This window comes from Streptomyces sp. NPDC037054 (assembly GCF_055606745.1).
Genome location: NZ_JBVJSJ010000009.1, coordinates 226,754 through 342,096, shown reverse-complemented (window position 1 = coordinate 342,096; position 115,343 = coordinate 226,754). Strand labels below are relative to the sequence as shown.

At 73.3% G+C, this 115,343-nt stretch carries 89 protein-coding genes, 1 tRNA gene and 2 pseudogenes (2 of these 92 running past the window's edge); 47 read left to right on the top strand and 45 right to left on the bottom strand.

Annotation, left to right across the window (positions count from 1 at the left end; genetic code table 11):
* Together ACZ7D7_RS23160 and ACZ7D7_RS23155 are read left to right on the top strand one after the other, a co-directional pair.
* Positions 1–1,506: the 3' portion of an acyl-CoA dehydrogenase gene (locus ACZ7D7_RS23160; protein WP_470826630.1), read on the top strand. It extends 393 nt beyond the left edge of the window; the window shows 1,506 of its 1,899 coding nt (coding positions 394–1,899); its start codon lies off the left edge, out of view; it ends in the stop codon at positions 1,504–1,506.
* On the top strand, positions 1,503–3,251 hold the full coding sequence (locus tag ACZ7D7_RS23155; RefSeq protein WP_470826628.1) for an acyl-CoA dehydrogenase: 1,749 nt from the start codon (positions 1,503–1,505) through the stop codon (positions 3,249–3,251). Before ACZ7D7_RS23160 ends, ACZ7D7_RS23155 begins: the two co-directional genes overlap by 4 nt.
* Before the next feature lie 60 nt (positions 3,252–3,311).
* Here the strand turns inward: ACZ7D7_RS23155 and ACZ7D7_RS23150 are convergent, their stop codons facing one another.
* The 18 genes from ACZ7D7_RS23150 to ACZ7D7_RS23065 all read right to left on the bottom strand — a co-directional run bounded on the left by ACZ7D7_RS23150 (position 3,312) and on the right by ACZ7D7_RS23065 (position 26,194).
* Complete coding sequence (locus ACZ7D7_RS23150; protein ID WP_470826626.1) at positions 3,312–3,620, bottom strand: acyl carrier protein; 309 nt, start codon at positions 3,618–3,620, stop codon at positions 3,312–3,314.
* A 64-nt stretch (positions 3,621–3,684) separates the two neighbouring features.
* Positions 3,685–4,995 carry a cytochrome P450 gene (locus ACZ7D7_RS23145; RefSeq protein ID WP_470826624.1) on the bottom strand — a complete coding sequence of 437 codons (1,311 nt, stop codon included), beginning with the start codon at positions 4,993–4,995 and terminating at the stop codon, positions 3,685–3,687.
* Between the two features lie 120 nt (positions 4,996–5,115).
* Positions 5,116–5,832 carry a thioesterase II family protein gene (locus ACZ7D7_RS23140; protein ID WP_470826623.1) on the bottom strand — a complete coding sequence of 239 codons (717 nt, stop codon included), beginning with the start codon at positions 5,830–5,832 and terminating at the stop codon, positions 5,116–5,118.
* A complete protein-coding gene (gene asnB, locus ACZ7D7_RS23135) occupies positions 5,829–7,607 on the bottom strand; it encodes an asparagine synthase (glutamine-hydrolyzing) (protein WP_470826622.1) in 1,779 nt (592 codons plus the stop codon). The genes ACZ7D7_RS23140 and asnB (ACZ7D7_RS23135) overlap by 4 nt, the downstream gene beginning before the upstream one ends.
* Positions 7,608–7,612: 5 nt before the next feature.
* A complete protein-coding gene (locus ACZ7D7_RS23130) occupies positions 7,613–9,370 on the bottom strand; it encodes a non-ribosomal peptide synthetase (RefSeq protein WP_470826620.1) in 1,758 nt (585 codons plus the stop codon).
* Positions 9,371–9,447: 77 nt separating this feature from the next.
* The gene (locus ACZ7D7_RS23125) at positions 9,448–10,275 is read right to left on the bottom strand and encodes a fumarylacetoacetate hydrolase family protein (protein ID WP_470826619.1); all 828 of its coding nucleotides are present in this window, start codon (positions 10,273–10,275) and stop codon (positions 9,448–9,450) included.
* Positions 10,272–11,360, bottom strand: coding sequence for a beta/alpha barrel domain-containing protein (locus tag ACZ7D7_RS23120; protein ID WP_470826617.1), 1,089 nt, complete (start codon positions 11,358–11,360; stop codon positions 10,272–10,274). The genes ACZ7D7_RS23125 and ACZ7D7_RS23120 overlap by 4 nt, the downstream gene beginning before the upstream one ends.
* Positions 11,361–11,398: 38 nt before the next feature.
* Complete coding sequence (locus ACZ7D7_RS23115) at positions 11,399–12,193, bottom strand: hypothetical protein (RefSeq protein WP_470826615.1); 795 nt, start codon at positions 12,191–12,193, stop codon at positions 11,399–11,401.
* Complete coding sequence (locus ACZ7D7_RS23110) at positions 12,190–14,214, bottom strand: phosphopantetheine-binding protein (RefSeq protein WP_470826614.1); 2,025 nt, start codon at positions 14,212–14,214, stop codon at positions 12,190–12,192. Before ACZ7D7_RS23110 ends, ACZ7D7_RS23115 begins: the two co-directional genes overlap by 4 nt.
* Positions 14,211–14,963 (bottom strand): thioesterase II family protein, encoded by a 753-nt coding sequence (locus ACZ7D7_RS23105; RefSeq protein ID WP_470826613.1) that lies wholly within the window; start codon positions 14,961–14,963, stop codon positions 14,211–14,213. The genes ACZ7D7_RS23110 and ACZ7D7_RS23105 overlap by 4 nt, the downstream gene beginning before the upstream one ends.
* A gap of 5 nt (positions 14,964–14,968) precedes the next feature.
* Positions 14,969–15,865 carry a class I SAM-dependent methyltransferase gene (locus tag ACZ7D7_RS23100; RefSeq protein WP_470826611.1) on the bottom strand — a complete coding sequence of 299 codons (897 nt, stop codon included), beginning with the start codon at positions 15,863–15,865 and terminating at the stop codon, positions 14,969–14,971.
* A complete protein-coding gene (locus ACZ7D7_RS23095) occupies positions 15,862–17,127 on the bottom strand; it encodes a cytochrome P450 (RefSeq protein WP_470826609.1) in 1,266 nt (421 codons plus the stop codon). The genes ACZ7D7_RS23100 and ACZ7D7_RS23095 overlap by 4 nt, the downstream gene beginning before the upstream one ends.
* Complete coding sequence (locus ACZ7D7_RS23090) at positions 17,117–18,850, bottom strand: non-ribosomal peptide synthetase (protein WP_470826607.1); 1,734 nt, start codon at positions 18,848–18,850, stop codon at positions 17,117–17,119. Before ACZ7D7_RS23090 ends, ACZ7D7_RS23095 begins: the two co-directional genes overlap by 11 nt.
* Before the next feature lie 214 nt (positions 18,851–19,064).
* Positions 19,065–20,081 carry a ParB/RepB/Spo0J family partition protein gene (locus ACZ7D7_RS23085; protein WP_470826605.1) on the bottom strand — a complete coding sequence of 339 codons (1,017 nt, stop codon included), beginning with the start codon at positions 20,079–20,081 and terminating at the stop codon, positions 19,065–19,067.
* Between the two features lie 162 nt (positions 20,082–20,243).
* Positions 20,244–22,103 carry an asparagine synthase (glutamine-hydrolyzing) gene (gene asnB, locus ACZ7D7_RS23080; protein WP_470826604.1) on the bottom strand — a complete coding sequence of 620 codons (1,860 nt, stop codon included), beginning with the start codon at positions 22,101–22,103 and terminating at the stop codon, positions 20,244–20,246.
* A gap of 110 nt (positions 22,104–22,213) precedes the next feature.
* Entirely contained in the window at positions 22,214–23,683 is a 1,470-nt protein-coding gene (locus ACZ7D7_RS23075) for an MFS transporter (RefSeq protein ID WP_470826602.1), read from the bottom strand.
* Between the two features lie 199 nt (positions 23,684–23,882).
* On the bottom strand, positions 23,883–24,278 hold the full coding sequence (locus tag ACZ7D7_RS23070) for a hotdog fold thioesterase (protein WP_470826664.1): 396 nt from the start codon (positions 24,276–24,278) through the stop codon (positions 23,883–23,885).
* A 206-nt stretch (positions 24,279–24,484) separates the two neighbouring features.
* Entirely contained in the window at positions 24,485–26,194 is a 1,710-nt protein-coding gene (locus tag ACZ7D7_RS23065; protein ID WP_470826600.1) for a class I adenylate-forming enzyme family protein, read from the bottom strand.
* A gap of 256 nt (positions 26,195–26,450) precedes the next feature.
* Between ACZ7D7_RS23065 and ACZ7D7_RS23060 the strand changes: the two genes are divergently transcribed.
* The 5 genes from ACZ7D7_RS23060 (at position 26,451) to fabG (ending at position 31,891) form a co-directional block, all read left to right on the top strand.
* Positions 26,451–28,487 carry an AMP-binding protein gene (locus tag ACZ7D7_RS23060; protein ID WP_470826662.1) on the top strand — a complete coding sequence of 679 codons (2,037 nt, stop codon included), beginning with the start codon at positions 26,451–26,453 and terminating at the stop codon, positions 28,485–28,487.
* A complete protein-coding gene (locus tag ACZ7D7_RS23055) occupies positions 28,484–29,647 on the top strand; it encodes a beta-ketoacyl synthase N-terminal-like domain-containing protein (protein ID WP_470826599.1) in 1,164 nt (387 codons plus the stop codon). The genes ACZ7D7_RS23060 and ACZ7D7_RS23055 overlap by 4 nt, the downstream gene beginning before the upstream one ends.
* Before the next feature lie 59 nt (positions 29,648–29,706).
* Complete coding sequence (locus ACZ7D7_RS23050; RefSeq protein WP_470826597.1) at positions 29,707–30,795, top strand: beta-ketoacyl synthase N-terminal-like domain-containing protein; 1,089 nt, start codon at positions 29,707–29,709, stop codon at positions 30,793–30,795.
* Between the two features lie 14 nt (positions 30,796–30,809).
* Positions 30,810–31,079, top strand: coding sequence for an acyl carrier protein (locus tag ACZ7D7_RS23045; RefSeq protein WP_470826596.1), 270 nt, complete (start codon positions 30,810–30,812; stop codon positions 31,077–31,079).
* Positions 31,080–31,171: 92 nt separating this feature from the next.
* Positions 31,172–31,891, top strand: coding sequence for a 3-oxoacyl-ACP reductase FabG (fabG, locus tag ACZ7D7_RS23040; protein ID WP_470826660.1), 720 nt, complete (start codon positions 31,172–31,174; stop codon positions 31,889–31,891).
* A 101-nt stretch (positions 31,892–31,992) separates the two neighbouring features.
* On the opposite strand, the gene ACZ7D7_RS23035 is transcribed toward fabG, so the two are convergent.
* Positions 31,993–33,078, bottom strand: coding sequence for an NAD/NADP octopine/nopaline dehydrogenase family protein (locus tag ACZ7D7_RS23035; protein WP_470826595.1), 1,086 nt, complete (start codon positions 33,076–33,078; stop codon positions 31,993–31,995).
* 307 nt (positions 33,079–33,385) lie between these two features.
* Between ACZ7D7_RS23035 and ACZ7D7_RS23030 the strand changes: the two genes are divergently transcribed.
* Entirely contained in the window at positions 33,386–35,245 is a 1,860-nt protein-coding gene (locus ACZ7D7_RS23030; protein WP_470826594.1) for a glycoside hydrolase family 43 protein, read from the top strand.
* Positions 35,246–35,458: 213 nt separating this feature from the next.
* Here the strand turns inward: ACZ7D7_RS23030 and ACZ7D7_RS23025 are convergent, their stop codons facing one another.
* A complete protein-coding gene (locus tag ACZ7D7_RS23025; RefSeq protein WP_470826592.1) occupies positions 35,459–36,034 on the bottom strand; it encodes a dihydrofolate reductase family protein in 576 nt (191 codons plus the stop codon).
* Between the two features lie 284 nt (positions 36,035–36,318).
* Between ACZ7D7_RS23025 and ACZ7D7_RS23020 the strand changes: the two genes are divergently transcribed.
* From ACZ7D7_RS23020 to ACZ7D7_RS23005, 4 genes are all read left to right on the top strand, one after another.
* A complete protein-coding gene (locus ACZ7D7_RS23020) occupies positions 36,319–39,090 on the top strand; it encodes a glycosyl hydrolase (protein WP_470826591.1) in 2,772 nt (923 codons plus the stop codon).
* Positions 39,091–39,221: 131 nt separating this feature from the next.
* Complete coding sequence (gene ligA / locus ACZ7D7_RS23015; protein ID WP_470826589.1) at positions 39,222–41,288, top strand: NAD-dependent DNA ligase LigA; 2,067 nt, start codon at positions 39,222–39,224, stop codon at positions 41,286–41,288.
* Between the two features lie 148 nt (positions 41,289–41,436).
* A tRNA-Ser gene (locus tag ACZ7D7_RS23010) sits at positions 41,437–41,508 on the top strand.
* Positions 41,509–41,510: 2 nt separating this feature from the next.
* Positions 41,511–43,838: a hypothetical protein gene (locus ACZ7D7_RS23005; protein WP_470826587.1), complete on the top strand. Its 2,328-nt coding sequence runs from the start codon at positions 41,511–41,513 to the stop codon at positions 43,836–43,838.
* A 93-nt stretch (positions 43,839–43,931) separates the two neighbouring features.
* Here the strand turns inward: ACZ7D7_RS23005 and ACZ7D7_RS23000 are convergent, their stop codons facing one another.
* Positions 43,932–44,276 carry a MerR family transcriptional regulator gene (locus ACZ7D7_RS23000; protein WP_470826585.1) on the bottom strand — a complete coding sequence of 115 codons (345 nt, stop codon included), beginning with the start codon at positions 44,274–44,276 and terminating at the stop codon, positions 43,932–43,934.
* 563 nt (positions 44,277–44,839) lie between these two features.
* Positions 44,840–45,967: a hypothetical protein gene (locus ACZ7D7_RS22995; protein ID WP_470826583.1), complete on the bottom strand. Its 1,128-nt coding sequence runs from the start codon at positions 45,965–45,967 to the stop codon at positions 44,840–44,842.
* A 358-nt stretch (positions 45,968–46,325) separates the two neighbouring features.
* Between ACZ7D7_RS22995 and ACZ7D7_RS22990 the strand changes: the two genes are divergently transcribed.
* The 6 genes from ACZ7D7_RS22990 to ACZ7D7_RS22965 all read left to right on the top strand — a co-directional run bounded on the left by ACZ7D7_RS22990 (position 46,326) and on the right by ACZ7D7_RS22965 (position 52,564).
* Positions 46,326–47,189, top strand: a complete 864-nt coding sequence (locus ACZ7D7_RS22990) for a metalloregulator ArsR/SmtB family transcription factor (protein WP_470826582.1) — start codon at positions 46,326–46,328, stop codon at positions 47,187–47,189.
* On the top strand, positions 47,186–47,785 hold the full coding sequence (locus ACZ7D7_RS22985) for a dihydrofolate reductase family protein (protein ID WP_470826580.1): 600 nt from the start codon (positions 47,186–47,188) through the stop codon (positions 47,783–47,785). Before ACZ7D7_RS22990 ends, ACZ7D7_RS22985 begins: the two co-directional genes overlap by 4 nt.
* 271 nt (positions 47,786–48,056) lie before the next feature.
* A complete protein-coding gene (locus ACZ7D7_RS22980) occupies positions 48,057–49,763 on the top strand; it encodes a PP2C family protein-serine/threonine phosphatase (protein ID WP_470826579.1) in 1,707 nt (568 codons plus the stop codon).
* A gap of 194 nt (positions 49,764–49,957) precedes the next feature.
* Positions 49,958–50,296 (top strand): hypothetical protein, encoded by a 339-nt coding sequence (locus tag ACZ7D7_RS22975; RefSeq protein ID WP_470826578.1) that lies wholly within the window; start codon positions 49,958–49,960, stop codon positions 50,294–50,296.
* Positions 50,293–51,873: a sodium:solute symporter family transporter gene (locus ACZ7D7_RS22970; protein ID WP_470826576.1), complete on the top strand. Its 1,581-nt coding sequence runs from the start codon at positions 50,293–50,295 to the stop codon at positions 51,871–51,873. The genes ACZ7D7_RS22975 and ACZ7D7_RS22970 overlap by 4 nt, the downstream gene beginning before the upstream one ends.
* A gap of 82 nt (positions 51,874–51,955) precedes the next feature.
* A complete protein-coding gene (locus ACZ7D7_RS22965) occupies positions 51,956–52,564 on the top strand; it encodes a dihydrofolate reductase family protein (RefSeq protein ID WP_470826575.1) in 609 nt (202 codons plus the stop codon).
* 73 nt (positions 52,565–52,637) lie between these two features.
* Here the strand turns inward: ACZ7D7_RS22965 and ACZ7D7_RS22960 are convergent, their stop codons facing one another.
* The 3 genes from ACZ7D7_RS22960 to ACZ7D7_RS22950 are packed head-to-tail and all read right to left on the bottom strand — an operon-like array spanning position 52,638 to position 54,057.
* Positions 52,638–52,949: a hypothetical protein gene (locus tag ACZ7D7_RS22960; RefSeq protein WP_470826574.1), complete on the bottom strand. Its 312-nt coding sequence runs from the start codon at positions 52,947–52,949 to the stop codon at positions 52,638–52,640.
* Positions 52,950–52,984: 35 nt separating this feature from the next.
* Complete coding sequence (locus tag ACZ7D7_RS22955) at positions 52,985–53,302, bottom strand: hypothetical protein (RefSeq protein WP_470826572.1); 318 nt, start codon at positions 53,300–53,302, stop codon at positions 52,985–52,987.
* Between the two features lie 44 nt (positions 53,303–53,346).
* The gene (locus ACZ7D7_RS22950) at positions 53,347–54,057 is read right to left on the bottom strand and encodes a FadR/GntR family transcriptional regulator (RefSeq protein WP_470826571.1); all 711 of its coding nucleotides are present in this window, start codon (positions 54,055–54,057) and stop codon (positions 53,347–53,349) included.
* Between the two features lie 216 nt (positions 54,058–54,273).
* Between ACZ7D7_RS22950 and ACZ7D7_RS22945 the strand changes: the two genes are divergently transcribed.
* From ACZ7D7_RS22945 to ACZ7D7_RS22930, 4 genes are all read left to right on the top strand, one after another.
* Complete coding sequence (locus ACZ7D7_RS22945; protein ID WP_470826570.1) at positions 54,274–55,503, top strand: aminotransferase class V-fold PLP-dependent enzyme; 1,230 nt, start codon at positions 54,274–54,276, stop codon at positions 55,501–55,503.
* Positions 55,504–55,600: 97 nt separating this feature from the next.
* Positions 55,601–56,896, top strand: coding sequence for an ABC transporter substrate-binding protein (locus ACZ7D7_RS22940; protein WP_470826569.1), 1,296 nt, complete (start codon positions 55,601–55,603; stop codon positions 56,894–56,896).
* A 2-nt stretch (positions 56,897–56,898) separates the two neighbouring features.
* Positions 56,899–57,906, top strand: coding sequence for a carbohydrate ABC transporter permease (locus ACZ7D7_RS22935; protein WP_470826567.1), 1,008 nt, complete (start codon positions 56,899–56,901; stop codon positions 57,904–57,906).
* On the top strand, positions 57,903–58,739 hold the full coding sequence (locus ACZ7D7_RS22930; protein ID WP_470826565.1) for a carbohydrate ABC transporter permease: 837 nt from the start codon (positions 57,903–57,905) through the stop codon (positions 58,737–58,739). The genes ACZ7D7_RS22935 and ACZ7D7_RS22930 overlap by 4 nt, the downstream gene beginning before the upstream one ends.
* Before the next feature lie 98 nt (positions 58,740–58,837).
* On the opposite strand, the gene ACZ7D7_RS22925 is transcribed toward ACZ7D7_RS22930, so the two are convergent.
* The gene (locus tag ACZ7D7_RS22925) at positions 58,838–59,638 is read right to left on the bottom strand and encodes a VOC family protein (RefSeq protein ID WP_470826563.1); all 801 of its coding nucleotides are present in this window, start codon (positions 59,636–59,638) and stop codon (positions 58,838–58,840) included.
* Positions 59,639–59,997: 359 nt separating this feature from the next.
* Here ACZ7D7_RS22925 and ACZ7D7_RS22920 point away from each other — a divergent pair, with 359 nt between their 5' ends.
* Positions 59,998–60,423: a hypothetical protein gene (locus ACZ7D7_RS22920; protein ID WP_470826561.1), complete on the top strand. Its 426-nt coding sequence runs from the start codon at positions 59,998–60,000 to the stop codon at positions 60,421–60,423.
* Between the two features lie 123 nt (positions 60,424–60,546).
* On the opposite strand, the pseudogene ACZ7D7_RS22915 reads toward ACZ7D7_RS22920, so the two are convergent.
* Positions 60,547–61,773: pseudogene (locus ACZ7D7_RS22915) on the bottom strand (MFS transporter); the annotation flags it as partial.
* Positions 61,774–62,012: 239 nt separating this feature from the next.
* Here ACZ7D7_RS22915 and ACZ7D7_RS22910 point away from each other — a divergent pair.
* The 4 genes from ACZ7D7_RS22910 to ACZ7D7_RS22895 all read left to right on the top strand — a co-directional run bounded on the left by ACZ7D7_RS22910 (position 62,013) and on the right by ACZ7D7_RS22895 (position 65,887).
* Entirely contained in the window at positions 62,013–63,440 is a 1,428-nt protein-coding gene (locus ACZ7D7_RS22910; protein ID WP_470826560.1) for an FAD-dependent monooxygenase, read from the top strand.
* A gap of 239 nt (positions 63,441–63,679) precedes the next feature.
* Positions 63,680–63,937 (top strand): hypothetical protein, encoded by a 258-nt coding sequence (locus tag ACZ7D7_RS22905; RefSeq protein ID WP_470826559.1) that lies wholly within the window; start codon positions 63,680–63,682, stop codon positions 63,935–63,937.
* 43 nt (positions 63,938–63,980) lie between these two features.
* Positions 63,981–65,240, top strand: a complete 1,260-nt coding sequence (locus ACZ7D7_RS22900) for a nucleotide sugar dehydrogenase (protein ID WP_470826558.1) — start codon at positions 63,981–63,983, stop codon at positions 65,238–65,240.
* A 131-nt stretch (positions 65,241–65,371) separates the two neighbouring features.
* Positions 65,372–65,887 (top strand): EF-hand domain-containing protein, encoded by a 516-nt coding sequence (locus ACZ7D7_RS22895; protein ID WP_470826557.1) that lies wholly within the window; start codon positions 65,372–65,374, stop codon positions 65,885–65,887.
* An 83-nt stretch (positions 65,888–65,970) separates the two neighbouring features.
* Here the strand turns inward: ACZ7D7_RS22895 and ACZ7D7_RS22890 are convergent, their stop codons facing one another.
* From ACZ7D7_RS22890 to ACZ7D7_RS22870, 5 genes are read right to left on the bottom strand one after another with little or no spacing between them, the layout of a single operon-like run.
* Complete coding sequence (locus ACZ7D7_RS22890) at positions 65,971–66,417, bottom strand: DUF6917 domain-containing protein (protein ID WP_470826555.1); 447 nt, start codon at positions 66,415–66,417, stop codon at positions 65,971–65,973.
* A complete protein-coding gene (locus tag ACZ7D7_RS22885; RefSeq protein ID WP_470826553.1) occupies positions 66,414–67,397 on the bottom strand; it encodes a Gfo/Idh/MocA family protein in 984 nt (327 codons plus the stop codon). The genes ACZ7D7_RS22890 and ACZ7D7_RS22885 overlap by 4 nt, the downstream gene beginning before the upstream one ends.
* Complete coding sequence (locus tag ACZ7D7_RS22880) at positions 67,394–68,530, bottom strand: Ldh family oxidoreductase (protein ID WP_470826552.1); 1,137 nt, start codon at positions 68,528–68,530, stop codon at positions 67,394–67,396. The genes ACZ7D7_RS22885 and ACZ7D7_RS22880 overlap by 4 nt, the downstream gene beginning before the upstream one ends.
* A complete protein-coding gene (locus tag ACZ7D7_RS22875; RefSeq protein WP_470826550.1) occupies positions 68,527–70,734 on the bottom strand; it encodes a M20/M25/M40 family metallo-hydrolase in 2,208 nt (735 codons plus the stop codon). Before ACZ7D7_RS22875 ends, ACZ7D7_RS22880 begins: the two co-directional genes overlap by 4 nt.
* Positions 70,724–71,725, bottom strand: a complete 1,002-nt coding sequence (locus tag ACZ7D7_RS22870) for a Gfo/Idh/MocA family oxidoreductase (RefSeq protein ID WP_470826549.1) — start codon at positions 71,723–71,725, stop codon at positions 70,724–70,726. Before ACZ7D7_RS22870 ends, ACZ7D7_RS22875 begins: the two co-directional genes overlap by 11 nt.
* A 357-nt stretch (positions 71,726–72,082) precedes the next feature.
* Here ACZ7D7_RS22870 and ACZ7D7_RS22865 point away from each other — a divergent pair, with 357 nt between their 5' ends.
* From ACZ7D7_RS22865 to ACZ7D7_RS22830, 8 genes are all read left to right on the top strand, one after another.
* Entirely contained in the window at positions 72,083–73,234 is a 1,152-nt protein-coding gene (locus ACZ7D7_RS22865) for a DegT/DnrJ/EryC1/StrS family aminotransferase (RefSeq protein ID WP_470826548.1), read from the top strand.
* Entirely contained in the window at positions 73,231–74,364 is a 1,134-nt protein-coding gene (locus ACZ7D7_RS22860) for a DegT/DnrJ/EryC1/StrS family aminotransferase (RefSeq protein ID WP_470826547.1), read from the top strand. The genes ACZ7D7_RS22865 and ACZ7D7_RS22860 overlap by 4 nt, the downstream gene beginning before the upstream one ends.
* Positions 74,365–74,403: 39 nt before the next feature.
* Complete coding sequence (locus ACZ7D7_RS22855) at positions 74,404–75,372, top strand: UbiA family prenyltransferase (RefSeq protein WP_470826546.1); 969 nt, start codon at positions 74,404–74,406, stop codon at positions 75,370–75,372.
* Entirely contained in the window at positions 75,369–76,721 is a 1,353-nt protein-coding gene (locus tag ACZ7D7_RS22850; protein WP_470826544.1) for a protoporphyrinogen/coproporphyrinogen oxidase, read from the top strand. Before ACZ7D7_RS22855 ends, ACZ7D7_RS22850 begins: the two co-directional genes overlap by 4 nt.
* On the top strand, positions 76,718–78,325 hold the full coding sequence (locus ACZ7D7_RS22845) for a class I adenylate-forming enzyme family protein (RefSeq protein WP_470826542.1): 1,608 nt from the start codon (positions 76,718–76,720) through the stop codon (positions 78,323–78,325). Before ACZ7D7_RS22850 ends, ACZ7D7_RS22845 begins: the two co-directional genes overlap by 4 nt.
* A gap of 16 nt (positions 78,326–78,341) precedes the next feature.
* Entirely contained in the window at positions 78,342–79,202 is an 861-nt protein-coding gene (locus ACZ7D7_RS22840) for a methyltransferase (protein WP_470826540.1), read from the top strand.
* A gap of 117 nt (positions 79,203–79,319) precedes the next feature.
* The gene (locus tag ACZ7D7_RS22835; protein WP_470826539.1) at positions 79,320–81,068 is read left to right on the top strand and encodes a CoA transferase; all 1,749 of its coding nucleotides are present in this window, start codon (positions 79,320–79,322) and stop codon (positions 81,066–81,068) included.
* Positions 81,068–82,798: a class I adenylate-forming enzyme family protein gene (locus ACZ7D7_RS22830; protein WP_470826537.1), complete on the top strand. Its 1,731-nt coding sequence runs from the start codon at positions 81,068–81,070 to the stop codon at positions 82,796–82,798. Before ACZ7D7_RS22835 ends, ACZ7D7_RS22830 begins: the two co-directional genes overlap by 1 nt.
* A gap of 52 nt (positions 82,799–82,850) precedes the next feature.
* Here the strand turns inward: ACZ7D7_RS22830 and ACZ7D7_RS22825 are convergent, their stop codons facing one another.
* Positions 82,851–83,330: a diadenosine tetraphosphate hydrolase gene (locus ACZ7D7_RS22825; protein ID WP_470826535.1), complete on the bottom strand. Its 480-nt coding sequence runs from the start codon at positions 83,328–83,330 to the stop codon at positions 82,851–82,853.
* Between the two features lie 122 nt (positions 83,331–83,452).
* Between ACZ7D7_RS22825 and ACZ7D7_RS22820 the strand changes: the two genes are divergently transcribed.
* The 3 genes and pseudogenes from ACZ7D7_RS22820 to ACZ7D7_RS22810 all read left to right on the top strand — a co-directional run.
* A complete protein-coding gene (locus ACZ7D7_RS22820) occupies positions 83,453–84,385 on the top strand; it encodes an ADP-ribosylglycohydrolase family protein (protein WP_470826534.1) in 933 nt (310 codons plus the stop codon).
* A 115-nt stretch (positions 84,386–84,500) separates the two neighbouring features.
* Entirely contained in the window at positions 84,501–85,241 is a 741-nt protein-coding gene (locus ACZ7D7_RS22815; RefSeq protein ID WP_470826532.1) for a class I SAM-dependent methyltransferase, read from the top strand.
* 3 nt (positions 85,242–85,244) lie between these two features.
* Positions 85,245–85,322 (top strand): annotated as a pseudogene (locus ACZ7D7_RS22810) (VOC family protein); the annotation flags it as partial.
* Positions 85,323–85,346: 24 nt separating this feature from the next.
* Here the strand turns inward: ACZ7D7_RS22810 and ACZ7D7_RS22805 are convergent.
* Positions 85,347–86,498: a transaldolase family protein gene (locus ACZ7D7_RS22805; protein ID WP_470826531.1), complete on the bottom strand. Its 1,152-nt coding sequence runs from the start codon at positions 86,496–86,498 to the stop codon at positions 85,347–85,349.
* A 970-nt stretch (positions 86,499–87,468) separates the two neighbouring features.
* Here ACZ7D7_RS22805 and ACZ7D7_RS22800 point away from each other — a divergent pair.
* The 6 genes from ACZ7D7_RS22800 (at position 87,469) to ACZ7D7_RS22775 (ending at position 93,867) form a co-directional block, all read left to right on the top strand.
* Positions 87,469–88,641: a 3-deoxy-7-phosphoheptulonate synthase gene (locus ACZ7D7_RS22800; RefSeq protein WP_470826529.1), complete on the top strand. Its 1,173-nt coding sequence runs from the start codon at positions 87,469–87,471 to the stop codon at positions 88,639–88,641.
* 136 nt (positions 88,642–88,777) lie between these two features.
* Entirely contained in the window at positions 88,778–89,548 is a 771-nt protein-coding gene (locus ACZ7D7_RS22795) for a 2,3-dihydro-2,3-dihydroxybenzoate dehydrogenase (RefSeq protein ID WP_470826659.1), read from the top strand.
* 54 nt (positions 89,549–89,602) lie between these two features.
* Positions 89,603–90,226 (top strand): isochorismatase family protein, encoded by a 624-nt coding sequence (locus tag ACZ7D7_RS22790; protein ID WP_470826528.1) that lies wholly within the window; start codon positions 89,603–89,605, stop codon positions 90,224–90,226.
* On the top strand, positions 90,223–92,166 hold the full coding sequence (locus ACZ7D7_RS22785; RefSeq protein WP_470826527.1) for an anthranilate synthase family protein: 1,944 nt from the start codon (positions 90,223–90,225) through the stop codon (positions 92,164–92,166). Before ACZ7D7_RS22790 ends, ACZ7D7_RS22785 begins: the two co-directional genes overlap by 4 nt.
* Entirely contained in the window at positions 92,135–93,319 is a 1,185-nt protein-coding gene (aroC, locus tag ACZ7D7_RS22780; protein WP_470826526.1) for a chorismate synthase, read from the top strand. Before ACZ7D7_RS22785 ends, aroC begins: the two co-directional genes overlap by 32 nt.
* The gene (locus ACZ7D7_RS22775; protein ID WP_470826525.1) at positions 93,316–93,867 is read left to right on the top strand and encodes a shikimate kinase; all 552 of its coding nucleotides are present in this window, start codon (positions 93,316–93,318) and stop codon (positions 93,865–93,867) included. The genes aroC and ACZ7D7_RS22775 overlap by 4 nt, the downstream gene beginning before the upstream one ends.
* Positions 93,868–93,943: 76 nt before the next feature.
* Here the strand turns inward: ACZ7D7_RS22775 and ACZ7D7_RS22770 are convergent, their stop codons facing one another.
* The 11 genes from ACZ7D7_RS22770 to ACZ7D7_RS22720 all read right to left on the bottom strand — a co-directional run bounded on the left by ACZ7D7_RS22770 (position 93,944) and on the right by ACZ7D7_RS22720 (position 110,839).
* On the bottom strand, positions 93,944–94,801 hold the full coding sequence (locus tag ACZ7D7_RS22770) for an arylamine N-acetyltransferase family protein (RefSeq protein WP_470826524.1): 858 nt from the start codon (positions 94,799–94,801) through the stop codon (positions 93,944–93,946).
* A 98-nt stretch (positions 94,802–94,899) separates the two neighbouring features.
* Positions 94,900–96,753, bottom strand: coding sequence for an asparagine synthase (glutamine-hydrolyzing) (gene asnB / locus ACZ7D7_RS22765; protein ID WP_470826523.1), 1,854 nt, complete (start codon positions 96,751–96,753; stop codon positions 94,900–94,902).
* Between the two features lie 69 nt (positions 96,754–96,822).
* Complete coding sequence (locus tag ACZ7D7_RS22760) at positions 96,823–98,388, bottom strand: carboxylesterase/lipase family protein (RefSeq protein WP_470826522.1); 1,566 nt, start codon at positions 98,386–98,388, stop codon at positions 96,823–96,825.
* Between the two features lie 125 nt (positions 98,389–98,513).
* Positions 98,514–99,776, bottom strand: a complete 1,263-nt coding sequence (locus tag ACZ7D7_RS22755) for an FAD-dependent oxidoreductase (protein WP_470826520.1) — start codon at positions 99,774–99,776, stop codon at positions 98,514–98,516.
* Positions 99,773–101,182 (bottom strand): FAD-dependent oxidoreductase, encoded by a 1,410-nt coding sequence (locus tag ACZ7D7_RS22750; protein WP_470826519.1) that lies wholly within the window; start codon positions 101,180–101,182, stop codon positions 99,773–99,775. The genes ACZ7D7_RS22755 and ACZ7D7_RS22750 overlap by 4 nt, the downstream gene beginning before the upstream one ends.
* On the bottom strand, positions 101,179–103,272 hold the full coding sequence (locus ACZ7D7_RS22745) for a molybdopterin oxidoreductase family protein (protein WP_470826517.1): 2,094 nt from the start codon (positions 103,270–103,272) through the stop codon (positions 101,179–101,181). Before ACZ7D7_RS22745 ends, ACZ7D7_RS22750 begins: the two co-directional genes overlap by 4 nt.
* Positions 103,265–104,671, bottom strand: coding sequence for a nitrate/nitrite transporter (locus tag ACZ7D7_RS22740; RefSeq protein ID WP_470826515.1), 1,407 nt, complete (start codon positions 104,669–104,671; stop codon positions 103,265–103,267). Before ACZ7D7_RS22740 ends, ACZ7D7_RS22745 begins: the two co-directional genes overlap by 8 nt.
* A 131-nt stretch (positions 104,672–104,802) precedes the next feature.
* The gene (locus tag ACZ7D7_RS22735; protein WP_470826514.1) at positions 104,803–106,371 is read right to left on the bottom strand and encodes a class I adenylate-forming enzyme family protein; all 1,569 of its coding nucleotides are present in this window, start codon (positions 106,369–106,371) and stop codon (positions 104,803–104,805) included.
* Positions 106,372–106,461: 90 nt separating this feature from the next.
* Positions 106,462–107,004, bottom strand: a complete 543-nt coding sequence (locus ACZ7D7_RS22730; protein ID WP_470826513.1) for an SRPBCC family protein — start codon at positions 107,002–107,004, stop codon at positions 106,462–106,464.
* 106 nt (positions 107,005–107,110) lie between these two features.
* The gene (locus ACZ7D7_RS22725) at positions 107,111–108,094 is read right to left on the bottom strand and encodes an NADPH:quinone reductase (protein ID WP_470826657.1); all 984 of its coding nucleotides are present in this window, start codon (positions 108,092–108,094) and stop codon (positions 107,111–107,113) included.
* A 108-nt stretch (positions 108,095–108,202) separates the two neighbouring features.
* Positions 108,203–110,839: an ATP-binding protein gene (locus tag ACZ7D7_RS22720; RefSeq protein WP_470826512.1), complete on the bottom strand. Its 2,637-nt coding sequence runs from the start codon at positions 110,837–110,839 to the stop codon at positions 108,203–108,205.
* Between the two features lie 147 nt (positions 110,840–110,986).
* Here ACZ7D7_RS22720 and ACZ7D7_RS22715 point away from each other — a divergent pair, with 147 nt between their 5' ends.
* From ACZ7D7_RS22715 to ACZ7D7_RS22705, 3 genes are all read left to right on the top strand, one after another.
* On the top strand, positions 110,987–112,060 hold the full coding sequence (locus ACZ7D7_RS22715) for an alkene reductase (protein ID WP_470826510.1): 1,074 nt from the start codon (positions 110,987–110,989) through the stop codon (positions 112,058–112,060).
* A gap of 170 nt (positions 112,061–112,230) precedes the next feature.
* Complete coding sequence (locus ACZ7D7_RS22710; RefSeq protein ID WP_470826509.1) at positions 112,231–113,481, top strand: MFS transporter; 1,251 nt, start codon at positions 112,231–112,233, stop codon at positions 113,479–113,481.
* Between the two features lie 421 nt (positions 113,482–113,902).
* On the top strand, positions 113,903–115,343 hold the 5' portion of the coding sequence (locus ACZ7D7_RS22705) for a helix-turn-helix domain-containing protein (RefSeq protein WP_470826507.1). Its footprint extends 521 nt past the window's final position; only the first 1,441 of its 1,962 coding nucleotides appear in the window; the start codon lies at positions 113,903–113,905; the stop codon falls past the right edge of the window.

Below are 115,343 nucleotides of genomic sequence, written 5' to 3'. Positions count from 1 at the left end.
GCCACGCCCTGCCCGGACCCGTCACCCGGCACCGCGCACGGGACCGGGAAGGTGCGCCTCGACGGCGAGAAGTGGCTGATCAACAACGCGACGCGCGGTGAACTGGCCTGTGTCCTGGCCCGCTCCGATCCCGCGGGCGGGCCACGGGGCTTCTCCCTCTACCTCGTCGACAAGAACCGGGTCGACGCGGGGTCGTTCCTGCCGCTGCCCAAGGTGCGCACGGTCGGGATCCGGGGAGCCGACATCAGCGGGTTCCGCCTGGACGGGCTCGTCGTGGACGGCGAGGAGGACCGCGTGGGGCCGGCCGGGCACGGCCTTGAGATCGTGCTCAAGTCGCTGCAGCTGACCCGGACCCTCTGCTCGGCCCTGTCGCTGGGCGCGGGCGACCACGCGCTGCGCGAGGCCGTCGGCTTCGCGGAGCGCCGGGTGTTGTACGGCAAGCGGCTCGTCACGCTGCCCGACGCCGCCCGCACCCTCGCCGAGTGCTACGCCGACCACTTGCTGGACGAGGCGCTGTCGGTGGTCGCCACGCGTGCCATCCAGGCGCTGCCGGGCGAGTTGAGCGTGCTGTCGGCGGCGGTGAAGTACCTGGTGCCGGTGCGGACGGAGGACCTGGTGGCCCGGCTGCGCCGGCTGCTGGGGGCGCGTGCCTGGCTCCGTGACGTCGCGGGCGAGGACGCCGCAGGAGGCGACGTCGCCCCCGGCGCCGGGGAGTTCCAGAAGCTGGAGCGTGATCACCGCATCGTGTCCCTCTTCGACGGCAACACGGTCGTGAACCTGAACTCGCTGATCAGCCAGTTCCCGGCGCTCGTCCGGGCGGCCCGCACGCCCCGCGACCCCGCGCCCGGCCTGTCGGCGGCCGTGGATCTCTCCCGGGAACTGCCCGCACTGGACCGGCGGCGGCTCCGGCTCGCGGTGACCTCCGGGGTGAGCCTCCTGCACTCCCTGGACGACTCGGCGCGCCGGGTCGCCGAGCTGGCTGCCGGGGAACCCGGACTCGCCCCCCACGCCCGTGCCGTGCGGCGGTTGCGGGACCGGGCCAGGCAGCTGCCGGCCCGGCTGACTCCCGCCGTCACACCGCCCGACGTGCCGGCCGAGGCGTTCGACCAGGCCGACCGGCTCGCCCACCTGCTCGCGGGCGCCGCCGCGACCGCCCTGTGGCTGGCCAACCGTGACACGTTCGGCGCGGACGACACGGACGTCACCTCCCCGTGGCGGGACGACAGTTGGCTGCTCGCCGCGCTCGGCAGGCTGGAGGACGGCGACCGGTGCGACGAGTTCGATGCCGTGTTCGGCACGGACGGCGCAGACCGCACGGACGGCGCGGATCGCGCCCACGACGCACACGACGCGGACCGTGCGCCGGGCACCCACGGCCCGCACCGCGCCGAGGACGACGCCGCCCTCGACCAGGCGTACGCGACGCTGCTCCGCGCCCTGCGCGACCAGGTCCGCCACGGGCGGCTGACCTCGCTGTTCCCGACGCGGCTGGCAGGTGCGGCATGACGACCTCCGAGATCCCTCTCGACCGCACACCCCGGACCGGTAGGCCCGGCGAGCCCGGCGCGCTGGAGAAGGCCCTGGGCGACCCCTTCGACCCCGCGAACCCCGCCGGGTACGCCGCCGTGCTCGCGGCGGACGACGACGGCACCGTGCCCGAGTCCGCCACGGCCGTGCTCGACGCGTGGGGCGCCGGGGCCGAGTTCGTGCCGGTGTCGCTCGGCGGCCGGTTCGCCGGCGTCGACGAGCTGGTCCGCCGGCTGCGGCCGGTGTTCCGCCGGGACGCCGGACTCGGCCTCGGCTATGGGCTGACGTCGCTGATGGCGGCGCTGCCGGTGTTCTCGGCCGGGTCGGAGGAACAGCGCGACCGGGTGGCGCGGCTGCTGCTGGCGGGACGGCCGGTGTCGGTGGCGTTCCACGAACTGGCGCACGGCAACGACCTGTCCTCCAACGCCCTTGCCGCCCGCCCCGCCGCCGAGGGCGAGGAGGGCTGGCTCCTGAGCGGCGAGAAGCACGTCATCAACAACGCGGGCCACGCGCCGGCGGCGCTCGTGCTGGCCCGCACCGGCGCGGACGACCGGCCCGAGCAGGCCCACACGCTGATGCTGCTGGACGACCTCGACGCCCTGCCGTCCGGGCGGTTCGGCAGGCTGCCCCGGTACCGCACCGTCGGGCTCACCGGCTGCCGTCTGGCCGGTCTGCGCTTCGAGGACTGTCCGGTGCCGTCGAGCGCGGTCGTCGGCCGGGTCGGGATGGGCGTGCCGAGCACGCTCACCGCGTTCCAGGTGAGCCGGTGTGCGACGGCGGGCGCGGCGACGTCGCTGCTGGAGGCGGCGCTGGACGCGGTGCTGCGGTTCGCCCGCGGGCGCCGGCTGTACGGGCGTGCCGTGGCGGATCTGCCGCACGCGCGCGGCCTGTTGGCGGGCGCGTACGCCGACCTGCACCTGGCCCAGGCGATGGCGACGACCGCCGCTCGCGCGCTGCACCTGCATCCGGAGGGCGGGGCCCGCTACGCCGCCGCCGCGAAGTACCTGGTGCCGCAGGTGGTGGAGGCGGCGCTGGCCGATCTCGCCGTGGTGCTGGGGGCGCGGAGTTACCTGCGGGAGGGCGAGTACGCCATCGTCGGCAAGCATCTGAGGGACGCCGCCGGTGTCTCGATCGGTCACGCCGGTGGCGTCAGTTGTCTGCTGACGGTGCTCGGGCAGCTGCCCGGCCTGCGGCCCGCTCCGGCGCCCGCCGCCGCCGAGTTGTTCACCGCCACGCGCCTGCCGGAGCTGGACCTCTCGCGGCTGCGGATGCTGGGCAGCCGCACCGATCCGCTGCTGACGACCACGGTCGAACTCGCGGGCGCCGCTGCCGCCGACGCGCGGTACGACGCCGGGACCCGGGCCAAGCTGTCCACGCTCGCCACCGCGGCGGGGGCCGTCGGGGCGGACGCCGCCGCGCTCCCCCCGGCCCGCCGGGGCGTGGAGGCCGACCGGCGGGCCCTCGCACTGGCCGACCGGTACGCCCGTCTGCTCGCCGCCGGGGCCTGCCTGGGCAGGCACGCGGCGGCCCGGGACACCGACGACGAGGCCGGGAGCCCGTGGTGGCTCGCGGCGGTGCTGCGGCGGCTCACGCCCCGCCGCGGGCGGTCGACCCGTCCCGCGCCGGCGGCGGACACGGCGGCCCTGTTCGACCGGGCCACCGCCCGGACGGAGCTCGGCCTGAGCCTGGACCTCGATCCCGACCCGGTCGTCCGGCCGCGGTGACGGGCGTGAGCGCCCGGTTGCCCTCGCCGGGCGGGACGTTCCTCTCGCCCGGCGGGGCGCTCACGCCCTCAGGCGCTCGTGCAGGTGGCCCGCCAGGGCGTTGATCGTGGGGTAGTCCCAGGCCACGGTGGGGTCGGTCTCCAGACCCCAGTGGTCCTCGATGTCGCCGCACAGGGTCAGCGCGTACACCGAGTCCAGGCCCAGGTCGGCCAGGGGCGCGTCGCGGTCGACGTCCGACGGCTGCATTTCGCGGAAGTCGGCGATGCAGGCGGTGAGCCAGTCCGCGATCGCCTCGGCGGACGCGGCGCCGGGCTCCTCGTCGGTGGCCGGGTGTGGGGCCGGGTGCGGGGTCTGGTGCGAAGTCGTCATGTTTTCCTCCGTAAGGGTGGGGATGGCGGGTCGCGCGTGGGCGAGCCGGTGGTGACGTCCGGTGTCAGTGGCGGGGGGTGAGGACGACCTTGCCGCCGCCCGCGGGGACGGTCGCCATGCCGCGCAGGCGGCTGCGTTCGCCCGGCGCGGCGGTGGGCGCCAGCGTGTAGTGGCGCAGCACCGTCCGCAGCACGACCCGCAGTTCCATCTGCGCGAACGCGGCGCCGACGCACCGGCGGGGGCCGCCGCCGAAGGGGATCCACGCGGCCGGGTCCGGGCGGCTTCCCAGGAAGCGGTCGGGGTCGAAGCGTTCCGGGTCGGTGAACAGTTCCGGGTCGTTGTGGACGGCTTCGACGGCGGTGACCACGGTCTGCCCCCGCGTCAGGGTGCACGACCGCAGTTCCAGGGTGTCGGCCATGACCTTGCGGCCGATCAGGTCGACGACCGGCCGGACCCGCTGCACCTCGGTCATGGTCGCGTCGGTCAGCTCGCGCCCGTCGCCGTCGGCCTCCGCGACGAGCCGCTCCAGGAGTTCCGGGTGCCTGCGGACGCGTTCGAACGCCCAGACCAGCACCATCGCCGTGGTCTCGTGCCCGGCGGCGAGGAGGCTCAGCAGCTGGTCCCCGATCTCGGAGCGCGTCATGGGCGAGCCGTCCTCGAACCGGCTCTGCAGCAGCATGGACAGGACGTCCTCGCGCGACTCGAGGTCCTCCTCGGCCCGCGCAACGAGCCGGTCGACGATGTCCTCGTACTGCCGGCGCAGCAGGCGGAAGCGGCCCCACGGGGCGTACCCGCCGAGGTTCCACTCGGGCACCGGCAGGATGGCAAGCACCGAGCCCAGGTTGACCATCTTCGGGACCAGCGCGCGCAGTTCGTCGAGCTCGGTGCCCTCGGCGCCGAACACGGCGCGCAGGATCGCGCTCAGGGTGATCCGGGCGGTCACGGGGCGGATCGGGAACTCCGTGCCCTTCGGGCAGTTCGCCAGCTCGGCGAGTGTCTCCTCCTCGACGATCCGTTCGTACACCGCGAGCCGGCGGCCGTGGAACGGTGGCGCCAGCAGGCGCCGGCGCTTGCGGTGCACCTCGCCGCGCTGCCCGAACAGCGATCCGGGACCGAGCAGCCGGCCGAGGTTCTGGTCGACGACGTCGACGACGTCCGTGTCGGCCCGGAACAGGGTGCGTACGTCCGCCGACTCGTTGGTCACGACGACCCGGCCGAGGAGCGGCAGCACGGTGGTGAAGGTGGGGCCGTAGCGGCGGTGCAGGGAGAGGACGGCAGCCCGGCGGTCCACCAGCGAGGCGGCCAGCTGTACGGGGCCCGGGAGCCGGGAGCCGGGCACTCGGGCCGGGGACGGAGCGGACTGGGCGGTACTCAACGGGAAACCTCCTGCTGCGTGGGCACTTCTGGGTCGGTGGGCGGCCGTGGGCCGGGCTCTGGTGAGGAGCGTCGGCGTGGCGGGCCGGTGCTCCGGTGACGTGCGGGCGGGGCGCCGCCGTCAGTCGTCCGGCAGGTCCGCCGCGGCGATGACGGCGCCGGCGCGGGCCAGGAAGTCCGGTGACGACAGCACGTCCGTGTGTCCACCGGGCAGGGACACCGCCGCGAACCGGCCTTCCGTCGTGTCGGCCCACGCCGACATCCGGTCGTCGGCCGTGATCGGGTCGTCCCGGCCCCGCACCGCCAGCACCGGGCAGCGGAGCTTCGCCGGTGCCGAGCCCTTGAACCCGGTCAGCAGCCGCAGGTCGCGCCAGGCGGTGTCGACGACGATCTCCCGCCATTCGTCGTCGGGCACCTGTCCGAGCACGTCGTCGCCGAGTCCGTCCAGGTACGCCCGTGTCGCCTCGCGGGAGCGGGCGGCCCCGACGGGCACCGCCACCCGGGCCGGGGCGTCCGCCCCGACGACCACGAGCGCGGCGACCGGGATTCCGGCGGCCTGGAGGGCCGACGCGGTGGCGCGTGCGACGAAGGCGCCGAAGCTGTGCCCGATCAACACACATGGCGAGCCCGGGAGTTGGCGGATCCGGGTGACACACGCGGCCACGAGGTCGTCGAACGACGTCACGGCCGGGAGCGCCGAGCCCCGCCCCGGGTACTGGAGGGCGACGAGCCGCGCGCCCGTGGGCAACGCGCGTCGCAGCGCACGGAATTCACCGCCGAAGGAGCCCGCGCCGGGGAACGCGACGACGTCCCGGGGCGAGCCGTTGCCCTCGCTCACAGCCGCAGTCCCAGCTCGTCGACGACGATGGCGAGGCTGATGGCGCTCAGCCGGAAGTCCCACTTGCCGCCGGCCAGTGCGCTGTCGTCGTCCACGCAGGACGGGTCGAGCACCCCGCTCGCGGCCACCAGGTCACGCCAGCCCCGCCAGGTGCGGTCGTCGACGACCGCGCGCAGGCTCTGCGCGGTGAAGCCGTGCTTGGCCCGGTCGATGACCCGGTCCGGCACGATGCCGCGGTACGCGGCCTTCAGCACGGCCTTGCCCTCGAAGTCCTCGACCTTCGCCGCGTCCGGGGTCCGCTGGGCGAGGTCCACGACGGGGTTGGCCAGGAAGGGGTAGCGGCCCTCCACCGAGTTCGCCATGAGCATCGCGTCGCCGTGGTCGCCGAGCAGGTGCCCGCCGAGCTGCACGTGGACATCGGCGACCGACCGCAGCTGCGACCGCGTCAGCGACCGGGCCTCGGCGTCGGTGAACGGGATCAGCCGGGTGCGCCAGAACTCCTGGCCGCGCACCGCTTCCCGGGCGGCGGGCGACAGCAGGCGGGTACGGCGGTCCTCGGCGGTGGCCGGGTCGGTCTCCCAGCCGAAGTCGGCCCGGCCCCACGCGGTCTCGTTCTCGGGGTGGGAGGGGCGTTTGAGGTGCCGGACGCCGTCGAAGGCGTAGGAGTCGTAGCCGAAGAACAGTTCGTCGGCGCCCTCGCCGGAGATGACGCCCTTGATGCCGGCCGCGCGGACCTGTTCGGACAGCATGAGCGCCGCCACGTTGTAGGTCTCGCGCTGCGGTACGCAGCAGTGCCGGACCATGTCCTCGAAGCGGGCGGCGATGTCCGTGTCCCGGCAGACGACTTCCTCGTGCTTGCTGCCCGCCGCCGCCACCACTTCGCGCTGGTAGTCGGCCTCGTTCAGCGCCGGGTCGTCGAACACCACCGAGAAGGACCGGACACGGTCGGACAGCCCGGCCGCCTCCATCAGCAGAGCGGAGGAGTCGAAGCCGCCGCTGAGGTACGCGCCGATCTCGACGTCGGCGTCCAGGCGCGCGGCGACCGCCGACCGCAGCCCGTCGCGCAGGTCCGCCGCCGACACGGGTTCGGCGCCCTGCGCCGGGTCGGCGAAGCCGTCGCCGTACCGCCAGAACCGTACGGTCCGGTGTCCGTCGGCGGCGAAGCGGACGGCGCAGGCCGGTTCGACGGCGTGCACCCCGCTCACCACGGTGCGGGGCGCGACGATGTTGCCGAGCGCCAGGTACTGGTCGACGGCGGCCGGGTCGAGCCGCCACGGGCCGTCGAGCGCGCGCACCAGCGGCTTCAACTCGGAGCAGAAGTGCACGCGTCCGTCGGCGACCGTGAAGTACAGCGGGCAGACGCCGAACCGGTCCCGCGCCAGATACAGCACGTTCTCGGCCCGGTCGAGCACGGCGGTGGCGAACTGGCCGTCGATGCGCGCCAGTCCGTCCACTCCGTGGCGCGCGACCAGCTCGGGCACGACGGCCACGTCCACGCCGTTCACGGGCTCGACGCCGAGTTCCGCCCACAGTTCGCGCGCGTTGAAGACCTCGCCGTTGGTGAGCGCCACGAACCGGCCGCCGCGGTCCTGGGCGGGCTGCCAGCCGTCGGCGAGCCCGGTCATGCCGAGCCGGGCCAGCTTGGCCGACAGCGTCGGCGTGTCCAGCGAGTAGGTCTCGTCGGGGCCGCGGTGGCCGAGCCGGTCGTGCAGCTGGACCGGGATGCCGCGGTCCAGGCGTCCGTCCGGGGCGAAGGTGCCGCTGATTCCGCACACGTCGGCTACACCGTGCCCGTCGGCAGCCGGTCCACGAGCGCGGCGAGGTTCTCGGCGCGCAGTACGTCGCGCACGGCCGCGTCGGCCCAGCCGAGTTCGCGGAGCCTGTTCACCAGCAGCAGCGTCGTGGCGGAATCGCCGCCGATCTCGAAGAAGTTGTCCTCCGGGCGCACGTTCTCGACGCCGGTCAGCTCGCTCACCAGGTCGAGCACCTCGTCCTCGGGCGTCCGCGGCGCTCCGCCGTCGGCCTCCCGCGCCGCGCGGCCCCGGCGCAGCGCCTCGCGGTCGACCTTGCCGTTGGGCGTGTACGGCATCCGCTCGACCCGTTTCACGACCGAGGGGACCTTGTACCGTTCGACCACCGTTTCCAGGTGGGTGCGCAGGTCCCGTGCGTCGGCCTCGCCGACGTAGTAGCAGGCCAGTACGTCCGCCGCGGCAGCGGGGTCGGTACCCGTGCCGGCTTCTGCGCCCGCCACGGATTCGGCCAGCACCACGGCCTCGCGCACGGACGGCAGCCGGCAGGCCGCGGCCTCGATCTCGCCGGGGTCGATGCGGTAGCCGCGCACCTTGAGCCGGCGGTCCAGGCGCTCGACGTAGAACAGCTCGTTCCCGCGCCGTTCCACGACGTCCCCGGTGCGGTAGACCGGCTGGTCGTCGGCGTCGCGGAAGCGGGTGATGCCGTCGTCGGTCAGGTATCCGACGCCGACGCTCCGCCCGCGGATGACGAGTTCGCCGCGCACCGGGTCGTCGGACGTCCCCGGCCGGTCCGACGCGGGCTGTGCGGGCTCCAGTGCGTACGCGCAGTCGCCGACGACCTCGCCGAGCGGCACGCCGTCGCGGCACCGGTCCGGGTCCAGCGGCGGCGTCAGCAGGTTGCACACGGTCGTCTCGGTGAGCCCGTAGGCGTTGTGGAACGCGGCGACGGCCGACCAGCGCTGGACCACGGCCTGCCGGCACGGGCCCCCGCCGTTGATCACGTGGACGAGCGAGGAGTTCTCCGGCGGGCTGGTCTCGGTGAGCGCGAACGGGGTCGTCTTCAGGTGGGTGACGCCGTAGGTCTCCAGCGTGGCGGCGAGTTCGGTGCCGGGTGTCAGCGCGGCCTCCCCCACGACGACGAGGCAGGCGCCCGAGGTCAGCGTCCACAGGATCTCGGTGATGCACCCGTCGAACGTCAGCCGCGCGAACTGCAGGGTGCGGCAGCCGGGGCCGACCTCCAGCCGCGTCACGTGGTCGGCCACCATCGGGGCCAGCGGCTCGGCGGCGACGAGCACGCACTTGGCCTCGCCGGTGGAGCCCGACGTGAACACCGCGTAGGCGAGCTGTTCCTTGACCTCCGACGGCGTCTCCCGGCCCACGGCGTCCGGCGTCGACGGGGAGCGCCGCGCCAGCCGCGGCCTCGGCAGGACGTCGACCGCGCCGAGGTCCGCGCCGTCACCGGCCGGGTACGCCGTCACCGCCTCGACGTCCAGCGCGGCGAACTTCTTCTCCGTCGAGGCCTCGCTGTCCCGCGGGTCCACGACGACGAACGGCCGCCCGGCCCACAGGCACGCGACCATCGCGACGACCGGCCCGGCGCCGCGGGTGCCGTCGATGCCGACGAAGCCGCGCGGGCTGACGACGGTGTCCAGCCGGTCGGCGAGGCGCTGCGCCGCCGCGCCGAACTCGCGGTAGGTGAGCGCCCCGTCCGGCGTCCGGACGGCGACGCTGTCGGGGTGCGTGTCAACGGCCCACCGAATCGCCTGGGCCACCGGGGTGTCTCGCATGAGTGGTGTCGTCCTCGTACTCGATGTCGCTCGATGCCGGCGGGTCTCGGTGCCGGCGGTTGCGGTGGGCGCGTGGCTCAGGTGACGGGGTGCCGGAGCGTGCCGACGCCCTCGACGACGGCCTCGATCCGGTCACCGGGGTTGATCACGGCGGCACCCGGGGTGCCGGTGCAGATGACGGTGCCGGGGGTCAGCGTGCGCCCGGCGGTGAAGTGTTCGACGAGCCGGCCGAGGTCGTAGCGCATCCCGGACACCTGCGCCGACGCGACGACCTCGCCGTTGCGGACGGTCGACACGGTGAGCGACCGCAGCTGTTCGTCGTCGAACTCGTCGAGGGTCACGAGCTGGGGCCCGATGCTGCAGAACGTGTCGAACCCCTTGGACCACGGAATGTGGCGCGGGTTCTCCCGGATGGCGTCCTCCGCCGTGAGGTCGAGCACCGTCGTCACCCCGGCCACGACGTTCCGCCACTCGCCGTGGGAAACGTTCTTGCAGGTGACGCCGATGACGAGGCCGAGTTCCGCCTCGGCGGTGACCCGGTCGCTCTGCCGGGGCAGTTCGATGGTCCCGGAGTTGTCGATCAGGCAACTGTGCGGCCGCAGGTACGACCCGGGGGCCGACTTGGGCTGGTCGACGCCCAAGTCCTGGGAGTGGCCGAGGTAGTTGAGGCCGGCGCCCCAGATGTCGCCGCCGTCCACGACGGTGGCGGCGCGATCGAGGTCGAGGTCGGTCCCGGCGGCCGAGCCGGCCAGCCGGGGCTCCACCAGCCTCGCGAGCCCCTCGGGGGTGGCCAGGTCGATGAGCCGGACGCCCTCCGGCAGCCCGGCGAGCCGTGTCCACCGCGCGCCGTCCGCGCTCGCGTACCGCTCGACCTCGTTGCCGTTCTTCCACCGTACGAGCCTCATCGGGCGCCTCCCTCTGGTTGGTGCGGTCCGGCCGCCGAGGCGGCGGGGCCGGTCGCGAGTCCGGTGTGGGGCGCGAGAGTCCGCGCGGCGAGCTCGACGTCGGCGCGGCCCGCGTCGTACGGGGCGATCCGGACGGCCTCCGCCATCACGGCCGCCTCGCACAGCCCGAAGCGGGCGCTGGTCTCCTCGACGAGGTCGAACAGCCCCGAGTGCATGCCGATCACGCCGCCGAGCACCTGCATCCGGCGGTTCTCGGGGACGACGTCGAGCGTGCCGCGGCACACCTGCGCCAGCCGCGCCAGCTCCTGGTAGCCGAAACGGTCGTCGCCCCGCGCCGCGAGGATGCCCGCGAGGGACTCGATGCTCGCGTTGCCCGCGCCCCGGCCGAGCCCGTCGAGGGTGGCGTCCACGACGGACGCTCCCGCCTCCGCGGCGGCCAGGCTGTTGGCGTTCGCCATGCCCAGGTTGTCGTGGCCGTGGAAGCCGACCACGCCGGTGAGGTCGGCGACCACCCGGACGTAGCGTTCGACGTCGGCGGGCAGCATCGACCCGTTGGAGTCGACGACGTAGACGCCGGCGAGTTCGGCGGGGACGTCCTTGAGGAACCGGGGCAGTTCCTCGGCCGGGGTGTCGCTGGTCTTCATCAGGTTGAGGAAGACGTGGTCGCACAGCTCGACCGCTTTGTCGAGGTAGCCGAGGATCTCGGGGACCCGGCGCGGCTCAGCGCCGACCCGGACGAACGACATGCCGTCCGCGCACAGCGCCGCCAGCGTCGAGAGGCTGCTGAACTCCGGCTGGGCGAACATGCCCCAGGACGAGGAGGGCAGCCCGGTGGCGGCGAGTTCGCACCACCGTGTGAGGTCGATGCTGCTCGGCGGCATGCCGCGCCGTTCGGCCTCGAAGCCGAAACCGTGCCCGATCTCCACCAGCCGCACCGGCGTCCGGTCGAGCCCGGCCATCAGCTCGGCGACGAAGGCCTCGTCGAACCGGAAGTCGACCGCGTAGCCGCCGTCGCGCAGCGTCGTGTCGAGCAGTTCCCAGGGCCGGCCGTCCCCGTTGATCAACCCGCCGGATATCCCGTGCATCTCGTCCTCATTCGTCTCGTGGACCCCTGGCCGCCTGTTCATCGGTCGCGCGGACCCGCGTTCGCCGCACGCAGCAGCCGCACCGCCGACGGCTGCCACGCCGTCCACGTGTGTCCGGCCACCGGGCACACCTCGAGCCGCAGCGCGCCGTCCGGAATCCGCCGCAGGAAGCGCTCCGTGCACCGGCGGGCCACCCGCTCGTCCACGACCTCGAGCGCGGACGCGCCCTGCCTCTCGCGGCGCCGGGTGCGCCGGGGCGCCCGGCCGGCCACCGCCACCGTGACGTCGAGCGACGCGCGGGGCAGGAAGCCGAGCCAGCGCCTGCGCCAGCGCAGCAGTGCGCGCAGTTGCGCGAGCGACCTGCCCCGGCGCAGCGCCAGGTAGACGCAGCCGGGCAGGAACTCGCCGCCCGCGTAGGCGGACACGCACACCACGCGTTCCACCGACTCGAGCGCGCTGCCGACGGCGAGGGCGAGGTCGCATCCGGCGGAGTAGCCGACGGTGGTGACGACGTCGAGTTCGAGGCCGCTCAGTTCGGCGACGCGGCGCACGTCCTCGGCGAGTGCGGCGGCGAGGCCTTCGACGCCGGTGCCGGTGGTCAGGGCGGCCGCCCAGTCGGGGGTGACGAACACGGCCACGTCGTGCCCGGCGAGCAGTTCGGCGCCGGTGGTCTGCCAGCACTGGACGGTGTCGTCGCCGCCGATTCCGCCGAAGCAGAGCACGGCCCGCGCGGTGTCGGCCCGGTCGAAGTCACGGGACACCGCGAAGCGCACGCCGAACCGCCCGGAGGTCGGTGCCGAGGCGGTGTGCGGGCCCTCGGTCGTGGTGGTCATGCCGCGAACACCTCCCCGAACACGGAGTGCACGACCGGCCCGAGGCCGCAGGCCGCCGCGGCGCGGGTGACGGCGTCGCGCGCGTGGGCCTCCGTCGTCGCCTGCCGCGCGCGGACGGACAGCCGTATCGCCGTCGCGCCGGGCTGCCACTCGGCTCGCAGCGACAGGAGCCCGTCACCGCCGGTGGTGGTCACGAGTTCCGCCACGTCGTCGGCGGCAACGGTCACCGGGCCGTCGGCCCCGCCCGTCCCCCACGCCTCGGGCACGTGGCCGAGCAGCCGGCCGAGGGCCTCGGTCCGCGGGTGCGCGGCCGTGCCGTCGGCGGCGCCTGCGTCGATGACGAAGAAGCCGGCCGCCTGCCACCGCGGTGCGCGGGCGTCGTCACCGGGGTCGGCGGAGGCCGAGGCGACGGCCGCGACCAGTTCGTCGAACGTCGGGTGGTAGTACAGCGTGGCCAGGTCCAGGGAGCGGCCGACGGCGTCGGAGATCTCCTTGACGAGGGTCACCGCGTCCAGGGAACTGCCGCCCGACTCGAAGAAGTCGTAGTCCTCCGGGTCCGACGACGGGCCGTACCGGGCCCGCAGTACCTCGGCGACCGCGTCGCGCACCGCCGCCTCGTCCGAGGACTGACCGGAGGCGTCCGCGGTGCCGCCCGTCGTGGGGGCGAGCGCGGTCAGCTCCCGGTTCAGCCCGGTCAGCGGCGCGAGGTGCGCACGCGCGCGTCGCAGGACGTCGGCTGCTGGTGTCGCGGGGTCGGCGGCGGCGAAGTCCTCCAGTACGGCGCGCAGCGCGCCCTCCACCCGGCGGAAGTCGGGTGCGGAGAGTCCGGCCATGCCGACCTGGGCGCGGACGTCGTGTGCCGCGCCGTCGAAGGCGCAGACGATGTCGACGTCCTCGACCGGGCCGGACGCGATGAGTTCGTACCGCCAGTGGGCGCCCCGGTGGTCGGTGCCCGCGGAGAGGTCCACCGGGAACAGGTTCACGTTCGGGCCGAACGAGCGGCGCAGGCTCCCGCTGCGGAAGCACTGGCTCCAGCGGTTGTAGCGGATGTCGGCGGCGACGCCGTCGAGGAACTCCCCGACCGACGCGTCCTCCGGGTGCCGCACCACCAGCGGGAGCGTGTAGGCGAAGCTGCCGAGCGGCTGCGCCGCGCCGCGGGAGACGCCCGCGCGGGGAACGGAGAGCTGCACCGCCGACTCGCCGGTCGCCGCGAACAGCAGCACGGAGGTGTAGCCGCACAGCCATGCGAGGGAGGCCTGCGCCGTCCCCGCCTGCCCGGCCCTCCCGTCCGCCGCCGGGAGGGCGGCGGGGCGGACCCGGCCCAGCCGGGCGACCCTGGGCACGGTCGGCGTCCGGCGTTTCGGCCCGACGAGCACCGGCGCCGCCGGTCCCCCCTCCGTGACCCGGTCGAGGACGCGTGCCTCGGCCTTGGCCCGGTGCTGGAACATCTTGACGGCCAGCCGCCGTGAGTCCTCCCACGTCGCGTACGGCCACGGGACGTCGTCCACCCCGGCGGCGCCCAGGTAGAACTCCCGGACCACGGACATGAAGTGCACCAGGCCGACGCCGTCCAGGACGGCGTGGTGCGCGAACACGGACCACACCATGGTCCCGTCGGTCAGGCGGTGCAGCCGGGAGAACAGCGCGGCGTCCGTGGGCTCGGCCAGGGCGGCCCGGTCGCGCGCCTCGCGGACGCCGGCCGGCACCGGGTCGCCGGGCGGCGTCAGCGGCGCCACGGTGAACAGCCGTCGGCCGTCCTCGTCCCGCGAGATCCGGTCGCCGCAACGGATCCAGGCCGCGGCCAGCCCGGCGACGTCGACCTCGCCGTCGATCACGAAGGCCGCTCCGGTACGGATCTCCAGCCCGCCGAGGAGCGCCTCGGCCTCCCGGATCTCGTCGGCCTGCGGCGTCGTGGGGGTCGTGCGGTCCGTGGTCGGGGCCGCTGTCGTGGCTGCCGTGTGCGCCGTGCTCGGGGCCGGTGTCGCCGGTGCCGTCCCGGTGGCCTCCGCTGTCCCGGTCATCCGCGCTCCGCGGCCAGGCACAGGTGCTCGACGCGGCGGATCGCGGCGTTGCCGGCCACGAGGTAGTGCTCCGGCGGGCCGTCCGCCTCGATCACCGTGGTCCCGGCGAAAGTCCTCCAGTACTCCAGGTCGCTCGCCGGGACGAACGCGTCGTCGCTCCACCGCACGACGGTACGGGGGTAGTCCTGTTCGCCGCCCTCGCCGAAGTACTTCGTCAGCAGCAGGACGTCCGCGCGCAGCGCCGACACCGCGATCCCGGCGAACGCCTCGTGCACGGGCGGCCTTCCGGAGGTCACGAGCGCGGCGTTCATGATCTGGAGGATCTCCGCGTCGGACATCGACGTCGCGTAGGCGCCGTAGAGGCCCTCCTTGGCCGGGCGCATGCTGGACAGCACGGTGGCGACGCGCATGTCGCCCCGCAGCCGGGCGGCCACGGCGTCCGCGACGAGCGCGCCCATGCAGTGCCCGGTGAGGACGACGGACTCGACGCCGAGCGTGCCGAGGGCGGCGACGGACGCCGTCAGGTCGTCGCAGAGGTTCTCGATCGACGTGGGCGCGGGCTCCTTGCGCCGGCGGTCCCTCGCGGGGATGTGGTAGCGCAGGAACGGGACGTCGCCGAAGGACGCCGGCCACTCGGAGAACATCGGGACGCCCGAGCCCGCCTGCGGCACGCCGACCGCGACCACCCGCTGTCCGTCGAATCCACCGCTGAACCGCTTCACCGCGTCCATGCCTGTCATGCCCGTCATGCCCGTCACCGCACCGTTCCGATAGCCACGCCGTAGAGGCAGGTCCGCAGCCGCCTGGACGGCAGGTGCCGCAGCAGCCCGCCGAGGGCCCGCACGGCCACGCCGTCTCCTTCGAGGCCGTAGTCGTCGCGGACGTGCTCGATCCCGGCGGACGAGGCGTGCAGCTGCGCGCCGCTGCGGTAGGCGGCCTTGAGTCCGCCGTCGACCGCGCGGTTGCCGGGGTGCCACAGTTTCAGCAGCGGCGACATGAAGTCGGTGATCACGAGACTGCCGGACGGGCAGCCCTCGGCGATCCCGTCCAGGTACCCGGCGACCTCGGCCTTGTCCAGGTGGTAGCTCAGGCCCTCCGAGACGACCACCGTGGGCAGTTCGGCTCCCGGCAGGTCCCGCATCCAGCCCCGCTGCCGGACGTCGACGGCGACGTTGGCGGCCCCGGCGCCGAGGCCGAGCCGCTCGCGGACGGCGACGACCGCGGGCAGGTCGACGTACACCCACTCCACGACGGTCCCGTCGGGCAGTTGGCCGGCCAGTCGCCTGCTGCGGTCCTCCAGCCCGCATCCGACCTCGACGACGCGCAGCCGCCGGTGGCCCCGCCAGGCGAACCCCGCGATCTCGAAGTCGTACAGCTGGGCGCGGACCACGCAGCCGCGCATGATGGTCTTGTTGAAGTCCGCCCAGTGCCCGGCGTCCTCGACCTCGGCGGCGACCCGTTTGGCGATCGCGTCGCGGAACCGCAGCTCCGGCCAGAGTTCGTCCGCCCGGCCGCGTGCGAGCGCGGTCAGGACGGACGTCGACTCGCTCGACCCGGCCTCGAAGGCGCGGGTGCCCCCGTCCGCGTCCGCACTCGCGTCCGTGCCCGTGCCCGGCGCCGTGTGCTTGGGGTCGGTGGTCCCGGCGGTCATGCGGCCATCCCGACCTCGGCGGAGGTGAACCCCCGCATGAACGTGGAGTGGAGGCGCTCGAAGGGGCCGGGCAGCGTCATCGCCCCGGCCCGCGGGAAGAGCCAGTCGAGGTAGCACTCGACCTCCACCGCGGCGACCTGCGCCCCGATGCAGCGGTGCGCGCCCACACCGAAGGACAGGTGCGGCTGGGGGTGCGGGCTCGACGGGGTGAACCCGGGGCCGAAATACGTCTCGTCGAAGTTCGCCGAGTAGTTCCAGAGCACGACGAACTCGCCCTGCTTGATCTCGTGTCCGCCGATCTCCAGGTCGCACAGGGCGCGCCGCTGCACGTAGGCGTTGGTCGACGTCCAGCGGAACACCTCGGCCAGGAAGCCCTTGCGGTCGTGCGCGTACTGGTCCGCGAGCTTCTCGGTGTCGTGGGCCAGCACGTACTCGGTGATGGCCGCCGCCGTGTAGGGCGTGGTGTCGTTGCCGCCGACCGTGACGTTGAGGAAGTTGTAGAGGAACTCGTCCTGCTCCAGCTGCTCCCTGATCTCCGCGATCGCCGCCTGTCCCGTCACCGGGCACGCGGTGGCGCCCGCGCCGCGGGCGCTCAGTTTCATGATCTCGGTCAGCAGTTCCAGGTGGGCCTGCGCGCGGCGGGCGGCGGGCCGTTCCACGTCGCCGATCCGGGGGTCGGCGTAGCCGATGAGCCGCTCGCTCAGGTGGATCAGCCGGGCGGCGTCGGCCGGGTCGATGGCGTAGGCGAGCGACAGGAACGACACCGGGAGTTCCTGGAGGACCGCGCTCAGGAGGTCTCCGCCGCCGCCCGCCGCGAACCCCTCGGAGGCGTCGGCGAGCCGCTGCCGGGTGGCCGTGTCGGCGGCCTTCAGCATCGACCGGAAGAACAGCGGGCTGTGGATCTTCCGCAGCCGCTGGTGGCTCGGCGCGTCGGAGCAGATCAGCATGCGGTTGGAGGCGCTGTCGCTCTGCCCGTTCAGTGAGCCGCCGACGATCGTGCCGTCCTTGGAGGACAGCCGGGGGTCGAGGTAGGCCTGCCGCACGTCGTCGTAGCGGAAGAGCATCCAGCGCCCGTACTTCTCGTCGCGCGCCACCGGGTTGTCGCGGCGGTGCCGGGCGAAGACCTCGGCGAAGCCGTCGGAGACGAACGTGGTCTCGTCGAGCAGGCTCTCGGCAGTGCCGTTGCCTGCGCCGCTGTCGGCACCTGTGCCGGTGCCGGTGCCGGTCGTCGCCCCGGCCGCCGTCGTCGTGTCAGCGCTCACCGGTCGACCTCTCCTCCAGCAGACGGGCCAGGTCGTCCAGGTCGGGCGTCGCCAGCAGTTCCTCGGCGGTCAGCTCGACGCCCTCGCGCTCGGTGACAGCGAGCAGCAGCATGGCCAGCTGGAGCGAGCTGAAGCCCAGGTCGTACAGGTCCGCGCCGTCGGGCACCGGCCGGCCGTGGATCGACTCGACCTGTGCCACCAGCCGCGCCCTGACCGGCGATTCGGCGGCGGGAGCCGCGGCTCGCGCGTCCTTGTCCTCGGTGAGCGCGGTGTCGAGCAGCAGGGAGGCGTCGTGCTTGCCGTTGACGTTCACCGGGATGGCGTCGACCGCGCGCACCTGGGGCACGGCGGAGGCCAGTCCGAGGGAGCGCATCGCGCCGATGAACGCCGGGGTGTCCAGGCCGGGCGGCAACTGGACGAAGAGGACCGGCTCGCCCGCCTTCTCGGCCACCGCGGCGGCCACGGCACCGGCGGCGCGGGCGTTGGCCTCCAGTTCCGGCTTCGAGGTGCGGACGCCGTTGACCTTCAGCACCCCGCCGGTGCGGCGCACGAAGCCGAGGCAGCCGTCGGTGCCCCGGGTCACGACGTCGCCGGTGACGAAGGTGCGTCCGTCGTCTCCGAACGGCGCGCACACCAGCCCTCCGTCGGCACCCCGGCCCAGGTAGCCGGCCGAGATGCCCTCGCCCGCGATCACCAGCCGACCGGTGTCGGACCCGGCGGGCAGTGCGGCCCCTGTCTCCTCGTCCACCAGTGTCGTCGTGATGCCGGGCAGCGGGCGGCCGAGCGGGATGACCGAGGCGCCGCCGTAGTCGTCGGCGTGCTCGGCCGGGTTGATCTCGTAGCCGGTGCAGGCGACGACGCCCTCGGCGGGGCCGTAGAGGTTCACGAACGACGCGCCGTAGCCCGCCTTGAGGATCGCGGACACCGAGTCGGTGTAGAGCTCACTGCCGCCCGAGTACAGCAGCCGCAGGGAGTTGAACGCGCCGGGGCTCATCCGCGCGGTCGAGTTCACCAGGGTTGCGGGCGCCAGCATCGCCGTGACGCCGGTGCGCGTGAGCGTGGCCTCGACGCCGTCGCGGAAGAGGTCCTCGAAGCGGGGCAGGACCGTCACGCAGCCGCCACCGAGCAGGGTGCGCACCACCTCGAAGAGGTACGTGTCGAAACCCGCGCTCGAGCAGTGGGCGACCCGCTCACCGGGCTCCAGCGGCGCCAGCCCGGCGTTGCCGGTGAACCAGCGGAGCTGCCGGCCGGTCTGGAGGATGGCCCGGGGGGTTCCGGTGGTGCCCGACGTGAAGAGGATGTTGGCGCTGTCCTCGGGCAGGGCCCCCGGCGACGGTGACACGGTCACGTCGTCGTCGTGGACGAGCAGCCGGGGGGACAGCAACTCCACGGCGGAGCGACGGAATTCGGCGGGCCGCCGGGTGTCCAGCGCGCAGTAGCAGGCGCCCGCGTGCTGGGCGGCCAGGAAGTTGACGATCTGCTGGACTCCGCGCTCCGAGGAGTCCGCGACGACGTGCCCGGCGAGCGTGCCGTCGCCGCCGGCACGGGCGAGCCAGCGAGCGCTGGTGGCACGCGCGCGCTCGGCCAGCTCCTGGTAGGTCACCGGCTGTTCCCCGAGCGCGCCCGGCGCCGTGACCGCGGGTTCCGGCGCGTGGCGGGAGGCCGTGTCGATGAACTCCGTCCACAAAGAGGTGTGGACCTCGAGCAGGGTGGTGGCGCTCACGGCTGTACGGCGATCTCGCCGGAGTTCGGGCACCGTGCAGGGAGGTCGATAGTCCGCATGGGACGGGACCTTAGGAGTCCGCGCACGAGCCGATCAAGGAGTGTTGTTGAACAATTGACGTGCAGGAACAGGCAATTGAGCAGGCCTCAGCCACCCGCGGGCGAGGTGGCCCACGGGATCGCGGCGATGCGGTGGCCGGCCGCTCGGGGCCGGTCTACTCGGCCAGCCGCTCGGCGACGCCCTGCCAGGTGACGGCGCAGGTCTTCGCCAGCTTCGCCACTGTGTCCCGCTGGTGGGAGGGCACGCTCTGGATGATCGCGTCCCATTCGTGCTCGTCCAGGGCGCAGCAGTCGAGGAACCTCAGCAGGGTGCGCCCCGCCTCGGTGAACCGCAGCGACGGGTCCCGCTTGAGCGCGTTGACCGCGTTGACCGCGTCATCGGGCTTGTCGAGGTGGCCGGTGTCGGCCGGTGGCGCCAGGGAGGCGGTGGCCGTCTTGCGGTTGCGCCGGGGAGCGGCCGGGTCCTCACCGCGGGTGAGCCTGGCGCGTACGTCCCATGCCGTCGCCGGCGAGATCCCGGCCGCCTTGGCGACCTCGCGCAGGGACGCGTTGGGGTGGGCGGACATGAACTCCCCGGCGCGGCGGCGGCGTTCGGCGCTGTCGAGCGGCCGGGCGCGGCCGTCCCGTCCGATCCGGATGTTCAACTGTTCGGCCGCACCGGTTGAACACGCCGCGTCGGTCGAACACGCCCGGATCGACCCGACCGTGCTCGCGGCGATCCCGGTGATCCGGGCGATGCGACGGTCGGACCACTCCGGGTGGGTGCGGACGATCCGGCCGGCGGCCGCCCTGCGGTCGGCCGTCGACAGGGGCAGGCCGTGCGCGCGGTTGAGTTCGACGGCGAGCACGAACGCGTCGTCCTCGGTGCCGTCGAAGAACGTCACGTCGATGTGGTCGTGTCCGCGCAGTTCGGCGGCGCGCAGCCGGTGCACCCCGTCGATGACCCGCATGTTCGGCTGGTGGACGACGATCGGCGGCAGGGGTTCGTCGAGGGCGGCGAGCCTGGTGGCGTGTTCGGTGTCCTCGCCCGCGAGGCGTGGCGTGTTCGCCGCCGTCAGCGAGGCCACCGGCACGCGGTGGACCGCGCTCAGACGGCTCCGCCACGCCTGCCGGGCGCGGCTGTTTTCCGCCGGTACGGTCGAGTGCGCGCGCGCCCCGGTGTTGGTCTCCACTTGTCGCCCTCGTCGAGAAACTGCTGCCCGGCACGGAATCGGCCGCCGTGTCCGACGGCTGATCCGTACCAGTGAAACGCAACGAACGAGCCAGCGGGGCGGGCGGCGATCACATCGTGAGACTCCCTGCGGACTGTGGCCTTCCTCACGCGACCGGGGTCGTCAGAAGTCCAGTCGGACGTCGTAGGTGCGCAGCCAGAAGTCGAGTGCCAGCACCAGTTCGGCGCTGGTGCGCAGTCCGTCGCCGGCGGACAGGCCCTCGCCGACCGCGGTGGTGAGGGTGGGCCGGTCCAGCAGCGCGAGCACGGGATTGCCGGGGTCGCTCGTCACCCGGGCCAACTCGGCGCGCAGCGCCTCCAGATAGCGGGGGTCCTTGGTCGTGGGGTAGGGCGCCTTGACCCGGTCGGAGATCTCCGGCGGCAGCAGGTCGCGGGTGGCGGCGCGCAGCAGGCTCTTCTCCCGGCCGTCGAACGTCTTCATCGACCAGGGGGTGTTGAAGACGTAGCTCACCAGGCGGTGGTCGCAGAACGGCACCCGCACCTCCAGGCCCACCGCCATGCTGGCGCGGTCCTTGCGGTCCAGCATCCAGGGCAGGAAGCGGGTCAGGTGGAGGTGGCACAGTTCGCGCATCCGGCGTTCCCGGGCGGAGGCGCCGGGCAGGTGCGGGACCTCGGCGAGCGCGTCGCGGTAGCGCTGGGCGCGGTAGTCGGCGAGTTCGGTCTTCTGGATCAGGCCGCGGTCGATCAGTGCCTCGCCCGGTCCGCTGCCGGGGCCCGAGATGCCGGTGCCGAACGGTGGCGCGAGCCAGGGGAAGGTGGGGGCGGCGACGGCGTCGGGGTGGTGGATCCAGCGGTAGCCGCCGAACAGCTCGTCCGCGGACTCCCCGGACAGGGCGACGGTGGATCGTTCCCGGACCGCCTTGAACAGCAGGTAGAGCGAGGTGTCGCCGTCACCCAGGTCGAAGGGGAGGTCGCGGGCGCGCATCACCGCGGCCCGGTGCGCGGGGTCCATCAGGGCCGGTGGGTCCAGGGTGACCACCTGGTGGTCGGCGCCGACGTGCCGGGCGAGCAGGTCCGCGTAGGGGGTGTCGGGGGTGCCGCGCCAGGCGTCGGCCCGGAAGTGGTCGGTGTGGGCGGCGAAGTCGAGGGCGAACGAGCGGACCGGTCCCTCGCCGGTCCGTTCCAGGTGCCGGGCGGCGAGCGCGGTGATCACGCTGGAGTCGAGTCCGCCGGAGAGCAGGGTGCACAGCGGTACGTCGGAGATCAGCTGGCGGGCGATGATGTCGTCGAGGAGTTCGCGGACGCGGCCGACGGTGGTGTCGAGGTCGTCGGTGTGTTCCTGGGCCTGAAGCTCCCAGTAGCGGCGCAGGCGCGGTCCTTCCCGCCGGACCCGCAGGGTGTGGCCGGGCCGCAGTTCGCGCATGCCGCGGTAGACGGCGTGGCCGGGGGTCTTGGTGAAGGAGAGCAGTTCGGCCATGCCCTCGCTGTCGACGGCGGGGTGCGCGGCGGGGTGGGCGAAGATCGCCTTGGGTTCGGAGCCGAAGAGGAGTCCGTCGCGCAGCGGGAAGTAGTAGAGCGGCTTGATGCCCATCCGGTCGCGCACCAGCAGGAGTTCACGGGTGCGGGGCTCCCACAGGGCGAAGGCGTACATGCCGTTGAGGCGTTCGGTGAAGTCCTCGCCCCACTCGAGGTAGGCGTGCAGCACGACCTCGGTGTCGCTGTCGGTGCGGAACCGGTGGCCGAGGCGGGCGAGTTCGTCGCGCAGCTCGCGGTGGTTGAAGACCTCGCCGCTGTAGGTCAGCGCGACCACCGTGCGGTCGCCGTCGGCGAACGTCATCGGCTGGGCGCCGCCCTCGGGGTCGATGACCGCCAGGCGCCGGTGGCCGAGGGCGACCTGGTCGTCGAGCCACACCCCGTGGTCGTCCGGGCCGCGGCAGGCCATGGTCCGGGTCATGGCGTCGATCACCTCGCGCTGGACGGGTTCCGCGGGGTCGTAGGAGACCCATCCGGCTATTCCGCACATGAGACAGCTCCTCCAGTCGGGTATCTCCTGCTGGGCCGGGACGCGTCCCCCGGACCGGTCGGTCCCGGTCGACGCGTCCCGGCGTGCGGCACCCTCGGCTCCGGGGTTCCTCAGCCCTGAGCGGTGTCGCTTGCGGCGAAGCGCTTGAACGTCCAGGTCAGCCGCATGACCACGAGGACCATGGCGACGCTGACGGCGGTGGCCCACGCCATGGCGACGGCGTACTCCTCGCCGCCGGGGTCGCTGCCGGCCACCATGAAGAACACGGCGCCGATGATGGCCACGCCGGCGGCGCTGGCGAACTGCTGGGCGGTGGTGAGGATGCCGGAGGCCACGCCGGCGTCCTCCGGCGGGACCCGCATCAGCGCGGCGCCGAACAGCGCCGGGAGGACGACGCCGTTGCCGCCGCCGATCAGGCAGAGGCAGAGCACCACCCACGCGATGCCGGTGGCCTCGCCGTCGACGTAGAGGCGGCCGGCGAGCAGCAGCAGGCCGAGTCCGGTCACCGCGCTGCTCACCACCAGGGCGCTCATGCCGAAGCGGTCGGTGAGCCGCGAGCCGACCATGGCGGTCGCCGTGAACAGCACGCCCATCGGGGAGAACACCAGCCCGGCCTCCACGGGGCTGAGGCCCATGCCCGCCTGCAGCAGCAGGGTCAGGGTGAACATGAAGCTGCCGAAGTAGACCATGAACGCGGTGCTCGCGATCATTCCGCCCCGGAAGGAGAGGCTGCGGAAGAGGGAGAGGACCAGCACCGGGTTGCCGCCCCGTCCGGCCAGGTCCCGCTCCCAGCGCAGCGTGGCCACCGCGACCGGGACGGCGAGCCCCATGGAGATCCACGTCCAGACGGGCCAGTCGGTGGTGTGGCCCATGGTGAGCGGCACCAGCAGCAGGGCGAGGGCGGCGGAGATCCCGATCGCGCCGACCGGATCCAGGCCTACCTCGCTGCGCTGCCGCTGCGGGGGCAGGATGCGGGGCGCCACGATCACGATGACCAGGCAGATCGGCACGTTGATCAGGAAGATGCTGCGCCAGCCGAGTCCGGCGAAGTCGGCGGAGATCATCGCGCCGCCGAGGACCTGCCCGGCGATCGAGCCGAGTCCGGCCGCCGCGCCGTACCAGGCCATCGCCTTCGGCTTCTCTTGGTCGGGGAACTCGGCCGTGATCACGGCCAGGACCTGGGGCACCATCACCGCGGCGGCCAGGCCCTGTGCCAGCCGTGCGGCGACCAGCTGCTCGGGGTTGGCGGCGATGCCGCACAGCAGAGAGGTGACGCCCAGGGCCACGGCCCCGATGACGAACAGCCGGCGGTGACCGTAGCGGTCGCCCAGCCGGCCGCCGGTGATCATGCCGCCGGCGTAGGCGAACGCGAAGCCGCCCACGATGAGTTCGAGGGCCGACGGCCCGGCGCCGATGCTGTCCTCCAGCGACGGGGCGGCGACGTTGACCACGAAGAAGTCGAACTGGACGATGAACATGGCCGAAAGCAGCACGACCAGGACCAGGTTGATGCGCAGCGGGGGTAAACCCGTCGGGGTCTCCTCCTCGCCGGTGGAGGGGGACGGGTGGGTGTCGGTCATGGGACTCCTCGGACGCCTGCAGCACGGTGCACGGCACGGTGCTGGGGGATGAACGGGCGAGTGCCGTCGAGACAGTTCGACGGACGGCTGGGGCCGGTCGTTCGGATCACCCCGCTGTCGCGGGGTCCGGCACGACGGCACGTGACCGCGGAGGAGCGTATCCATCGGTGGTGCTCGGGTGCGGTGACACGGTGGTTCCTCACGTACGTTTCCGGCGGGGGGCACTCAGGGCGCAGGTGATCCGCGCGGTGCAGACGCGTCGCCCGGAGCGGTCGGTGACGACCACCTCGTAGCTGGCGGCGGTCCGCCCCAGGAACAGCGCGGTGGCCACGCCGGTCACCGGGCCGGTGCGCACCGCGCGGTGGTGGGTGGCGTTGACGTCGACGCCCACCGCGATGCGGCCGGGGCCGGCGTGCAGCGCGGCGCCGAACGACCCGAGGGATTCGGCGAGTACGGCCGAGGCACCGCCGTGCAGCATCCCGTAGAGCTGGCTGTTGCCCGCCACCGGCATGGTGGCCACCAGTCGCTCCGCCGAGGCCTCCAGGAAGGTGATGCCCAGCCGGCCGGCCAGGGTGTGCGCGCCGACGCGGTTGATCCAGTCGGCGGTGTGCGGCGGGTCGCCCTCCGGGATGCCGTCTCCCGGCGCGAGGACCCGCTCCGGCGGGGCGGTCGGCCGAGGGTCGGCGGCCGAGGCGTCCGCGGTGACCGTTGCGCAGTCCGTGGTGGCCGGACTCGCGGCGGGTTCCGAGGAGTTGGGCGCCATGAGGCCGGGGCCCGTCGCGCGGGTGGGCAGCCGTGTGCTCATCGGGCGGCGCCGGTAGCCGGCCTGCCGGCTACCGTCCGCGCGGCGGGGCGGGCCGGCTGGTAGGTGTGCAGGTCGGCGTAGCGTTCGCGGAGCCTGCGCTTGAGGACCTTGCCGGTCGGACCGAGCGGGATGTCCTCCTCGGTCTCCGCCAACTCCAGTAGTGCGACGGTGGGTTGGCCGATACGGGCCAGCACGTCGTTGACCTGCTTCAGCAGCACCTCCGGGTCGGCGTCGCCCTCCCGGGGACGGACCACGGCCACGGGTACGACGGTCCCGTCGTGCCGGCCGGCGACCACGGCGCAGTCCTGGATCTGGGGGAGGTTGAGCAGCAGTTCCTCCTCCATCAGCACCGAGTAGCCGTCACCGGCGGGTGTCCGGATGGCGTCGACGACGCGGTCGACGTGGAAGAAGTCGCCGTCGGCGGTGCGGGAGACGAGGTCTCCGGAGAGCCAGTAGCCGGCCAGCATGGTGCGGTACGTGGTGTCCGAGTCGTTCCAGTAGCCGCGTGTCACGGCCTCGCCGCGCACGCCGAGCATGCCGACCTCGCCGGGCTCGGCCTCCGTGCCGTCGTCACGGAGTACGGCCACCTCGGCGGCGGCGACCCGGGTGCCCAGGTAGCGGGGGCGCGGCGGGGAGTCGGGGGTGAGGAGGCGCCGGATGGCCGCCCAGCCCAGTTCGGAGGAGCCCAGCCCGTCGTCGACCACGGAGCCGGGCACCGTGCGGCCGTCGACGGTCGTGGTGCCCAGTCGCATCAGTTCGCGCATGTGCGCGTCGTGGCCGGCGTCGCCGAGGTTCAGCCAGACCTGTACCGAGGTGAAGTCCGCCGGGTCCTTCTCCATGGTCGCCAGTCGGCCGAGCGCCTCGTTGAACGCCAGTACGGCGGTGGGCCGGTAGGTGGCGCAGCCGCGCGCCAGGCCCGGACCGCCGGGGTCCGAGTAGGCGATCGTGGGCAGGCCCGCGAGCAGGGCGTAGAAGGTGAACGCGATGGCGCTGGAGTGGGTCTGGGGCGCCGCGGCCAGCATCAGCGAGTCCTCGGACTCGGTGTTGTTCGCGAGCCGGAAGCGGGCACCCGCGACGCTCTGCCGGTGCGTCCAGATCACGGGCTTGGGGTTGCCGGTCGTCCCGGAGGAGTGGCAGAGCACGACCGGGTCCTCGTCCCCGTGCCGGTAGACCGCCGACTCCGGCACCGAGCGGTTGCCGAGCGCGCCGACCTCCTCGCGGGCGCACGTCCAGCGCAGCCCGGGCAGTTCGCGCTGTCGCCCGTCCAGCAGGGCCAGGTGAGGGGCGTCGGTGTAGAGCCCCACGGGATCGGTGCGGCGCATCAGGCCGAGTGCCAGTTCGGGGAGCATCCGGCCGTTGATCAGCAGCCCGATGGCCCCGATGCGCGCGAGGGCGGCGAGGTGCACCTGGTCCTCGAAGGAGTCCTCGATGTAGAGCGCCACCCGGTCCCGGGGGCGCACCCCGCGGTCGAGGTACCAGGCGGCCCAGGCGTCGGCCAGGGCGTCGAGCTGGTTGATGCTGAACTCCGCCTGTTCCTGGCCGTCGAGGTTGACCAGGGGGCGGTCCGCGACGATCAGCGGCAGGTCGGGGTGGGGGCTCAGTCGCGCGGCGGTGCGCCAGGCGTTTCCGCCACCGAGTCCGGGGTATTCCGCGGCCCGCAGGCGAGCCTCGGGCGACAGAAGGGTACGTGCGGAGAGGGGCATCATTCACCTGTCCTCGTGCGGAAGACCAATGTCCTTTACCGATACGACGACTGAAACGGCTGCTGATACGGCTGTTGACACAACTCTTGCCAGGGCTTCGGAATGGCGGTCGACCGAGTCTCGCGAGCCGCTGATCTCCGACGCCAGCCGGGGTCGTCGAATATGTCAGGTCCACTGGGCAGGGGGCAGTCGACAACTGCCCTGCCAGGCAGGCGACTTGACGAACAATGCGGAATCTTGTTCGGTGCCCCGCCGGCACGTGGGTACCGTTCCGGACGGCGCCCGTGGAATTCCCGCTCGTTCTCTCCGCTCCGTGCGACCTCTTCGACGAGGAGCCTCTGCCGTGCTCCCTGTGCGGAATACCGACATACATGATCGGCTGCGCGAAATCGTGGCCACCGTGCTCGAACTGGACATCGCGGAGGTTTCTGCCGACGCCTCCTTCCACCGCAATCTGAGAGTCGACTCCCTCGAAAAGGTCGAGATTTCCGTACGTGTCGAGAGGGATTTCGGCGTCACCCTGACCGACGAGGAGGCGGCAGCCGTGGACAGCGTCCGCGACATGGCCGCTCTGCTCGCCGGCCGGACCCCGGCCACCGTCCCGGCCACCGGCCTCGACGCGCCCGCCCGGGTGGCCGTGCCGGGCCCGACAGCGGCGGACGCGGCAGTACTCACCGTCCCGACGACATCACCCGAGACGCCCGGTCCTGCCGTCCCGGCGGATCCGGCGTCGCCCGTCGACCTCGTCGCCCGGCTGGTCGGCGGGCATCTCGACGCCGGCCGCGGCGACCGCGTCGGCTACCTCGACCCGGACGTCGGCGAGGTGACCTACGCCCGGTTGTACGACGCGGCCCGGGGCTACGCCGGGGCGCTGCGGGCCCTGGGCGTGGCTCCGGGCTCGCGCGGTCTGGTCCTCGCCGAGGACTCGGTGGCGACCGTGGTGGCGCTGCTCGGGCTCTGGTGGCACGGGTGCGTCCCCGTGCCGGTGAGCCCGCTGCTCGACGAGGCCCAACTGCGGTTCCTGGCCGACGACTGCGCGGCCGCGGTCGTCCACATGGACGGCGGATCCGGCCAACGCCCGGAACTGGTGGCGGCCTTCAGCCACCTGCCCCGGTTGACGGGCCATCAGGTACGTGACGCCCTGGTGTCCGGCGCTCCCACCGTGGCCGGCCGCCCCAGGGACGTGCCGCCGGTCAGCGTCTGGGCACCCGAGAGCGAGGCGCTGGTCCAGTACACCTCCGGAAGTACCGGCCGCCCCAAGGGGGTGCGCCACTCGGCGGGCGGCGTCAACGCCATGCTGGACGGCTTCGGCAGCGTGGCGGGACTGCGCCCGGACGACGTCGTCCTGTCCACCGCCCGGCTCTCCTTCGGCTACGGGCTGGGCAGTTCGGTGCTGTGCCCGCTGGCCGCCGGGGCGCGCACCGTACTGCTCCGCGGCGCGGTCGACGTCTACGCGGTGCTCGCCGCGCTGCGTCGCCACCGCCCGACAGTGCTCTGCTCGGTGCCGAGGATGTACGCCGGGCTGCTCGACGCGCTGGAGCGGGAGGGGGCCCTTTCCCCGGCCCGCTCGCCCGGCGCGCAGTCGTTCTCCGCCGCGCTGAGGCTCTGCCTCTCCGCCGGTGAGGACTGCCCGCCCGAGCTGGCCGACCGCGTCCGCCGTGCCTTCGACGCGGAGCTGATGAACTGCTTCGGGGCCACCGAGGTGATGCACGTCGTGATCGCCACGCCGCCGTCGGAGCCGATGCCGGGCTCGATCGGCCTCCCCGTCCCGGGAGTGACCGTCACGGTCCGGGACGACCGGGGCCGTCCGCTGCCGGAGGGCGGCGAGGGACGGCTGCACATCGCCGGTCCCACGGTCGCCCTCGGCTACCTCCACCGTCCGGAGGAGGACCGGGCCACCTTCGCCGACGGCGGCGCCTACACCGGCGACCTGGTGCGGCGCCTGCCCGGCGGCGCGATCGCGCACATCTGCCGCACCGACGACGTGCTGAACCTCGGCGGCTACAAGGTCTCCCCCGACCAGATCGAGCAGGTGGTGCGGTCCGTGGACGGTGTCGCCGACTGCAGCGTGGTCGGCGGGAGGGACGAGAACGGGCTGGAACAGGCGGTGGCGTTCGTCGTCCCCGTCGCCGGCGCCGACCACCACGAGTTGCGCAGAGCCGTCCGGGGCGCCGTACGCACCCGGCTGGAGCCGTACAAACGCCCGTCACGGATGGAGTTCGTCGAGATGCTGCCCGCAACGGCCACCGGAAAGCTCGCGCGCTACCGACTGCGTCAGCAGGCGGTGCGCTCATGACCAGGGACGGGGCCGCGGCCTCGGACAGAACCGCGGGGTGGGACATCACCGGCCTGGGCGCGGTCGCCTCGGTCGGCGACAGCCCCGAGGAGATCTTCGACGCGCTCTGCGCCGGCCGCAGCGGCCTGTCGGGCCTGCGCGTGTTCGACACCAGCCGATACCGGGCGCGGCAGGCGTACGAGATCGACGACCGCGCCGTGCCGGGCGTCGACGAACCCCTGCGCGCCACTCGCTGGCTGCGCACGGCGATCGACCAGGCCGCCAAGGACGCGGGGCTGGACAGCCTGGAGGACGTGCCGGTGCTGGTCGGCACGACACTCCAGGAACAGCGCAGTGCCGAACTGTGGTGGCGCGACGGCGTCCCGTTCCGGGCCGACCAGATGCACTTCGGCACGGACCTGCGCTCCTGGGCCGGCACCCCTCACTCGTACACCTTCGCCAACGCCTGTGCGGCGGCGCTCTATTCACTGGGCATGGCGACGGATCTCATCGAACTCGGCCTGGCCGACACCGTGGTGGTGGCCGGCACCGACGCGATCGGCGAGAGCGCCTTCGGCACGCTGGACCGGGTGCAGAACAAGGTCCCCCAGGCGCTGACTCCGTTCGACGTCTCGCACCGGGGCATGCTGATGGGCGAGGGCGCGGTCGCCGTGGTCGTCCGGCGCGCCGGTACGACGTCGGCTCCCGCGCACTGCCGGTTGCGCGCCGTCAGCATGAACTGCGACGCCCACCACGCCACGGCGCCGGACCCGGACGGCATCTCCTGGGTGGTCCGCGACGCCCACCGCAGGGCCGGGGTGCGCGCCGAGGACATCGATCTGGTGATGCTGCACGGCAGCGGCACCCCGCGCAACGACAGCACCGAGGCGCAGGTGCTCTCCCGGTTCTTCCCGGCGGGCGGCGGGCCGCTGATGACCGCGATCAAGTCGATGACCGGCCACACGCTGGGCGGCTCCGGGCTGCTCAGCCTGGTGGTGGCGGCCCTCGCCCTACGGCAGGGCAGGGTGCCGCCGGTCCGGGGACTGGTCGAGCCGATCGAGGAGGCCGCCGGGCTGCGCCTGGTGCGGGACGCCGCGGTCACCGCCGACCCGCGGATCGCGCAGGTGAACGCGTTCGGGTTCGGCGGGATCAACGCCGCCGCGATCGTGGAGGCGGTGTGATGGGCGGGCACTCGCGGGATGTGTCGGGCGGACATGCGCGGGACGTGGTGGTCACGGGGGTGGGACTCGCGATCCCGGGTCTCACCCACCCCGACGAACTGCTGGGCGTCGTCCGCGCGGGCGGATTCGACCCCGCGACGGGTCTGACCGGCCGCGACCTGCGGCACAAGGACCGCGCGTCCCGGCTGGCGCTGCGGGCCGCGGAACCGGCGCTGCGCTCGGCCGGGGTGTGGGACGGCACCGAACTCCGCGTCCCGCGCGACGACATCGCCGTGGTCGTCAGCTCCAACCTGGGCATCCTGGACAACGTCTGCGCGTTCACCGACATCATCGCGGAGAAGACCGTCACCGGCCTGAGCCCTCTGGGGCTGCCTCAGACCTCCAGCAATGTGATCGCCGGTTCGGTCGGCATGCGGTTCGGCCTGCGCGGCCCCAACGTCACGCTGTGCAACGGCGCGACGAGCGGCCTGGACGCCCTGTACTGGGCGCGCAACCTGCTCGCGGTGGGCCGGGCCCGGGTCGTGCTCGTGGTCGGGGTGGAACCGTCGGGCCCGGCGGTGGTCGAGCTGCTCGGCACGCGGAGCGTGGACGGGGCGGCCGGAGTCGTCCTGGAGTCCGCCGAGCACGCGGCGGCGCGCGGCGCACGCCCGCGTGCCGGGCTGGCCGGTTACGCCAGGGCGGGCGACTTGTCGACGGCCGTCTCCACGGCCCTCTCCGCGGCGGCATCTACGGCGGCGTCTCGGGCCGCTTCCACGGCCGTCGCCACAGCCGCCTCCACGGCTGTCTCCGCGGCCGCCTCCACGGCCGTCTCCGCTGGGGCCGCGACGCCGGGCGACGTCACGCGGCAAGAAGCCTCCTCCCCCGCGCCGATAGCCCTGTGGCTCACCGGCGCGGACCACGCCGCGCCACCCGACGGCCCCACGCTCCCGGCCGCGGCGCCGCACATGGCCGTCCGCGACCTGGAGGCGCAACTCGGCCCCTGCTCAGGCGCGTTGGGCGTGTTCCAGTGCGCCGCCGCCGTGGCCCGTCTGGACCCGGACGTCCCGGCGCCGGACGACACGGCCGACGGCGGCGCGGTGCTCGCCACCGCCGGTGACCCGCGCGGCGACGCCGTGGCCGCCGTGCTGTTCACCCCGACCCCCATGTGAAAGGCGGAAGTCTCATGTCCACGAACACCCATCTCGTCCTCGACGTCGAGGAGTTGCGCGCCCTGGTCGCCGAGGCGCTGGAACTGCCCGTCGACGAGATCACCGACGAGGCCCGCTTCGACGAGGACCTGGGAGTCGACTCACTGGTCTCGCTCGAGATCTCGGTGCGGTTGGAGGAGCGCTACGGCATCAAGGTCGACGAGAGCGACCTCTCCGAACTGGGCTCCTTCGGCCAAGTCTGCGAACTGGTGCGGGAGCAGCTCACCGCCGGGTCGGCCGCGTGACAGCCCCGCACGCCCGCCCGGGTGCGGCGCCGGACGCGCCGGCGGGCGAGGGCACGACGACCGGAACAGAGCGGGGCGCGCGGCCGGTCGCCCTGGTGACGGGCGGATCCCGTGGGATCGGACGCGCGGTCGTGACCCGGCTGGCCCGGGACGGATTCGACGTCGCCTTCTGCTTCCGGGCCCACTCGGACGCCGCCGAACAGGTGGCCAAGGAAGCCACCGAGGCCGGCGCCCGGGTGCACGCCGGAGAGGTGGACGTGGCGAACCCCGCCGCGGTCAAGGACTTCGTCTCCGCCGTGGAGTCCGGGCTGGGTCCTCTGGCCGCCGTCGTCACCTCCGCCGGGGTCACCAGGGACCGGCCGCTGGCCCGGATGACGGACGCGGAGTGGGCGGAGGTCCTCGACACCAACCTCAGCGGCACGTACCACGTCTGCCGTGCCGCGGTGTTCCCGATGATGCGGCGCCGCCGGGGCGCGGTGGTGACCATGTCGTCCGTGGCGGGCGTGTACGGCACCGCCGGCCAGACGAACTACTCCGCTTCCAAGGCGGGCATCATCGGCTTCACCCGGGCGCTCGCGCGGGAGTGCGGCGGCTTCGGTATCCGGGCGAACGTCGTGGCCCCCGGTCTCATCAGCACGGACATGACGGCGGCCATGCCGGAGCGGGCGAGGATCAAGGTGCTGGACCGCATCCCGCTCGGCCGCCCCGGCTCCCCGGAGGAGGTCGCCGACCTGGTGTCCTTCCTGGTGTCGGAGCGCGCCGGCTACATCACGGGGCAGGTCCTCGGCATCGACGGCGGCCTGCTTCCCTGACACCCGGCGCCCGAGAACTACGTGGTTCTCCGAGGCCCACGCCCGGACGGAGGTGGCCCTCGCACCGCCGGCCCGGCCGGCAGCCGGTCGGTGACCACCGGTCAGCGGTTGAGGACGGCGCGGATCTGCTCCGCCGTCAACCGGTCCCAGCCGATGCTGGCGAGAGTGCGCCCGCTGCGGCGGTAGTCCTCGCGCGAGAGGGTCGAGGCGAATCCGATCAGTGCGTCCGTCATGGGCGTGGGACAACCGGCCTTGCGGGCCAGCTCCGTCATCGGCACGAGCGTCGACGACACGTCCTCCCGCAGGAACCGGTGGTCGAGGGAGGTCGGTGCGGTGATCGTCCGGTACGGGCCGACGGTGCGCATGGCGTCCAGGGCGGTGTCGCCCTCACATCCGTAGTACAGGTCCAGGAGTTCGGCGACGGACGGCACCGGGGCGTCGTACGCCTCACCGACCTGCTGGAACTCCCTCGCGGCCTGCTCCAGCAGGACCACGGTCCGCTCCGACAGGCCCTCGCGGTAGAACAGCAGTTCCTCGCCCCGGTCGATCCGGCTGATGTTGGCGAGCGCGATGGAGGGGTGGGCGACGGCGCCGAAGTCGGTGAGCCCGCGCTGCACGACGTTCCGCCCGGGTTGCAGCCCCGGGAACAGATGCTGCATGCGGTCGGCGTGCCGCTTGGTGACGGCGCTGCGCGTGCCCGCGAAGAGGTTCCACCGCTTCACGCCGTGGACGGTGACCCCGTGGTCCTCCCAGGGCCGCGCGGCGAACAGGGCGTCGGTCTCCAGCACATCGACCTCACGGGCCCCGTGCCGTTCGAGGACGTGGGCGAACTCGACGCTGCCGCAGAGCTTGCCCGAGAACAGCACCACGGTGCGCCCGGAGTCCAGGTACGGGGCGATCCGCGCGGCGACGGCCGGGTACGCGGTGGTCACCGTGGCCACGAAGATCACCGGGCAGCGCCGGGCCAGTTCGCCGGGATCGCTGCCGACCGCGGCGAGCGGCACCTCGCCCTCGACGGCCCCGCGTGCGCGAAGGGAACGGCGTCGGGCAACACCCGCGATTCTCCCGGGGTTTCTGGTGCACAGGTGCACTTCCTCGCCGCGCGCGGCCAGATGGGCGGCGAGGGCCAGACCCTCACCGCCCGCGCCTAACACTCCGACCCCTCGGGACCAGCGCTGCGTGGACATCCGGGTTCCCTTCGCAGAGATCGACGTGACCTCAGCATGCGCAGGAGGGCGGACCGCGGCCAATCCCCGGGAAGACGCCCTGGAAGGACGTCCAGGAGGGGCCCCGGGAGGACCCCCCGGACGGACCGCCCGTTCAGCAGGGCCGGCGGCCGGATGCGGCCGGAGCCTTGCATCGCCTTGTGCAACGTCGTTACATCGTTGTAAAAGGGGGGTCACCCGGTTCCTCTTCCCTCACCTCTCTTGGTTCTCCGTTCTCTTGGCTCCGTTCTTGGCTCCTTCCCCCTTCCGACCCATCGCAGGAGACCCCATGGCCGACAAGCGCGCATCCCGTGGCAGGGGCACACGCCTGCTGCTCACCGGAGCGACCCTCGCGAGCCTGGTCGCGGTCCTGGGCGCAGTCCCCAGCAGCGCGGCCGGCTCCGCGAGTTCCGCGTCCGGCACCGGCACCGGCACCGGCACGTACGTCAATCCCGTCTCCCGGGGCATGGCCGACACCTTCGCCGACCCGGCCGTCATCCGTGGCGAGGACGGGTACTGGTACGCGTTCGGCACCACCGACCCGCTCCACAGCGGGGAGGGCAAGGCGCACAAGCTGCCGATCGCCCGCTCGGCGGACCTGGTCCACTGGGCCCACGTCGGGGACGCGCTCGACGGCGCCGACCAGCCCGACTGGGCCGCCCCTGACGCCTCGTACTGGGCCCCCGAGATCGCGTACCACGACGGCCGCTACTGGCTGTACTACGTGGTGACGCAGACGAGCCTCACGCCGGAGCGCAACGACTCCGCCATCGCCGTGGCCACGGCGCCCACGCCGACCGGGCCGTGGACGACGTCCGACGAGCCGGTCGTGGAGCCGCGCCGGGGCACGGGCGGCAGCGACGACTTCAAGTGGACGTACGACCCCGCCCACGTCGTCGACACCGATGGCCGGCGTTACCTGTACTACGGCTCCTACTACGGCGGAATATGGGTCACGGAGTTGTCCGCCGACGGCACCCGCGCCGTGGGCGAGCCGACCATGGTCGCGACCGACAACCGGTTCGAGGGCGCCTACGTCGTCCGGCGCGACGGCTGGTGGTACCTGTTCGCCTCGTCGGGAGACTGCTGCGCCGGCCCCACCACGGGCTACTCGGTCTTCGCCGGACGCTCCCGTTCGGTGCGCGGCCCGTTCACCGACCACGAGGGCGTGTCGCTGACCGCGTCCCGCACCGGCGGCACCGTCGTCCTCAGCCCGAACGGCAACCGCTGGGTGGGCACGGGTCACAACGCGGTCGTCAGCGACCTCGCCGGCCAGGACTGGATCGTCTACCACGCCATCGACCGCCGGAACCCGTATCTGGACGAGCCGTACGGGATCAACCGGCGCCCGATGCTGATGGACCGTCTGGACTGGGTGGACGGCTGGCCGGTGGTCCGCGGCGGTCGCGGTGCCTCCGAGACGACGCAGCGCGCCCCGGTCGCCCAGCTTCCCCCGAACACGGCCGGCCCCACGGCTCCCGGAGCGCCCGCCGCCCCCGCCGCGCCTGCCGCTCCTGCCGCACCGCGCGACAGCGGCTCGGCCACCGGCTCCTCCGTCGTCCTGGACGAGCGGTTCGACGGGTCGCGGCCCGGGCCGGGCTGGTCCTGGGTGCGCACCCCGGCCGCGCGCGTCGAGGGCGGCCGGCTCGTGTGGCCCACGCAGGACGCCGACCTGCACAAGGACAACAACACGGCGTCCCTCCTGCTGCGGGACGCTCCCGAGGGCGACTGGACCGTCGAGACGAAGGTGTCCCTCGACGTGGGTGTCGAGACGGTCCGCAACTACCAGCAGGCGGGACTCGTCGCGTACGTCGACGACGACCGCTACCTGCGTCTGGCGCACACCGCCATCTGGAACACGCGGCAGACCGAATTCGGCAAGGAGGAACCGTACGCCGGACGCCTGGCCTACGGCTCGATGACGGTGGGGCCGCCGGCCGAGACGACCTGGCTGAGGCTGCGTCACCGCACCGACCCGCGCACCGGCGAGCACCTGCTGCGCGCCTACACGAGCCGTGACGGTCGGACCTGGATCGCCGGCGGCACCTGGACGCTCCCCGAGGACAGCCGGATCCGGCTCGGCCTCGGCGCGATGGGCGGAGCGGGCGCGACGGCCCAGTTCGACCACGTGCGCATCCACCGGCCCTGAGACACCCCGCACGACCACCGGTGTGCGGTCGACCGTCGACCACCGGCCGTCAACCACCGGCCGTCAACCGTTGACCACCGACCGCCGACCACCGCCGTCGGCTGCTGACTGTTGGCCGCCGCGAATCGGCAGTCCGCGGTCGGCAGTCCGCAGTCCGCAGTCCGCAGTCGGCAGTCGGCAGTCGGCCGCACACCACCTCGTCGCTCTCGTCGCTCAGGAATGCAGCGTGGGCCGGTAGACCAACTCCTGGATGCGACCGTCGAGCGTCCGGCACTCGAGCAGTTCGAGGTCGAAGTCGGCCGCGCCCGCGAAGATCGGGCTGAGTCCCGTCCGTCCGGTGATCACCGGGAAGATCGTCACCTGGACGCGGTCGACCAGGCCGGCGGCCATCAGCGCCCGGTTCATCGACAGGCTGCCGTGCGAGCGCAGCGGTACGTCGGACTCCTCCTTGAGCCGGGCGACGACGTCGACGGCGTCGCCGCTCACGACGGTCGCGTCCGGCCAGTCGAGGGGGTCCCGCAGTGTCGTCGACACCACCGTGGCCGGCAGGTTCCGCATCCGGGTCACCCAGGCGTCGTGCACCCCGGGCTCGGTTCCGGAGGCGAGCAACTCCGCGAAGGCCCGATAGGTGGTGGCCCCGATCACCATCCGTTGGTCCTCGCTGTACTGGGCCAGGCGGTGGTCGAGGAGTTCGGGGCCCTGTTTGCCCCAGTAGCCGCTCCAGTCCCCACCGGCGGCACCGAAGCCGTCGAGGCTGGAGAAGACGTCGAACGTGTAGGTGGCCGTCATGGCTCTCTCCCTGGGGCGGTTCGTCGCGCGTTCGGTATACAGACTGCCGACGACCGTCGGACTCATCGCTCCGCGACACCCGGAACCCGTTGGAGAGCGCTCTCGCGCGCCTACTCCGACAAATCCACCCCTCAAGCCGTCAAGTCGCGAAGACATAACGGATTTACGGCCGACACCAACGGGCCGCCGCGTTCAGTCTATTGACACGTGCATTACAGGGGCTTTACGTTCCGGCCATCTGAGAGCGCTCTCAGAACCCCTCCTGTGATGACGTGAGGTGCCCCATGCCATCCCCCCGCACCAGACCGGCAGCGGTCATGCTGCTGGTCTCAGCCCTCGCCGCCGTCGGCCTGGGTCCGGCGGCCACACCGGCTGCCGCCGCCACCGTCCCCGTGGGCTCCGGCAGCTACTCCGACACCCGGCCCGCCGGTACGTCGGGCCCCACCACCAACACGGGGACGCCGGTCAAGCCCAAGCTGACCGCCGCCGCCCAGGGCCGCCCCGTGCCCACCAACGACTGGTGGTCGTCCCTCGCCTTCCAGCGTTACGGCGACAACCCGTACTCGACCCCCATGTACGGGCATCCCCTCACCTACCAGGCCACGTCCGGCGGTCTCGACGTCGGCTATCCGACCTCCCCCGCGATCGTCGGCGACGGCCGCCAGTACGAGTACGCCCACAAGCGCGACCTCACCATCGGGCTGACCGGCCTCAACTCGCCCGACACCAAGGCCGACAGCTGGTCCGACTGGACGGTCACTCCCCTGTGGTCCGACGGCACCCGCACACTGCGCACGACCATCGGACACGGCTCCCCGTTCGTCTACGCCAGGGGCACCGGCGGCAGCGCCCAGATCACCACGGCCGGCACACCGAGCGTCTTCTCCGACCAGGGCAACGTCCTCGGCATCACCGTCGCCGGGCACCACTACGCCCTCTTCGCGCCGAACGGCAGCGACTGGAACGTCTCCGGCTCCACCGTCACCGCGGGCCTCGGCTCGAAGGACTACTTCTCCGTCGCCGTGCTGCCGTCCACCGGCGCGCTGGCGACGTTCAAGAAGTACGCCTACAGCTTCGTCACCGACTCCAAGGTCTCCTGGAACTACTCCGGGGGCACCGTCCGGGCCACGTACACGCTCACCACGGAGGCGAAGGAGGGCACCGAGCGCGGCACGCTCCAGGCCCTGTACCGCCACCAGTGGCTCAACACCACGGATCCGCTGACCTCGTACACGTACGTCTCGCCGCGCGGCACGATGAAGGTCCGCGAGTCGGTCTCCTTCACCACGAGCCAGAAGGCGGCGGCGGTGCTGCCCGCGCTGCCCAAGTCGAGCGGTGTGGACACCGCGCGGCTGCGCGGCTACCTCAACGACGTCGTGAACGCCTCCGACCCCTTCTCCGGGGCCTCCGACACCTACTGGACCGGCAAGGCCCTCGGCCGCCTCGCCCAACTCGTGCCCGTGGCCGAGCAGATCGGCGAGACGGGCATCCGTGACAGGCTGCTCGGCCTGATCAAGGGCAAGCTCCAGGACTGGTTCACGGCGGGCGGCGCGAACGAGTTCAGCTACGACAAGGACTGGAAGACGCTCACCGGCTACCCCGCGTCCTACGGCAGCGACACCGAGCTCAACGACCACCACTTCCACTACAGCTACTACGTGTACGCGGCGGCGATCGTCGCCCAGTACGACCAGGGATGGGCCGCCGACTCCGCCTGGGGCGGCATGGTGAAGACCCTCGTCCGGGACACCGCCAACCCCAGCCGCACCGACTCCGCCTTCCCCTTCCTGCGCGGTTTCGACGTCTACGCCGGTCACAGCTGGGCCTCCGGCCACCAGGGTTTCGCGGCGGGCAACAACCAGGAGTCCTCGTCGGAGTCCACCAACCTGAGCGCGGCCCTCGTCCTGTGGGGTTCCGCGACGGGCGACACCTCGCTGCGTGACCTCGGCACCTACCTCCTGACCACCGAGGCAGAGTCGATCGCGCAGTACTGGTTCGACGCCGACGAGCAGGTCTTCCCGTCGTCCTTCGGTCACGACACGGCCGGCATGGTCTGGGGCAGCGGCGCCGCCTACTCCACCTGGTGGACGGCCAACCCCGAGGAGATCCACGGCATCAACGTCCTGCCCGTGACCGGCGGTTCGCTGCACCTCGGCGGCGAGAAGGCCGCGATCCGGCGCAACATCGCCGAGATGGAGCGTGAGAACGGCGGCCCTGCCGTCGAATGGCGCGACATCCTGTGGGAGTTCCAGTCCTTCGCCGACCCGGCCGCGGCCAAGTCGAAGTGGGACGCCGGCCACGCCGGTTACACCCCCGAGCAGGGCGAGTCGAAGGCCCACACCTACCACTGGATCAACACCCTCGACACCCTCGGCGCGCCGGACGCCACGGTGACCGGTGACATCCCGACCTCGGCCGTGTTCACCAAGGGCACGACCCGGACCTACGCGGCCCACAACCACGGCTCGACGGCCCGCACGGTCACCTTCTCCGACGGCAAGACCCTCTCCGTACCGGCCCGTTCCACGGCGACGGGCACCGGATCGGGATCGACCGACCCCGACCCGGAGCCGCCGACCGGCAACACCTTCCAGCTGCGCAGCGGCGGCGCCCTCACCACGGCGACCGGCGGCACGGCGGGCAGCGACACGATCGCCTCGGCCGGCGGCACCAACCACGACGGCACTCCGTACCAGCCCCTCGTCTACGAGGTGCGCGGCGTCAACGGCACGCTCACGCCGGGCGCGCAGACCGCGTTCCGTCTCCAGGTCGACGCGGGCACCACGGTGGGACTCGGCCAACAGGCCCGGATCAGCTACGACTTGACGGGCGACGGCACTTTCGAGCGCACCGAGACGTACAACTACTTCGCGACCGACCCGGTCACCGGATGGGAGGAGTACTCGCAGGCGCGCGGCCTGAAGTCGTCCACGGGCTCCCTGGGCAACCTGAACGGCGGCACGGTCCGCCTGGAGGTGTGGAGCGCCATCGGCAACGGCACGTCCAAGCTCCAGACGGGCACGGACAAGTCCGTCCTCGTGATCCCCTTCGGCTGACCGACGCACTCCCGCGGCGGGCATCGGCTTGCGTGCCGGTGCCCGCCGCGCTCCGCTGTGCGGACCGGTGCCCCTTCCCACGTCACAGGCTGTCCGGGGCCATTGTCAGACCCTCGCGAGAAGATCCCCTCATGACGATTCTTCCCGCCGATGAGGCGCTGCCCGTCCTGTCCAGCGGTACCGACTACGAGTCGGCGCTGCACCGCCTGCGCGAGGCTTCCCGGGCGTACTACGGCGACGGCGACAGCCCCATGGACGACGCCTCGTACGACCGGCTGCGGCAGGCCGTGCTGGCCTGGGAGCAGGCCCACCCCGGCGAGGTCGCCGCGGACTCCCCCACGGGTCTGGTCGCCGACGGGGCGGCTCCGGTCGGCGACGTCGCGCACACCACGCGCCTGCTGAGCCTGGACAACGTCTTCGACGCCGAGGGCCTGGTGGCGTGGGGCGCCTCGGTGGAGCGCCGGCTGGGCCGTGCCCCGCGGGGCGGGTTCACGGTCGAGCCGAAGATCGACGGCGCGGCCGTGGCCGCTCGCTACCGCGACGGCCGGCTGGTCCGGATCATCACGCGCGGCGACGGCGGCCACGGCGAGGACGTCAGCCATGTCATCGGCCAGATCGACGGCCTCCCCGAGCGGCTTGAGCGGCCCGTCACCGTGGAGGTGCGCGGCGAAGTCGCGTTCACGCAGGCGCAGTTCGAGGCGGCGAACGAGGTCCGTGTCGCGCACGGCGCGCAGGTCTTCGCCAATCCCCGCAACGGCACGGCGGGCACGCTGCGCGCGAAGGACCGCCCGTACCGGCTCCGGATGACGTTCTGGGCGTACGGCGTCGTCGAGCTGGACGACGTGTCGTTCCTGCCCGAGGGGGTCCCGCACGCCGAGGCCCTGGCCGCCGTGGCGGCGGCGGGGGTGCGGACGACCGCGGCGTCCCCGGCCGGGCTCCGGGTCGTCGCGGACCTCACCGAGGCGCAGCAGCGGGTCGACGCGATCGCCGCGATGCGCGCGGAACTCCCGGTCGGCATAGACGGCGTGGTCGTCAAGCTGAACGACGCGGCGGAGCAGGCGGCGGTCGGGGTGGGCAGCCGCTTCCCGTACTGGGCCATCGCGGTCAAGCTGCCCGCGGTCGAACGCCAGACGGTGCTCGAGGACGTGGTGTGGGAGGTCGGCCGCACCGGGGTGCTCGCGCCCACGGCGATCCTCACCCCGGTCGAGCTCGACGGCTCCACCGTCACCCGGGCCACGCTGCACAATCCGGCGGACATCCGCCGCCGCGACCTCCACCTCGGCGACACGGTCACGGTCTACAAGGCCGGCGACATCATCCCGCGCGTCCAGGCGGCCGTGGCCCACCTGCGCCCGGCCGGGGCCCGGGAGGTGCCGCTGCCCGAGGCCTGCCCCAACTGCGGCGGGGAGATCAACAAGGCGCAGGAGCGGTGGCGGTGCGCGAAGGGCTCCGCGTGCGCGCTTCCGGCGCTGATCGAGTACGCGGCCGGGCGCGAGATGCTCGACATCGACGGCCTCGGCAGGACGTACGTGGCCGCGCTGGTCGAGTCCGGCGAAGTCACCGACGTGGCCGACCTGTTCACGTTGACCGTCGAGCAGCTCACCGCCGCGTCGGGCAGTTCCAAGCGCGGGGTGAAGCTCGCGGAGCAGATCGCGGCCGCCAGGTCCCTCCCCCTCAGCCGGGTCTTCTGTGCCCTGGGCGTGCTCGGCACCGGGCGCAGCATGTCCCGTCGGATCGCCCGGCACTTCGGCACGATGGACGCCGTGCGCGGGGCCGACGCGGCGGCGATGCAGGAGGTCGAGGGGATCGGTCCGGAGAAGGCCCCGGTGATCGTCGAGCAGGTCGCCGCGCTGGCCCCGGTCATCGACAAACTGGTCGCGGCCGGGGTGAACATGAGCGAGCCCGAGGACGAGGCTGCGGCCGGGGGCACGGGGCCGCTCGCGGACAAGGTCGTCGTGGTGACCGGAAGGATGACCGGGCGGCTGGAGGCGTACGGGCGGTCCGAGATGAAGGCGCTGATCGAGAAGGCCGGTGGGCGCGCGGGGAGCGGCGTCACCTCGAAGACGTCCCTTCTCGTGTCCGCGCCGACCGCCGCCGGCAAGCCGAGTTCGAAGGCGGTCAAGGCGGCGGAGCTCGGCGTCGAGGTCCTCACTCCGGAGGCGTTCGCGGAGTTGATCGCCGACTTCCTGCCTTCCTGACCCGACGGGAAGCCGGGCGGGGTTCGGGGCGAGCCTGCGGCCCCGCCCGGCGAGGCCCGAAACCTGCTCGATGCCGGTGCGCGGGTGCCCGCCCCCGGCAAAACGGAGTTGTACGACGATCACCTCGGCCTCTAACGTCGGCCGGCATCGGCGTGTAGCTCAGCAGCAGAGCACCGGGCTTGAGACCCGGAGGGCGCAGGGGCGGAACCTGCCACGCCGGCTATGAACGACAACGCTGAGCAGCAGCCCTTCACCGCGGCCCCGTCCTACGCGGAGGCCGAGTTGGCCAAGGCCTTCACGACCGCGCTGACGCACCAGGACGCCGATGTGCGGCGCCGTGCCGAGGCGCGCGGACGGCGCTGGCGCGAGGTCCTCGCGGGCATGGCCACGGGCCGGCTGACGATCGGTTCGCGCACGCCCGTGGACGGGCTTCCGGCCTGGGTGACTCCCGAGGTGGTGCGGGGCGGTTTCGCCACCGGGACCGCGAGCGCGGGCGGCCCGCTCCAGCCGTACGAAGTCGAGGCCGCCCGGAGTTTCGGTGTGCCTGCGCAGCGGCGTGCGCTGTTCGCCCACTGCCTCACCGAGCCGGGACTGGTCTGGCTGTGGGGCCTGTTGGACAGCGGTCACTACGAGGTCGGTCTGCCGGAGGAGGCCGCGCTGCTCACCCTGGCCTGGCTGGTGCGGCACGGCGAGACGGACGCGGCGCTCGACCTCGCGGCGGAACTCGTGCCGTTCGCCGACCGGTTGCGGTTCCTGCCCCGCCCGGCGGACGGTCCCGCGCCGGACGCCACGGCCGCCGTCCACCTGCACACCGTCTCCGACGCCGTCGACGCCCTGATCCGGCGGCGGCCCAACGCGGCCGCCGAGACGCAGCACGAGGCTCTCGCCGTGTGGCAGCCGTTCGGCGACGAGTTGCTCGCGCACTGGCTGCGGACGGCGCGGGGCGGACGGGTCCTGGAGGTCGCGCCGGACGCCGACTGGCCGGCGCGCGGCGAGGAGTTGCTCCGTCGCTACCGGCTGCTCGCGGCGCAACACACTCGCTGCACGAAGCACCTCAACCCCAGGGAGAACCTGGGCATTCTGCGCGGCGCGTTGGAGGAGACCGTCGCCGGGCGTCCACTGGACGCGCGGCGGCTCGGTCTGCTGCGGCACGCGGTGGAGTCCATGGTGCGCCGGCGGGGCCTGCCCGGCTCCGCCGCCCACACGGCCCTGCGCCGACGCCAGGCCGATCAGGCGGCGCTCCCCTCCCACCACGCGGTGGCCCAACTGGTGCTGCGACGGCTCGCCGTACTCCCCCAGGACACGGGCATCACGGATGTCGCCCCGCTCCTGGGCCCGGTGACCGGGCAGGAGAGCCGGGAGACGGACCTGCCCGCCGGGGCCGCCGTACCGCAGGCGGTCGGCCGCGTGGTCGAGTCCGCGCTGAGCGCCCCGATCGGCACGCTGGTGGAGCGGGGGGTCGTCCCGTCCGCCGAGGTCCTGGCCGAGCTGGTGCCGCAGTTGGTCGCCGCCGCCACGGCGCAGGCGTACGGCGACGAGGCGCTGCGCACCCTGATGGCCGCGAATTACCGGGCGTTCCGCAATCGCCGCTCGCTGCTCCTGCTCAATCTGGAACGGCAGGTGCGGGTCGAGGAACTGCCCTGGGTACGGGCGGTGTCGGGCCGGCGCTCCGCGACGCAGGGCACGCAGGGCACGAGGGACACGCAGGACGATGCGGGCGCGCTTGCCGTGCTGCGGCAACTGGGCGAACTGGCCGTGCAGGCCTTCCCCGGCACGATCCTGCCCAACCCGCTGGTGCGCGAGTTCGGCGTTCTTGAACGCCAGTGCGGCCTGGACGCCCCGTTCGTGGAGGAGCTGGCCGCCGACATCTTCATGGGCACCTTCAGCCCGAAGTTCCTCACGGCGGCGCGAATCGCGGGCGAACTGCTCGACGGCACGCTGTACGAGCGCTACTACGGCATCGACTACGCGGCGGTCCGGGGCTTGGCGGTCACCGGGACCGGCCCGACCAGGAGGCCCCGTTCGTCCGGTGCCGACGCCTCCGCCGGTTTCGCGCGGCTGTGTGCCGAGCGGGCCGCGGCGGGGGCAGGGGCGCGGTACTCGTCGGTCGCGGCGAACGGCACGGTGATCGAGCAGGCGCAGATCCTCACCACGCACAACCTGGCCACGCTGGTCCACCGGGTGGGCATCGCCCCGCGGCCCGGCTGGGCCGATCTCGCCCGGCGCTGCTTCGTGACCGTGTGCCGACTGACCGCGCGGGTAGACCGCCATCCGCGACCGTTGGGCACCATCAAGGACGCCGCGTACGCCTGGCGTCAGATGGTGTTCCACCTGTCGCTGTGTTCGCCGGAGGAGCAGCGACAGGTCGTCGCGGGCCTGGCGGAGGAGACGGTCCGGTACCCGGCCCATGTCGCGACCCGGCTGGCTCCCGCCCTGGCGGGCCTGGTCCACGTCGCCGAAGGAGGCGCCTTCGGCGACGACGCGACGGCGAACGGCGGACGTGCCCGTCGTTTCCTGGGGTGGAGCACCGACGGGCACTGGATGCGGTGAGGGAGGCGGGCCTGCCGGCACGGCCGGTGCGGTCGAGGGCGGCGCGGCGGCGGTGGCGGCGGTCGGCCACGAGGGCGGCCATCCGCCGCGTGGTCAGGCTGTCGTCTTCGGCTGCGCCCCGCCGTCCTTGGCACGCAGTTGCTCGTTGAGACGTTGGGCTTCTTCGAGCTGGTCTTCGAGGATGACGATGCGGCACGCGGCCTCGATGGGGGTGCCCTGGTCGACGAGTTCTCGGGCACGGGCGGCGATGCGCAGCTGGTAGCGGGAGTAGCGACGGTGGCCGCCCTCGGAGCGCAGGGGGGTGATCAGGCGGTGCTCGCCCAGGGCGCGGAGGAAGGCGGGCGTGGTGCCGAGCATCTCGGCGGCCCGGCCCATGGTGTAGGCGGGGTAGTCGTCGTCATCGAGGGGGTCGACGGAACGGGTACTGCGAGGGGTCATAGACCTCTTCTTCCTGGGGACGCGTCGGGGGGCCCGAGCGCCGTACCGGCACTCGGGCCCCGAGCTTCAACACCATCTACCGGCGCGCGCTGCGCCGGGCTTCGTTGTCCGCAGGCGCCGCCCGGACGGGCGGGACTGCGGGGATCGCGGATGCGTGACCGGGGACCACCTTCCAATCCGGGGCCTGCGGTACCCGGGCGGACATCTTCCTCGCCCGGGCGATCCTGATGGCGCGCTGCTCCTTACCTTCGGTTACTCGGTTGTACTGCTTGTACTGCTGGATACCGCGGGTACTGCCCGCGGCCCGGCGAACGCCGGGCCGCGTCCTTCTTGCCGTGCCTGCGCGGCAGTTCGTCTCTGCCGCGCCTTCATCGACTTCCTGGCTACACCAAAAACTGTAATCCTGCGGCCAGCCAATGTCTACCGCGTCCGCGACAGATTTTCTTCGGAGATCGCAACCGGAAGCAGGACCTGCAGACACCCCTCGGGACCGTGCGGCGTCGGCAGGCTCCGAACAGCCGGATGGGGGGTGACGCACCGCTTGAGCACGTCACCCCCCACCGTCAGCGGACCGGGGTAAGGGGCGGGCGCCCGCGGTCCGCTCCCGCGGCGCCGACGGTCCGCTCCCGCTTGGGGGCGGTGACGCGGGAGCGGGGTTCCGAAGGACGCGGGTGAGGCGCCGACGCCGGGGCGGCCCTGCCCTTCGTCCCACTGACGCCGCCCCCTCCTCCAGAGACGGCACCCGAGGTGGTGGCACTGGAGGCCGAGGCGGAGGTGGCGGCACTGGAGGCCGAGGCAGAGGTGGCGGCGACCGGCCGGGCCTCCGCCGCCTGCCGATGGCGGGGCACCGCCCGCCGGGGCGGCCGACTCAGGGTGATCTGCCGGACGACCTGCTGGAAGCAGACCAGTGACGCCAGGCCGGGCAACGCCGCCGCCGCGATACCCCCGAGGGTCCTGGGCGCCTGCACGATGCACAGCAGCATCGCGATGGCCGAGAACAGCAGGACGACGGACCACGAATGGACGGCACGGCGCCGGTGCAACGCAGCCCGCAGGACGGACAGCGACGCGACCAGCCAGGGGCCGTACACCAGCAGCGGCCACCACGCCACGACGCCGAGGGAGGCGCGGGCCGCGGCCGTCAGCCGCAGCGGCTCGTAGGCCGCCATCCCGCTGAGCAGGCTCACCGATGCGGCGATGACGGCGGCCAGTCCGGCGAGGACCAGGCTGGCGGCGCGCAGGGGGCCGATGTCCCGTCGGCGGCGGACCTTGCGGCGCGTCCGGTCCCTGCGGCGGGTGCGGCGCCGGCGCCTGAGCGGGGGCAGCGCCTCCGTGATCTGCTGCAGGTTCCCGAGCGGCGTCCCGGCCGCAGGGGTGAGCACGGAAGGGTCGTCCTCGGAACGGAAGGGCGGCGGCTCGTCCACGGGATGCGCGACGGGCCGCTCCCCCTCGGTCTCGCCCACGTCCTGGAGCATGAACGCCAGTTCCTCGCCGGGGTCCCAGTCGGCACCGGGGGGCATCAAGGGCCAGGAGGACGGGTCCGGAGCGGGGGGAACGGTGAATGCGCCCGCAGGCGGGACGAACTCCGCGGCGGGCGCCCGGTGGCGGCCTCTGCCCACCGGGGCCTGTCTCTGGGCGTAGGGCACGTAGTCGTCGTGGTCGGAGTCGTATGGGTTGTGTTCGCGGTACATGAGGCGGTGGGTTACCCGGCCATCTGCTCGTCTGTGACGGTCGGTCGTGGCTGCGGCCAGGCGCTCGCCCTGTCCCGCGGCTGCCGGTTCCCGGACGACCGGAGAACCTCTTCCTCTCTTTTCTTGGTCATGTCCGGAGTAACGGTTCTCCACCCCGCGGGATGTGCGGCAAACGGGTGAACGGCCAAGGCGGGCGCACGAAGGCCGTTACGACAAGACGCGGGGCAACTTCGTTGCGTCTTCGGGCATTTCGGATGACGGAACCTGATCATCCACCACCACGCGCGCACGCGACCCGCTCAGTTTCGAGACTCATATTCCTTGACACGAATATTCGCGGTGAGGAATACTCGTGCCCATGGAGGAACTCCTCATCGCGCTGGCCGACCCGGCCCGACTGCGACTCGTGAAGCTGCTGTCCGAGCGTCCCCGCCCGGTCGGTGTCCTCGCCCAGCTCGCCGGGGCACGCCAGCCGCAGACGACCAAGCACCTGCAGACGCTCGAACGGGCCGGCGTCGTCACCTCGCAGCGCACCGGCCAGCGCCGCATCTACGCGCTCCGCCCCGGGCCCCTGCGCGACCTGGCGGTGGAACTGACCGGGCTGGCCGACGCGGCCGAACTGGCCGGCGGTCCGGGCGCGACGTACGACCGCTACGAGCACACCCTCCGCGCGGAACGGCGCGCGGCGGAGGAGTCCGGCTGGGCCGACGGTCGCTCGTTCAGGTTCTTCCGGTCGCTGACGGGACGTCCCGAGCTGGTGTGGCTCCACCTCACGGAGGTCCCGCTCCTCGCCCGCTGGTGGACGCCCGACGACCTCCGCGTCTCCGAGCTGGTCTTCGAGGCGCGGCCGGGCGGCCGGATCGTCCAGGAGTACCGCGACGCCGACGACGCCGACGGTTCCGACCTGGTCGCCGGGCGTGCGGAGGGCGTCGTCGACGACGTCCGCCCCGGGGAGCGCCTCACGTACCGGCTCTCCCCTCTGCTGCCCGACGGCAGCCCTGCCTTCACCGCCCACGTCGACATGGGCCTGCGGCCCGCCGGCACGGGCACGGAACTCGACATCCACTGGCAGCTCACCGACAGCACCATTGACGCCGCCGACTTCGTCGCCGGCATCGAGATCGGCTTCGGCCAGAGCCTCGACAAGCTCGCCGCGACCCTCGCCGACGGCTCGCACGACACCGCCGACGCCGGCGGGACCGACACTAGGAGAACGACATGACCGAGCAGACCGGCCGCAGGGTGGCCGCGAATCTGAGCCTCACCCTCGACGGGCGTTACCACGGTCCCGGCGGACCCGGCGACTTCAGCATGTTCGCGCCGTACGTGACGACCGAGGTGGCGCGGAACCACCTCACGCGCATCTGGGAGGGCGCGACGACGGCGGTGCTGGGGCGGATCAACGCCGAAGGGTTCCTGGGCTACTGGCCGACGGTCGCCGAGGACGACAACGCCGACCCGCGTGATCGCGGATACGCGAAGTGGCTGGTCGGCACGGAGAAGGTGGTGTTCTCGACCACCCTGACCGAAGCGCCGTGGGAACGCACCCGCGTGGTGAACGCCCCCGCCGAGGAGGTCGTCTCCGGCCTCAAGGCCGCGGGCGGGGGCGACATCCTCGTCAACAGCAGTGCGAGCCTCATCAAGCCGCTCCTCGCCGCCGACCTGATCGACCGGCTGTACCTCATGATCTTCCCCGAGATCGCCGGGGGCGGGGGACGACTGTTCGACGACGGCCTGCCGGCCACGAAGTGGGCGCTGACGCACCAGGAGACCGGGGAGCTGGGCGAGATGGCCATGGTCTACGACCGGGTCCGCTGAGCCCGCCCCCTTGGCGCGACGGCGGCCGTACCGGACCGGTGGCGGGGTCTCGCGCCTGCGCGGGTCCGAGGCGTCGTTCCGGACACTTCCACGCGACCGCAGGCGCCGGCCATGACACGGAACCGGGTGGCCGGGACTCCGCGGGCTCGCTGCGCGTCCATCTGTGGTCCGATGGATAGGGCGACATATCCCGACCGGTGTTTTTGGCGGTGCCCCGGCAGGGAAAGCAAGGAGTCGCTCATCCGTAACCGGCCAGGACGAGGGCGAGACCATGAAGGGCCACGACGCTCCAGCGTCGGGGGGACGCACTCCCGGCGAAAATGCGGGACCGCTGTCGGCGGGGCTGAACTCGCTCTCGGCCGCTGCCTACCTGGCGGACGAGCACGGCATCATCACGGCCGTCAACACGGCGGCGGAGCGGCTGCTCGGCCGGTCCGCGGCCGAGCTGCTCGGACGCGACTCGCACGAGTTGCTGCACCGCAACGCCCTCGGGCAGCCGGTGCCGAGGACGGAGTGCCCGATCCGCCAGGCCGCGCTGGCGGGCAGCACCTCCCAGGGCAAGGACCTCTGGTTCGAGTGCGGTGACGGCACGCCGACGCCCGTGGCCTGGCTGGTCACAGCCTGTGACGAGGCCGGCGGGCGGGGCATGCTGGTGCTGTTCCACCAGCTCGCCGACGACCAGCCCAGCTCGGTCCAGGAGACCTTCTCCGAACTGGAACGGCTCGCGCTCCTCGCCGAACTGACGACCCAGCTGACCTCGACCATGGACATCGAGGAGGCGCTGAGCCGGCTCATCCGGCTGGTGGTGCCGCGGCTCGCGGACTGGGCGGTCATCGACCTGATCACCGAGTCCGGCCAGGTGTGGCGCTCGGCCGTCGTCCACTACGAGGACGGCGTCCTGACGTACGAGGAGGACCTCGTCGGTCCCATGCCCGCGGTCCCGCAGGAGTCCCAGCTTCCGCTGTCCCGTGCGCTGCGTGGCGCGGCGTCGGCGCTGGCGGGCCCCGACACCTACCGCGGAGAACCGGACTCGGGCATCGCCGTCGAGGAGCGGCGGCTGTTCACCGCCACGGGGATGCAGTCGGCCGTCATCGGCCCGATCCGCGGCCCGCGCGAGGTACTGGGCGCCCTGACCCTGGGCCGTTCCCAGTACCCCAACCCTTTCACCAGCGCCGATCTGCCCCTGCTGGAGGAGATCACCCGGCGGGCCGGACTGGCCCTGGCCAACGCCCGGCTGTACGAGCGCCAGCGCAAGGTGTCGGAGACGATGCAACGGCACCTGCTGCCGCTGTTGCCGGAGGTGCCGGAGCTGGAGATGACGGTCCGCTACGAACCGGCGCCCGACGCCTCGCAGGTGGGCGGCGACTGGTACGACGCCTTCTCCCTGCCCGACGGGGCGACCGCGCTGGTCATCGGGGACGTCGTCGGGCACGACCTGGACGCGGCGGCCGACATGGCCCAGCTGCGGAACATGCTGCGCGCCTACGCCTACTCCAAGCAGGAACCGCCCAGCAAGATCGTCGAATGGCTGGACCTCGCGGCGATGGACCTGGCCGGGGCCGACATGGCCACGCTCGTCTTCGCCCGGCTCCAGGACATCGGCGACGCCGGCTGGGAACTCACCTGGACCAACGCCGGCCACCCCCCTCCCCTGCTCATCACCCGGAACGGCATGGCCCAGTACCTCACCGACGGACACGGCATCCTCCTCGGCACCGGTACCGGCGCGCCCCGTCCGGACGCCACGCTTCTGCTGCCGCCCGGCTCCACACTGCTGCTCTACACCGACGGCCTCGTGGAGGAGCCCGGCACGTCACTCGACGAGGGCCTGGACCGGCTGAGGCGTCACGCCGCGTCCCTGGTGCACCGCCCCCTGGAGGTCTTCACCGACGAGGTCCTCGCACGCACCCGCCCCACCGCCAACGACGACGACGTCGCCATCCTCGCCCTGCGCACCGCGGCCCGGCCCGGCAGCTAGCGGGGCGGGACTCTCGGCCCGCGCCCCGCGGTGCCCGCTCACCGTCCGCGACCGGTCGGACTGTGCGGGCGAACAGACCTGCTCCCAGGGTGTTCGGGATCCACGGGTATGTCTGATTGACTCCGCGCCCACCCCCACACCCGTACGGACGCCCCTGACCGGGGTGTTGGAACCACGTGAGCGGAGCCGCCCTCATGTCCTTCGGACCGCAGCCCTGGCCCGGGCCGCCGCGCCCCGACGAGGCCGCAGCCGGTGCGCAGCCTCCGGCGGAGCACGACCAACGGGACGCCGAGGAGGTGGCGCGACTGGCCGTCGGGCTGCGGCTCGGCGTCCGTATCGCCGTCGTCTGGTTGCTGTACCTGCTGCCCGCCGCCCTCTTCCCCGCCCTGTACGGGGTGCGGATCGCCGGGCCGGTGAGCCTCGGCCTGTTCCTCGCCGCGGTGCCCTTCACGGTGGGCGTGCACGCCCTGCTGGCGTACGGGCGGCGCGTCGACGCGCTCCAGCCGCGCCCGGACGCCCGGAGGTACTCGTGACCGGGCTGCTCGATCCCTCGTCCCGTTCCCTCGTCTTCGCCGTGTTCTCGGTGTTCGTCGTGATCTGCCTGATGCTGTGCATCATCACCGGCGCCGACGAGGACGACCGGGCCCTCGTGCGGTCCGACAGCCGCCGGCTGCGCTCCTGGCAGCAGGGCATCGCGATGGGCGGCGACACCACGACCGTCGCCACGGTCACCGTGCTCGTGGGCATGGTCGCCACGTTCGGCTTCGACGGCCTCGGCGTCATGCTGGGCAGCCTGATCGGGGTCATGCTGCTACTGGTGCTGATCATCGAACCCCTGCGCCGGCACGCCTCGCTGACGGCCGCCGACCTGCTGGACGCCCGCGGCAGCGGCGGGCCCGCGGTGCGGGTCTCCTGGGGCGTGGTGACCCTGCTGGTGTGCTTCCCGCTGCTGGTCGTGCAGCTGGTGGTGGTCGGAAACGTGGCCGCGGCGCTGATCGGGCAGCCCGGCGTGCGCACCGGCTGCATCGTCGTGATCGGCTGTGTGATGACGGCGCTGGCCGTCAGCGGCGGGATCCGGGGCACGGGCGTGGTGATGATCGCCAAGTCGGCGATCGCCCTGCCGGTGCTGGTCGTCGCGGCGTGGCTCGTGCTCGACCGCTTCGGCTGGGATCCCGGCCGGCTGCTGGACGCCGCCGCGCACGGCTCGCGGATGGGTGAGGCGTATCTGCGTCCCGGCGGCTACACCGGCGAGGGATGGGTCGGGGCCGTGAACCGGATCGGGCAGGCCTTCGGAATGTCGATGGCCACGCTGGCGATGCCCGCCGTGCTGATGCGGGCGATCTCGACGAAGAGTCCGCGCGGCGCCCGCACGGTCGGCCGCTGGATGCTCGGCGAACTGACGCTGCTGTACGGCGCGTTGGCCGTCGTCGGCATCGGCGCGGCGGCCCTCGTCGGCGAGGCGCTGCGCGAGGGCGGTGCGGCGGCGCAGGTGTTCACGCCGCTGATGATCGGACGTGCGCTCGACAACGGCGGCATCCTGGTCGCGGCGCTCGCCTGCGTCCTCTTCCTCACGGCGCTCGCGGCCGTGGTGGACGTGACGCTGGCGGCGGGCATCGCGCTCGGGCGGGACGTCCTGGGCGCGTCCGGCGGGCCGGCCGGACACGCTCGCACAGGCAAGGCGGACGGCGCCTCGTCGCGTTGGTCCGCGGCGCTGACGGGGCTGGTCGCCTCGGTCGTGGCGGTCTTCGCCGCCGACTGGAACCTGGTCGTCATCTCGACGCTCTGGCTCGCCGTCTGCGGCGCCGCCCTCGCGCCCGTCCTGCTGTACGCCCTGTACTGGCCGGGGTTCACGGCCCGCGGTGCGCTGTGGTGCCTGTGGGGTGCGACGGCGCTGAGCATCGCGGCGCTGGCGCTGTCGCCGTACACGTCCGGCACGCCCGAGTCGATCTTCCCGGACCTCGACTTCAAGGTCTGGGACGTGACGATCCCGGGCCTGCTGACGGCACCGGCCGGGTTCCTGCTGGGCTGGCTCGGCAGCGTCACGGATCCGCGCCGGACGGCGGGCGGCGCGGCCGCTCCGGGGCGGCGCCGGGAGCTGAACGGCGTCTGAAGCACCGGCGTGCCGCCCACCGATGAGTTCCGGTGGGCGGCACGGTCGTCACAGGTACGGACACACGGACCCGGAGGACACCATGCCGCGGAAGATCGTCGCCAGCCTGTTCATCTCCCTCGACGGCGTCGTCGAGGCGCCCGACCAGTGGCATTTCCCGTACTTCAACGACGAGATGGGAGCGGCCGTCGGCGCGAGCCTGGGCAGCGCCGAGGTGATGCTGTTCGGCCGCAGGACGTACGACAGCTTCGCCGGGGCCTGGCCGGAGCGGGAGACGGCGGGCGGTGACGACGCCGGCTTCGCCAAGCAGCTAGGCGACATGCGGAAGATCGTCTTCTCGCGCCGTCGGCTCGACCTGGAGTGGCGCAACTCCGAGCAGGCGCGGGGTGACGTCGCCGAGGTCGCCGCGGCGCTGAAGAACGAGCCGGGCGGCGACATCTCGCTGAGCGGTTCGGTCTCCGTGGTCCGGCAGCTGCTGGCCGCGGGCCTCCTCGACGAGCTCCACCTCCTCGTCCACCCGATCGCCGTGCGCAAGGGCATGCGGCTGTTCGACGAGGGCGAGCCGTCGATCCCGCTGAAGCTGCTGAGCTCGCAGTCCTTCGCCACGGGCGTCCTGAGCCTCGTGTACGGCCCCGACACGGCACCCCCGACGGGCGGTTACGCGGAGGCCGTCGCCACGCTTGCCGAGTGAGAGTCACGGAGTCCCGTGGCCGACCGGACGACGTCCCGCCCTCGCCCCGGCCGCGCCGTCCCGATGGACCGGGTCAGCAGAACCAGCCGTTCTGGACCCAGCCCCGGCGGTTGATGTTTCCGTAGGCGAAGCCGTAGACCCAGTCGCCGCCGGCCTGTTCGACCAGGAAGGTCTGTCCTCGGTACAGCGTGCCCATCCATGCTCCGTGGGGTGCGCTGACGCGGACGAACAGGTCCTGGGCGCAGACGGTTTCGCGTTCGCCGACGGTGCCGTCGGCGGCGTTGGCGGGTCCTGTGGCCAGGGCGGTCGTCGCGGCCACGGCGAGGGCGAGGGCGGCGAGCCTGCTCGTGCGGGTCATGCGCGTCATACGGGTCACGCGGGTCATGAGTGGTCCCCTTCCGTCGTCTCGTACGTGCTCGATCACCAGGAGCCGAATCCGCCCAGGCACTCCTGCCGCACGAAGCCCCAGTCGTTGGGCCCGAAGTCGAAGGTGGCGGCCCAGCCGTTGTAGACCGGGTGGGCACCGCGGGTGTGTCCGACCTTGTCGCCGCGGTACAGGATCCGTTTCAGGCCGGACGGCCCCGAGGCGCTGTCGTAGTTCGCGTAGAAGCTCGCGCTGTCGCAGACGATGACCGCGTGTTCGGGCACGGTCGGCTCCGCCTGGGCGACACCGGCGGTGCCGAGGGCGAGTGCGGCGGCCACGGACAGGGCGACACCCGTCTTGTGAGTCGTGTTCATGACAACACATGGTGGGGGAGGCCGGTCGTCCCGTCCAGAGGGCCTCACGCCGGGTCGACGACTCCCTCGTCCTCCTCGACGGGAGGCATCAGCGCCCGCAACCAGCGCTCCGTCTGGGCGACATGGGCCTCGGCAGCCCCGGCCGCGGCGCCCGGATCGCGGTCGGCGATGGCGGTGGCCAGGACGCGGTGGTCGGCGTCGCTCTTGCGTCGCAGCTCCGGACCCTCGGGGAGGGTGAAGACCTGGTACTTGCGGGAGCGCGCGCGGAAGACCGCCAGCAGTGAGGCGAGCGTGGGGTTGCCGCCCGCCCGGGCGATCTCCGCGTGGAAACGATGGTCGAGCTCCGAGGCCTCGGTGGGGTCGTCGGTGGCCTCCATGGCCTCGATGAGCGTGAACAGGGTCCGGATCGTCTCGGGCGTGGCGCGCGCGGCGGCCTTGGCCGCGATGTGGGCCTCCAGGACCCGCCGGATCTCGTACACCTCCAGCAGGCCGGGCAGCGGCAGGAGCTGGAGGGTCAGCGAGAGGCTGCCGATGAGGTCCTCCGGCCTGAGCTGGGAGACGTACGTGCCGGAGCCGTGCCGCGGTTCGATCACCCCGAGGGCCGCGAGCATGCGCACCGCCTCGCGCAAGGAGCCGCGGGAGACGCCCAGTTCCTCGCAGAGGTCGGCCTCGGGGGGAATGCGCTCCCCGGCGCCGAGGCGCCCGGTGGCGATCATGTGCCGTAGGCCGTGGAACGCCTTGTCGACTGCGGACATCCGATTCCTCCCCTGCCGGACCGGCGGCGCCGCCTGCCCACACGGAGCACTGTAGCGAGGCGAGAGATCAGATGTCTTTGACGTATCAGGCAAAAGTCATCCGACTTCTTTCGCCGCAAGGGGCTTGTCCTGGCCGAAAAGAGCATGCCACCATCCCGAGTCATCATACGTCTCTGTCCGAACGTCTGACGTACCTCGCTTCGAGATGGGAGTCATGTGAGCGAGACCGAGGTCACCACCGCGCCCCGTCCCCTGCTGCTGGCCGACGGCCGGCCGGCGGCGCGGGCGTGGTCGCTCGACCCCGCCCTGCGCCACCTCAACCACGGTTCGTTCGGTGCCGTACCGCTCGTGGCCCAGGAGCGGCAGCAGGAGCTGCGCCGGCAGATGGAGAGCGCGCCGGTGGTGTGGTTCCCCGCCCTGCCGCAGCGCCTCGCCGCGACCCGGGTCGAGCTCGCGTCCTTCCTCGGCGTGGACCCCGGCGACCTCGCGCTGGTACCCAACGCGAGCGCCGGCGTGAGCGTCGTGTACGCAGGGCTGGAGCGCCGCAACGGCGGGGAGATCGTCGTCACCGACCACGGCTACGGCGCCGTGACGATGGGGGCCGAGCGCCTGGCCCGCCGCTGGGGCGGCCGGGTGCGCACCGCGCGCGTGCCGCTGGACGCCGACGCCGACCAGGCGTACGAGGCCGTGATGGCCGAAGTCGGCGAGGCCACGGACCTCGTCGTCGTCGACCAGATCACCTCGGCGACCGCCCGCCGGCTGCCGGTGGAGCGGATCGGCGCGGAGGCGCGGCGCCGCGGTGTACCGCTGCTCGTGGACGGCGCCCACGCGCCCGGTCTGCTCGCCTCCCCCCTCGACGGGCTGACGTGCGACTTCTGGTCGGGCAATCTGCACAAGTGGGGCTGCGCGCCGCGCGGCACCGCCGCGCTGGTGGCCCGGGGCCCGCTGCGGGACGGGCTGTATCCGCTGATCGACTCGTGGAGTGCCGCCGACCCCTATCCCGACCGCTTCGACCAGCAGGGCACGCTCGACGCCACCGCGTATCTGGCCGCGCCCACGGCACTCGGCTTCATCGACGGCACCTGGGGCTGGCCCACCGCCCGCCGCTACATGGACGATCTGGCCGGCTACGCCGAGCGGATCGTGGGCGCCGCCTTGGCCGAACTGACCGGGGCCGACGCGTCCGTCGACGTCGGCATGCCCGTGCCCGGGATGCGGCTGGTGCGGCTGCCCGACGGGCTGGCCGACAGCCGGGTGACGGCCGACGCGCTGCGCGACCGCGCGGCCGGCGAACTCGGCGTGGAGGCGGCGTTCACCAGCTTCGGCGGCGTCGGCTACCTGCGGCTGTCCGCCCACGTCTACAACACCGCGGAGGACTACGAGTACTTCGCCGAGCGCTGCGTCCCCGTGCTCGACGCATGGGCACGCGCCGCCACTCGGCCCTAGCCCCGCTGCACCCCGCACCTCCCCTCCCGACTCCCCAGTCGCGCGTCGGCCCGCCGCCGTCGTCGTCCCCGCAGGAACCAAGGAAGAGGTCAGCCCTATGAGAAGAAGGACGGCAGCTCTCGCACTCGGCACCGCCGCCGCGATGGTCCTCACCGGCTGTTCCACCATGAGTCCCGGTGAGAGCGGAACAGTCACCCTCACCATGGTCGAGAGCCTGACCAACCCCGCCCGCACCGACCTGCTGAAGGAGCTCATAGCCGACTTCCGGCAAGAGAACCCCGAGATCAAGGTCAACCTGGTCTCCCCGCCCACCGAGCAGGCCGACCAGAAGATCCAGCAGATGCTCCAGTCCGGCAGCGGCGTGGACGTCCTGGAGGTGCGGGACATCACGGTGGGCCCGTGGTCGAACAACGGCTGGCTGTACGACATGAAGAAGGACCTCGCCGACTGGAAGGGCTGGTCCGCGCTCACCGACAACGCTGTCGCGGCCTCCGAGGACGGCAAGGGCAGGACGTACTTCGTCCCCTACGGCTTCTACGGGCTGAGCCTCTTCCATCGCACCGACCTGATCGAGAAGGCCGGTTTCGACAAGCCGCCGGCCACCTGGGAGGAACTGCTGGAGCAGGCCTCCGCCATCCACGAGCCGGGTCAGCGCCGGTACGGCTACGCCTTCCGCGGCGGGGCCAACGCGCACAGCAACGCCACCGCCGCGATCGAGGCGTACGTCGCCGACCGGATCGACCCGGCCAACGGCTACCGGCTGAAGGACGGCAGCACGATCTTCTCCGCGCCGGAGGCGCTCGACGCCATGGAGACGTACCTGAAGCTGTTCAGGCAGGCGTCGCCCAAGTCGTCGGTGGCGTGGGGCTATCCGGAGATGGTCGAGGGCTTCTCCAACGGCTCCACCGCGTTCCTGCTCCAGGACCCCGAAGTCATCGCCACCGTGTCGGAGTCCAAGTCGATCGCGCAGGACCAGTGGAGCACCGCTCCGCTGGTGGCCGGTCCCAGCGGCAAGACCGTGCAGCCGCTGGCCACCGCCGGATGGGGCGTGGCGGACGGCAGCAAGCACAAGGCCGAGGCCGTGAAGCTCGTCGAGTTCCTCTCCGAGGGGAAGGCGTCGACGGCCTTCACGAAGAAGAACAGCCTGGTGCCCATCCTCAAGTCGGCGGCCGAGGACGAGTTCTACCGGACCGGCCCGTGGGCCAGCTACGTCACCATGACGGAGAACCCGGACAAGTACCTCGTCGTCACCCAGCCGCGCGGCGTCGCCTGGTGGGCCGAGTGGCAGCAGCGGGCCGACACCGACGTGCAGAAGATGATCCTCGGCAAGCTGTCGCCGAAGGAACTGCTGGCCGGCTGGGACGCGTACTGGACCGAGAAGTGGAAGAAGTAGCCGTGCCCGCCGCCCTCACCCCGTCCACCACGACGTCGAAGTCACCGAAGGCGCCGCCCTCCCCCGGGGGCGGCGCCCCGCCCGGCCGCCGCGGGCGGGAGTTCACCACCCGGCGGGGCCTGGTCATCGCCGCCTTCATGGCGCCGGCCGCGGTCTTCGTGGCGGTCTTCACGTACTACCCGATGATCGCCGGCAGCCAGATGGCGTTCCGCAACTGGAATCTGACGGACCTCACGGACACCTCGTGGGTGGGTCTGAAGAACTTCCGTGACGTCTTCGCCGACCCCGCGTGGGGCACGGTGCTGGGCAACACCCTGCTCTGGGTGGTCGGTTCGATCGTGCCGCAGCTGGTGATCGGCTTCGCGATCGCGCTGTGGCTGCGCCGCCGGTTCCGGTTCCGCGGCCTCTACCAGGCCCTGATCTTCTTCCCCTGGGCGATCTCCGGGTTCCTCATCGGCATCCTGTTCCGCTGGCTGTTCAACAGCGAGTTCGGCGTCGTCAACGACCTGCTGCAGAAGGCCGGGCTGATCGACGAGCCGGTCGCCTGGCTCGCCGATCCACGGACGGCGATGATCGCCGTGCTGATCGCCAACGTCTGGTACGGCGTCACCTTCTTCGCGATCATGATCCTCGCGGCGCTGCAGTCGATCCCCGACGAGCTGTACGAGGCGGCGGCGATCGACGGCGCGGGCAAGGCGCGCACGCTGTTCCGGATCACCATTCCGTACATTCGCGTGACGCTGGCGCTCACCGTGCTGCTGCGGGTCATCTGGATCTTCAACTTCCCCGACCTGATCTTCGGCATGACCGGGGGCGGGCCGAACGACGAGACGCACATCGTGACCACCTGGATGATCAAGATCACGCAGCAGGGCGACTACGGCAAGGCGTCCGCGCTCGGCCTCCTGGTGGTCGCCGTCCTGCTGGTCTTCGCGGTGTTCTTCCTGCTGGCCACACGCGAACGCGGGGTCCCCGCCCGGGGCGCCGGAAAGCGAGGGACGCGGTCATGATCGGCAAGGAAACGACCGCCGGCCGGGCCACCAAGTTCGGCTTCCTCGGCCTGTGGCTGGTCTTCTCCCTGTTCCCCCTCTACTGGATCACCGTCACCTCGCTCAAGGCGCCCGGCGACATCTTCACCTTCCCTCTCGCCTACTGGCCCGAGCGGTTGTCGTTCGAGAACTACCAAGGGCTGTTCGGCAAGGCGGACTTCGGCACCTACCTCGTCAACAGCCTGGTCGTGGCGAGCGTCGCCGGGGTGGTGGCCACGGCGGTCTCGACGCTGTCGGCGTACGTGCTGGCACGCTTCGAGTTCCGCACCAAGTCGGCGTTGCTGATGGCGGCCCTGGTCACCCAGATGATCCCGTCCTTCATCGCACTCGGCCCGCTGTACCTGCTGATGACCGACCTCCGGCTGGTCGACAACCGGCTCGGGCTGGTCCTCGTCTACATCGCCGTGTGCGTGCCGTTCTGCACGGTGATGCTGCGCGGCTTCTTCCAGAACATCCCGGACGCGCTGGAGGAGGCCGCCATGATCGACGGGCTGTCCCGCTTCGGGGCGCTGGTGCGGGTGCTCCTGCCGGTGATGCGGCCCGGGATCGTCGCCGCGTTCATCTTCAACTTCGTCAACTGCTGGAACGAGCTGTTCCTGTCGGTGACGCTGATGAACAGCGACGGCAACAAGACGGTGCCGACGGCTCTGAACGGCTTCATCTCCAGCTTCAACATCGACTGGGGTTCGATGTCGGCGGCCGCGGTCCTGACCATCCTCCCCACGATGGTCCTCTTCGCCTTCGCCAGCCGGCACATCGTCCAGGGGCTCACGTCGGGGGCGGTGAAGGGCTGAACGGACACGGCCCAGGGCCTGTTGCGTCGCGGAGCAGGCGGGACGCAACAGGCCCCAGGGTCCTCCGGCACCAGGCCCTCTCCGTGCCGTACGGCGGTTCAGCGCTGCGCCGGCTGGAGCACCACGAAGTCGGCGTTCGACGGGTCGAGGCAGACGGCGATGCGGCCGACGCCCTCGGCGTCGTCCGGGCCCATCTGGACGCTGCCGCCGTTCTCCGTGACCTTGGCGACCGCCGCGTCGCAGTCGGTGACGGCGAACACCGGGTGCCAGTACGGCCGCCCGCCGGCCAGGGCGAGGTCCTCCTTGCGGAGCTGCATCAGACCGCCGTGCATCCGCTCCTCCGGCAGCCCGGCCGGGGTGATCAGGGTGTAGGTGCCCTCGCCGCCGCCCGGCAGCGGCATGTCGCTGAACTGCCAGCCGAGGACGCCGCCGTAGAACTCCTTCGCACCGGCCGCGTCGCTCGTGTACAGCTCGGTCCAGGACAGCGAGCCCGGCTCGTCCACCAGGTCGACGCCCTTGGTGGTGCCCGGCTGCCACACGGCGAACTGTCCCCCGAGCGGGTCGCTGTACTGCGCCATCCGGCCCCACTCCTCGAGGTCCATCGGCGGCACCCGCACGGTGCCGCCGGCGCGCTCGACGGCCTGGGTCGTGGCGTCCGCGTCGGCGACACTGTAGTAGATCATCCAGGCGGAGCGGGCGCCCTCCTCGGTGAGCTTGCCGAGTCCGGCGACGATCTTGCCGTCCTTCCGGAACATCCCGCCTTCCATCTCCTCCCCCTCCCCCATCGACTCGTAGTCCCATCCGAGGACGGCACGGTAGAAGGCGGCGGTGGCCGGGACGTCGGGGGTGCCGAGGTCGAGCCAACAGGGGGAGCCGGGGGCGAAGTCGGTGGTGATCACCGCGGTGTCCTTTCGCAGATCCTCTTTCGCCTCAGACTGGCACCTGGCACTGACACTCGCGCGGTGGACGGGCGGTACGGGGAGAGGGCCGCGGTCGGCTCGGGGTTCCTGCCGCGGCCCCTCCCCGGTTCCGGACCGGCGGAGGGTGAACCGTTCCGGTACGCGTGCGCGTGCCCGGGCGCCCCGCGGGCATGCTGCGCCGACCGGGTGACGTCCCCGCGGACCTGCCGGCCGGCGCCCCTCGTCACACCTCGGCGGGCCCGACATCACTCCTCGGCCGACCCTGCCGCGCGGCCGCCCGGGCCCAAGTGAGGAGGTTTCATGTGTTTGCCTGCGCGGTCAGAGGCAAGCCGGTCTCCATGACTGAAGAGAACAAGAGCACGAATAAGCAGGCGTCCACCGCGACCGCGCGGTCCAAGACCCGCCGGGCCGCGGACAAGGCGACCGCTCCCGCTTCCCGCGCCGCCAAGGGCGCCGCCGACAAGGCCGGTGACGCCGCGTCGGACGCCGGGACCGGCGCGGAGCGCGTGGCCGCCACGGCGTCCGGCGCCGCCCAGACCGCGGCCAAGGGCGTGGAAACCGGCCGCCAGGCGATCGTCACGGCCTCGGGTCAGGTCGCGTCCGTCGCGAAGACCGCCTGGACGGTCATCGCCAACCGCAAGATCGTCGCCGCCGGCGTCGGTGCCGGACTCACTGCCGTGAGCGCCGCCTCGTACGCCGCCGGACGACGCTCGGCCCGCCACACGCACGGGCCCATCACCCGTCTCACCAGCGGGCGCATCTGAGGGCGAGCGCGGGGATCCGGGGCGCGGCCCGACGGACTCCCCCGCGCCCCTCGCCGGGCACGGCGGCGAGCGCACCGCCGCCGTGCCCGCCCCGACCGCCGTGCCCGCCCCGACCGCCGGCGGTCACGGCGTGACATCCGCACGGCTCCCGGGAGCGTCCTTCTCGGGTCGGTGCGCCAGTCGGTGCGTCAGGACACCCCGCCCTCTCCGACGGTCCATCTCGTGCCATTCGGGACGCAGTCCCGCCAGGCTCGTGGTGAGGAAGTACGCCGCCCCGCAGGCGAACAGCGTCGGCGCGAGTCCGACAGCGGCCACCGCCGCCCCCGCGAGCAGGCCGCCGAGCGGGATCCCGGCCCAGGACAGGGAGTCTCCGAGCGCGTTGACGCGGCCGAGCATGCGCCGCGGCACCCGTTCGACGAGGACGGCCCCCAGCACCGGGTTGATGAAACCGGCCCCGAACCCGCTGACGGCGAAGACGACCAGGACCGCCCCCAACGGCGCGTCCAGCCCGAGGACCAGGAAGCGCGGCGCCCCGGCCAACAGGAACCCGACGAGGACCACCGTCCTGCGCCGCAGCCGGTGCGCCGCCCCCGCGGCGATCAGGCTCCCGGCCACCGCCCCGGCCCCCATCGCGCTGCCCATCAGGCCGATCGCGGCCGGTCCGAGGCCGGACTCCTTGACCCGGACAGGGATGAGCACCGCGCTGATCGCCGCGTCCAGCAGGTTGGTGATGCCCACCATGACGACGACGGTGAGCAGCAGTGGATCGCCGCGCAGGAAGGCGAAGCCCTCACCGAATCGCCGCCAGTAGCCGGGCAGCGGCTCGCCGGCCTGCGCCGGCCCGCCGTCCTCTGACGGCCCGTAGGCCCCTGACGGCCCGTCGGCCTGTGACGCGCCGTCGGCCTGTGCCGGGCCCGCCTCGACCGCGTGCCCGATGCCGCGAGGCAGTGCCAGGCCGACGATCACCGACCCCAGAACGAAGCAGCCCGCGTTGATGACCAGCCCCGTCAAAGGACCCAGCAGGGCGACCAGAGAGCCGCCGACCACCGGGCCGACGGTGGACGCGAGGCGCTCGATCACGCCGGACAGACCGGTGGCCCGCTCCAGCGGTACGCCGCCCCGCTCCGCCGCCTCCGGCACCATGACTTCCTTGGCCAGGTCACCCGGGCCGCGGGCCGCGCCGATCACCGCGACCAGGGCCAGGAGCAGCGGGAAGGACAGCAGGCCCAGGGCGTGGAAGAGGGGGACCAGGGCCGCGGCGGCCGCGCTGAAAAGGTCGGTGATCCAGGAGACGACCCGTGCTCCGGTCCGGTCCACCAGGGGCCCGGTGAGCGCCTTGACGACCACGTGGCGAGGAGTACCCCCAGAGCCCTCAGAGCCCCAGACACCCCCGGGCGCATGCGGGGGCGCACCCCGGCCATTCCGTCAGCCCCTGTTTCACTCATTCGGGGGGTGCCTTCTCTTTTCTCCGGGGAACCGGGAATTGCCGTAATTCGGCCGTGCCACAATGACGTACCGGCGAAGGCAATTCCGAGCGTCTCGCCAGGATCATCCCTCCCTCACTTTTCCAGGACGGACACCCGGGCAAGATGCGACACATACGCGTGCGTGCGGCCGTGCTCGGCGGTGGTCTCGCCGGCACCCTGACCGCGGCTGCGCTCGCCGATCACGCCGACGAGGTGCTCGTCGTCGAGCGCGACGTCCTCCCCGACGGCCCGCTCCCCCGCAAGGGCCTGCCGCAGGCGACGCACGGTCACGTACTGTGGTCGGCCGGCGCGCGGGCGATGGAGCGCCTGCTGCCGGGAGTGACCGGGCACTGGCTGACGGCGGGCGCCCACCGCCTGCCCCTGCCCTCGGGCATCCTCAACCACACGCCGTTCGGCTGGCGCCGCCGATGGCACACCGCGGAACCCGCCTCGCACTACTACCTCTCCATGAGCCGCGACCTGCTCGACTGGGGCGTGCGCGAGGCGCTGCGCGGCAGTTCGCACGCCGGCCGCGTGCGGATGCTGTGCGGGGCGGAGCCGGTGCGACTGCTCGGCGGGCCCGACCGGGTCCGGGGCGTGGCCGTCCGGCACGACGACGGCACCACCAGCGAGATCCCCGCCGACCTCGTGGTCGACGCCACCGGGCGGTCCGCGCTCGGCGTGCGCCTCCTCGACGCCCTCGGCGCCGGCCGGGTGCCGGTCAGCGAGGTCGACGCGGGCGTCGTCTACGCCACCCGGGACCATCTGGCGCCGGCCGGCTTCGAGGCGTTCCCCGTGGTCGTCGTCCAGGCCGACCCCTCGGCCGGCGCACCCGGCAGGATGGCGACGTTCATCCCCATCGAGAACGGCGTGTGGCGCATCGTCGTGTCCGGCACCCGCGGTGCGCAACCGGCCCGCGACTCCGGCCTGTTCGAGTCGTTCGCCCGGCGGGCCGCGCACCCCTTCGTCGCCGAGCTGGTCCGCGCCGCCACACCGGTCGGCGACGTGCACATCAGCCGCAGCACCGGCAACCGCCGGTACCACTACGAACGCATGCGCGGCCTGCCCGACGGATTCCTCGCCCTCGGCGACGCCCTGGCCGCGTACAACCCCTGCTACGGACACGGGATGTCCGCCGCCGCGATGGGCGCCGTCGCACTGCACCGCTTCTACCGCGGCCGGGCACTCACCGACCCGAGGGCATCCCGGCGGGCCCAGCGCACCGTGGTCCGGCGGTCCGTGACGACACCGTGGACGCTGGCGACGCAGCAGGACATGTACTACCCCGGCGCCCGCGGCATCCGCCCCACCCGCGCCGACCGCGTCGTCAGTTCCTACGTACGCAGAGTGATGGCCACCGCGTGCGGCTGCGCCCTCGCCGACCGGGCCCTGACCGGCGTGATCGCCCTCGACAAGTCGCTGTCGGCGTTCTTCGCGCCGTCCGTGGTCTGGCACGCGCTGCGCGGACCCGCGGCACCCCACCTGCCCGAACCGGACCTCTCGGCCCGGGAGCGGCAGCTGCTCAGCCCGGCCGGCCACGCCGAAATTTGAGCGCAAAACCATTTCCACCCCTCGCATGATTTCCGCCATTCCCGCAGTCCGGAAACGATTCACTCCCGGGGGTTAATTGCCCGCCGATCCGCACGGATCACGCCAGAACCGTGCCATTATGGAAATGCGAACCCCGCCGGGGAATTTCCGGCGAGAAAATTCATCGGCAAACAAGAAAAGGGCGGAATTCAGTGCGTCGATTCATTGCTCCCCTCCTCGCTCTCGGCGCTGCACTGGCCATGGTCGGAGGGACGCAAGGCATCGCCTCGGCCGCGGACGGCGACGTGACGGTCTTCGAGACCGAGCTGCAGCCGCTCACCACCTACGCCGACCCCACGGGCTGCCACAAGCTGCCGGCCGCCGCACACGTCCTCACCAACGACACCGACCGTCCCGTCCACATCTACGGCGACCCGTTCTGCTTCGGGCCCTCCATCACGGTGGCGCCGGGCCACGGCTCCCACGTGGCACCCGGCAGCGGCAGCTTCTCGGCCTGACCACGGCCGGAAATCCCACAACGTCATCAGGGGGGAAAGCACGATGTCGGTCGATGTCGTCGTGGTCGGCCTCGGGTACGTCGGTCTGCCACTGGCACGCCGGGCGTGCGAGGCCGGCCTGACCACCGCCGGGCTCGACGTGTCCGAATCCGTGGCCGCCGGGCTCCGCGCCGGACGGTCCCACGTCGAAGACGTCCCGGACGACGACCTGGCGGCCATGCGGGCCGCCGGGTTCACCGCCACCACCGACCCGGCCGTCCTCGCCGGCGCCCGCACCGCCGTGATCTGTGTGCCCACCGGCCTCACCGCCGACGGCGCACCGGACCTCGGCCCACTGCGCGCCGCGGCGGCCACCGTCGCCACGCACATCACCTCCGGGATGCTGGTGGTCGTCGAGTCCACCAGCCACCCCGGCACCACCGAGGAAGTCGTCCGCCCGATCCTGGAACACGGCAGCGGACTCCGCGTCGGCGACGACTTCCACCTCGCCTACTCACCCGAACGCATCGACCCCGGCAACCGCGTCCACGGACTGCGCAACACCCCGAAGATCGTGAGCGGTTGCACCCCGCTGTGCACGAAGTACGCGGTCGCGTTCTACCACCAGCTCGTCGACACCCTCGTCGTCTCCGGCGGCACCCGTGAGGCCGAAATGGCCAAACTGCTGGAGAACACCTACCGATACGTCAACATCGCGCTGATCAACGAGGTCGCGCTGTACTGCGACCGGGCCGGAATCGACGTGTGGGACGTGCTGCACTGCGCCGGCACCAAACCCTTCGGATTCGCGTCGTTCCGGCCCGGTGCCGGCGTCGGCGGCCACTGCATTCCCGTCGACCCGCGCTACCTGATGGCGCGAGCCGCGGCGGAAGGTTTCGGCTTCCGCACCCTCCAGGCCGCGCACGAGGTCCTCAACGGCATGCCCGGTCACGTCGTCGAGCGCGCGGCGGCCCTGCTGCGGGCCACCGGAAAAGCCCTCGCCGACACCCGCGTCACCCTCCTCGGCGTCGCCTACAAGGCGGACGTCGCCGACACCCGCGAGACACCGGCCGGCCCCGTGGCCAGAGGACTGCGCGCCCTCGGCGTGAGCCTGTCCTACCACGACCCGCTGGTCCCCCGATTCGCCGTCGACGGAGTGCCCGTGGAACGGCGGGAATCCCTCACCGGCGCCCTCGCCGGAACCGACCTGGCGGTACTGCTGCAGGACCACTCCTGCTACGCCGCCCACCCCTGGGACGAAGCCGAGTGCGCCGTCCTGGACACCTGCGGAAGAGCCGCCGGAAGCCGCGTCACGCTCCTGTGACCCGCGCCCACCCGCGCCCCGCACCCCACCACTTGCCGGACCGCCTCGGCGTGTCCGCGCAAGGTGCGCCGGCGGACCACCGGTCCCCGGAGCCCACTCCAAGGAACACAGGAAACGAAAGAGGAATCCCCATGACCGAAACCCTCGTCAAGAGCCGCCTCGAGAAGCGCTTCGAGAAGTGGGACGTGGACGGCAACGGCGTTCTCGAGCGCTCCGACTTCGAGGGCGAGGCCGCCAAGATCGCCCAGTCCTTCGGCAAGTCCCCCAACTCCCCGGAGGCGGAAGCCCTCAAGAGCGCGTTCATCGGGCTCTACGACTACCTCGCCGAGCAGGGTTCGCTCACCCGGCAGCAGTTCGTCGAGGGCTCCGGCCAGGTGCTGTTCCAGAGCGGCGAGGCCACCTTCAACCGCGTCCTCGGCCCGGTCGTGCGCAGCATCATCAGCCTGTGCGACCGCTCCGGTGACGGCCGTATCGACGCCAAGGAGTTCGCCGCCTGGATGCAGGGCGTGGGGGTAAGCCCGGCCCAGGCCGCCGACGCCTTCCGGAAGGTGGACACCGACGGCGACGGCACCCTGTCGGAGGAGGAACTGCTGGCCGCCGTCCGCGAGTACCACTTCGGCCGCCTCGAGGTCGAACTGCTCGGCTGACGCACCTCGGCCCGGCCCCCCGCGCGCGGGGCCGGGCCCACCACATGGACCGGCGACCGCCCACGTGGAGGCCGCCGGTTTTCCTACTCCGCGGGCCGGAACACCACCGGCGTCTCCGGGCGCAACTCCAGCGACTCCCCCGTCATCAACTCCCGCGCGTGCACAAGGATGTTGTAGTGGTTGGGATAGTGACAGCCGTCGAAGCCCAGCACGGTGCCGATCCGCCGCTCCCCCAGCCACAGCGTGTCACCGCGGTCCACGACCCCGCCGCAGTCCAGCTCCACGAAACCGAGGAAGCCCACCCGGTCGACGCGGGCGCCGGCCTCGGCCGCCCACTGGTCCGTGGTGACCAGCTCGTGCACCTCCCCGCGCCGCACGCAACGGCTCGCCCACGGCTCCAGGGCCATGCCCCGGTCCGTGCGGGAGTGGCGGAGCGCTTTCACGAGCACACCCCGCACGGCGCGCTTGGGCCCGTTCTCGTGCCGTCCGGCGTCCAGCGACGACGCGGCCGTACCGGCGACCGGTGTCATCGGGCCGTCGCCTCCTTCCGCGCCTCGTGCGCGTACACGTCCGCCACCAGATCCAGCGCCGCCGTACCACCGACCGCGGCCTCGGCCACGGCGCGGCGGCGTGCCCCGCCGGTGTCACCGGCCTCCACCCGGTCGCACAGGCCGCCGAAGTCCCCCAGGATGCCCTCGTACTCGTGCCACAGGGACGCCTTGAAACCCGGGCGGCCCTCCAGCATGTCGGCCGACAGGACCGTGCCGTCGGCCAGCGTCACCGACACGTCCTTCGTCTCCCCCGGCCACGACCAGTCCAGCTCCACACGGGCCGACGCCCCGCCCGGCGCGGCCAGGGTGACCACCGCCTGCCGGTCCGTGCCCGCCGCGTCCCGTCGTACGTCGGCGTCCACCAGCCCGACGTCCCCGAGCACCAGCCGGACCAGGTCGAAGGCGTTGGGGCCGTTGTCGGCGACGCAGCCGCCGCCGCACCGGGCCGGGTCCAGGTACCAGGTGTCGGCGCCGATGTGCTCCTCGATCCTCTCCAGGTAGCGCACCCGCACCGACCGCACCGGCACGCCGGGCGGCAGGGCGGCGGTGAGGGCTCTCACGCGGTCGTTGTACCGGCGGTGGAAAGCGGTGAACAGCGGCACGCCCCGGTCCGCCGCGAGCGCGGCCAGCGCACGGCCCTCCGACGCGTCCAGCGCCAGCGGCTTCTCCACGCACACCGGCACACCGGCGCGCAGCGCGTCCGCGCACACCTCGGCGTGCGCGTGGTTCGGCACGGCCACCACGAGCGCGTCGATCCCGCCGTCGGCGAGCAGGGCGCGGTGGTCGGTGTGGCAGGCGTACCGGCCCCGGTGCGGGGCCAGCGCCTCCTCCCGCAGGTCGCACACGGCGGTGAGCTCCCAGTCGGGCAGCCGGTCGACGGCCGCCAGGTAGAAGCGGGAGATCACGCCGAGGCCGGCCACCGCGACGCGGCGGGGGCGGCGCCCGGGTGTGGCGGTCACGCGGTCACCTCCGCGGGCAGGTCCAGGCCGAGCGCGGTCAGCTCGGCGTGCAGGGCGGCGGTCAGCGGAACGCCGGACTCGCGCCGCTGCCTTGCCAGTTCGGCCTCGCGGTGCCCGGGGTAGCGGACCGTGCCGTGCCCCTCGCGGGGCGGGCTGTCGACGACCGTGCCGAACGTCGCGCGGCTGTCGGCGGCGAAGGCGCCCTTCTCGCCGCGCAGCACGTCCGGGTCGAGGGCGAGCAGCAGGAAGCCGATGTCGTCGTCCGTGCCGCCGGGCTGGCCGTCCCCGGCGAGCGCCTCGGGGGCGGGGCCCGTCGCCGCGCCCGGCAGGACGGCGGCGAGCAGTTCCACGACGAGGCCGAGGCCGAAGCCCTTGAACGCGCCGGTCTCCGGCCGTCCGCCGAGCCAGCCGAGCCAGGCCTCGCCGCGGTCGTAGGCGGCCGGGTCGGTGACGGGCCGGCCCGCGTCGTCGGTCAGCCAGCCCTCCGGCACCGGCAGGCCCCGGCTGGCCGCGGTCCGTACCCGGCCCGTGGGCACCACGGTGGTGCTCATGTCGAGGACGAAGGGGTGGCCGTCGAGCGCAGGGGCGGCCACGCTCAGCGGGTTCGTGCCGAGGAGGGCGGTCGCCCCCAGCGGCGGGCGGGCGATCCGCTGGCCGCCGCAGTTGCTCGCGACCACGCCGACGAGGCCCTGCTCGGCGGCGCGCAGGGCGTGCACGCCGGCGCATCCGAAGTGGGTGCCGCCGCGCACCGACACCACGCCGACGCCGAACGCGCGGGCGCGCGCCACGGCCTCGTCCATGGCGTCGGAGGCCGCCCACAGGCCGAGCGCGCGGCGGTGGTCGACCAGCGCGCAGGGCCCGGTGTCGGTGAGCACCCGCGGCTCGGCGGACGGGTCGGCGCGGCCGGAGTCGAGCAACGGCCCGTACAGGCGGGGCAGGTTGAAGACGCCGTGCGAGTCCATGCCGGTGAGGTCGCCGTAGCACAGGGCGGTCGCCGCCCGGTCCGCCCGGTCCTGGGGCAGGCCGCGGCCGGTGAAGTACGCGGCGACGGCGGTCCGGAGGGTGTCGTACGGGATGCTCACCTGCTGCCGCCCGGTGGCAGCGGCGGGGCCGGTGAGGTCGGTGGCGGTCATGCCTGGTCCCCCAGTTGGGTGTGCGGTGCGGTGCCGTCGGCGAAGGTGACGAGGAGCGAGGCGACGGCGGAGGCGAACGCCTCCAGGTCGGCCAGGTCCACGAACTCCCCGTCGGCGTGGGCGTGGTTGGCGTCGAGTCGGCCGGGGCCGAGGACGGTGGTGAAGGTGCCGGGCGTGCCGTGCAGCCAGATGGCGTCGCAGGTGAACGCCGGTTCCGTGGGCGGCCATTCCTCGATGCCCGCCTCGGCGAGCAGGGTCCGGCCCCAGTCGGGCTGGGCGCCGAGTGCGGGCAGGCCGCGTTTGTCCCAGGTGAGGCGGGTGATGCGGGCGGCGTCGGCGGCGGTGCGGGCGAACTCGGTCGTGGCGGCGAAGCGTGCGGTGAAGGCGTGCAGCGCGTCGTCCAGTGCCTCGGTCAGGGCGCGTTCGGCTGCGGCGCCCGCCTCGGCCGAGCCGTGGGCGAGGTTGAGGAGCAGGCTGCCGGTGCCGTGGACGCGGTTGTGCATGGTGCCGGTGTGCAGTCCGGCCACGCAGACGGTGGCGTGCGGGCAGGAGTCGAGGGCGTGCGCGAGGTGTTGGGCGAGGAAGCCGAGGAGCACCGTGGCGTTGTGCCCTGCGCCGGGCCGGTCGTCGATCGCGTCCTCGCCGGTGACGGTGACGCGGGCGGTGGAGGACGCGGTGGCGCGCGGCAGATGCCGCATGCCGGTGGGTTCGCAGAAGACGTTGAGGCGGCCGATGTGGCCGGCCTCGACCAGGGGACGGGTGCCGAACGTGCCGAGTGCGCCGCCCTCTTCGCCGGCGACGGCCTGGACGAGGACGGCCGTGTCCCGTCCGACGGCCGGGCAGGTCCCGGCGGCGGCGCGGATGCCGGCGAGCAGGGCGACGGCCGGGCCCTTGGCATCGACCGCGCCCCGGCCGGTGAAGCGCCGCCCGTCGAAGGAGACGGGCTGGGTGCCGGCCACCGTGTCGAGGTGGACGTTGAACATCACCGTGCGCTCGGGCGGCAGGTCGGGGCCGAGGCGCAGCAGCAGGCTGGGCTGGTCGTCGAGGAAGGCGGGGTCCTCGGTGACGGCGGCGCGCACGCGCTGCGGCACGTCGTCGCGGAGGACGGCTTCCGGTGGTGGGGCGGTGTGGCGGACGACCTCCATGCCGAACCGCTTGGCGGCCTCGGCGTAGGCGCGCTGGGCGGCCCACAGGTCGTGCGGGGCGCCGGCGTCCTCCAGGGGGCCGGTGGTGGGGGTGTGCAGGAGGTGGAGCAGCAGGTCGTGGTCGTCGGCGCGGAGGGTGACTCGGGGGCGTGCGGGCGCGGGCGGGGCGTGCGCCGGGGTACGGGGCGTCGCGGCGCGTTCGACCAGTTCCGCGAGCCGCTGCCCCGCGCGGACGAACAGGTCGGCGGCGCCGGGGCCGTCGGCCCGTACGCCGGCGTGCGGGGCGTGGGCGAGGTGGGGTTCGAGGGAGTAGTGCCCGCGGTAGCCGTGCTCGGCCAGCAGCGCCAGGCAGTCCGCGACCCGGGCCTCGCCGTCGCCGGGCAGTACGTAGGTGGCCCGTCCCGCGCCGTCCCCGGCCACCGCGTCCTTGACGTGCACGTGGCCCACGTGGGGCAGCACCTGCTCCAGGTACGTGAACGCGTCGTAGCCGTAAGGGACTCCGTTGCCGGTGTCGAACAGGACGCGCAGGGTGTCGCTGCCGGCCTCGGTCAGGAGGCGGAGGGTGCGGGTGGCGCTGTCGCCCGCCCAGCCGGCGCAGTTCTCGTGCAGCAGAACGACGCCGAGTTCCTCGGCGCGGCGGGCGAGACGGCGCACCCGGTCGATGGCGCGGTCGGCCCACTCGTCGTCCGTGAGGCCGTCGTTCGGGTACGACATGACGCGCACCGAGCGGCAGTCGAGGAGGCGGCCGTACGCGGCGAGCCGTTCCAGTTCGGCGAGGTCGGCGGAGAAGTCGGCGGTGACGGGGCGGGCCCAGTTGCCGATGCGGGAGTCGAGGCAGACGACGCCGAGTCCGGCGGCGCGCAGCCGTGCGGCGACCTGGCGGACGGCGAGTTCGGTGAGGTCGGCGAGTGCCGTGCCGTCGACGGTGCGCAGTTCGAGGGCGGTCCAGCCGAGCCTGCGGGCGACGGCGATCTGGCCGGTGAGGGAGGGCGCGGCCTCGTCGCCGATGCCGGTGACGCGGGTGGCGGGGGCGGCAGGCACGGCGGGTTCAGGCGGCATCGGTGGCGTCTCCCGCGGGCGTGATGCAGCGGTCCTTGGCGGCGCAGAGCAGGCGTACGGCCTCGGTGTGCAGGGGGAGGCCGGCGCCGGCGTCGCCGTTGTCGAACCGGGCGTACGCCTGGCGCACGAAGGCGGTGAGGGCGTCGTCGCGGAACACCTTGTGCGCGGTGCGCGCGCCGGTGAGGAGGAGCTGGGCGTGGTCGTCGGCGTCGCTGAGGGGGTAGTGCGCGACGGCGCGTCCGCGTTCGAAGGTCAGCGTGACGCTGCGACGGCGTACCCCCGCGCCGAGGTCGGAGGCGATGCGGGTGCGCACGCCGTTGGTGTGCTCCAGTTCGAGGCGGGCGCTGCCCATGTGCGGGCGGACTGTGTCGTCGCAGCGCAGGTCGGTGAGGGCGGCGTCGGTGACGGTGGCGGGACCGGCGAGGTCGAGGACGAGGCCGAGGGAGTGCGGCACCTCGACGTCGAAGGCGGTGGGGTGGCCGTCGTCGCGCAGGGAGCGCAGGAACCGCGGCTTGTGCTGTTCGACGTCGATGGTGAGGAGCCGGCCGAAGTCGTCGCCGTCGCGCAGGGCGCGCAGCCGCTCGGTGAGCCGTGCGGCGAGCCAGTGCGCGACGACCTCGATGCGCAGGCCGTGCCGCTCCCCGAGCCGGCGGATCTCCTCCAGCGCGGCGGGAGAGGCGGCGAGGGGTTTCTCGACCAGCAGGTCGGTGAATCCGTGCGCGGCGAGTTCGGCGAGGACGGCGGGTCGGGTGTCGGGCGGGGTGCACACGTGGACGACGGTCGTCGCCGGGTCGAGGTGGGCGCGTGCCTCGCCGATGCCGCGGGTGAGGACCACCGGCGTGCGCAGGCCGTCGGCGGCGTCGGGGCGGGGGTCGCAGGCGATGACGGGACCCGCCCACGGGGGCGGTGACAGGGACGCGGCGGTGCGCAGGGCCCGTAGGTGGAGCCCGGCTCCGGAGCGGCCGAGCCCGACGATGAAGGGCTGTCGCATCCTGTGTTCTTCCAGTGGGTGCGGAGGTGGAGTTCTTCCAGCGGGGGGCGGTGGCGGCACACGGGCCACCCATCTTCCGGCGCGACTGTTCCCGCCACTCGGACGGGCGGTCAAGGAATTCCGGCGCGCGTTCACCGGAAGGTATGAAGTTCCTTCCGTGGGTGCGGAGTTGATTCCCGGGGCCTGATACGTTCAGCGCACAACCTGATTCCCCGGTACTCATTCCGCCGAGTCCCGTCGGCCGGGGAATTTCTCGTCCCGTTCCTCACCGCCCCCGCGGAGCATCCCCTCCGGAACTCCGCGGGGAACGCGTGCGAGGAAGCGGCGAGGCGCGGCACAGGACAAGGATTCTCGCGCGTGACGCTCCCGACCATTCCGTTCTTCTCCCAGGCCCGGACTTTCGACCGTCTGTGGCCCGTCATTCGCTCCCGCGTGGAAGAGGTGTTCGACGACGGGAAGTTCTCCCACGGCAGTCAGGTGGGGCGCTTAGAGGAGGCGCTCGCCGCGTACACCGGCGCCCGGTACGCGATCGGCGTGAACAGCGGCACGGACGCGCTGGTGCTGCTGCTCAAGGCGTGCGGCCTGCGGCCCGGTGATCGGGTGCTGGTGCCGGCGTACTCCTTCGCCGCGACCGCCACGTCGGTCGTACTGGCGGGCGGGGAGCCGCGGTTCGCCGACGTCCTGCCCGACACCTACGCGATGGACCCGAGGCAGGTGCTCGCGCTGGGCGAGGAATGCCGGTTCGTGATGCCGGTGCATCTTTTCAGCCGCATGGCCGACATGAGTTCCCTCTCCGCGGCGGCCCGGGAACGCGGCCTGGACGTCATTGAGGACAGCGCCGAGGGAATCGGCATGCGGCAGGGGGGAATTCACGCCGGGCTGCACGGCCGGGGCGGAGTTCTGTCGTTCTTCCCGAGCAAGACGCTCGGCGCGGCCGGGGACGCGGGGGCCGTTCTCACGGACGATCCGGAAATCGCCGAGCAGATCTCCGCTCTGCGCCATCACGGGCGCCCGGGGCGCACGCTGGCGCACTTTCCCGGAATCTCCAACGAGACGTGGATTCCCGGTTTCAACGGCAAGATGGACGACGTTCAGGCGGCGGTGCTGCTGGCCAAGCTGACGGTGCTGGACGAGGACATCGCGCGCCGCGCCGAACTCGCCGCCGCCTACGGCGAGCGCCTGGGTGACGTGCCGGGGGTGAGCCGGCTGCCGGAGGTGACCGACGCGCCCGACGTCGTCTTCTACGTGTATCTGATCGAGGCCGAGCGGCGGGACGCCCTCGTGGCGCATCTGGCCGGCCGGGGCATCGAGACCGAGGTGTACTACCCGCGCCCCCTCCATCTGCAGCCGTGCTTCGCGGACTTGGGCCACGGCCCCGGGGACTTCCCGGTCGCCGAGGCCGCCGCGGAACGGGCCGTCGCCCTGCCGTTCCACGCCGACCTGGACATCGCCGAGGTGGACCGGGTGTGCGCCGCGATCCGCGAGTTCTACCAGGGAGGGCCGCGATGACCCGCGCCGACATCCCCTTCTTCCCGCCCGACCTGTTCACCGGCGAGGACCGGGAGACGTTCCTGCGGCTGCTGCGCGAGATCGGCACCTCGCGGGACCAGCGGTTCATCCTCGGCACCCGCACCCGGCGGTTCGAGGACGCGATGCAGGACCTGACCGGCGCGGCCGACGCGGTGGCGTGCGGCAGCGGGACCAGCGCCCTGTACCTGGTGCTGCGCGCGCTCGGCGTCGGGCCGGGTGACGAGGTCGTGGTGCCGGCCTTCGGCTGCGCCCCGCTCGCCGCCGCGGTGCTGCACGCCGGCGCCCGCCCCGTCTTCGCCGACATCGATCCGGTCACCCTCGTCGTCGACCCGGACGAGGCGGAGCGCTGGGTGCGGCCGGCCACCCGGGCGCTGATGCCGGCGCACATGTTCTCGGTGACGGCCGACATGCCGCGGTTCGCGGAGCTGGCCGAGCGGCACGGGCTGCGGCTCGTCGAGGACTCCGCCGTCGCGCAGGGCGCGGTGATCGCCGGCCGGCCCGCCGGGCTGTGGGGCGAGGCCGGCGTGTACTCGTTCGTCCAGGTCAAGTCGTTCGGCATGCCCGGCGAGGGCGGCATGGTCGTCACGCGGGACGCCGGCATCGGGCGGCGGGTGCGGATGCTGCGCAACCACGGGCAGGACGGCGTGCACCGCTTCCTGCACCACGAGATCGGCGTGAACAGCCGCTTCGACGAGATCCAGGCCGCCTTCCAGCTGCACCGCCTGCCGGGCCTCGCGGCGCGGCTCGAACGGCGCGCGCGCATCGCCGCGTACTACACCGACCGCTTCACGGGGCTGCCCGGCCTCACCCCGCCCCCGCCCGGCCGGGACGGCCGCTGCTACTACGTGTACACGCTCCTCGCCCACGACCGGGACGGGCTGCGCAAGCACCTCGCCGACACGGGCGTCGCCACGCACGTCTACTACCCGCTGCCGCTGCCCGCGCAGCACGCCTTCGCGCCGTACGCGGCCGAGGCGCAGCCGGGCGCGCGCTGGCCGCACGCCGAGCGGGCCGCCGCGCACCACCTCTCCCTGCCCGTGTACCCCCATCTCACCGACGCCCAGGTGGAGCACATCGCCGACGCGGTGTGCGCCTTCGCCCGGCGCTGATCCGGCCCCGGGCAGCCGGGGCCACTGGAGAGCCACCCGATGACCACCACCCAGGCCGCCGCGTCCGCGCCGCCCGGCGAGAGCAGGCCGCGCAGTTACGTCCGGCTCGGCAAACTCGACGTCTACGACTACTACTTGAGCGTATTCGTCGCCCTGTCGGCGGCGGCCGCCTCCACCGCGGGCCTCGACTCCGCCGCGCTGCCCGCCGTCGCGCTGCTGCTCGCCGGTGAGGTGCTGCTGGTGGCCGCGTCGGTCGCCCTCGACGACATCACCGGTTTCCTCGACGGCAGCGACGTCGCCAACTACGGCACCGACCACCCGCTGCGCAACAGGCTGCGCAAGCCGCTCGTCTCCGGGGCGCTGACGCTGCGCGAGGCCCGCGGCTTCGCCGTGGCGGCGGCGGCCGGGGCCGCGGCGCTGTGGGCGGCGGCCGTCGCGGTCGCTCCGCACCGGCCCGCCGGAACGCTTCTGCTGATGGCCGTCCTGTACGTGGGCGCGTTGCAGTACTCGTGGGGCCTGAAGCTGAGTTACCACGGCTTCCAGGAGGCCTTCCTCGTGGCCATCGGCGCGGGATTCGTGCTCGCGCCGTACGGCCTGACGACCGGTTCGTGGCCGCAATTCCTGCTGGTTCAGGCGGTGTTGTTCGGCTTCGGCCCGCTGATGTTCGGCGTGTACTCCAACACCAACGACGTCGAGGGCGACCGCGCGGTCGGCCGGCCGACCGTCGCCGCCCTCACCAGCGCGCGGGGCAACGCCCGGTTCGTCGCCGCGCTGTGCGTCCTGGAGTTCGCCGTCGGGGTCGCCGCGAGCGCGGCCGGGATCGCACCCTGGTGGTTCCCGCTGGTCATGCTGCCGGCCACCGCGCTGCGGGCCGTCCAGTACGTCACCGGGTTCCGCCGGGGCCGCACGATGCCCGCCCGGCGGCTCGGGTTCACCACGCACCGCCTCGCCACCGCCCTGCTCGTCACCGCCAACCTCCTTCTCCTCGCCACCGGAGCCGCCGTATGACCACCGACCTGGATGTGGCCGTCGTGGGAGCCGGCATGGCCGGTCTCGCCGCGGCCCACGAACTGCGGCGCTCCGGGCGGGACGTGCGCGTCTTCGAGGCGGAGAGCACCGTGGGAGGCCGGATGCGCACGCTGCGCCGCGACGGCTACCTCATCGACACCGGTGCCGAGCAGATCTCCCTGCGGGGCTACCGGGCGACGTGGGAACTGCTGCGCCGCTGCGGCATCACCGCGGACGCGCTGCACCACAGCGGCCGGCCGATGGGGGCCTGGCGGGCCGGCCGGGTGCATCGCGGTGTCGGCGATCCGGCGGCCGTCTTCACGGGTGCCGGCCTGGGACCCGCCGCCCGGCTGTCCCTGGCCCGGTTCCTGGCCTGGTCCGCGCGCCACCGGGCCGTCTTCGACCACGACCACCCCGAGCGCACGCCGCTGGGCGGTGCGACCGTCGCCGACCTCGCGGGCCGCTACCACCCGGAGCTGCTGGACCGGTTGCTGGACCCGCTCACCCGTGCCTTCTTCGGCTGGGACCCGGCCCGCAGCGCCGCGGCCCCCCTCGTCGCGCTGCTGCTCGCCGTCGGCCCGGTCTCCGCCTGGCGGGCCTACCCGGGCGGCATGGACCTGCTCGCCCGCCGCCTGGCCGACGACCTCGACGTCGTCACCGGGCAGTGCGTCGAGGAGGTCACCGACGACGGCGCGACCGCCCGCCTCACGGTCGGCGGCCGTACCCTCACCGCGCGGGACGTCGTCCTCGCCGTCCCCGCCCCGGTCGCCGCGCGCCTGCACGCCAACCCGGCGGCGGACGAGGCCGGTTACCTCGCCGCGAGCACCTTCCGCCCGATGCTGAAGGTGATGTGCGCGCTGGACCGCCCCCTGGCACCCGACCCGCGCTCCTACGCGGTGCTCACACCCGCCTGCGAGGACAGCACGCTGGCCGGCGTCATCGCCGACCACCTCCGCTGCCCCGACCGGGCCCCCGTCGGCCGGGGCCTGCTCGGGCTGATGGCGGCTCCGCCGCGCATCCCCGAACTGCTGGCGCTGTCCCCGCGGGAGGCTGCCGACCGGCTCACGGCCGCCGCCGAGCGCTACGTCCCCGGGCTGCGCGCGGCCTGCGTGGACCACTTGCTGGTGCACTGGCCGGACGCCATGCCGGAGTTCACCCCGCGCGCCCTCGCCGAACGGCCGGCGTTCCTCGCGCGGCCGGCCCGCAGCGTCGAGTACGCCGGCGACTGGGTGGCCGCCCGGCCCTCCAGCGAGGGTGCCGTACGGTCCGGCGCCCTCGCCGCCTCCCGCGTCATGAGCCGGCGCCCCGCACCCGTGTCCGCACCCGCACCTGTTCAGGAGGCCGCGTGAAACCCGGAGACATGGGGGTCCTGTTCGACGAACTCGCCGACGCCGGCACTCCCACCCGCATCGTCCTCGACCGCCCCCTCGACCTGGCGCCCGACCTGGGCACCCACTGGACGGTGCCCGAACTGGCCGTGCTGGTGCGGGAGACGGCCGGCGCCCTTGCCGAGGCCGGGGCCGGGCCCGGCGACACCGTGGCGATCGTCAAGGCCAACCACTGGGACTACGACCTCGTCGCCTGCGCCGCCGTACGCCTCGGCGCCGTACCGGTGAAGCTGTCGTCGCACCTGGCACCCGACGTCCTGCGCACTCTCCTCGCCCGCTGCTCCCCCGACGTGCTGGTCACCGACCTCGCCGTGCTCGACGCGGCCCGCGCGGCCGGCGCCGGTCCGGGCGGGCACGCCCGCACCACCGTCGTCCTGGACCGTGCGGGCGACGTCCCGCCGGGCGTGCTCCGCCTGGACGACCTGCGCGGCCACCGCGTCCCCGGGCCGCGGCGCCGCGACGACGACGCGCCGCTCGTGGTCACGCACACCTCCGGCACGACCGGGGTGCCCAAGCTGGTCCGGCACTCCACCCGCACGCTGATCCACGAACTGGCCCGTCCCGAGGCGACACGGCTGCCGCACATCGCGATCCGCCGAGGCGACACGGTGCTCAACGCCAGCGCCTATCCGCACGGCCGCACCTTCGCCTGGACCGCCGCCACCCTGTGCCTGACACCGCGCACCCTGACGATCGTGTCGGGGCAGGACGCCGACGCCGTCGATCCGCTGCTGCGGGCCCATCCGCCGACGGTGGCCGAGGGTCTGCCCTCGCGGTTCGTCCGCTTCAGGCCGCTCACCGAGCGGCTGGACAACCCGTTCCGGAACGTGCGCGTCTACATCAGCACGTACGACGCGGTGCACCCGCCGGTCGTCCGCTCCTACCTGGCGGCCAGTTCGCGACCCGGCGCGGTGTGGGTGCAGGTCTGGGGGCAGACGGAGACGGGACCGCTCACCTACTCGCTCCTCACCCGCCGCTCCACGGGTCGCCGGGCGGTGGCCGGTTCGACGGCCGTGCGCAACGCGGGGCGACCGCTGCCGGTGCGGACCCGGCTGCGGATCGTGGCCCCGGCCACCTTCCGTCCGGTGCCGGCCGGGTCGCCGGGCCTGGTGCTCGCGCGGGTGCCGTCACTCGCGCGCGGCTACGTCGGTGAGAGCGAACGCTGGGCGGCCAAGCTGCACGGGCCGTGGTGGAACACCGGGGACATCGGCGTCCTCGGCCGGGACGGCAGTCTGCGGCTGCTGGACCGGGAGGTCGACCACTCGCCGGTGCTGAGCTGTCTGCACGCCGAGGACGTGCTGGAGGAGCGGCTGCCCGAGGCCCTGGAGTGCGTCGTGCTGGCGCGGCCCGGCGCCGATCCGCTGCCCGTCGTCGTCACCGCCGACGGGCGGCTCGACCCGGACCGCTGGAAGCGGGCCGCCGAGGGCCTGCCCCCGCTGGCGGAGCCCGTCGTGCGCACGTGGGACGCGATCCCCCGCACCGGTACCGGCAAGGTCCGCCGCACGGCCCTCCTCGAAGACCTCACCGGCCTCGCCGCGACCTGCGGCACGGGCCGCTGGACCTGACCGATCGGAGTTTCCCGTGCGCCCGGAAGCCACCCCCGCGCCCGCCGTCCCCGCCCTCGTACCGGAGCCACGCGACGGCTACGTCTTCGACAACCACAGCCCGCACAGCGGCGACCAGCACCGCTTCCTCAGCGAGTCCCTGGACCCCATCACCCTCGGCCGCCTCGGCGACGCCGGGGTGGGTCCCGGCCACCACTGCCTGGAGATCGGTGCGGGCGGCGGCAGTGTCGCCCACTGGCTCGCCGACCGTGTCGCCCCCGGCGGCTCGGTCACCGCGACCGACGTCAAACCCGACCTCGTCCCCGCCCGGGCCGGTCTCACCGTGCTCGCCCACGACGTGGTCACCGACCCGCTGCCCGAATCCGCCTACGACGTCGTCGTCGCCCGCCTCGTCCTCCAGCACCTGCCCCAACGGCTCGCCGTCCTCGGCAAGTTGGTGCGCTCCCTGAAACCCGGCGGACTGCTGCAGATCGACGAGTTCGACACCTCGTACGAGCCCTGGCTGCTCGCCCCCGGTGAGGAGGACGGCAAGCTGTACCAGCGGTTCCTCGACACCAAGTCGGACCTGATGCGGGCCGGGGGCGGCGACCCCACCTGGGGGCGGCAGGCGGCGGCCGCCATGCGGGACGCCGGGCTCACCGGCGTCGATCCACGCCCGTTCATCCAGCTGCGCACACCCGGCTCCGCCGCGCTCGGCCTCCAGCTGCACCACACCCACCACCTCGAACCGCGCCTGCTGCGGGCCGGTTTCAGCCACGCGGAGCTGCGGCGGCTGCGGGACGTGATGCGGCACCCCGACTTCGCCGCGACCAGCAGCGTCGTCTACTCGGTCCAGGGCCGCAAACCGGCCGCCGACTCCAGGCGGGAGGCCCCGTGAAGCCGCATGTCCCCCACCCCGCCTCGCTGTTGCCCGGCGCGCGGCGGGCGGTCCGCCATCGGTACGCGGCCCGCGGCACCGACGACGCCGTCTCCATGGGCACGTGAGGGGGAACCGGTGACGGTCGTGCGCGAGCAGCCGGAGGCGGCGGTCGCCGGGGCGGCGGCGTCGGTTGCCGGGGCGTTGCTCCGGCGGACGCTGGACCGGCTGCCGGGCACCGCGGCGGCGGAGGCGCAGTTCGCTGTCGCGGGGCGTGGGCCGGTGGGCATCGACGCGGACGACGAGCGGGCCGTGCAGGCGGCGTGCGGTGTGATGCACGTGCACGGCAGGACCACGGGCGAGCCGTCGCCCCTGCCGGTGGGTTACGTGTCGGCGGTCGCGGGAGTGCTGGCCGCGCAGGGCGCCACGGCGTGCCTGCTGGCGCGGTGGCGCGGGCGCCCGGCGGGGCGGCCCTCCACCTCACTGGCGCAGGGGGCGTTGCTCGCGGTGGGCCAGTATCTGGCGGCCGCGACGGCGCAGGCCGCCCCGGGCGAGCCCGCTCGGGCCGTGGCAGCCGCTCCGGGGCTGGCCACGCTGACCACGGCCGACGGCGTGGACGTGGAGGTCGAGACGCTGGACCCCGGGGCGTGGCGGGCCTTCTGGGCGCGGCTCGGCGTGCCGGCGAAGGTGGCGGGGCGTGGGTGGGGGCCGTTCCAGCAGCGGTTCGCCACCGCGGTGTGCCCGCTGCCGGACGCCTTGCGCGACGCGGCGCGCGCGGTGAGTGTGCGGCAGGTCCGGGAAGCGGGGCGGGCGAGCGGCGTGTCGGTGGTGGTGGTCCCTGCGGACGACACGGGGGCGCCGGATGTTCCGCCGTGGGTCCTCGAGACGCACGGTCCCGCGACGTGCGGCGTGCCGGACCACCGGGGGCCCGGCGGTCCGCTGCCGCTGAGCGGGGTGCGGGTGGTGGAGTCCACCCGGCGTGTCCAGGGGCCGATGGCCGGGCATGTCCTGCGCCTCCTGGGCGCGGAGGTGGTCCGGGTGGAGCCCCCGGGCGGTGACCCGATGCGTGGCCTGCCCCCGCTGGCCGGCGACTGCTCGGCCCGCTTCGCGGCGCTGAACGCGGGCAAGGCGGTCTTCGAGGCCGACCTGACCACGCCGCGGGGCCGGGACGCCGTGCGGGAGCTGGTGTCGGGCGCCGACGTGTTCACGCACACGTGGGCACCGGGGAAGGCGGAGGTGTTCGGGCTGGACGCCGCCGCGCTGCGGGCCGTGCGCCCCGGGTTGGTGTACGCCTCGGCGTCCGGGTTCGGCGACGCGCTCGGGGCCGGTCCCCCGATCGGCACGGACTATCTCGCCCAGGTGCACGGTGGTCTGGCCACCGCCGTGCGGCCGGCCGGCGAGCGGCCGGCTCCGTCGCTGATGACGCTCACCGATGTCCTGGGCGGTCTCGTGCTCGCGCAGGCGGCGCTTGCGGGAGTGGCCGTCCGGGAGAGGACGGGGCTCGGCTGCCGGGCCGAGTCGTCGCTGCTGTCCGCCGCGGCTCTGGTGCCGCGACCGCAGCGACGGGTCCGTCTCACGCCGCTGGACCGCCCGCTGCCGACGGCGGACGGGCTGCTGTGTCTGGGGGCCGCGGCACGCGAACGCCCCGACGAGGTGGTCCGGGTGACCGGCGCGCGCGGTGTCGCGTCCCTGCCCGTCCGGCTGCGGGAGCGCGGTACCGGCGAGTGGCTGTCGAGGCTGCGCGAGTCCGGGCTGCCCGCGGTACGCGTCTGCACCGATCTCCGCGACCTCACCACCGACCCCGCCTTCGCACGGTCGGTCCTGCCGCCCGATGCGCGGGCGCCGTACGCCCGGCCGGTCCGGCCGTGGCATGTCAAGGAGGCCTGATGGACACCGGCATCCCCCCGGCGGACCGTGTCGTGTGGCGGTCGGGGAACGGGCTCGAGCTGCCCGACCTCGTCCCCGCACGGGACCGCGCCGCCTGGGCGGCACGCGGACTGACCGGCGACCAGGACCTGTTCGCCCTGTTCCGGCGGCACGCACACGCGCGGCCGGAACGGGACGCGGTCGTGGATTCCGCGGGAACCGTGTCGTACGCGGAGCTGTACGCCCTGGTCCTGCGGATCGCCGAACGGTTCGCGGCGGCCGGTCTCGGCGCGCGGGACGTGATCGCGCTGCGACTGCCCAACGGCCTGTTGGCCGCGGCCACCGAACTCGCCGTGTACGCGCTCGGTGCGGTGGCCCTGCCCTACCCGACCGGCGGCGGGAACCGTGACACGCGCGCGCTCCTCGGCCGCTCCCGGGCCGCCGGGGCGGTGTTCGCGGACCCCGACGACGTGCCGACCGCGGCGGAACTGCCCTGGCTGCGGGCGGTGTTCGTCACCGGCCCCACTGTGCCGAGGGGCGCGCAACCACTCGATCCGGCGCGGGCGACAGGCACGTTCCGTCCGACGGCGCGGCCGGAGGCCGGGGATCCGGCGCGGATCCTGGTGTCCTCCGGCACGGAGGCCGAGCCGAGGATGGTCGCCTACAGTCACCAGGCCTTCGCCGGCGGCCGGGCCGCGTACGTCCGTGCGCTCACCCCCGCGCACGCCGGGCCCCGGCGGCACCTCGTGCTCGTCCCGCTCGCCTCCTCGTACGGCTCGCTCGGCGTCCCGGTCACACTGGCGGCGCTGGGCGACACCCTGATCGTCCGCGAGCGGTTCGACACCGCCGACGCGCTGAGGGCGCTGACCGGGCATCGGCCCACGCATCTGTTCGCCGTCCCGACCATGCTCCGCAGACTCGCGGACCAGCCGCCCGTGCCCGGTGAGGACCTCTCCTCGTTGCGGGCCGTGGTGTCCAGCGGGGCGGCGTTGCCGGCATCCACCGCGGCCGCCTGCCGGGCCAGGTTCGGCCAGGACGTGATCACGGTGTACGGCTCCACGGACGGGGTGAACTGCCACACCGCCACCCCGGGCGCCCCGGCCGACGGCACGGCGGGAACGCCGAACCCCGCCGTCACGGACATCCGTGTCGTACGTCCCGACGGCACCCCCGCCGCGGTCGGTGAGCCGGGCGAAATCGTGGCCCGGGGCCCCATGACGCCGCTCTGCCACGTCGCCGCACCCGACCTCGACCGGCGCTACCGCACCGCCGACGGCTGGGTCCGCACCGGCGACCTCGGCACATTCGGCGACCAGGGGCGCCTGCACGTACTGGGCCGGTTGAAGAACGTCGTGATCCGGGGCGGCCGGACCATCAGCCCCGCGGAGGTCGAACGTGAACTCGGCACCCACTCCGGCCTGGCCGAGGCGGTCTGCGTCCCGGTACCCGACGAGGAGTACGGCGAACGGCTCTGCGCCTGCGTGCGACCCGCCCCCGGCGCCCCGGCCCCCACCCTCCCGCAGCTCGTGGACTTCCTCGCCGAACGCGGCCTGGAGAAACGGAAGTTCCCCGAGTACCTCCTGGTCACGGAGCACATGCCAGTCGGTCCCACGGGAAAGGTCTGCCGTCGCACTCTGACGACATCGGCGATCCGGGCCCTGCGGGACGGCCGACTGCACACCCGAGCGGACGGCCAGGGACTCCTCACGGCGTCCAGGTCCCCCTCTGGCCCACCGCTCCCCGGGAAGTGACGGGGGCGTTCCGTTCCGCGGGCCCGGTTCACCAGCATCACCTGCACCCTCGTCAGACGGGCGCGCCCAGCAGGTCCAGCTCCCTGCCGATCGCACGGCGCAGCGGGTCGTGCTGCGGGCCCAGCCGAAACCGCGCTTCCCTCCATCGGTCACGGGGATACAGCCACACCGGCCTGCCCACCAACTCCGTTGGTTCCCAGTCGAATCGCGGCCAGACGTGGGCGTGCAGGAACGTGTCCGTGTTGCCGAGGATCTCCAGGTTGACGCGCCGGAAGCCGGGATCCCGCCGCCGGCACGCCCGCTCGACCGCTTCTCCGAGTTGCTCCATGCCGGAGAGGAACGCCAGCCGCCGGGTCCTCGGCAGGTCGGACAGCCGCTCCACACCCGGCTCGTCCACGAGGAGAACCGAGTAGCCCGGCAGGAACTGGACGTCGCCGATCACCGCGAACCCGGCCGCGAGCCGCCGCAGCACGGTCGGGTTCCGCCCCCGCAGAGCGGCCCCGATCCGATCCTTGCGCCAGTCATCTGTCATGGCTCGACACTAACCACGGGGGCCGAGCGGTGCTTGGCCATGAGGTCACGGGTGGCGGTGCCGGTACGGCCGCAGGGTGACGCGACTAGTCTGCGGGGATGCAGGGGCGTGTGGAGTCTGTGGTGCGTTCGGAGCGCGTGGACCGTGTCGTCGCGACGGTCGTGGGGGCAGCCGTGGGCGACGCGCTGGGGGCGCCTTTCGAGTTCGGCCCTCCAGGTGCGTTCTCCGCCCGCTTCCCTGAACCCGGGGGCGGCGGCGAGATGTGCGGGGGCGGCGGCTGGGATCCGGGTGAGGCCACGGACGACACGCAGATGGCCGTTCTCGTCGCCGAGTCGCTGCTGCAGCGGGGCGGGCTGGACTTGCCGGACATCTTCGCGCGGTTCCAGCGGTGGGCGGCGGCCGAGCCCAAGGACATCGGCCTGCAGACCGAGGACGTGCTCACGAACGGCATGCCGTGGGACCTGGCCGCCGCGCTTCACTTCCAGGTCAACATGCGTGCGGCCGGCAACGGTTCATTGATGCGGGCATCGACGTCCGCGGTCCACTTCGCTCCCGCCGGACAGACGGTCACGATGGATGCCGCCCGGCGTATCGCGGCTCTTACTCACGGCGACCGTGCCGCCTGGGAAGGCACGGCGATCTTCCACGAGCTGGTACGCCTCGCGCTGGAGGGCGCCGACCCGCTCTTCGCCCTGCCCGACGTCCTGGACCACGTCCATCCCGACCACCGTCAGCGCTATGCCACGGTCCTTGCCGACGACTGGCACCCCGACAGGGCCACCGAGTTCAACGGCGCGGTCTGGCCCTGCCTGGGGACGGCGGTCTGGGCCCTGCGCAGCACGGCCGGCTTCGAGGACGCCCTTCGCGCGGCGATCGATGTCGGCGGTGACACGGACACCGTGGCCGCCGTCACCGGCGGTCTCGCCGGGGCGTACTACGGTCTCGATGCCATCCCTGTGCGCTGGACCGACCCCTTGCACGTCCCGCTGCCGGGGTTCGACGGGCGAGTGCTCCGGGTGGCCGAGCTGAGGGAACTCGCGCACCGGCTCGGGTGACCGTGGAGATGACTGTTCGCCGCCAGGGCTCGCGCGGCGGATCACAGGCCGTGCCAGGGCGGCAGTGTCTTTCCTCTCCTTGACCGCCCCCGGCAGGCAGTGCTGAAGTCGGCGCGTGGACAGCGTCCCCGCCAATCGGCGGTTCTGGAACCGGATCAGCGGCGCCTATCAGCACGAGCACGACCCGCGCATCGGCGCCGCACCCCGGCTGTGGGGTATGTACTCCATCCCCGACGCGCGCCTGCGCGCCCTGGGCGACGTCACCGGCATGCGTGTCCTCGAACTCGGCTGCGGTGCCGGCCAGTGGTCCAGGGCGCTCGCCGCCGAGGGTGCTGCCGTGGTGGGGCTCGACCTGTCCGAGGCCCAACTCGCCGCGGCGGCCCGGGCGATGGGAGCGGCCCGTTACCCGCTGGTGCAGGGCGCCGCCGAACGGCTCCCCCTCGCCGACGACAGCTTCGACCTGGTGTTCTGCGACTTCGGTGGGCTCAGCTGGGCGCCCCCGCATCTGGCCGTTCCGCAGGCCGCACGTGTCCTGAGGCCAGGCGGGCGCCTGGTGTTCAACGTCGCCAGCCCTTGGTTCGAAGCGTGCTACGACCAAGCCGCGGGCCGCGTGACCACGACGCTGCGGCAGGACTACTTCGGGCTGGACACCATCGCCGAGGACGACGGCGCCACCAGCTATCAGCTCACGTACGGCGGCTGGGTCAGGGTTCTGCGCGGCGCGGGTCTCGTCATCGACGACCTCGTCGAGCCGCGGCCCGAGCCCGGAACGCCCAACGGCTACAACGAAACCGACCCACCCGACTGGGCCCACCGCTGGCCGGCAGAACTCCTCTGGGTGGCCCACAAGCCGTAGGCCGTGCCGGACCGCGTGCGCCTCGGCCTGCTGCCGTACCCGGGTGACGACAGAGCCGCGGAAGCAGCCCGGCCGCGTGCTCGCGCCCTCGGCACAGGGCCGTTCTCAGTCTCCGGATGAGAGTGCCCGGTGCGCGTTCCGTCGGCCCGCGTCGACCGCCTCGTGCAGGTCCGCCCAGGCCTCGGCCCGGCGTCGGGCGTTGTCCGTTTCCAGTTTGCGGGCCGTGGCGTCGCCGTCGACGCCCAGGCGTTCGAGGCGGTCCCAGAGGTCGCGGGCCGAGTGGTGGCGGCCCATCAGGGTGTCGCCGCACAGGGCGAGGCGGTGGGTGGCGGCCTCCAGGGTGGGGAGGGTCATCGCGCTGATCGTGCCCCAGGTGACGAGCCGTTCCACGTAGCGGGTGGGGCTCGCCGCCGGGTCGCGCGCGGTGGTGGCCGTCCACATCAGGCGTTGCGGGTGGGCGCCGGCCGCGGCCAGGGCGCGCCAGTGGCCGCCGCCGAACCAGTCGTCGTAGACCTGGTAGAGGAGGCAGGCGCTCGCCACGGCCGCCTCCCCGCGCAGCGCCAGTGCTTCGGGGGTGCCCAACTCCTCCAGGCGCGCGTCGACTTCGTCGTCCAGGAGGCCGACGGGCAGGGAGACGACGGAGGAGAGGACGTCGAGGCGTCGTCCGGTGGCTCGGGCGTGCAGGAGGCCGTGCACGTAGGCGTCGAGGGCCTGGCGGTAGCGCGAGACGGAGAAGACGGCGGTGACGTGCACCGGGATTCCTTCGCCGACGCACTCCCTGATCGCGGCGATTCCGTCGGCCGTGGCCGGGAGTTTCACCATCGCGTTGGGCCGGTTCACGGCGCGCAGGGTCCGTTCCGCCTCCGCGACCGCCGACTCGGGGTCGCCGACGAGCCGTGGGTCCAGGTCCATCGACACCAGGCCGTCGAGTCCGCGGGTGGCCCGGTGGACGGGCAGGAGTTCGTCGCAGGCCCGGCGGATGTCGCGCACGGTCACGGCCCGCACCGCGTCGGCGGCACAGATGTCGTCGGACGCCAGGCCGGCGAGCTGTTCGCGGTAGGCGTCCTCGGTGCGGACCGCCGCGGCGAGGGCGGCCGGGTCCGACGTGGCGCCCCGGACCCCGGTGCGCGCGACGAGGTGTGCCAGCCGCCCGGAGGTCAGGTGGCCGCGACTGAGTCCGTCCCACCACGGGGAGACCCCCTCCGCGACCAGTTCGTCCAGCTCCAGCGCGCCCGGTGGGCTCAGCCGGTCCGACATGACGGGTCGTCACTCCTTGGTGCGTCGGTCGCGGGCTCGAACATCAGGATCGAGGTTATCCAGCTGTGTTGGAGATGAACTACGGGTGACGTGGCAGATTGGCGCAAAGTGGTTCTCGCATCGACTTGATGAAGTACTGGCTATTTGACGGAGTGCGTCGATCATCATTGGCCAGACCTTTGCTCTCGGCTCAGGATCTGGAGGCGAACAGTCGGCCGGGAGTTCGACACGGAATGTCGGCGCGGCCGCTCCGTCTGCCGAGGGAGCACCATGCTCATGAGTCACGTCGCCGCCTTCGCCGTCTTCACCGAGTCCGTCGTCGGAACTGTCCGTAACTCGCTCCTCGAACGCCGTCCGGGCGCGCGCCACCTGGGCGGACGACCTGTTTTCCGGGCCCGGCCGGGGCAGGGTCCGGCCCGCGCGGCCCGTCGGGCCGCTCTCCGGCCGCCGGGCGCAATGGGGTCGCGAACGGGGCCGTGACGCGCGTTCCCGCTTTCCACCTCCGCCGCCGGCGCGGGGAGAGCGAGAAAGTCCCCTTCCGGGGTGAATAACGCTTCCATTGCAGGCGCCAATGGACTCCACCACCGGCACCGAAGTGGATTGGTCGAAACGGAAACTATTCCCGTCGACGGCGGGCCCGGACCGGCTTCCGGCCGCGGCTCATTTCACCTCCTGGAACCGCTCCGCGGCCGGCCGTCGCCTTGCGGTGTCCGGCTCGCCTTCCGGGCATCTTCCGGTTCACCTCCGAGGGCCGGTCGTCCTCCGGGAGAGCCGGCCGCGGCCCGCCGGCAGTCCCGCCGCCCCCCGGTGGGCTCCGTCCTCGACTCCCCGGTGACCGACGGCCACCGGCTCACGGCGGTGTGCCCGATCCGCCGGCCCACGTCCGACACCCGAACGGCCGCACAGATCAAGGGACTTGACCGACCCGGCGGTGGGCGCCGGAGTCACGCATCCGCCGAAGGAGACACCAGTGGACGACGCGCTGCTCGACATCCAGGACATACCGGCCCGGCAACAACCCGAGTGGGGTGATGCGGAACGGGTGCGGCAGATCAGGAGCACACTCGCCGACCGGGAGGCACTCGTCGACGCGCGGGACGTGGACACCCTGCGGTCGCTGCTGGCCCGCGTCGCCGCCGGCGAGGCCCTGGTGGTGCAGGCGGGTGACTGCGCCGAGGATCCCGCCGAGTGCACGCCGGGTTACGTCGCCCGCAAGACCGCCGTACTCGACCTGCTGGTCGGCGCGTTGAAGATGATCACGCACAAACCGGTGATCCGGGTGGGCCGCATCGCGGGGCAGTTCGGCAAGCCGCGCTCCAGCGCCACGGAACTGGTGGGCGGCGTGGAACTGCCGTCCTACCGCGGTCACATGGTCAACGGCCCGGAGCCCGACCCGGAGAGCCGGCGGCCGGATCCCCGTCGCATCCTGGGCTGCTACCAGGCCGCCCGCGAGATCATGGTCCATCTCGGCTGGCGGGACGCCGCCCGGCGGCGCTGGCTGGAACCGCCGGTGTGGACCAGCCACGAGGCCCTGATCCTGGACTACGAACTCCCCCTGGTCCGGCGCGACGAGCGGGGGCGGCTCGTCCTCACCTCCACGCACTGGCCCTGGATCGGTGAGCGCACCCGGCAGCTCGACGGCGCCCACGTCGCCCTGTTGTCGCGGGTCGCGAACCCGGTCGCGTGCAAGATCGGCCCGAACGTGACGGTCGACGAACTGCTCGGGCTGTGCGAACGGCTCGACCCGCGGCGGGAGGCGGGCCGCCTGACCCTCATCGCCCGCATGGGAGCCTCCGCCGTCGGCGACCGGCTGCCGAGGCTCGCCGCCGCCGCGCGCGAGGCGGGGCATCCCGTGATCTGGCTGACGGACGCCATGCACGGCAACACCGTCACCCTGCCCAACGGTCTCAAGACCCGCTTCGTGGAGACGATCGAGCGGGAGATCCAGGAGTTCCAGGAGGCCGTGCGCTCCGCGGGCGGCATCGTCGGCGGGCTCCACCTGGAGACGACCCCGGACGACGTCACGGAGTGTGCCTCCACCGACTCCTGTGTCGATCACGTGGCGGACAAGTACACGTCCTACTGCGATCCGCGACTCAACCCGAGCCAGGCGGTCGCGGTCGCCTCGGCCTGGCTCGGATGACCCACCGACCGGTCTCCACCGACCGATCGGTCCGCCGCCCCGCAGATCCACCGCCCCACCAACACCCCGAACGACACCACCCTGATCAGCACGTACACGGCCGGCAGCCAGACACGCAGATGAGGAGGTCCTGATGATGGACGGGAAGGTCGCACTCGTGACCGGAGCGGCGGGCGGCATCGGCGAGGCGGTGGCCCGCGCCCTCGGCGAACGCGGCGCGGTGGTTGCCGCCGTGGACCGGGACGCGGACCGGCTGCGGCGCGTGGTCGCCAAACTGCGCGCGGACGGCCTGGAGGCGCAGGCGCTCCCCGCCGACGTCAGCAGCGGCAGGGACGTCGACGCCGTGGTCCAGGAGGCGGAGCGGCGCCTCGGCCCGCTGGAGTACCTGGTCAACGGCGCCGGCGTGCTGCGGCTGGGCAACGCGCGCCACCTCACCGACGAGGACTGGGCGACGACGTTCGCCGTGAACGCCACCGGCGTGTTCCTGATGTCACGGGCCGTCGTCAACCGGATGCTGCCGCGCCGGCGCGGCGCGATCGTCACCGTCGCGTCCAACGCGGCCGCGACCCCGCGGGTGCAGATGGCCGCCTACGCCGCGTCCAAGGCGGCGGCCACGATGTTCACCAAGAGCCTCGGCCTGGAGGTCGCGCGGGAAGGCATCCGCTGCAACGTCGTGGCGCCGGGTTCCACCAGCACCCCGATGCTCACCTCGATGTGGCGCGACGAGTCCGGCCCGAAGCACACGGTGGAGGGGCAGCTCGACGCGTTCCGGGTGGGCATCCCGCTGGGCAAGCTGGCCCACCCCACGGACGTCGCGCACGCCGTCGTCTTCCTGCTCTCCGACGAGGCCTCCCACATCACCCTGCACGAACTCACCGTCGACGGCGGCGCCGCCCTCGGCGCGTAGGCCGCCCCGAGCCAAGCCGCCCCCCAGACGTCCGGCGACCAGGAGAAGAAGTCCATGGCAGGCATACCCGAGATCTCCCCCTACCCGATGCCGACGGCCGGCGACCTGCCCGGCAACGTCGCCCGCTGGTCCATCGACCCGGCCCGCGCGGTCCTGCTGGTCCACGACATGCAGCGCTACTTCCTGCGGCCCCTGCCCGGCGGCATGCGCGAGGACCTCGTGCGCAACGCCCGGCTGGTCCGCGAGCACTGCGCCGGGCTCGGCATGCCGGTGGCGTACACGGCGCAGCCCGGCGGCATGACCGACGAACAGCGGGGCCTGCTCAAGGACTTCTGGGGCCCGGGCATGCGCACCACGCCCGACGACCGGCAGGTGGTCGACGACCTGGCGCCGGCCCCCGACGACTGGCGGCTCACCAAGTGGCGCTACAGCGCCTTCTTCCGCTCCGACCTGCTGGAGCGGATGCGGGCCGCGGGCCGCGACCAGCTGGTGCTGTGCGGGGTGTACGCGCACGTGGGTGTGCTGATGACGGCCGTCGAGGCGTTCACCCACGACATCCAGCCGTTCCTGGTGGCGGACGCGGTGGCCGACTTCTCGCAGCGGCACCACCGGATGGCCCTGGAGTACGCGGCGCAGCGCTGCGCCGTCGTCGTCACCACCAAGGAGGTCCTGGCATGACCGGCGCCCCGAGCGACGACCTGCTCGGCCGGATCCTGGGCGAACGTCCCCCGGCCGCGTACGCCCTGTTGCACCGCCCCGAGACCACGGGCCCCGGCATCCTGGACGTCCTCGTCGGCGACACGGCCGAGCTGGGCTCCCTCGCCGAACTGCCCCTGCCCGGCGCCCCGGAGACGGACGGCGGCCCCCGTCACGAGGTCCTGGCGCTCGTGCCGTACCGGCAGATCGCCGAGCGCGGGTTCGCCTCTCCCGACGACGGCACGCCGCTGCTCGCGATGACCGTGGCCGAGCAGGGCACCGTGCCCGTGACGGAGGTGCTGGCCCGGATCGCGGACCTGCCCGTGAAGCTGTCCGGCGGCCGGTTCGACCTGCCGGACGAGGAGTACGCCGACGTCGTCCGCCGGGTCGTCACGGACGAGATCGGCAGCGGCGAGGGCTCCAACTTCGTCATCAAGCGCACCTACACCGCCGACATCACCGGCTACACGCCGCGGCACGCCCTGGCCGTGTTCCGGCGCCTGCTCCAGCGCGAGTCCGGCGCCTACTGGACGTTCCTGGTGCACACCGGCTCCCGCACGCTGGTCGGCGCGACCCCCGAGCGGCACATCAGCCTGCGCGAGGGCACGGCGGTGATGAACCCCATCAGCGGGACGTACCGCTACCCGTCCACGGGCCCGACCCTGCCGCAGGTGCTCGACTTCCTCGCCGACCGCAAGGAGGCCGACGAGCTGTACATGGTCGTGGACGAGGAACTGAAGATGATGGCCCGCATCTGCGACGCGGGCGGCCGGGTGGTCGGACCGTACCTCAAGGAGATGGCCCGCCTCGCCCACACCGAGTACTTCATCGAGGGACGCAGTACGCGTGACCCGCGGGACATGCTCCGCGAGACGCTGTTCGCCCCGACCGTGACCGGCAGCCCGCTGGAGAACGCCTGCCGGGTCATCAGCCGCTACGAGCCCGAGGGCCGCGGCTACTACAGCGGCGTCGTCGCGCTCGTCGGCCGTGACGCGCGGGGCGAGCGCGCCCTGGACTCCGCCATCCTGATCCGCACCGCCGACATCGCCGACACCGGCCGGGTGCGCATCGGGGTCGGCGCCACGCTCGTACGGCACTCCGATCCGGCGAGCGAGGTCGCCGAGACAGCGGCGAAGGCGGCGGGGCTGCTCGCGGCCATCGAGTCCGACGGGCCCTCCCGGTTCGGGGACCATCCCCGGGTCCGTGCGGCGCTGGAGGAGCGCAACGCCACCCTCGCCGGCTTCTGGCTGGCGGACAGCGGCCGGGACGCGCGCCCGGATCCGGCACTGATCGGGCGCCGGGTGCTGGTGGTGGACGCCGAGGACACGTTCACGTCGATGCTCGACCACCAACTGCGGTCGATGGGGCTGCGGGTGACGGTCCGCCGGTTCGACGAGCCGTACGATACGGGCGGTCACGACCTCGTCGTGATGGGGCCCGGACCCGGTGACCCGCGTGACACCGGACACCCCAAGATCGCCCACCTGCGGAGCGCCGTCCGCGCGCTGCTGGACGCGCGGCGCCCGTTCCTCGCGGTCTGCCTGAGCCATCAGACGCTCTGCGCGCTGCTCGGTTTCCCCCTGGTCCGCAGGGTGGTCCCCAACCAGGGCGTGCAGAAGGAGATCGACCTGTTCGGCGCGCCGGCACGGGTCGGTTTCTACAACACGTTCGCCGCCCGCAGCCAGGAGGACAAGGTCGACTGCGAGGGCGTGGGCCTGGTCGAGGTCAGCCGCGACGCCGACACGGGCGAGGTGCACGCCCTGCGCGGCCCGCACTTCGCGTCGATGCAGTTCCACGCCGAGTCGGTGCTCACCCAGGACGGTGTCCGCATCGTCGGCGACCTGATCAAGGAGGTTCTCGCCGACGCGAAGGGAAAGGAGCGGGGCGCCGTTGAGCAGGTTGCGCTGGCTGACCGCGGGTGAGTCCCACGGTCCCGCACTCGTCGCGACGCTGGAGGGCCTTCCCGCCGGCGTGCCGATCACCACGGAGATGGTGGCGGACCACTTGGCGAGGCGCCGGCTGGGCTACGGGCGCGGTGCGCGGATGAAGTTCGAGCGGGACGAGGTCACCTTCCTCGGCGGTGTCCGGCACGGCCTGACCCTGGGTTCCCCGGTCGCGGTCATGGTCGGCAACACCGAGTGGCCGAAGTGGGAGCAGGTGATGGCCGCCGACCCGGTCGACCCCGAGATCCTGGCCGGCCTCGCGCGCAACGCGCCGCTGACCCGCCCCCGCCCCGGTCACGCGGATCTGGCAGGCATGCAGAAGTACGGCTTCGACGAGGCCCGCCCGGTCCTGGAACGCGCCTCCGCCCGCGAGACCGCGGCCCGCGTGGCGCTGGGCGCGGTGGCACGGTCGTACCTGAAGGAGACGGCCGGCATCGAGATCGTCTCGCACGTCGTGGAACTGGCCGCGGCCAAGGCCCCCTACGGTGTCTACCCCACCCCGGGGGACGTGGAGCGGCTGGACGCGGACCCGGTGCGGTGTCTGGACCAGGACGCGTCGAAGGCGATGGTCGCGGAGATCGACCAGGCCCACAAGGACGGCGACACCCTCGGCGGCGTCGTCGAGGTCCTCGCCTACGGCGTCCCGGTCGGCCTCGGTTCGCACGTGCACTGGGACCGGCGCCTGGACGCCCGGCTGGCCGCCGCGCTGATGGGCATCCAGGCGATCAAGGGCGTCGAGGTCGGTGACGGCTTCGACCTGGCGCGGGTGCCGGGCTCCAAGGCGCACGACGAGATCCTCACCACCGACGAGGGCATCAAGCGCGCCACCGGCCGCTCGGGCGGCACCGAAGGCGGGCTGACCACCGGTGAGCTGCTGCGGGTGCGTGCGGCGATGAAGCCGATCGCGACCGTGCCGCGGGCGCTGCGGACGGTGGACGTGGTCACCGGCGAGGCCGCGCAGGCCCACCACCAGCGCTCCGACGTGTGCGCCGTCCCGGCGGCCGGGATCGTGGCGGAGGCGATGGTGGCGCTGGTGCTGGCGGACGCGGTGGCGGAGAAGTTCGGCGGCGACTCGGTCGTGGAGACGCGCCGCAACGTCACGTCGTACCTCGAGAACCTGGCCGTCCGGTGAGCCCGGCACCGCTGGTCGTGCTGGTCGGCCCGATGGGGGTGGGCAAGTCCACCGTCGGCCGGCTCCTCGCGGACCGCCTCGGCGTCGCCTACCGCGACACCGACGACGACATCGTGACCGCCCAGGGCAGGGCCATCGCCGACATCTTCGTCGACGACGGCGAACCCGCCTTCCGCGCCATCGAAGAACGGGCAGTGGCCCGGGCGCTCGCCGAACACGACGGGGTGCTCGCCCTCGGCGGCGGAGCGGTCCTCAGCCCCCGGACGCGCGCGTCGCTGGCGGGGCTGCCCGTGGTGTTCCTCGACGTGGAAGCCGCCGAGGCGGTCCGGCGGATCGGGCGGGACTCCGCCCGGCCGTTGCTGGCCGCCGCCGACCCGCACCGGGAGTGGCGCACCCTGATGGCCGCACGCCGACCGTTGTACGCCAAGGTGGCCCGCGTGGTGGTCGACACCGGCGGGCTCACACCGGAGGACGTCGCGGCGGCCGTCCTGCGGGCGCTGGTCCTGGACGGTGCCGGGGCCCGAGCGAGCGACCGGTCCGGCACGTGAGCCGACGGCTCGTACGGAACTCCCCGCCTCGCGCGAGCAGTTGCGAGGCGGGGAGTCGTCGTTCGGCCGACGGCCGTCACCGGCGGGCGGCGAGGAAGTCACGCAGCAGCCCGGTCTCCTCGGCGGTGAGCGGGAGCCCGAAAGTGGTGCGCACGGCGTGCACGGCCTCGTCGGGGGTGAGCAGGCGCAGGCGCTGCTCGCCGCTGCGGTACTCGGTCATCAGCTCGGTGTTCTTGAGCCGGTACCGCTCGTCGTCGGTGGCGCGCTGGACGACGAGCTGTCCGACGAAGGGCGAGCCGGGCCGCGTGGAGCTGACCCAGTGGGCGGCCTGGAAGTCGACGGCGTACTGGGGTTCCGTGCGGAAGGCGTAGATGTCGAACCAGCCCTCGGGGCGCCGGTACTGGAGCAGCCAGTGGCCGTCCTCGACGGTCAGCCGCCACGACCAGCCGTCGACAGTGCTCTCCGCACCGGGGCGCAGGGCGAGGGGTTCGATGAGCGCGGCGTAGCCGTAGCCGGGGTCGGCCAGCCACACGGTGTCGTCCGCGCGGACCAGCAGGGCCGTGTGGGAGCGGAAGCGGCGTTTGGCGCTGCCCTCGCGGATGCGGACCAGGAGCCGGGTGACCGGGAAGCCGAAGCGGTCCAGGGCGGCGGCGAACAGCAGGTTCGTCTCGTAGCAGTAGCCGCCGCGCCCGGCCTGGACGATCTTGCGCTGGACGGCGTCGATGTCGAGGGAGACCTCGCGGCCCAGGGCGATGTCGACGTTCTCGAAGCAGACGGAGTCGCGGTGGGCGCGGTGCAGCCCGCGGAGTGCCGCGAGGGAGGTGTCGCGGGGACCGCGGTACCCGACGCGGGCCAAGTAGGCGTCGAGGTCGAGGCGTTTGCTGCCCCATTCCGGGGAGTCGTCCACCACGAGTGGCAGACCTTGGGTGTCCATGGGTGTCCTTCCGCGGTGCGGGACGGGATGGGGTCCGGTGCGGGTGCGGCGCGCGGCGCCGGCCGGGCCCCGCGCGCCGCACCGTTGGCGTGGGAGTGTCACCACTCCACGCGGACGTCGTACTCCTTCACCCACGCGTCGAACTCGACGAGGCGCTCCATGACGGCCCGCATGCCCCACAGGCCGCCCAGTCCGGCGTAGGACTCGACGGGCTTGTCGAGCAGCTTGCGGATGCCTTCGGCCGGCACGAGGTCGAGCACGGGGGAATCGTCGAGCAGGGCCTCGACCTTGGCGCGCAGGGCCCGCACGTACTCCACGTCCTGGGTGGAGGGGTAGGGGCTCTTCTTGCGCTCCAGGACCGACGCGGGCAGGACGTGGCTCGCGGCGGCGCGCAGCAGGCTCTTCTCGCGGCCGTCGAAGGTCTTCATGGACCACGGCACGTTGAAGACGTACTCCACCAGCCGGTGGTCGGTGAACGGGACGCGGACCTCCAGGCTCGCGGCCATGCTGATGCGGTCCTTGCGGTCCAGGAGGAAGTTCTCCCAGCGGCTGATGTTGAGGTAGGTCAGCTCCCGCATCCGTGCCTCGTCGGCGGGTTCGCCGTCCAGGCGGGGCACTTCGGCGAGTGCCTCGGCGTACCGTTTGGCGACGTACTCGTCGAGGCCGAGCCGGTCCCAGAGGCCGATCTCCTTCATGGTGTCCAGGCCGCCGAGCCGGCGCCAGGCGTCGTACCAGGGGAAGGTGTCGCCCTCCACGGCCTCCTTGTCGAAGAACCAGTTGTAGCCGCCGAAGAGTTCGTCCGCGGTCTCGCCGGACAGGGCGACCGTCACCTGTTCCTTGAGGGCCTTGCACAGGTGGTAGAGGGAGTGCTCCATGTCGCCGGTGGAGATGGGCAGGTCCTGGGCGAGCAGGACGCGCCGGCGCACGTCCTCGTCCAGCACGTGGTGGTTCTCCAGCTCGACCACGACGTGTTCGGCGCCGGAGCGCCGGGCGACGTCGATCGCGTACGGCGTGTCGGGGTCCCTCCAGATGCCGTTGCCGCGGAAGGTGTCCTCGTTGTTCTTGAAGTCGATGGAGAAGGCCTTGATGCGTTCCCGCTTGCCCTGGTCGCGGAAGATCTTGGCGGCGAGTGCGGTGATGGCACTGGAGTCGAGGCCGCCGGACAGCAGGGTGCCCACCTTGACGTCGGCGACGAGCTGGCGTTCGACGATGTCCTCGAGGAGTTCGCGGACGCGGGTGACGGTGGTGTCGAGGTCGTCGGTGTGCGGGCGGGCCCGAAGTTCCCAGTAGGCGCGGGTGGTGCTGCCGCCGCGGTGGAAGCGGACGACGGTGCCGGGCACGACCTCGTGCATGCCCTTGAAGACGGCGTGGCCGGGGGTGTTGATGATGGCGAAGATCTCCGCCAGGCCCTCGGCGTCGACGACCGCCTCCGCGTCGGGGTGGGCCAGGATGGCCTTGGCCTCGGAGCCGAACAGCACGCCGTCGGGCGTCGGGTAGTAGAAGAGGGGTTTGACGCCCATGCGGTCGCGGACCAGCAGGAGTTCCTCACTGCGCGGGTCCCACAGGGCGAGGGCGTACATGCCGTTGAGGCGTTCGGCGAAGTGTTCGCCCCACTCCAGGTAGGCGTGCAGGACGACCTCGGTGTCGCTGGAGGTGCGGAACGTGTGGCCGAGGCCCGCGAGTTCGTCCTTCAGCTCGCGGTAGTTGTAGACCTCGCCGGTGTAGACGATGACGGGGAGGCCGTCGTCCTCGCCCGTGACGTGCATGGGCTGGCGGCCGCCCTCCAGGTCGATGATGGAGAGCCGGCGGTGGCCGAGGACGGCGTGCGGCGAGATCCACACGCCCCGGTCGTCGGGTCCTCGGCACGCCATGGTTTCCGTCATGGCCGACGCGGTGTCGCCGTGCGCCGACAGATCGTGGTCGTAGGCGACCCATCCTGCGAGTCCGCACATCGAAGTCCGGTCCTTTCGTTGCTGAGGATGGCGACGGCCGGGGTGAACGGCCGTGGGTGGGGGTCGGGTTCAGGACCGCGGGGCCCAGGCCGGGCGGTCCCAGTACGTCAGGGGGGACGGGGCCGACACGGGGCCGACCCGTGCCACGCGCTCGCCGCCGAGCACCATCACGGAGGGCCGGTCCGGGGTGAACACCGGCCAGGCGGGGGCGTGTTCGCTGCTCGGGGCCCGTCCGCGGGCGAAGGAGGCCACCAGGTCGATCAGGGTGTCGGAGATCCGCCGTTCCAGTGGCCCGTCCCCGTAGGCGGGCGCGTTGACGGGCAGTGTGTGCGAGCCGAACAGGAACTTCGCGACGGCCTCGTGCGGGGTGGTGCCGGCGTACGGCTCTCTGAGCGGGTGGGCGAACTCCATGAGGTACTGGGGTGCCGCGCCGGGGTCGCGTTCCCGGGCGTGCCGCTCGGCGAGCCGGACGATCCGGTGGCGGAAGAGCCCGTCGCCCCAGACCTGGGTCCACAGCGACACCGGGTCGTGCGGCAGGCCCTCCGCCTCGGCGGTCCGCCGGTAGTGGGCGATGCAGTCGTCCACGTGCTCGTCGGTGATCTTGGCGGCGCACTTCTCCAGGACTTCGCGGATCGCCGCGCGCAGTCCGGCGTCGTCGGCGGGGTGCGGGCCGGGGTAGGGGTATCCGGGGCCGGTGGTGAAGAAGGAGCCCTCGGTGCGGCAGTAGATGGGCATCATCGGGATGCGGGGGGTGGGCAGGGCGTGGTCGTAGCCGTGCATCCACCGTTCGTCCACGACCGGTCCGCGGTATTCGCGCCCGCCGCGCACGAACCGCTCGGTGGGGCTGCCGGCGTACACCTCGTCCCAGGCGTCCCGCAGTTCGGCGGCGGGTACGGCGCGCAGGCCCGGCACGGTCGTGCCGAAGCGGCGGGCGAGGTGCTCGTAGACGGCGCGGGACTCCTCGGGGGTGGTGGAACTGGCCGGTTCCCACACGTGTTTGACGCTGATCGGGACGATTCTTCTGATGGTGTCGCGCAGTTCGGGCAGGAGGGCGAGCTGCCAGGTGCTGGAGCCTCCCGCGGAGGTTCCGGAGACGGTGATGTTGCCGGGGTCGCCGCCGAACGCGGTGGCGTTGTCGCGGACCCAGTGGACGAGGGCCACCTGGTCCTGGAGGCCCCAGTTGGCGAAGGAGCCCGTGCGGGGGTCGGTGAGGTCCTCGTGGAGTCCCCAGCCGAACGCGCCGAGGCGGTAGTTGAAGGTGACGACGACCATGCGGCCGTGGACGGCGGGGCGGGCGCCGTCGTAGTCGGGTTCGCTGCCCGCGCCGAGCAGCCAGCCGCCGCCGTGGATGTAGACGAGGACCGGCAGGCTGCCGTGCACGTCCGGGGTCCAGACGTTGGCGTACAGGCTGTCCTCGCTGCTGTCGGGCAGGTAGTCGCCCTGGAGCGAGGGCGCGGCGAACTCGGTGGCGTCCCGCACGCCCTGCCACGGTTCGGGGGGCCGGGGTGAGGAGAAGCGCAGCGGGCCCACGGGCGGCGCCGCGTAGGGCACGCCCCGGAAGACGGTGAGTCCGTCGGTCCGTTCTCCCGCCACGTGTCCCGCCGTCGTCCGGACGACCACCGTGCGACTGGGCATCTGGCAAACCTCACTTCCCGACTGGGCGTTGTCGTGGGCGGGGCGGCGCGCGCCGGGAGTGGCGCACAGTGATCGTCGCTCCGGTGCCGAGCGGGCCGCCAACTGCCGGTCCCTACTCCGTCAAGTCATGCCGCGGCCGGTCCGCGCGCCGTTGGCGGCGGGCCGGCGAGGGCGTCGCCGGTCAGCAACCTGTCGGGCGGGGCGGTCAGTTGGCGGCCGACCAGGGCGCGCAGCGTGCGGTAGGCGGAGGCGTCACCGGCGAGCACACCGCCGAGCAGGATTCGTCCGTCGGGGCCGAGGACGAGCTTCGCGTAGGTGCCGGCGGTGTCGTCGCGCAGGACGTACTCCAGGGCGCCCTCGGTCTCGGCGTGGGCGTCGCCGAAGCCGGCGACGTCGACGCCGAGGAGTTTGAGCTTGGCGGAGGTGTCGGGGTCGGCGAAGGGGGTGGCGGGCCGGCCGAGGAGCTGGTCGGCGACGAGTTCGGCCATGCGGTAGCCGGGCGCGACGAGCCCGTAGGTGCGGCCCCGGACTGCGGCGCACTCGCCGACGGCCCAGACGCGCGGGTCGTCGGTGCGGCAGCGGTCGTCGACGAGGAAGCCGCCGCGGTCGCCCGTGGCGAGGGCGGCGGGTCCGGCGAGTTCGTCTCGGGGGCGCACCCCGGCGGAGAACACGACGAGGTCGGCGTCGAGGGCGGTGCCGTCGGTGAGGGTGACGCCGGCGACACGGCCGTCGGATCCGGCGTGGACGGTGCGCACGGCGGTGTCGCAGTGCACGCGCAGTCCGAGGTCGCCGACGAGCCGGGCGAGCACGCGCGCTCCGCCGTCGTCGAGTTGGACGGGCATCAGGCGCGGTGCGCGTTCCACGACGTGCGGGCGCACGCCGAGGAGCCGCAGGGCGTTGGCGGCCTCCAGGCCGAGCAGGCCGCCGCCGACGACGACGCCGTGGCGTCCCTCGCGGGCCGCGGCGCGCAGGGCGTCGAGGTCGTCGAAGGTGCGGTAGACGAAGCAGCCGGGCAGGTCGTGTCCCGGTACGGGCGGCACGAACGGCCGTGAGCCGGTGGCGAGGACGAGCGCGTCGTAGGCGGTGGCGGTGCCGTCGGCGGTGGTGACGGTGCGGGCCCGCCGGTCGATGCCGGTCGCCGGGGTGGATGTGCGGACGTCGACCAGGGGGTCGGTGAGGAAGGCGTGGTCGGCGAGGGTGAGGTCGGCGGCGCTCTTGCCCTCCAGGTAGGAGGACAGGGCGACGCGGTTGTAGGCGGGGCGGGGCTCCTCGGCCAGGACGACGACCCGCCAGGTGCCGTGCCGGTCGTGGGTCCGCAGGTGTTCCACGAGGCGGTGGCCGGCCATGCCGTGGCCGACGACCACGAGGGTGCGGGGTGTGCGGGTCATGGGTCGTCGTTCCCTCCGGTGGCCGCCGCGAGGACGAGCCGCACGTCGTCCGTGCAGCCGCCGCAGCCGGTGGTGGCCCGGGTCGTGGCGGCGATCCGCGGCAAGTCGCGGGCGCCGGCGCGCCACGCGCGGAGCAGGTCGGCCTTGGTGACGTGGTTGCAGTGGCAGAGCACGGCCTCGTCGGGCAGTTCGACGCAGGCGGGTCGTTCGGTGGCGGCGGTGCCCAGCAGGAGTCCGAGCCGGTCGGACGGCACGGGCAGGCCGCGTTCGTGGAGCCGGACGAGCGCGGCGGTGGCGCGGGGCAGGCCGACGAGGACCGCGCCGAGGATCGTCTCGCCGGCCAGGGCGAGACGGGCGTAGCGGCCCCGGGCGGGGTCGGACAGGGTGATGTGCCGGGTGGCGCCCGGGGGTTCGGGCGGGCCGAGGCAGGCGAGGTCGATGCCGGGGGCCTTCAGCCGTACGGCGGGCCGGGTCGCGCGGTGCCGGGTCGCGTGGCCGGCGAGGACGCGGGCGAGGGTCTCGGCCTGGTCCCAGGCGGTGGTGACGAGGCCGGGCACCTCGCCGTCGTACTCGGCGCAGTCCCCGACGGCGTGCACGCGCGGGTCGCTCGTGCGCAGCCGGGGGTCGACGACGACGCCGGTGCGGACGGTCAGTCCGGCGTTCCGGGCGAGCGTCGTGTCGGGCTGGACGCCCGTGCACAGGACGAGCGTGTCGGCGCGGAGGATCTCGCCGTCGTCCAGGGTGAGTTTGCCGGGCCGGTACCCGGCTGCTGCGCGCCGCAGCCGCAGTCGGGCGCCGCCGGTCCGGAGGTGGTGGGTGAGCAGGCCGCCGGCCACGGCGTCGAGCCGGTCGTCCATGGGGTGGGGTCCGGGGTGGACGAGGGTGACGTCGCGGCCGTGGCGCAGCAGGGCGAGCGTGGTCTCGGTGCCGAGGACGCCGCCGCCGAGCACCACCACGGGTCCGTCCGCGATCCGTTCGCAGTCGGCGAGGGTGCGCAGGGCGGTGGCGCCCGGGGCGAGGTGTCCGTCGGCGGTGCGGAGGCCCGGCAGGGGCGGGGTCCGGGGCCGGGCGCCGGTGGCCAGCACCAGTCGGTCGTAGGGGTGGGTGTCCCCGTCGTCGGTGCGGACCTGGCGGCGGGCGGGGTCGACGGCGGTGACGGTGACGCCGGTGCGGACGTGGACGCCGTCGGGGGGCGCGGGCAGGGTCAGGTCCGCGGCGGTGAGGGTGCCGGCGAGGAGGGACGTCAGCAGCACGCGGTTGTACGCCGGGCGCGGCTCGGCGCCGAGGACGGTGACCGGGCCGCGGTGGCCGTGGTGGCGCAGGCGCTCGGCGAGCCGGTGGGCGGCGGGGCCGTTGCCGACGACGACGATCCGGTCGGAGGCGGGGGCGGTCACGGCGGGCCTCATGACGCGTCGGTGCCCGGTTCGACGCGCACGGCGCAGACCTTGAACTCGGGCATCCCGCTGCGGGGGTCGAGGGCGGTGCTGGTGATCAGGTTGGCGCGGCCGGCGCCGGGATAGTGGAACGGCAGGAACACCGTGTCCGTGCGCATGCTGCCGACCAGGCGCACGCGGGCGACGGTGGTGCCGCGGGCCGAGGTGACGCGGGCCGGTTCCCCTTCGCGGAGTCCGGCGCGTTCGGCGGTGTCGGGGTGGATCTCCACGAACGGTCCTGGTGCGGCCTCGTCGAGTTCGGGCACGCGGCGGGTCTGCGCGCCGGACTGGTAGTGCGCGAGGACGCGGCCGGTCGTGGCGTACAGGGGGTGGTCGGCGTCGGGGGTCTCGGCGGGGTCGCGGTGGTCGACCTCGGCGAACCGGGCCCGCCCGTCGGGGTGTGCGAAGCCGTCGAGGAAGAGTCGGGGCGTGCCGGGGTGCGGTGCGCCGGCCGGGGTGTCCGGGCAGGGCCAGTGCAGGGCCTCTCCCGCGTCGAGGCGGTCGTAGGTGATGCCGGAGTAGTCGGCCTTGCCGCCGCTGGAGGCGCGGCGCAGTTCTTCGAAGACCTGGCGGGGTGCGGTCGGGTAGCGGTCGGCCGGCTCGCCGAGCCGGACCGCGAGGCCGTGCAGGACGTCGAGGTCGGTGCGCACGCCGTCCGGCGGCAGGCGCAGCCGGCGGCGGCGCAGGACGCGGCCCTCCAGGCTGGTCATGGTGCCCTCCTCCTCGGCCCACTGGGCGACGGGGAGGACCACGTCGGCCGTCCGCGCGGTCTCCGACGGCACGAAGTCGGCGACCACCAGCAGATCGAGCGAGGCCAGCCGGGCGCAGACGTGCGCGGCATGGGGCGCCGACACGGCGGGGTTGGAGCCGAACACCAGCAGGGCGCGCGGGCCGCCGTCCGTGCCGAGGGCGTCGAGCAGCTCGTAGGCGCTGCGGCCGGGGCCGGGCAGCGTGTCGGGGTCCACGCCCCAGACGCGGGCGACGTGGGCGCGGGCCGCCGGGTCGGTGATCATGCGGTAGCCGGGCAGCTGGTCGGTTTTCTGGCCGTGCTCGCGTCCGCCCTGTCCGTTGCCCTGTCCGGTCAGGCAGCCGTAGCCGTTTCCGGGGACGCCGGGCAGGCCGAGGGCGAGCGCGAGGTTGATGAACGCCGCGGCCGTGTCGGCGCCCTTGCTGTGCTGCTCGGCGCCGCGGCCGGTCAGCACGTAGGCCCGGCGGGCCTCGCCCAACAGCCGTACGGCGGCCCGCTGTTCGGAGGCGGGGACACCCGTGACGCGTTCGACGCGCTCGGGCCACCAGGTCACGGCGCGCCGCCAGGCCGCGTCGAACCCGGTGGTGCGCCGCTCGACGTACTCCTTGTCGCACCAGCCGTCGCTGACGGCGATGTGCAGCAGGCCGAGTGCCAGCGCGAGGTCGGTGCCGGGCACCGGTTGCAGGTGCAGGGCGGCGCGTTCGGCGGTCCTGGTGCGGCGCGGGTCGACGACGACCAGGTCGGCGCCGTCCAGGTGCCGCATGAGCGGGGGCATCGTCTCGGCGGGGTTGGCGCCGGCGAGGAGGATCGCGTCGGCGGCGCCGAGGTCGGACACGGGGAACGGCAGTCCGCGGTCCAGTCCGAAGGCGGCCGTCCCGGCGGCGGCGGCCGAGGACATGCAGAACCGGCCGTTGTAGTCGATCTGGCTGGTCCGCAGCGCGAGCCGGGCGAACTTGCCCAGCAGGTAGGCCTTTTCGTTGGTCAGGCCGCCCCCGCCGAACACGGCGACCGCGTCCGGGCCGTGCTCGGCGCGGATGCGGAGCAGGCGCTCGGCGACGGTGTCGAGGGCCGTGTCCCAGTCGGCCGGGACGAGGCGGCCGGCCCGGTCTCGCACCAGTGGCCGGCGCAGCCGGTCGGGGACGTCGAGGAGGGCGGGCGCGGTCCAGCCCTTCTGGCACAGTCCGCCGTCGTTGACGGGGAAGTCGGAGGGCTCCACCACGGTGCCACGCGCGTCGTGGCCGAGGCGCGTGCCGCACTGCAGGGCGCAGTACGGGCAGTGGGTGGCCACGCTCGTGCCCGGCGCGGTGTCAGGCACGGGTGGCCTCCGACGACTTGGCGGTGCCGCCCCCGGCCCGGCCCGCGTTCCGTGTCGCGCGCGGCGGGGTGCCGTGCGGGGTGTCGCGCAGGTAGACGGCGCGGGTGACGACGACGCACAGGGCGTAGAAGGCCAGGAAGGACGAGAAGGCGGGTTCGGCGCTGCCCTGGCTGCCGAAGGAGGCCCGGAAGACCAGGTTGACGGCGACGCCGCCGAGCGCGCCGACGGCACCGGCGATGCCGATGGCCGCCCCGGTCAGGCGCCGGGCGCGGGCGAAGGCCTCGGTCGCGTCGTCGCCCGCGGTGACGGCGGCCTCCGCCTGCCGGGCGAAGACCACTGGGATGAGTTTGTACGTGGAGCCGTTGCCGAGGCCGCTGAGCACGAACAGCACCGTGAACGCGGTGACGAACAGCGGGAGCGACTGGTGCACGGAGGCCACCAGCAGCAGGCAGGTGCCCGCGCCCATGGCGAGGAAGTTCCAGAAGGTGACGCGCGCTCCGCCCCAGCGGTCGGCGAGCCGCCCGCCGAACGGCCGGGACAGCGAGCCGAGCAGCGGCCCGAGGAAGGTGTATCCGGCCGCCTCCAGGGGCGTGGAGCCGAACTGGTTCTGCAGGACGAGACCGAAGGCGAAGCCGTAGCCGATGAACGAGCCGAAGGTGCCGAGGTACAGCAGCGAGATCCACCAGGTGTGCTCGTTGCCCGCCGCTTCCCGCAGGGCGCCCCGCACGGGCGGTCCGGTGTCGACGTTGTCCATGCCGAGCGCCGCGAGGAGGGCGGCGAGGGCGATCAGCGGCAGGTAGGCGGCGATCACGTACGCGGGGTGGGTGTCGCCCGCGGTGGCGATCACGAGCAGTCCGGTCAGCTGGATCACCGCGACGCCCAGGTTGCCGCCGCCGGCGTTGAGGCCGAGTGCCCAGCCCTGGTGCCGGCGGGGGAAGAAGTGGGCGATGTTCGTCGTGGACGAGGCGAAGTTGCCGCCGCCGACGCCCGCCGTGGCGGCGACGAGCAGGAACACCCACAGGGGCGTGCCCGGCCGTTGGACGAAGTACAGCGCCAGAAGGGCCGGTACGAGCAGCAGGACCGAGCTGAAGACGGTCCAGGTGCGCCCGCCGAACCGGACCACGGCGTGGCTGTAGGGCAGCCGCAGCAGCGCGCCCACCAGCGTGGGGGTGACCACCAGCAGGAACTTCTCGCTCGGGGCGAAGCCGAGGCCGATGTCGGGGGACATGAACAGCACCAGGACCGACCACATGCTCCAGATCGAGAACCCGATGTGTTCGGAGAGGATCGACAGGACGAGGTTGCGGCGTGCCACGTGCTTGCCGGTGCGCTCCCAGAACTCCTCGTCCTCCGGGTCCCAGTGCTCGATCCGGCGTCGGGAGACGCGCAGTGCCGTCATCGGGGCAACTCCTCGGCTGGGGGCGGCGGCCCGACGCGTGACGTCGGGCGTCCTGCGGGGGGTTGGAGGGGCGCGGGCCCGCGGGAGGGGGACGGGCCCGCGCCGCGAAAGGGGCGGCGCGGGGGCCGGGGCTACTTGTCCTCTTGCTCCGCCTTCAGCAGCCGCGCGAGCTCCAGCCGCTTGATCTTGGTGGTGGCGGTCTGCGGCAGGTCGTCGAGCTTCCACTGCACGGGCTCCGCCATCGCGGGCAGCCCGGCCACGGCGGACTTCCACGCCTTGAGGTCGAGCGGCTTGTCGTCGCGGGTGCAGACCACGGGCACCGGTTTGCCGGTGTCGTCCGGGACGATGATGACCTCGACGAGTTCCGGCATCCGCGCGAAGAGGGTGTCCTCGATCTCCAGGGTGCTGTCGATGCCCTGGATGTGGTCGACCTCCCGGTCGAGCAGGTGCAGGCAGCCCCACTTGGTGCGGTAGCCGAGGTCGCCCATGCGCCACCACTCGCCGTCGGCCTGCTTCTCCCAGCGCTCGTGCTCACCGAGGTAGGTGACGATCCGTCCGTCGGAACGCACCTCGATGTACCCGGGGTTGGCCTTGGTGGGCCGCCTGCCGTCCCGGCTCACCACGCGCACGCCGGTCATGCCGGGGAACGGGGAGCCCACGCAGCGGCCGTCGGCGTCCGCGCCGCGCTTCTTGGAGTAGGTGCGCCCGGCGATGGGGCCGACCTCGCTCTGCCCGTACATCTGGACGAACTGCGGCGACTCGCGGCGGGAGGCGCTGAGCATCAGGTGCACGGTGCGCGGGTGGATGGCGTCGAAGGTGCTGCTGAAGTACTTCACGTTCGCCAGCGGCCGGCGCGGGTCGTCCACGAGCACCTCCCAGCGCAGGAAGGTGTTGGGGTGGGCCTCGATCAGGCCGGGCGGCGCCTGCCGGAACACCTCGGCCACGACGTCGGGTTCGTCGTCGCGGAGGATGATCAGCGGGTGGCCCTGGAGGATCGTGATGGGCATGGCCGTGAACATCCGCGAGTGCACGAAGGACACGTGGATGGCGATGGGTTCGCTGCGGCCCACGAGGGACGCCACGGTGCCCTGGGGGCGGTAGCGGGCCTGGAAGGTGCGGCCGGTGTGCACCGCCAGCTTGGGTGTGCCGGTGGTGCCGGAGGTGTGGGTGACCAGCGTCGGGTGGTCCGGGGGCATGGTCACCGGCGCGACCCGGGTGGCGCCGGCGAGCGAGGCGAGGGTCGTCGCCCGCTCGTGGCCGCCGGAGGCCAGCAGGACCTGCCGGGTCAGGTCGAAGACCCCGGCGGGCAGGTGGTGGTCCAGCTTGTCCTGGTCGGTCACGAGGTGCGGCCGGTCCACGCGGCGCACCAGTTCGCACACGGTCGCGCCGTCCAGCTTCGGGGACAGCAGGACGGGTACGGCGCCGATCCTGGCGGTGGAGCAGGCCAGGAGGGTGATGTCGAAGCCGTCGGTCTTGTGGACGACGACGCGTTCCCCGGGCCGGACGCCGGCCGCCCACAGCCGGGAGGCCAGGTCGTCGACGAGGTCGGCGACCTCCGTCAGCGTCATGCGGCGCCCGCGCTCCGGAGCGACGTCGAGTTCATGGTCGAGGATCACGGGATTCGCCGGGTGCCGGGCCGCCGCCCGGTCGAACAGTGTGCCCAGCCGAATTCCCTTGTTTCCGATGCGCTGCAGAAACATCTGCCCACCCTCTCGTCCGCCGCGACTGTTCATCAGCCTGCGGCAGGCTGTCTGAATACCAAATGTCGATGCGGTCACCGGCAGACAATGTCACCGCTTTTCGATGACATCCTTGATGCGCCGCAGGGTGGCGTCGAGGTCCTGTTCGAGCTTGGCGGTCCAGTCCGCGACGAACCGCTTCCGGTCGTTCTCGTCCAGGTCGGCGACGATCTTGTGGATGCCGGCGGTGGCCCGGCCCATGCGGAAGTGGTGGGTGAGCACGCAGGCGTCGCCGTCGGGGGCCATGTCGAAGCCCCAGATGCTCTCCTGGTCCTCGCGGGCGTGGGTGAGCATCATCCACTGGAAGGTGCGGCCGGGCTCGGCGGCGGTGACGCGGCACTCGGTGTGCCAGACGCCGCGCACGAGGGGCGCCCAGGCGACCACGTCCTCGCTGCGGAGGTTCTCGCCGCGGAAGACGGCCCCGACGGTCGACGGTTCGCCGGACACCCATTCACCGCCCCGGCATTCCGGGCTCCATTCGGCGCTGCGCGGCAGATCGCTGACGACGGAGTACACCTCGAGCGGCGTCGCGGAAACGTGAATGTCGGCGCGGAGTTCGAACAGCGGGGAGGTTTCGATGATTGACTGAGTCATGTCCGGAATTCTGCCAGGGGGTGCCCTGCGCCGGTCAAAGAGCGGCTTTCTTGTTTGTCAGGTCAGAATTCCCGCATTTCACCGGCGCGCGGTCCGGCGACGTATTTCAAGCCATGCCGTCCGTGCCGAGGACGAGTTTTCCGCTCACCTTGCCCTCCTCCAGCCGGCGGTGTGCCTCGGCGGCGTCGCTCAGGTGCAGCCGTTCGACCGCCCGGGGCCTGAGTCTGCCGTCGGCCACCAGCCGGTTGACGGCGCCGGCCGCCTCGGCGAGTTCACCGGCGGTGGCGTGGGAGATGGCGAAGCCGAGGACGGAGCGGTCCCGCAGGTAGAGCGGCCCCACGGGCAGCACCGGCCGGGAGCGCATGCCGGCGAGCAGCACGATCCGGCCCCGTCCGGCGAGGAGGTCCACCGCGGTCTCCAGGTCGTTGGCGCCGGAGGTGTCGAAGTAGAGGTCGACGCCCGCGGGGGCGGCCTCGCGGATCCGGCCGGGCACGTCGGGGTCCCGGTAGTCGACGACGTGGTCGGCGCCGATCCCCCGGCAGTACTCGGCGTCCCGCGCGGAGGCGGTGGCGACGACCCGGGCGCCCGCGGCGGCGGCCATCACCACCAGGGCGCTGCCCACGTTGCCGGCCGCGCCGGCGACGACGACGGTCTCGCCGGCCCGGAGCCGTCCGTGGGTGAACAGGCCGAGGTGGGCGGTCGCGGCGGGATGGGCGAGGGCCACGGTCTCGTACGGGTCGGCGCCCTCGGGCAGGTGGTAGAGCCGGTCGACGGGCACCAGGACCTGCTCGGCGGCGGCGCCCTGGCGTCCGTCGTGGCCGAGGCTGTTGCACCACACCCGGTCGCCGGGCCTGAACCGGTGCACGCCCGCGCCGACTTCGGCGACGGTGCCGGTCAGGTCCCGGCCGATCACGAAGGGGAAGGTCAGCGGGGTGCGCCAGGCTCCCGAGCGCACGAAGGTGTCGACGTGGTTGACGGAGACGGCCGTGACGTTGACCAGCACGTCGGTCGGGCCCGGCTCCGGCACGGGCAGATCGCCGTAACGGATGACGTCCGGAGATCCGAGCTGTTCAATGTAGGCAGCACGCATCATGGTCAGGGATTCTGGCAAAGCCGCTCGGCTCCCGTCCGGCGGTGCCCCCGACTCCGGCGCGGATCTGTCAGATCGGATCCGTGTCTGTCAGATCCGGTCCTGACCTCACGTCAGGTTCAGTCGCGCGAGCTCCCGCCGCGAACCCACGCCCAGCTTGGGGTACGCCTTGTACAGGTGGTGTTCCACGGTCCTTCGGCTGAGGAAGAGCTGCGCCGCGATCTCCCGGCTGCTGTTGCCGTCGGCCGCGAGCCGGACCACCTGCAACTCCTGCGGGGTCAGCCGGTCCAGGACGTTCTCCGCGGTGGCCCTGGCGGCCGACGTCGCGTCACCCGCCGCCCGCAGCTCCGCACGGGCCCGCTCCGCCCAGGGCGTGGCATGCAGCCGCTCGAAGATCTCCAGTGCCGACCGCAGCACCGCGCGGGCGTCGCTGCGCCGCCGCGCCCTGCGCAGCCACTCCCCGTACAGCAGCTCCGTGCGGGCCCGCTCGAAGGGCCGCCCGCCCCGCTCGTGCAGCCCGACCGCCTGGACGTAGTCCTCCTCCCGCCCGTCGAGCAGCGCCCGGCACCGGTGCGCGACCGCGTGCGCCCAGGGCCGGCTGCCGGCCCGCGCCCAGGCCTCGAACGCGCGTGCCGGGCCCTCGGCGCGCTCGCGGTCCCCGAGCCGCACCGCGGCCTCGACCTGGTCGGCGACGGCGGCCATGGCCATCGCCGTGTGGCGCCGCGGGCCGGGGACGGCGGCGGCCTCCAGCCTGGTGAGGGCCGACGCGTAGTCGCCCTGCGCCAGTTCGAGCAGGCCCAGCGCGCTCTCGCTGGCCACCCGGCCGACCTCCGGGGTGTCCTCGGCGAGGCCGCGGCAGCGCCGCTCGTCACCCTCGATGGCGGCGATGCGGGCGGGGACGCCGTTGAGCCAGGCCACCCGCTGGCGCAGGCCGGTGTCGCGGGCGATCTCCACGGCCTCCGCCACCGACGCCTCCGCGTCCCGGTGCGCCCCGGCGAACACCTGCCGCTCCGCCAGCAGATGCAGCGCCTGCGGCAGCGCGCCGATCAGTCCCTGCGCCCGGCAGCGGGCGACCTCGGCGACGGCGAGTTCCATGGCCGTGGCGTCGTCGCCGACGAGGACCGCGCTGTGCAGGGCGCGCGCCGCCGTCGTGTCCCCGCCGCGCGCCGGACCCGTGGCGACGGCCCGTTCGAGCAGGGGGAGGCCGCGGGCGCAGTCGTCGTCGGCGAGGTGCGCCATGCCCTCCACCATCGGGTCGGTGCCGCCGATGTCCCGTAACCGGCGGGCGGCCTCCCGCACCGTGCCGGCGTCGCCGGCGAACCAGGCGTACGTGGCGCCCGTGCGCAGCATGTCCCCGCCCAGTTCGGGGTCGGCCGAGGACACCCGCTCCAGCAGCAGGCGGGCGGCCTCCCGGTGGTCCCCCAGTTCGAACAGCACGGCGGCGCGCACCGGGGCCAGCCGGGCCAGGTCCTTCGGTTCCTCGGTCGACCGCTCGGCCTGCTCGGCGAGGTCCCCGGCCTGTCCGGCGTGCCCGGCGTTGAGCGCGTGGGCCGCGGCGTCGCCGAGCCGGTGGGCCTGTGCGCGGCGGTCGGGGGTGAGGCGGGCGGCCTGCTGGTGCAGGAGCGCGGCGGCGGCGTAGGCGCTGCGGTCGGCGGCCCGGTCGGCGGCGGCCACCAGCTCGGCGGCGACCGCGTCGTCCGGGGACGTGGTGGCCAGCGGCAGGTGCCGGGCCCGGCAGTCGGGGTCCTCGGCCGCGTCGGCCAGCGCCTGGTGGACGGCGATGCGCCGGGCCAGTACGGCGCCCTGGTAAGCGGCGGTCCCGATCAGCGGGTGGCGGAAGGCGACGGTGCTCTCGGTCACCTGGATCAGGTCGGCCCGCTCGGCGTCCTCCAGGTCGTCCAGGCCGACGCCGAGCGTGCGTCCCGCCTTCATCTGCAGGGGGAGGTCGCCCCGCCCCTCGGCCGCGGCGACCAGCAGCGCCAGCCGCGTCCTCTCGGGCAGTTGCGCGATCTGGGCGCGGTACGACGACAGCACCCGGTCGGCGACCGTGACGGGCGTGAACCTGCTCGGGTCGTCGCGTCGGGCTGCCCCGAACTCGATGAGTGCCAGCGGGTTCCCGGCCGACTCGGCGATGACCTGCTCGCGCAGGCCGGACGGCAGCCCCAGGTCGGCGAGCAGCCGGGCCGCGTCGCGCGGGTCGAGCCGGGACGGCCGCAGCTCGGTCAGGCCGGGCGCGGCGAAGCCCTCCTCACGGGTCGCGAAGACCATGGCGACCTGTTCGGCGGCCAGCCGCCGCGCGGCGAACAGCAGCGCCTCCGCAGTGGCTTGATCCAGCCACTGCGCGTCGTCCACGAGGCACAGCACCGGTCCCTGTTCGGCCAGATCCGCGAGGAGCGTGAGTACGGCCAGGCCGGTCAGGAAGCGGTCCTGGGTCCTCGTCCGGCCCGTGCCGAGCACCGCGCGCAGCGCGTCCGCCTGCGGTTCGGGGAGGGCGTCGAGCCGGTCCTGCACCGGCCACAGCAGTTGCACCAGGCCGCCGAAGGCCAGGTCCGCCTCCGGCTCGATGCCGGTGACCCGCACGACGCGCGTCCCGGACGCCGACGCCGCCTCGGCCGCACGGTCCAGCAGGGCCGTCTTCCCGATGCCCGCCTCGCCCCGCAGGACGAGGGCGCCGCTGCGTCCCGCGCGGGCCGTCGCGATCAGATCCTCAAGTGCCGCCAGCTCGGTGGACCTGCCGTACAGCACGTAAGCGCCCTCACTTCCCCGTGACGCGGCCCGCCGGTAGGCAGGCCGTGCCGAAGTACGTACCCGGTTTCAGAAACCTTACTGATTCGGCCGGGCCCCGCCCCTTCCTACCGTGTGGAACAAGCCGGTTCCCCGACGGAGGAGATCGTGAGTCACCTATTCGAACCGCTGCCCCTGGGGAAGCTCATGCTGCCCAACCGGCTCGTCATGGCGCCGATGACGCGCAGCCGGGCCAAGGGCGGCGTACAGCCCCCACTGGCGGCCGAGTACTACGCCCAGCGCGCCGGCGCGGGCCTGGTCGTCACCGAGGGCACGCAGCCCTGCGCCATCGGGCAGGGATACATCGACACACCGGGTCTGCACACGCCGAAACAGGTGGAGGCGTGGCGTCGGGTGACCGACGCGGTCCACGCGAAGCAGGGCCGGATCTTCGTGCAGTTGATGCACTCCGGGCGGATCGGTCACCCGAGCCTCTACGCGAACGGCGCGCTGCCGCTGGCACCGTCGGCGGTCGCGTCCGGCGGTCAGCTGTACACGCCTGAGGGCATGCTGGACCACCCGACGCCGCGTGCGATGAACCTGAACGACATCGCGCGGGCGGTCGAGGACCACATCTCGGCCGCGAAACGCGCGATGGACGCCGGGTTCGACGGTGTGGAACTGCACGGCGCCAACGGCTACCTCATCCACCAGTTCCTCGCCGACAACACCAACCGGCGCACGGACGCGTACGGCGGCGGCGTCGGCAACCGGATCCGGTTCGCGGTCGAGGTGGCCCACGCGGTCGCCGACGCGATCGGTCCGGAGCGGGTCGGCATCCGACTGTCCCCCGCCAACACGACCAACGGCATCGAGGAGAGCGACCCGGCGGCGCTGTACCAGGCCCTGATCCGGGCCCTGGCGCCCCTGCACCTCGCCTATGTGCACCTGATGGAGTTCGGGGCGCGTGAGGTCACGGAGCTGATCCGCAGGGAGTGGCCGGGGACGCTGATCCTCAACCCGCACGCCACGGGCGAGGAGGAGTACGTGACGCCCGAGTCGGCCGAGGCGGTGCTGGAGAAGGGGCTGTGCGACGCGGTGAGCATGGGCTCGCTGTGGCTCGCCAACCCGGACCTCCCGGCGCGGATCCTGGCGGGCGGCCCGTTCAACTCCCCCGACCCGGACACCTTCTACGGAGGGGACCACCGGGGCTACACCGACTACCCGACGCTGAACGCCTGATCCACCGGTGGGCGGTGGCGGGGCACGCGGGCGGCGCCCGGCCCGGCCCGCTCCGTCCCCGCCCACCGGTCATCGACTCCCTGGCCCGGCCGGCACCTTTCCGGAGGGCTGCGCAGCCGGTCCGGGCCAGGGCGGACCAGCTTCTCGAACCACCCGCTCAGGGAGCCCAGATGAGCAACTCACTCGCCGATCCCGGCGCCCCGGGTCCCGCCACGCCGGGCAGGAAACCCCAAGTACCCCCGCCCGCCGGGCCGTTCCGCGGGCCCGCTGCCCTGTGGCTGGCCCTCATGGCCGGCCCGCTGTCCTTCGGCATAGCCGGCCCCGCCCTGATCCTCGACGAGGCCGCGAGGGACCTCGACGTCTCGACCGGCGCGGCCACCTGGACGGTGACCGCGTTCGGCTGGGGCATCGCGGTGGGCACGCCCCTGCTCGCCGGGCTGCTGGACCGCCGCGGTGTGCGGGCCGCTCTGACCGTGTGCGGTCTGCTCGTCCTGGTGGGGGCGGGTCTGGTGGCCGCCGTGCCCGTCCTGCCGGTCCTGGTGCTCGGCACCGCGCTGCAGGGCCTCGGCACGGCCGGGCTCACGGCTGCGGCGATGAGCCTCGCGGACTCGCCGCGTGTGATGGGGCTCGTCACCGCCTCGCTGGCCGTGGTCGGCTCGACGGCCCCGCTGGCCGGTTCCCTCGTCAACGATCTGCTGTCCTGGCAGGCCGCCCTCGCGCTGCCCGTGCTGAGCGCGGTCGCCGTCCCGTTCGTCGCGGCCCGCTGCCCGGGCGGTGCGCCGGCCGCCCGCGACCCGTTCGACCCGGTGGGTGCCGTCCTGCTCACCGCGCTGGTCACCGCGCTCGTGTTCGTGCCGCACCAGCCGCTGGTCGCCGGGATCTGCTCCGTCGCCGCCGCGGCGCTTCTGGCAGCCCATGTCCGGGCCCGGCCGCAGGGGTTCGTGCCCGGCGCACTGGTCCGCAACGCGCGCTTCCTGGTGTCGGCGGGGCTCGCGTTCTGCCTGGCGGTGGTCAACTTCGGGATGATGTACGCCGTTCCGGAACGTCTGGAGGACCACACGTCGTGGTCGTCCAGTGAGATCGGCGTCGCCATGGTGTGGCCGCTGCTGCTGGGCGGCACGCTGTCGTGGTTCGTCGTGGCGGCCTCGGCGCGCATCGGACGCCGTCCCGTGATCCTCACGCTCGTCGCGCTGGCCGTGCTGGGGCCCGTGTCGGCGGTCCTCGCCACCGCCGCGGTGGCCCTGCTGGCCGCCCAGGCGCTGGCCTCGATCGCCGCCGCGTCCGGGCAGGGGGTGTTCGCCGTGCATGCCACCTCCGCCGTCGCCGACGACCAACGGCCCCCGGCGATCGGCCTGTTCAACCTGGCGTATCTGCTCGGTGCCGCGTTCGGTCCCGCCATCGTCTCGCTGCTGGCGCTGTGACCCTCGCCCGTCCGGTTCGTGTGTGCCGTCGCACCGCAGGGTGTGACGGCACGGCCCGTTACCGTGGCCGGCCCTCCCTCCGTCAACTGGCATACTGGCCGGGGGAGTTCGCAGACGAATGACATCGAGACGCGTACGGGTCCCGGTGGAGGATGAACCGGTGGCCCGGGGCCACCGGTGTGTTTCGCGGCACCGGGGGTAGTGAGCCCGCAGGTCGTCGGCCGACAGCCAGTCCGGCCCGCGGACCATCGGGTGACGCACGTGGGGGGTCTGCGGTTCTGCCCGTTCACGGCTTCCGGGCGCGCTCGTGGAACACACGTGGGTGTCTTCCCGTTGTGCCGGTGGGGGTCGCGATGCGCGCGGCCCGGCCTTCGGGCTCCGTCACCGCCGGCGGTTGGGGAACGAGACACCGGAGGGCCTCGTGTCGCAGAAGAAGGACGAAGCGGCGGGCGCCGTTCTGGCACTGCTGGACCTGCTGGCCGGTGAGGGCCCGGCAAGCCGCTTCGAGATGCCGGTCGAGGAGGCCCGCCGGCAGGGCGTCAAGGGTGCCGAGCTGCGGATGGTGGAGCAGGTCAAGCGGCTGGCCCTGGCGATCCACGCCCGGCTGGACCGGCGTCAGCAGTGGAGCGCAGGCCTCACCTCGCTCGTCGACACCGCCTGCGACCTGGCCGCCCCGCACACCGTCGACAGCACCCTCAAGATCATCACTCGTCGGGCGCGGCTGCTGCTCGGCGCCGACGTCGCCTGGGTCACCCGCCCGGCCACGGACGGGCGGGGGTTCCGGCTGCACGCCCTCGACGGGCACATCTCGATGCTCAACACCCGGCTCCGATTACCTCGGGACGCCGGTCTCGCCGCGGCCGTACTGGCCCACCGCGCACCGCTGTGGACGTCCGACTACCTGACCGACGACACCTTCCGGCACGCCGACGAGCCCGACGAGTGGATCAGGGCCGAGGGTCTGCACGCCGTGCTGGCCGTACCGCTCAGCCGGGGCACGCGTCCGCTGGGCTCGCTGCACGTCGCCGACCGCAGTGTGCGCCACTTCTCCGCCGACGAGATAGCACTCATGAGCATGCTCGCCGAGGTCGGCGGGGTGGCCCTCGAACGGGCCGTGCACCTGGACGAGGCCCGCGAGGACATGACGGTACTGCGGGACCGCGCGCTGCGGGCCGAGGCCGAACTCGCGAGCGCGCGCAGGCTCGCGGCGACCCAGCGGGCACTGCTCGACCTGGTGCTGGGCGGCTGCGATCCGCACACGCTGGTCGAGGAGTTCTACGCCAGGCTGGGCGCGCCGGTGCTGCTGTGCAGCGCGCACGGCACGGTGATCGCCGGGGCCGGGGAGATGCCCGAGGGCAGGCAGAAGTCGCTCACGCGCGCAGCGATGGACGCCGGGCCGCTGGGCGAGCCGTCGCCGCGGCTCCTGGAAGGCGGCGTCTGGTCCGTGCCGGTCTTCACCGGCAGCCACTACCTGGGCGCGTTGTACGTCCATGCCGGTCCGGCGATCTCCGACGACGCGGTGGAGCTGCTGCGGCACGCGGCAGCCGCCGCGGCGGTGCTGCTGTTCCTGCACCAGGGCAGCGCCGCGGTCGCGGAGGGGCAGTTCCGCGACGAGCTGCTCGACGATCTGCTGATCAGCTCCCGCCGGCCCCGGGAACAGCTGGAGCGGCGGGCCCGCCGGCTGGGCATCGGCCTCGACCAGCCGCACGTCGTGGTCGTCGCCCGCCCCTCGGGGGGCACGCACGCGCAGGCGGTGCTCTGGGCGTCCGCCTACGCGCGTCGCACGAACGGCCTGAAGACGACGCAGGAGGACGACATCGTGCTGCTGCTGCCGGGCACCGACCCGGGCGCGGCCGCCCGGA

Bases quoted from the DNA above. Each gene is read 5' to 3' on its own strand.
- ACZ7D7_RS23155 (WP_470826628.1), top strand. From the start codon at position 1,503: ATGACGACCTCCGAGATCCCTCTCGACCGCACACCCCGGACCGGTAGG.
- ACZ7D7_RS23150 (WP_470826626.1), bottom strand. From the start codon at position 3,620: ATGACGACTTCGCACCAGACCCCGCACCCGGCCCCACACCCGGCCACC.
- ACZ7D7_RS23130 (WP_470826620.1), bottom strand. From the start codon at position 9,370: ATGCGAGACACCCCGGTGGCCCAGGCGATTCGGTGGGCCGTTGACACG.
- ACZ7D7_RS23125 (WP_470826619.1), bottom strand. From the start codon at position 10,275: ATGAGGCTCGTACGGTGGAAGAACGGCAACGAGGTCGAGCGGTACGCG.
- ACZ7D7_RS23120 (WP_470826617.1), bottom strand. From the start codon at position 11,360: ATGCACGGGATATCCGGCGGGTTGATCAACGGGGACGGCCGGCCCTGG.
- ACZ7D7_RS23115 (WP_470826615.1), bottom strand. From the start codon at position 12,193: ATGACCACCACGACCGAGGGCCCGCACACCGCCTCGGCACCGACCTCC.
- ACZ7D7_RS23110 (WP_470826614.1), bottom strand. From the start codon at position 14,214: ATGACCGGGACAGCGGAGGCCACCGGGACGGCACCGGCGACACCGGCC.
- ACZ7D7_RS23105 (WP_470826613.1), bottom strand. From the start codon at position 14,963: ATGACGGGCATGACAGGCATGGACGCGGTGAAGCGGTTCAGCGGTGGA.
- ACZ7D7_RS23100 (WP_470826611.1), bottom strand. From the start codon at position 15,865: ATGACCGCCGGGACCACCGACCCCAAGCACACGGCGCCGGGCACGGGC.
- asnB (WP_470826604.1), bottom strand. From the start codon at position 22,103: ATGTGCGGAATAGCCGGATGGGTCTCCTACGACCCCGCGGAACCCGTC.
- ACZ7D7_RS23075 (WP_470826602.1), bottom strand. From the start codon at position 23,683: ATGACCGACACCCACCCGTCCCCCTCCACCGGCGAGGAGGAGACCCCG.
- ACZ7D7_RS23065 (WP_470826600.1), bottom strand. From the start codon at position 26,194: ATGATGCCCCTCTCCGCACGTACCCTTCTGTCGCCCGAGGCTCGCCTG.
- ACZ7D7_RS23055 (WP_470826599.1), top strand. From the start codon at position 28,484: ATGACCAGGGACGGGGCCGCGGCCTCGGACAGAACCGCGGGGTGGGAC.
- ACZ7D7_RS23045 (WP_470826596.1), top strand. From the start codon at position 30,810: ATGTCCACGAACACCCATCTCGTCCTCGACGTCGAGGAGTTGCGCGCC.
- ACZ7D7_RS23035 (WP_470826595.1), bottom strand. From the start codon at position 33,078: ATGTCCACGCAGCGCTGGTCCCGAGGGGTCGGAGTGTTAGGCGCGGGC.
- ACZ7D7_RS23030 (WP_470826594.1), top strand. From the start codon at position 33,386: ATGGCCGACAAGCGCGCATCCCGTGGCAGGGGCACACGCCTGCTGCTC.
- ACZ7D7_RS23025 (WP_470826592.1), bottom strand. From the start codon at position 36,034: ATGACGGCCACCTACACGTTCGACGTCTTCTCCAGCCTCGACGGCTTC.
- ACZ7D7_RS23020 (WP_470826591.1), top strand. From the start codon at position 36,319: ATGCCATCCCCCCGCACCAGACCGGCAGCGGTCATGCTGCTGGTCTCA.
- ligA (WP_470826589.1), top strand. From the start codon at position 39,222: ATGACGATTCTTCCCGCCGATGAGGCGCTGCCCGTCCTGTCCAGCGGT.
- ACZ7D7_RS23005 (WP_470826587.1), top strand. From the start codon at position 41,511: ATGAACGACAACGCTGAGCAGCAGCCCTTCACCGCGGCCCCGTCCTAC.
- ACZ7D7_RS23000 (WP_470826585.1), bottom strand. From the start codon at position 44,276: ATGACCCCTCGCAGTACCCGTTCCGTCGACCCCCTCGATGACGACGAC.
- ACZ7D7_RS22995 (WP_470826583.1), bottom strand. From the start codon at position 45,967: ATGTACCGCGAACACAACCCATACGACTCCGACCACGACGACTACGTG.
- ACZ7D7_RS22990 (WP_470826582.1), top strand. From the start codon at position 46,326: ATGGAGGAACTCCTCATCGCGCTGGCCGACCCGGCCCGACTGCGACTC.
- ACZ7D7_RS22985 (WP_470826580.1), top strand. From the start codon at position 47,186: ATGACCGAGCAGACCGGCCGCAGGGTGGCCGCGAATCTGAGCCTCACC.
- ACZ7D7_RS22980 (WP_470826579.1), top strand. From the start codon at position 48,057: ATGAAGGGCCACGACGCTCCAGCGTCGGGGGGACGCACTCCCGGCGAA.
- ACZ7D7_RS22975 (WP_470826578.1), top strand. From the start codon at position 49,958: ATGTCCTTCGGACCGCAGCCCTGGCCCGGGCCGCCGCGCCCCGACGAG.
- ACZ7D7_RS22965 (WP_470826575.1), top strand. From the start codon at position 51,956: ATGCCGCGGAAGATCGTCGCCAGCCTGTTCATCTCCCTCGACGGCGTC.
- ACZ7D7_RS22960 (WP_470826574.1), bottom strand. From the start codon at position 52,949: ATGACCCGCGTGACCCGTATGACGCGCATGACCCGCACGAGCAGGCTC.
- ACZ7D7_RS22955 (WP_470826572.1), bottom strand. From the start codon at position 53,302: ATGAACACGACTCACAAGACGGGTGTCGCCCTGTCCGTGGCCGCCGCA.
- ACZ7D7_RS22950 (WP_470826571.1), bottom strand. From the start codon at position 54,057: ATGTCCGCAGTCGACAAGGCGTTCCACGGCCTACGGCACATGATCGCC.
- ACZ7D7_RS22940 (WP_470826569.1), top strand. From the start codon at position 55,601: ATGAGAAGAAGGACGGCAGCTCTCGCACTCGGCACCGCCGCCGCGATG.
- ACZ7D7_RS22930 (WP_470826565.1), top strand. From the start codon at position 57,903: ATGATCGGCAAGGAAACGACCGCCGGCCGGGCCACCAAGTTCGGCTTC.
- ACZ7D7_RS22920 (WP_470826561.1), top strand. From the start codon at position 59,998: ATGACTGAAGAGAACAAGAGCACGAATAAGCAGGCGTCCACCGCGACC.
- ACZ7D7_RS22910 (WP_470826560.1), top strand. From the start codon at position 62,013: ATGCGACACATACGCGTGCGTGCGGCCGTGCTCGGCGGTGGTCTCGCC.
- ACZ7D7_RS22905 (WP_470826559.1), top strand. From the start codon at position 63,680: ATGGTCGGAGGGACGCAAGGCATCGCCTCGGCCGCGGACGGCGACGTG.
- ACZ7D7_RS22900 (WP_470826558.1), top strand. From the start codon at position 63,981: ATGTCGGTCGATGTCGTCGTGGTCGGCCTCGGGTACGTCGGTCTGCCA.
- ACZ7D7_RS22895 (WP_470826557.1), top strand. From the start codon at position 65,372: ATGACCGAAACCCTCGTCAAGAGCCGCCTCGAGAAGCGCTTCGAGAAG.
- ACZ7D7_RS22890 (WP_470826555.1), bottom strand. From the start codon at position 66,417: ATGACACCGGTCGCCGGTACGGCCGCGTCGTCGCTGGACGCCGGACGG.
- ACZ7D7_RS22880 (WP_470826552.1), bottom strand. From the start codon at position 68,530: ATGACCGCCACCGACCTCACCGGCCCCGCCGCTGCCACCGGGCGGCAG.
- ACZ7D7_RS22875 (WP_470826550.1), bottom strand. From the start codon at position 70,734: ATGCCGCCTGAACCCGCCGTGCCTGCCGCCCCCGCCACCCGCGTCACC.
- ACZ7D7_RS22870 (WP_470826549.1), bottom strand. From the start codon at position 71,725: ATGCGACAGCCCTTCATCGTCGGGCTCGGCCGCTCCGGAGCCGGGCTC.
- ACZ7D7_RS22860 (WP_470826547.1), top strand. From the start codon at position 73,231: ATGACCCGCGCCGACATCCCCTTCTTCCCGCCCGACCTGTTCACCGGC.
- ACZ7D7_RS22855 (WP_470826546.1), top strand. From the start codon at position 74,404: ATGACCACCACCCAGGCCGCCGCGTCCGCGCCGCCCGGCGAGAGCAGG.
- ACZ7D7_RS22850 (WP_470826544.1), top strand. From the start codon at position 75,369: ATGACCACCGACCTGGATGTGGCCGTCGTGGGAGCCGGCATGGCCGGT.
- ACZ7D7_RS22830 (WP_470826537.1), top strand. From the start codon at position 81,068: ATGGACACCGGCATCCCCCCGGCGGACCGTGTCGTGTGGCGGTCGGGG.
- ACZ7D7_RS22825 (WP_470826535.1), bottom strand. From the start codon at position 83,330: ATGACAGATGACTGGCGCAAGGATCGGATCGGGGCCGCTCTGCGGGGG.
- ACZ7D7_RS22805 (WP_470826531.1), bottom strand. From the start codon at position 86,498: ATGTCGGACCGGCTGAGCCCACCGGGCGCGCTGGAGCTGGACGAACTG.
- ACZ7D7_RS22795 (WP_470826659.1), top strand. From the start codon at position 88,778: ATGGACGGGAAGGTCGCACTCGTGACCGGAGCGGCGGGCGGCATCGGC.
- ACZ7D7_RS22790 (WP_470826528.1), top strand. From the start codon at position 89,603: ATGGCAGGCATACCCGAGATCTCCCCCTACCCGATGCCGACGGCCGGC.
- ACZ7D7_RS22785 (WP_470826527.1), top strand. From the start codon at position 90,223: ATGACCGGCGCCCCGAGCGACGACCTGCTCGGCCGGATCCTGGGCGAA.
- ACZ7D7_RS22770 (WP_470826524.1), bottom strand. From the start codon at position 94,801: ATGGACACCCAAGGTCTGCCACTCGTGGTGGACGACTCCCCGGAATGG.
- asnB (WP_470826523.1), bottom strand. From the start codon at position 96,753: ATGTGCGGACTCGCAGGATGGGTCGCCTACGACCACGATCTGTCGGCG.
- ACZ7D7_RS22760 (WP_470826522.1), bottom strand. From the start codon at position 98,388: ATGCCCAGTCGCACGGTGGTCGTCCGGACGACGGCGGGACACGTGGCG.
- ACZ7D7_RS22755 (WP_470826520.1), bottom strand. From the start codon at position 99,776: ATGACCCGCACACCCCGCACCCTCGTGGTCGTCGGCCACGGCATGGCC.
- ACZ7D7_RS22750 (WP_470826519.1), bottom strand. From the start codon at position 101,182: ATGAGGCCCGCCGTGACCGCCCCCGCCTCCGACCGGATCGTCGTCGTC.
- ACZ7D7_RS22740 (WP_470826515.1), bottom strand. From the start codon at position 104,671: ATGACGGCACTGCGCGTCTCCCGACGCCGGATCGAGCACTGGGACCCG.
- ACZ7D7_RS22735 (WP_470826514.1), bottom strand. From the start codon at position 106,371: ATGTTTCTGCAGCGCATCGGAAACAAGGGAATTCGGCTGGGCACACTG.
- ACZ7D7_RS22730 (WP_470826513.1), bottom strand. From the start codon at position 107,004: ATGACTCAGTCAATCATCGAAACCTCCCCGCTGTTCGAACTCCGCGCC.
- ACZ7D7_RS22725 (WP_470826657.1), bottom strand. From the start codon at position 108,094: ATGCGTGCTGCCTACATTGAACAGCTCGGATCTCCGGACGTCATCCGT.
- ACZ7D7_RS22710 (WP_470826509.1), top strand. From the start codon at position 112,231: ATGAGCAACTCACTCGCCGATCCCGGCGCCCCGGGTCCCGCCACGCCG.